The organism is Peptostreptococcus sp. (assembly GCF_036639115.1).
In the GTDB taxonomy this organism is placed as follows: Bacteria; Bacillota; Clostridia; order Peptostreptococcales; family Peptostreptococcaceae; genus Peptostreptococcus.
On the sequence record NZ_JAVWJH010000002.1, the window covers coordinates 294,624 to 409,116 of the forward strand.

Below are 114,493 nucleotides of genomic sequence, written 5' to 3' on the forward strand. Positions count from 1 at the left end.
TAATGATGAAAATATAAGAAAAAATGCAATTAAAGCACATACAAAGTTTTTTGAAGACAATGAAGAAAAATTTGATGAATTATTTGATAAACTTGTAAAAAATAGGGATAAAATGGCCAAAAAAATGGGATTTGATAATTTTATTGAACTTGGCTATCTTTTAATGAATAGAACCGATTATAATGCAAAGATGGTTAGTAATTTAAGGGAAAATGTAATAAAAAAATACGTTCCCCTTGCAAATGAACTTTACAGACAACAAGCGGATAGAATAAATGTAAATAAAATGACTTATTATGATGAACAATTGGAGTTTTTGGATGGAAATGCAAAGGTAGTTGGAGATGGAAATTATATAATGGAGCAAGGAAGAAAAATGTATTCTGAGATGTCAAAAGAGACTGATGAATTTATTAATTTTCTTTTAAAAAACAATTTATTTGATGTAGAAGCCAGACAGGCAAAAGCAATGGGGGGCTATTGTAGCATAGTATATGATTATAATGAACCGTTTATATTTGGAAACTTCAATGGTACGGTGGATGATGTAGATGTACTTACACACGAGGCTGGTCATGCCTTTCAAGTATATATGTCGCGTGGAGAAGAAATGCCTGAATTAGTCTTTCCAACCTTAGATAGTTGCGAAATTTTTTCGATGAGTATGGAATTTTTTACATACCCTTGGATGGATTTATTTTTTGCTGAAGATACAGAAAAATATAAGAAATACCACTATGATTCAGCTATCAAATTTCTACCTTATGGAGCTTTGGTTGATCATTTCCAACATGAAATATATGCTCACCCAGAGTATAGTCCATCTAGAAGAAAAGAAATATGGAGAAATTTAGAAAAAATATATCTACCTCATAGAGAGTATTCTGATTTAGAATTTCTTGAAAGAGGTGGATTCTGGTTTAGGCAAGGACATATTTTTAAGAATCCCTTTTATTATATAGATTATGTTTTGGCTCAGATATGTGCACTTCAATTTCATGATTTGATGAAGGTTGATAGAGAAGATGCATGGAATAGATATTTAGAGATAAGTAAGCTCGGTGGAAGATATTCTTTTCTTGAGTTGGTAGATATTGCCAAATTGGAAAATCCATTTGAGTAATTTTTATAAATTATATTTATAAACTATATTATGATTGCGATTATAGATTGTATAAATAGAGTAATTATATTCAATAGGTATAGAAAATATAATAAGCAATATAAATAAAAAACAGACTGTGAAATTCACGGTCTGTTTTTATTATATAACAAATTAAATATTATAAGTTTTTATTATCCTTAAGAACGACATCATGAGCTCCACCTTCTACTATTGAAGTTGAAGATACTAAAGTAAGCTTTGCGTTTTTCTGTAGATCTGGTATTGATAGAGAACCACAGTTACACATAGTTGATTTAACCTTAGATAAAGTCATATTTACATTGTCCTTTAATGAACCTGCATATGGAACATAAGAGTCAACACCTTCTTCAAAAGAAAGTTTCTTATCTCCACCAAGATCATATCTCTGCCAGTTTCTAGCTCTTGCAGAACCTTCGCCCCAATATTCCTTCATGTAAGCGCCGTTGATATTTACTTTGTTTGTTGGTGATTCATCAAATCTTGAGAAATATCTTCCCAACATTACAAAGTCAGATCCCATTGCAAGTGCAAGTGTAATATGATGATCATATACTATACCACCATCAGAACAAATAGGCACATAAATACCAGTTTCTTCAAAGTATTCATCTCTAGCTCTAGCCACATCTATAATTGATGTTGCCTGTCCACGACCAATTCCCTTTTGTTCTCTTGTGATACAGATAGATCCACCACCTATACCAACCTTGATAAAATCAGCACCTGCTTCAGCTAAGAATCTAAATCCTTCTCTGTCTACAACATTACCAGCACCGATTTTTACAGTTTCACCATAGTTTTCTCTTACCCATGCAATTGTTCTAGCTTGCCATTCTGAGAAACCTTCTGAAGAGTCTATACAAAGTATATCAGCTCCAGCCTCTAGTAGGGCAGGAATTCTTTCTTGATGGTCTCTAGTGTTGATACCAGCACCTACCACGTATCTTTTTAATTTATCATGAAGCTCATTTGGATTTTCCTTGTGTGAATCATAATCTTTTCTAAATACCATGTATAACAACTTTCCTTCATCATCCAATATTGGAAGTGAATTTAATTTGTTATCCCATATTATATTATTTGCTTCCTTTAGAGTTACATCCTTTGGTGCAAATATAATTTTTTCAATAGGTGTCATAAAATTACGAACCTTAGTATCAGGGTCCATTCTACTAACTCTATAATCACGACTAGCAACTATACCTAGTAACTTACCATTACTTGTTCCGTCATCTGTTATTGCAACTGTAGAATGACCTGTTCTATCCTTTAAATCCAAAATATCACTTAAAGTGTTTTCTGGAGTAAGATTTGAATCACTTACTACAAACCCTGCCTTATGAGATTTTACTTTCGCAATCATAGCAGCCTGATTTTCTATTGATTGTGAACCATAAACGAAAGAAATACCACCTTCTTTTGCAAGTGCGACAGCCATTTTGTCGTCAGATACCGCCTGCATTACTGCAGACACTAGTGGTATATACATCTTTATCTCTGGTTCTTCACCCTTCTTAAATTTTACAACTGGAGTTTCCAAACTAACATTTGCTGGGATACACTCAGCAGATGAATAGCCTGGAACCAATAAATACTCACTAAATGTTCTTGATGGAGTATCAAAGTAAAAAGCCATTAAATTCATCTCCTTTTAACCAAATTATACGTATTTTACATCATATCGAATTTAAACTTTAAATTTTTATAATGTATAAACAGTTAAAGAAAATTTTAGCACTAAATTAATGAATTGTCCACTAAAAAGTATAAAAATTTATAAATTCGTGCAAATGCGGACTTAAATACTAAGCTTTGCTAATAAAGATATGGAAAAACGCCTATTTATGATATATAATAGAAAATAGAGTTTTAATATATGGATTATTTTTTTAGTTTATATCATTTATTTATAATTGAAAGGGAATTTTATGGAATTATTAAAGAATAAAATATTAACTGATGGAACAGTTAATAATGAAGAAGTGTTAAAGGTCGATAGCTTTTTGAACCATCAAATAGATGTTCCTCTTTTAAATGAAATAGGAAAAGAATTTAAGAGAAGATTTTCTGATGTAAAAGTTGATAAGATACTTACAGTAGAGGCGTCAGGTATTGCCATTGCAGTAATAGCTGCTCAGTATTTTGGAAATGTACCAGTAGTATTTGCAAAGAAACAGGAATCTAGAAATTTAGATGCTGATATATATAGATCAAAAGTATACTCTTTTACAAAAGATAAAGAATACGAGATTATGGTGTCTAAGAGATATATGTCTGAAGGAGAAAATGTACTGATCGTTGATGATTTTCTTGCCAAAGGTGGAGCTGTTTTAGGTATGACTGATATTATTAACCAAGCAGGTGCCAACTTAGTAGGCGTTGGAATAGTAATAGAAAAATCATATCAAGATGGTAGCCAAATACTTCAAGAGAAGGGTGTTAGAGTAGAATCTCTTGCTTGTATAAAGTCTCTTAAGGATAAAATGATTAGATTTAAATAATTAAAATTAATAGATAGTTGAATTTAAATTTTTAGGAGGTTATGTTATGAAGTTTTTTATTGATACGGCAAACATAGAAGAAATAAAGGAAGCAAATGAATTGGGAGTTATCTGTGGTGTAACTACAAATCCATCTTTGATAGCCAAAGAAGGAAGAGATTTTACAGAAGTTGTAAATGAAATAGTTAGCATAGTAGATGGTCCTATAAGTGCTGAAGTATTAAGCATGAATCATGAGAAAATGATAGAAGAAGCTCAAAAACTTGCTGATATTCATGATAATATAGTGGTAAAAATACCTATGTGTGCAGAAGGATTAAAGGCAGTTAAAATACTTTCTGAAAGAGGAATAAAGACTAATGTTACGCTTATATTCTCAGCAAGTCAGGCACTTCTAGCTGCAAGAGCTGGGGCTTCGTATGTAAGTCCGTTTGTAGGAAGATTAGATGATATTTCTTTTGATGGATTATCATTGATAAGTGATATATCTGAAATATTTGCAACAAATTACATACCAACAGAGATTATAGTGGCAAGTGTAAGAAATCCTCTACATGTTATAGAATCAGCTAAAATGGGAGCAGATATTGCCACAGTACCATATAAGGTGATAATGCAAATGATAAATCATCCACTAACAGATAGAGGAATAGAAGCTTTCAATAAAGATGCTGAAAAAGCCTCATTAAATATATAATAAATATATTTTATAGATTGGCATTTTAAATTTTTTATTTAAAAGATTGACACAATTTGTATATATAATTATATATGATATAAAATATAAAAAAGAAGGAATTTATTAATGGACAAACTATATAGATTACAAAATGGAACAGATATAAGAGGAGTCGCATATAAGGATGAAAATAGCGACTTGGAAATTACTTTAAATACAGAAGATGTACAGGCTATAGCTTCTGGATTTGCAACATGGCTTACAGATAAATTGAAAAAAAGTAAACTAAAAATAGCTATAGGTATGGATTCAAGAATAACAGGTCCAATACTTAGAGAAGCGTGTGTAGAAACATTTAAAAATCTCGGAGTTGATGTAGTAGATTGTGGTCTTGCAACAACACCTGCTATGTTTATGTCTACAATAATGGATGGATACACATGTGATGGTGCAATAATGTTTACCGCAAGTCACATGCCATACATATATAATGGTATGAAGATGTTTACAAGTGAAGGTTGCCTAGAAAAGTCAGATCTTAAGGATTTATTGGATATAAGTACGGAAGAAAACTTTATATCAAGCACTGTTCAAGGACAAAAAACAGAAAAGAATTTAATAAATGATTATTCTAATGTGCTTGTAAATAAAATAAAAGAAGGGGTTAACTCTAAAGAAAATTTCGACAAGCCACTTGATGGTATGAAGATTGTTGTTGATGCTGGTAATGGTTCTGGTGGATTTTTTGCCAATAAAGTTCTCGAAGAATTAGGTGCAAATACACAGGGAAGCCAGTTCTTAGATCCTGATGGAATGTTTCCAAATCACATACCAAATCCAGAAAATAAAGAAGCAATGAAAAGTATCATAGATACGACATTAAAAAATAAGGCAGATATGGGTATAATTTTTGACACTGATGTTGATAGAGCTGCAATAGTTGGCTCTAATGGAAAGCCAATCAATAAAAATGCATTAATTGCACTTATATCAAAGATAATTCTAAAGGAACATCCTGGAAGTACTATAGTAACAGACTCTGTTACTTCTGATGGGCTTGCAGAATTTATAGATGAAAATGGTGGTATACATCATAGATTTAAAAGAGGTTATAAAAATGTTATAAATGAATCTATTCGACTTAATAATGAAGGAATAGAATCGTATCTAGCTATAGAAACCTCTGGACATGCAGCACTTAAAGAAAATTATTTTCTTGATGATGGAGCCTACTTGGTATCAAAGATACTTATGGAGGCAGCTATTTTTCACAAACAGGGAAAAGATATTGCAGATATAATAGATGGATTAAAAGAAGCAAAAGAAAATAGTGAATATAGAATAAAGATTAATAAAGAAGATTTCAAGGACTATGCAGATAAGATTCTTGATGATCTAAAGTTACATTCAGCAAATGTTTCTAACTGGAGTAGAGTTGAGAAAAACTATGAAGGTGTAAGAATCAATTGCAACTCTGAAGATGAAAAAGGATGGTTTTTATTAAGGGTATCCCTTCATGAACCACTTCTTGTTTTAAATATTGAATCAGATGTAGAATCGGGCTGCGAGAAAATATATTCGAAACTTTCTGACTTTTTAAAAGGATACGATTTATCTTTTTAAATAAAATAATATAAAATAAAACCTTAAAAAATGTTGTTTTTAAGCCTGTATTTTTGGAAAATATAAGTCTTTTAAATTTTTGTAATAATTCTGTAAATATATTAACGACCTTGTAATCGATTAAAAACCTATTTATGTGGTATCATATAGGTATAAGATAAATTAAATCGATAAGGGAGTGATATTATGAAGAAGAATTTATTTGCAATAGTGTTTATACTAGCAGGGGCGTTATCTATAAGTCCTTTAACTTTTGCACTAGAAGGTCAACAAACAAAAGATGAGTTACCAGATGTTATGTACGCTACTAACAAAAATGCAGTGGAAAAAAACATTGATAAATCAGAAGCAACAAAAGATGATAGCAATATAGATTATAACTCTAATATTGCTAAAGATACAGATGAGTCTGTAAATACAGTTAGAAATAATGTAAGTAATGACAATTCTTCTGAAGAAAAAGTTGTTAATGCAGCTAATACTAACGAACAATATAAGAAATCATCAAATAAGAAGAATATAAAAGCTAATAATGATTATGTAGGCGATAATGTTACACAGAAAGAACAAAACACTTACAATAATTCTAATAACAATAGCAATAATATAGAGAATAAAAACTCAAATGTTAATGTTGAAAATAAAAATAGAAAAGTTTTAAATAAAGAAGAAGCTCTTGAGTTATTAAACAAAGAAAATAATAATAGTAACCAAGAATATGGATACATGGGTGATGAAAATACTTTTAATGTTTTAAAAGAAAAAGGTCATGAAGGATATGTATTTGTACCAGACGTTTCAACTGATTTAGGTCTTTTCGTAGATAAAAATACTAGCGAAGTATATGTATTCCATCCATCTGGAAGTTTAGATCTTTACTAAAGTTACTATTACTATATAGATGAGAGGATGATTTGATACTTTCGGGTATTTGTACTTAATATCAAAATACAAAAGCACTCAAATCCATATAATGGATCTTGGGTGCTTTTTCTAATAGTGTTATTGAATGTGTTATAATTTTATGATATTATAAAATGTGAGAAAATATATTGTTTATTATATATTTTAAGTTTAAAAAAAATAAAACTAATTATAAATAGGAAAGGATAGAGAATATGTGCGGATTTGTTGGATTTTTTGATAACAATGAAAATAAAGATGTTATCTTAGATAAAATGATGGATAGAATAATCCATAGAGGCCCTGATATGGGGGGCAAATTTTATGATGATAATGCAGCTTTAGGATTTAGGAGATTAAGTATACTTGATCTATCTGAAGCAGGCTGTCAACCATTATATAGTGAGGATGAAAATTTAGTATTAGTATTTAATGGAGAAATATATAACTATCTAGAAATAAAGGAAGAATTAATAGCTAAGGGATATAAGTTCCATAGCAATACTGATAGTGAAGTTTTGATTCATGGATATGCTGAATATGGTGAAAAATTAGTAGACAAACTTAGAGGTATGTTTGCTTTTTGTATTTGGGATAAGGCTGAAAAAAAGGCTTTTGGAGCAAGAGATCATTTTGGAATTAAGCCATATTATTTCTATGAATACGATCAAAACGGAAAGAAATCTTTAATGATAGCTTCTGAAATAAAAAGCTTTTTGGATCATCCAAACTTTGTTAAAGAGGTCAATGAAAAGGCATTAAAACCTTATATGACATTCCAATATTCATCTCAACCAGATGAAACTTTCTTTAAGGGAGTACAAAGACTTAGACCTGGTCACTTTTTCACTTATCAAGATGGAAAAATGGAAATAAAGAAGTATTGGGATATAAACTTTGATGATAAACATAATACAGTTGAAGAAAATATTGCAAAAATAGAAGCAGTAGTAGAAGAATCTGTGAAAGTACACAATCATGCTGATGTTCCAATAGGTTCATTTTTATCAGGTGGTATAGATTCTAGTTATATAACAGCTTGTTTGATGCCGGACAAGACTTTTTCAATAGGATTTGAACAAGATAAGTTTGATGAATCAAACTTGGCAGCAGAACTTTCTAAAATATTAGGAATAGAAAATGTAAGAGAAACAATTACAGGTGAAGATTGTTTAGGCAAGTTATCAGATATACAATATCATATGGATGAGCCTCAATCAAATCCATCAACACTTCCTCTTTACTTCTTATCAAAGCTAGCAAGAGATCACGATGTAACAGTAGTTCTATCGGGAGAAGGAGCAGACGAAATATTTGGTGGATATGAATGGTATGATTTAGATGAAGGTCAAAAGAAGTTAAAAAAACTTCCTCCATTTATGTTAAAGGGAGCAGCGGCTATTGCGAGACACCTTCCTGAGTTCCATGGTAAGACTACATTGTTAAGAGCTGGTAGACCTGTAGAAGAAACATTTATTGGAGAAGCTGTTATTTTTGGTGAGGATGAAGCAAAGGATATATTAAATCCTAACTATCAAAACTCAAGAACTATTAGACAGATAACTCAGCCAGTATATGATATGGTAAAGGGAAAAGATGACGTCACAAAGAAGCAAATGATAGATATAAAGCTATTTATGGAAGGCGATATACTTCAAAAAGCAGATAAGATGAGTATGGCTCATTCACTTGAGTTAAGAGTACCATTTTTAGATAAAGAAGTTATGAAAGTTGGAGAAGAAATAGGCTCTGACCAAAAAATTAGTCACGGTACTACTAAATATATTCTTAGAAAAGCTGCTGAAAATAAACTTCCAGAAGATTGGTACAAAAGAAAGAAAAAGGGATTCCCAGTACCTATCAAGCTATGGTTTAGAGAAGAAAAACATTACAATTATGTTAAGGAATATTTCAATGCAGACTTTGTAGATCAGTTCTTTGATAAGCAAAAGATAAATCAATTGTTAGATGATCATTATAATGATGTAACTAATAATGCTAGAAAAATATATACTATACTTGTATTTTTAGTTTGGTATAAGAGATATTTTGTAGATGAAGCAAAATAATAAAATAAATATTTGATAATATAAAAAGAAAGAATGTACCTAAAATGGAGCGGTGATATTATGAATAAAAAGAAAATCGGAATGATAATCGCTATTCCACTAATTTTAGGAACTTTATATTCGGGTCTCAAGTTTGGATATATAAGTCCGATGGTAAAAGGTCTAGATGTACATATACTAGGCGGTACATTTATCACAAATATAAATAAATATGTTATCAAAGTGGGGGATAAAGTTGGTCTATCAGCAGGGGATTATATTGTTGTACCAACTTTTTCCAAAGAACCTACTTTGAAATTTGTTGTGCTTGATGACAGTGGTGTTTTGTCAGTAGAGGGAGATACCTTAATAGCTAATAAAGAGGGGATTTCATCTATTGGTATATTAAACAAGAATAGAGTTCTTAAAAAAACTACTATTATGGTGGTTAATCCAACTATAAATAATATGGAAACCGCTGTCAACAATAGGCTTAAGTATTATGGTGATGAGGCAAAAATTGCAAGTACAGTAAATATTGATGATTATAAAAAATTGGAAAAAGGTTATAAACTTAACTACTCAACAACAGATCCTAATATACTTAAAATTAGTGGCGATACAGTTGAGGCTGTGGGAGTCGGAGAAGCAAAACTGATCAGTAGGTATGATCGAAAAGAAGTTCAGACCAGCTTTAATATACTTCCTAGAGTAGATGCCCTCAATATTGACAAAATATACAGCCTTGAAGAGGGGCAAAGTATGCAGTTGCATCCACAGATTAGCACTAGTCCTGAAGGATCAAAATCTGATATTAAATATAAAATTTTAGGAAATGATAATTACAAAAAGTTTGATGAAAATAAATATGATGAAAACAAACTTGTACATTTCGGAGATAGCGGTCTTGAGGATAACTTAGGAATAACTGTAGATAAAGATGGAAATATTAAAGCCAATAGAGTGGGAACTTATTTGGTTGAAGTCTCTTCAGGTGAAAAAAGTGAAAAAACTAGTGTAGAGGTAAAACCTAGATCTTTCAAAAATATTGAAATTGAGAATCTTCAATATATATTTGAAAAGAAAAAGGATGAAATAGATCTAGAGCTAGGATGGGATTATAACGAAAGGGTCGATAATTATAGAATATATGTTAAAGATGCCTCTGATGAAGATTTTTCTCTATTTACAACTATTAAAACAAATGAAAATTTCGTTTCAAATGGAAAGAGAGTTTCTGAACTTTTAAAGTTGGATCTAGATAAAGAAAATTCTAATTCATATGATTTCCAAGTCTATGTAGTTGGATATAATGGAACTGAAGAAACAAAGAAGAGTAATACAATAAGAATTAATAATAAAAGTACAAATGACTTCCAAAAGAATCATGTAAATAATATAAAGTATAGAACCGATAGAGAAAATAGTACAATTTCTTTTAGATGGAGTCCAATAGATAATAAAAAATATACTTACAGAATATATTATAAGAATATGGAATTAAAAGAGCCTGGCTATAAGCTTGTGGCAAAGAATATAGAAAAAAATAGTACTACTATAAAAGTAGATGATAATGTGATTAATTATAATTTCTATGTTGTTGCTGTAAATGAAGAGGGTCAAATTTCTGGTTTTAGTAAACCTGTAAGAATAAAGGAGAACTTCTCCGAATAAACAAATGGAGATGATATAGAAATGAGTATTATAGGAAATATAAACCGTCCCAAATTTAGACCAACAAAGTCAGATAAGTTGATTATGAAATATGTGTTAGACAATATAGACAGCGTTCCATACATGCAGATTTCTAGTATGGCCAAAAATATAGGTACAGGTGAGGCTACAATCACAAGATGCGTAAAAAAACTGGGTTGCAATGGATTTCAAGAGTTCAAGCTTGGTTTGGCAAAAGAGATTACTATCAGGGAACAAAATAATATCTTAGATAGCAATATAAAACAAAATGAGCCAGCAGTAGAAACAGCATCAAAATTAGTATCTTCAAATTTAAAAGTTCTTGATGAAACTCTAAGTATGTTAGATAGTAGTAAGATTGAACTCGCTGCAAAGTATATTTTGAAGGCCAGAAGAGTATGCTTTATTGGTATAGGTTTTTCTGGAATAGTAGCCCTTGATTCTAGCTATAAATTTATGAGAATAGGGATTGATTGCTCTAGCTATGACAATAACCATATGATGATTATGATGGCATCTATCATTAGAGAAGGGGATTTGGTATTTGCAGTATCAAACTCAGGAGAAACAAGTGAATTAATAAATACAATAAAAATTGCTAAAGATAATGGAGCAAATATCGTTTCAATTTTGGGAGATGAAGACTCTACTTTAGCCAAACTATCTGATTTATTTATTTCATATTATTCAGATGAATCTCTACTAGAGGCCGGATCTATGGCTACAAAGATGTCACAAATTTTTATTGTGGAGTTAATCTACACTGAAGTTGTAAAGTTCAATATTATTGAATCTACAAATAATAAATTAAGAACGACAGATGCTATAAAAAAATTAAGTGATTATAAGTAATTTATAATATTGACAAATAGTTATAAACTTGCTATACTCATAAATATTAAAACAAAATATTAGACGAAGAAGAGAAGAGTAACTATCTATCCCTTATACAGCGAGTTGGTGATGGTGTAAGACCAATATAATGTAGTTAGTGAAGAACGCCTCTGAGTTTCTGACCGAACGTTTTCTAGTAGGCTCAGACGGTTTGATACCGTTAAAATCATCTAAGATGCCAACGTATTTTGTTGGTAATTAGGGTGGTACCACGATTATATACACACATCGTCCCTTTACAGGGATTATGTGTGTTTTTTATTTATATTATAATTATTTTCAGGAGGAATTATGCAGAAGGAATTTTTAGAAGTAAAGAAGCTATATAGAGATAGCGAAGATTATGTTGGTAAAACTGTTCATGTAGCAGGTTGGATGAGAACATCAAGAATATCTAAGAAGTTTGGTTTCATAGAATTAAACGATGGTTCATTTTTTAAAAATATTCAAGTCGTTGTAGATGAAACTAAGGTTGATAATTTTAAAGAGATTTCAAAGTTAGCTATATCTTCAGCTATAATAGTAGAAGGGGAGCTTGTATCAGTAGATAATGCTAAAAACCCTATAGAAATACAAGCAAGTAAAATAATAATTGAAGGGGAATCAGATTCTTCTTATCCACTACAAAAAAAGAAACATTCATTTGAGTATCTTAGAACAATTGCTCATTTAAGACCTAGAAGTAATACTTTTTCAGCAGTGTTTAGAGTGAGATCAGTAGTAGCATATGCTATACATAAGTTTTTCCAAGAAAGAAATTTTGTGTATGCACATACTCCAATTATAACAGGAAGTGATGCTGAAGGTGCTGGAGAAATGTTTCAGGTCACTACATTAGATATGAAAAACCCACCTTTAACAGAAGATGGAGCTATAGATTATTCAGAAGATTTTTTTGGCAAAGAAACTAATTTGACAGTATCAGGTCAGCTTAATGCAGAAATAATGGCACTTGCATTTAGAAACGTCTATACTTTTGGGCCAACATTTAGAGCAGAAAACTCATATACAGGAAGACATGCTTCTGAATTTTGGATGGTTGAACCAGAAATAACTTTTGGTGATCTTGAAGATAACATGGATCTTGCAGAAGATCTTATAAAGTACATAATAAGCTATGTTTTAGAAAACTGTCCTGAAGAAATGGAATTCTTTAATAAGTTCATAGACAAAGGCTTATTAGAAAGACTAAATAATATAGTCGGATCTAATTTTGTAAGAATAAGCTATACAAAGGCAGTTGAACTATTAATTGAATCAGGTCATGAATTTGATTATCCAGTTGAATGGGGATGCGACCTTCAGACAGAACATGAAAGATTTATTACAGAAGAAATATATAAGTCACCAGTATTTGTCACTGACTATCCAAAAGATATCAAGGCTTTCTATATGAGAATGAATGAAGATGGAAAGACAGTAAGAGCAATGGATCTATTGGTTCCTGGAGTTGGTGAAATAATAGGTGGTTCACAGAGAGAAGAAAGATATGATGTCTTAATGAGCAAGATAAAAGAAATGGGACTACATGAAGAAGAATACTGGTGGTATCTTGAACTTAGAAAGTTTGGAACAGCTACACATTCTGGATTTGGACTAGGATTTGAAAGAATTATAATGTATTTAACAGGTATGTCAAATATAAGAGATGTTATACCTTTCCCAAGAACTCCAAAGAATGCAGAATTCTAAAAAATATTAATAAATAAAAATTTTTAAACTACAGCATCTTGAAGGATTACCTTTTAGATGCTGTAAATTTTTAAAAAAAGAATAATTACTAAAATATTTAATCTGATATTTTATATGTTGCAATATGATAATCATTATATTTCAGACAAGTATTTATGTGGATTTATACTTGCATATATCGTATAATGTATATAGTAAAGTAGAATTGGGTGGTGGTATAATTTGAAAGAAATAAAAGAATCAAAAATAAGAATCAAAAAAGATGAAAAAAAAGACGAGTATGATACTTTAGGGATAACTAGAGAACTTGAAAAGTCTTTAAGAATAGATGATGAAGTAAAGAAGGAAAAGCATCGAAAAAAAGAGAGAGTTCGAAAAAAAATATTGAAAAATGTAGCGATTTTAGTGTCAGTGTTGATTGTAATTGCAGTCTGTATATTTTTTGTATGGCTAAATGATACATATGAAACAAATGAGTATTCTAGTCATTACATGCTTTCTACAAACCATGTTGAAGTAAAAACAGAAAAAAATGGTTCTGTAGAATTTTCTCCAAAGGTAAATCCAAAAAATGTAGGGGTAATAATCTATCCTGGTCAAAAGATAGAGCCAAAGTCTTATGCAAGACTTTCAAACATTATAGCTAATAGTCAGTACAATGTGTTTGTACCGAAGCTTAGATTTAATTTTTCTCCATTCTCATCTAATTTAGCTACAAATATAATTGATGAAAATCCAGAAATAAAAACATGGTACTTAGTTGCACACTCAAGTAGTGGAGATATTGCTTTAAATGAAGCTGCAAATCAAAAAAAGATTTCTGGCGTGGTATTTTTAGGGACATATCCAAGTGGAGATGATTTGAAACTAATAAATAAACCTGTTTTATCTATTTGGGGAACAAAGGACGGAGTATTAGATCTAACTAGATTTAACGAGTATAAAAATAATATGCCTCCAAACGCTCATTTTTATGAGATAATTGGTGGTAATAATACTAATTTTGCAGATATAGAAACAGTACAAGGTGATAACAAAGCCATAATAGATGCTGAATCACAGCAGATGCAAGCTGCTAATGAAATAATCGCCTTTATGAACAATTCAATGAAAACTAAAAATTAGGAGATTGTATATGAATGAAAAATATATAATGGCTCTAGATGCGGGAACTACAAGTTGTAGAGCCATATTATTTAATAAAAAAGGAAATATAATAAGGATTTCACAAAAAGAATTTACTCAGTATTATCCGCAATCAGCTTGGGTAGAGCATGATGCTATGGAGATTTGGGGAACAATGATGGGAGTGGTGAGAGAAGTGATAGAGACTTCTCTCATTTCACCCGAAGATATTTCATGTATTGGTATTACAAATCAAAGAGAAACTACTGTTGTATGGAATAAAGAAACTGGAAAGCCAATCTATAACGCAATCGTATGGCAATGTAGAAGAACAGCTGATTATTGTGAGAGTCTAGAAGAAGAGGGTTACTCGGAAACTATAAAATCTAAAACAGGACTTAAGATAGATGCATATTTTTCAGCTACAAAAATAAAATGGATACTTGATAATGTAAAAGGAGCTAGACAGTTAGCTGATGAAGGTAACCTTTTGTTTGGGACTATTGATACATGGCTTATTTGGAATCTTACTAGAGGCAAGTCACACGTTACTGATTATACAAATGCTTCGAGAACAATGATCTTTAATATCAATGATCTAGATTGGGATGAAGAATTAGTTAATATGTTTGATATTCCTAAAAGCATGCTTCCAAATGTAATGCCTTCTAGCTCAATATTTGGCCATACTGATGAAAAAATGCTTGCTGGTGCCAGAATACCTATATCAGGATGCGCAGGAGATCAACAGGCATCAATGTTTGGTCAGGCATGCTTTGATATTGGTGATGTAAAGAACACATATGGAACAGGCTGTTTTGTCATGATGAATACAGGTGATAAGCCAATATATTCAAATTATGGGCTATTGACTACAGTTGCTTGGGGAATAGATAATCAAGTAGAGTATGCACTAGAAGGAAGTATATTTATAGGTGGTTCTCTTATACAATGGCTAAGAGATGAACTTAAGATGATTGATACCTCTGAAGATAGTGAATACTATTCAAACAAGGTAAAAGATAACAATGGTGTATATATCGTTCCAGCATTTACTGGTTTAGGAGCCCCTTATTGGGATATGTACGCACGAGGAACAATTGTAGGACTTACTAGAGGAGCAAAGAAAGAGCACATTATAAGAGCGGCTCTAGAGGCTATAGCCTATCAAAGTAAAGATGTAATGATGTCTATGAAAGATGATTCCAATATAGATATAAATAAATTAAAAGTAGATGGTGGAGCTAGCAACAATGGTTTCTTGATGCAATTTCAATCAGATCTTTTAGGAATAGATGTCTATAAGTCTAAGCTGTCTGAAAGCACTGCTTTAGGTGCTGCATTTTTGGCAGGATTAGGAATAGGAATGTATAAGGATAAAGAAGAAATTAAAAGTATTTGTTCTTACGATAAAGTGTATACTCCAAACAATGAAAATGATAAATTTGATGAATATTATAATACCTGGAAAAATGCAGTAAAAAGATCATTTGACTGGGCTAAATAAAATATAAGGTGGTGAGCTATTTGGCTAAAAATAAACATTACCGTCTTGCTGAAAAATACTGGACCAAACTTTTAGGTGATTATATTACATTGGCAAGAGTACCTAATGATTTTTTGAAAGAAGATAATGGAAAGTTTAATATGATACAAAAAAGTATTAAAAAATCCATGTATAGTGAAATTCTTCAATACTGTGATGATAACGATGTTTCACTTGAATCTGTATTGGATACAATATATGGAATTGTACTTCAGAGGTTTACTTATGAAGATGATGTTGTCTTTGGAAAAAACAACATCATGACTCCAGTAAGAGTAAAAACAAAAAATCCAAAAATGAAGTTTATTGATTTATGTAAAGTAATTATGAAACAGACAGAAGAATCTAAAGAGTTCGATTATTACATGATGTCTCAGAGCGCTTATAAGAATGCCCTGAATGACAAGTTGATAAATACATTGTTTATAGTAAATATACTTGGGGAGCCGATTGTAAAGTCAGAACAAGCTAAAAAGTTAGATATGTATCTAAAGGTTAGCGTGTCCAATGGAATAAGACTTAAGCTTATGTACAAATCTTCTTTCTACGATAAGAGAACTGCTAGAAGTATCGTATATCTGTATAGGTATATACTTAAGCAGGTTGTTTCTAATCATGATATAAAGTTAGATGAAATACAAAATATGAAAGAGGAACATAAAGATAATTTCTCTCACATGTTTGATGAAAATAAATTTGAATTTGATAAAAATGTAAGCTATGTGGATCTTCTTAAGAAACAGGTTAAAGAAACTCCCAACAATATAGCAATATCTGATTTTGATTCAAATATTACATATAAAGAAATGGATGAGTTGACAGATAAAGTGGCTGCATATTTAAATCATGTAGGTATCGGTGACGGTGATACAGTTGCTGTATTGCAACAACGTAATAAACATGTTGTACTGTCTGCAATATCCGTTTTAAAAGCTGGGGCGATATTTTTCCCAGTTGATAGAACAAATCCAGATGAAAGGCTAGGATACCTTTTAGAAGATGGTCAGGCAAAGGTAATTTTAACCTGTAAATCTATGCTTCCTAGAATAAACAAAAGATTTCCTGAGTACAACGTATTGAGTATAGAAAATGAAGACTTAATAAATCATAACTATGAAGTTACAGGCAGGATTTATCCAGAAAATGAAGCCTATAGAATTTCTACTTCTGGCACAACAGGTAGACCAAAGTGTATCAGTATAAGGCATGATAGCTTGATGAATATGTGTCATTACTCAATAGATTATATAAATGCTAATGAAAATGATAAATGCGGAGTGTACCTGAGCTTTAGCTTTGACGCCATTATGAAACAGATATTTCCGTATCTATTAGTTGGAGCTTGTGTTGACGTTTTACCTGAATACGCTCGTACTAATGAAAAAGAAGTAGAAGGCTACTGTATTAGAAATAATGTTACTATATTAGCTTTACCAGCTATAATGGGAAAACTATTTATGATGAATTGTCCATGTCCAGGACTAAGGGTGCTACAAGTAGGTGGTGACAAGTTTAAAGGATATGTAAAAAGAGACTACAATATATATAATGAATATGGACCTGCTGAGTTCACTGTATTATGCACAGAGTTTCATGTCGACAAATACTATGAACTAGTGCCAGTGGGCAAGCCTATATACAACACAGAAGCTTATATACTAGATAAAAACAAAAATGTGTGCGCAATTGGCGTTCCAGGTGAGCTATGTCTTTCTGGAATACAGATTTCTAATGGTTATTTAAATAGAGAAGATCAAAATAAAATAACATTTGTTGAAAATCCCTTTGCTCATGATAGATATACCCAAAAAATGTATAGAACGGGTGACTTAGCAAAATGGATCGACGAAGATGGAACAATAGCTATTTTAGGAAGAATGGATTCACAGATTAAAATTAATGGAATAAGAATAGAAATTTTTGAAATAGAGAATATGATTAATATGATTCCTGAAATTAAAAATAGCGTTGTTGCCAAGAGGGAAGATGAAAATGGAGATAAATATTTGGATGCATATTTCGTTCCATACGAAGATTATTATGATCCAGATAAAGTAAGAATATTCTTAGAGGACAATTTACCTCCTCATATGATACCAAAGCATATTACAAGATTGTGTGTGCTACCAGTCACACCAATAGGAAAAGTAGATAAAAAAGCTTTACCTAAGGTATAAGATATCTTGATTGATAATTTAGTGTATTAAATACTATTAAAATAAAAATAAAATAAAAATGTCGACCTATTAGGTCGACATTTTTATTTTATAGACTATATTCAATTAGTTTATCAAGTAATTCTGAATAGTCAAAGCCTCTAGCCCTTGCACTCTTTGGTATAAGACTTGTTTCAGTCATGCCTGGAAGAGTGTTTAGTTCAAGTAAATATATATCATCTTCATCAGTTATGATATAGTCAGCTCTTACATATCCCTTACAATTAAAAGCTTTCCAACATTTTTCTGAATACTCCTTTAGTCTTTTATCAAGATCTTCTGGAAGTTTAACTACGATTTCTTCAGCACCTTTTGTTGTAGAGTATTTAGCTTCATAATCGAAGAATTCATTATCAGAAGTGATTCTTAGTGTAGGGAATACCTCTCCATTTAATATAAAAGATGTATGTTCTACTCCCTTTATATATTTCTCAATCATTACTATTTCATCATACTTTAGACCTTCCTTGACAGCATTTTCTACATCTTCTTTAGATTTTATAAAAAATGTTGCGACACTTGATCCTCCAGAGTTTGGTTTTATAAATACAGGATAACCCATATCATCTATAGCTTTATAATCTATATCTTCAATACTTTTAACTGTCAACCAATCAGCAGTTAAAACATTATTTTGTCTTGAAATTATTTTTGTAAAATTCTTATCCATAAGTATTCCGCTTGTCAATGGATCGCATCCGCAATACTTAATTCCCATGGCTTCTAAGATTGACTGAATAGACCCATCTTCACCAAACTTACCATGAAGACCAATTAAAGCCATGTCGATATCCATGTCATTGAGTTTAAATACATCTGTCATTTCATCAATTTTAAAATCAATGACTTCATATTTATTTCTATCCAGATTTTTCACCATAGACGCACCAGATTTTAAAGAAACTTCTCTTTCAGAAGATACTCCTCCATATATTACTGCAACTTTCATATATACTTCCTCCTATTGTATTCGATAATCTGTTTTTATAATTTTATATCAACTTAAATCTACATACATCATTATATACATAAGAAGCATTTGTTTGCAAGAAAAAATTGGAAAAAATGCGTGAAAACTTACATTTTTAAATAAAAAAACCATGAAAAATAGAATTTTTTTTATAAATATGCTAGAATATAAAAAATAACATTTGTTTCTAAGGACACTCTCTATCTATTGTCATTTTGGGAACTTGTTTAATTATAATATATTTGATAAAATTATAATATTATAGGTTATTATTTAGGAGGATTTCTAATGAATATTGAAATAATTTCTGTGGGTACAGAACTACTATTAGGAGATATTGTAAACACAAATTCACAGTATCTATCTAAGCAACTTGCTCTTTTGGGCATGAACGTATATAGACAAGTAACAGTAGGAGACAATATAGATAGACTGGTAAAGTGTTTTGAAGCGGCATTTGATACAGGGGCTGATGTTGTAATAACTACTGGTGGACTTGGTCCAACAGCAGATGACATAACTAAAGAATCAGCTGCAAAATACTTCGGACAAGAAATGGTTTTAGATCATGATTCTTGGGAGGATATTCAGGAAAAATGCTCTAAATTTAGTGGTAGCAAAAAAAATATACCAAAAAATAATGTAAGACAGGCGATGTTTCCTCTAGAGGCAGATATTATACCTAATCCAAACGGTACTGCTCCAGGGGCTATCTTTAAGGATAAAAATGGTAAAAAAAGAATAATGGTAATGCCTGGACCACCTAAAGAAATGAGATCCATGTTTTTAGATAGCATTTTACCTTTGTTGAGATCTGATGCAGATGAGGTTTTTAAGTCAAAATATATTAGGTTTTTTGGAGTAGGAGAATCAGCTCTAGAACTCCAATTAATGAATATCCTAACTACTCAAACTAACCCAACAGTTGCACTTTATGCCAAAGAAGGGGAAGTATTGATAAGGGTGACTGCAAGTTCAATTTCAGAAGAAAAATGTGATGAAATGATTCAGGAAAAAATAGATGAAGTTTCAAGTATATGTGGAGATAAAATATATTTGATTGGAGATGACAGTATTTCATCAACTCAGACTGAAATGGATAATGTAGTAGCGAAGATGTTAATAGAGAGAAAAAAAACAATCTCCGTTGCTGAGTCTTGTACAGGCGGATTAATATCTTCATATCTTGTTAATTATCCCGGAATATCAGACTCACTTTTGGAAGGTTGTGTTACATACTCAAACAATGCTAAAATCAAGAGACTAGGTGTGACAAAAGAAATGTTAGATAGCTTTGGGGCAGTGAGTCCTCAAGTTGCAGAAGCTATGGCAAGAGGCGTTGCAGAGTCTTTAGGCTCAGATATAGGAGTATCTACAACAGGAGTCGCTGGACCTGATGGTGGTAGCGATGAGAAGCCAGTAGGGCTAGTGTATATTGGAGTATACTATCAAGGAAAGACTGTTTCGATTAAAAAGATATTTAGTGGAGATAGAACAAAAGTAAGAGAAAGAGCCGCAAGAGAGGCCCTAAATCAGGTTAGACTTTTGCTTTTAAATAAATAAAAAGTAAAAATTGGAGGTAATATATGATAAAGCATATATTTTGTGATCTAGATGGGACACTTTATAGAGATGGTATAACAGATAAAGACCTTGAATCCATTCGTATGGCTCAAGAAAATAATATTAAGTTTCACATAGCAACTGGTAGGGTATACAGTCATACTGTATCTATTATTGAAGAGGCAGACGTGAAAGGCTATTCTATATGTGAAAATGGATCATATATATATAACAACGAGGGTAAATGTATCTACAGTGGAACAATGAATGACAGCCAAATAAAAAAAATCATTGCTCTATACAAAAGACTAGATTACATAAATGAACAGGATGATGTAATCTATTTTAAATATGATGGAAAGATTGTAGTACCAGTAGATGCGTCTTCTATGGAGTATTTTTCAAGAGGTTACATAGTTGATGAAACAATATTAGAAAGGGATGGCTATAACTCTTTGGTAGGAAATATAGGAATACTTACCTATGATCAAGATAAGCTTGCAAAGTTAGTTAGAGAATATAAATCAGCATATGGTAATGAGTTTGATGTGTATATCTCTGGTCCTACCACTATGAATATTGTTCCAAAAGGAGTTTCAAAGCTAGAAGCGATAAAAGTAGTCTGCCGAAGAGAAAATGCAGGTGTAGATGAAATAGTAACAATTGGCGACTCACCAAATGATATATCAATGCTAAAAAATATAAAAATGAGCTTTGCTATGTCTGAGTCCCCAGAGTCGGTAAAATCAGTTGCAGGTTTTGAAACACCATCTGTTGCAGATGCGGTAAAAATGGTGATTGATTTTAATAATGAAATTTTAAAATAAAGATTTTGAAATAAATAATAGAGGGTGAAATACATTTTAATGTATGGATTATGAGGCTATAGTAATATAACAAATATTAAATCAAATAGTCATTCGTTGTAAAGCAATATTAAGCTCTACTTATCTTCAGTAAAAATCTTATTGATACATTTAGTAATTACTTATATTTTGTAGATGGGTGGTTGATTTACATGTTTTTAAACTTTAATTTAAATAATTTATACAATAAAAAAAATAGTCGAAAATTGATAATTTTAGGAGTTATACTATTGGCAGTGGGTGCTTATTGCTTATCAAAGAAAACGATCGGCGTAAACGTGTTTTCTTGGGGAATAGGAATTGCATTTTTATATGGAGCTTGGCTAAAGCTAAAAGATTTCAATGAATTAAATAGATATGCAGATAAAGTAGAAGTTAAAAGGGCAAGAAATACAAGTATTATATTATTTGTTATAGCATTATTACTATTTATATTTCCAAAATATGTAAACATGGCACTTTCTATAGCATTAGGTGCATATATTTTATATTATGAAATGTCTAGATATTTAAAAAATAGAAGATATTCAACATACTATTTTGGAGCTTGGAATATAATAAAGGTAGTAATAGGTGTTCTTTTAATTTTATCTCCTTTATTTTTAACAAAATTCTTAGTGAGTATACTATCATTTATAGCTATAATTTTTGGAATTAACTTTATGACTACAGGAATAAAATTAAGAAATGGCGAGAGGTTTTAAATGACGAAATTTAAATATAGTATAGAGAATAAAAGATATCATACATGGAACTATTACTTAAGACAAAAGTTTGATTGTAAGGTCTTTAAGGTCTCTATAAACGCTGGATTTACTTGTCCAAATATAGATGGGACTATTGGATACGGAGGGTGCAGCTACTGCAGTAAAGATGGATCAGGAGACTTTGCAGGTAATCCGAATGATAATCTAGTAAAGCAATTTGAAGATATAAAAGAAATGATGCAAAAAAAATGGCATGGTGCAAAATACATAGGATATTTCCAAGCTTTTACGAATACATACGCTCCCGTGGATGTGTTGAGAGAAAAGTATGAGACAATATTAAAGCAAAAAGATGTTGTTGGTTTATCCATATCTACAAGACCAGACTGTATTCCTGATGATGTATTGGATTATCTCAGTGAGTTAAACACAAGAACAAGTTTGTGGGTTGAATTGGGACTTCAAAGCATTCATGAAAGCACATCAAAGGTAATCAATAGAGGACACGATTTTGAAGCCTTTAGAGAGTGTGTAGAGCGTTTAAGAAGTCATAACATTGATGTCGTGGTGCATATCATAGATGGACTTCCTGGTGAAGATTATGATATGATAATGGAAACAACTAAAAAAATAGCGAAAATGGATATTCAAGGTATAAAAATACACCTTCTCCATGTAATTAAAGATACGCCTATGTCAAAGATGCTTGATAATAAAGAAATGAAACTTTTAGAAAAAGATGAATACACAAATCTTATTTGCGATCAACTTGAAGTGCTGCCACAAGAGATGGTTATACATAGACTCACAGGTGATGGTAAAAAAGAAGACCTTGTAGGACCCTTGTGGAGCCTCAAAAAATGGGAAGTTTTAAATGCAATAGATGATGAGTTAAAAAGAAGAGATAGTTGGCAGGGGAAATACTTTTAAGTATTTCCTTTTTTAAAATAGAAATTTAATATCAAATGATATTTATTATATAATAAAAAGTTATTACATTTTGTTTTTTTAAAGAAATCTACAAAAAAGACTTTATCTATAGATTTTCTTAAGAAATTCTATAGATAATCTTATGTATATTATGAACATAAAACTATTGAAAAATCGATGATTTAGTATTACAATCAGTGTATAGAGAATTTGTATACACGATCTGTATACATTATATGTTTGAAATGAGGGCGATAGCAAATGATGATGAAGACACATATTATTATATCAAAGTCTTTACTAAATAATACAGATGATGATAAAAAGTTTTTTTTAAGTGAAAAAAACTTTACATATGGAAATATAAAACCAGACATTTTATCAAAATATAAATTAAAAAAACACTATATGTATGAATCATATGATATGGTGAGAAGTAAAATAGAATTTTTAAGTAGCTTGGATTTAGATACACTAGAAAAACATTACAATAAGGCTGAGTTCTCTCAGGAAATGGGTGTAATCTGCCATTTTTTAACTGATTTCTTTTGTGTTGCTCATAGTGAAAGATGGGAATTTAAACATAGTTTAAAGATTCATGTTCAGTATGAAAGCGGATTAACAAAGATAGCAAAAGATTTTAATATAAAAAATGATAGAACACAATATGTTGATGATATAGACAGATTTTTTGAAAAGTTGTATACTGAGTATAAAGCGAACGGTAATTTTGAAGAAAATGATTTGAGATATTCTACGTATATGTGCAATACAGTTACTAACTATATACTAGACTGCATACTTAGTAATACTGTTAAATCTCATTCAGTAGCTTAATTAAATAGAAATACTACGGAGGAATATTATTGATTCCTCCTTTTAAATTAATAAGAATTTTAAATACTAGATAATTGTATAATTACCTGGTATTTTTATTCAAACGAGGTGATATTATGATGCAATCCATTGAGCACATTCTATACCTAGCACAAGACTATTGGATATTATCAGTTGCTTTAGGTTTTTTTGCAGCTTTTATTGAAAGTTTTATACCTGCTTTACCCCTAATGGCGATTGCAGCTGTAAATGCAGCCATTAATGGTTTTATTATAGGTTTTACCACTTCTTGGCTAGGGTCGTGTGCTGGGACAATTACGGTTTTTTATATAATTAGAAAAATTTTGGATACGGAATTTTTTCAAAGAATTTGGATGCAAAGATTAAAAGATAAGCTAGATGTAATAATAAGTAAGGTCAATCGGTCAGAATTTAAGGCTTTATTTGTTTTCTATGCGATACCAGTTCTTCCTAGTTCTCTTCTTACACTTGCTTCTGCTATTTGTGATATAAAATATAAAGTTTTTATACCACCGATGATGTTTGGTAAGTTTTTGATGATGTTTTTAGTAAGTTACGTTGGAAGTGATATTAAAGGCTTTTTACACAGTCCTTTTAAGATTTTAGTCGTTGTAGCTATTTCTGTGCTTTCTTATTTCATTGCAAATAAGATGAAAGACGATATGGAAACTCATGAAGATGAAGCTCTTATTGAATATAAGAGATTTAAAAATAAGAGGATTATAAAGAAACAAACAAATAAATTAATAAGTAAATACCACAGTGAAAATCAGTTATCAAAACAATATCTTTCAAATGAATTTTTAAGATTGATTGAAAGGATAATTGAGTTTTTCAAAAGAAGGTAAATTAAAGAGGTGTATATGGGTAAGCAAAAATACTATGCTGTTAAAAATGGTAAAGTTAATGGGATTTTTTTAACTTGGGATGATTGTAAAAAAATGATACATGGATATAAAAACGCTTTATATAAATCATTTGAAGATCCTCATGAAGCAGTAGATTATTTGATTTCGAATAATTCTACTATATTAACTAAGAAAGATAATTCCACTGAAGATATAAAAATAGAAGAAAACTCAAATTTAGATACTTCTGATATTAATTTAGATACTTCTGATATTATAGAAGCATATGTAGATGGTAGTTTTGATACTTCATCACAAAGCTATGGATCAGGTGGAGTATTGATAAAAAACGGTGAGATTATAGATACTTTTTCTAAGAAGGGAACAAACAAAGAAAATGTCTCTATGAGAAACGTTGCTGGGGAAATAGAGGCGGCTATGATTGCAATGCAATACTGTTATGATAATGGTTATAAAAATTTACGTATATATTTTGACTATAACGGTATTGAAAAATGGTGTACAGGTGATTGGAAAGCTAATAAAATAGGAACGAAAAAGTATAAAGAATTTTGTGATGAAATGAAAAAAAATGTAAATATTTCTTTTCAAAAGGTAAAAGCTCATAGCGGTGTGGAATATAATGAGCTTGCTGACAAGCTAGCCAAGGAATCCATTTTTACTAATTAACAAAAAATAAAGCTTTTTTTATGAGAAATTTCTATTTTTAACCAATTTTCTAAAAAAATTGTTAGAAATATTAAAAAACTAATTGATAAAAGTGTCATAATTTGTTATTATGTTATTAGTAATGATTAAGATCCTAGTGAGTATTTTTAAAATACGCTAGAATGAGGGGAAGGATGGTGAAAATATTGAAAGACATTATAGTCAAAATTAGCAGTTTCTTTAGTAGAACAATTAGATACTTCGTATTTTCAACATTAATTTCTATTAGCGTATGTACTGTACTAGTAGTAGCAAACCTTTTTATGGGAGTGAGAGTATCCCTAGGTTTTTACCTGCTATTATCTATAGCTTTTGATTTGGCACTAACGACACTTATTTGCATATATAATAGTCATAAGTTGTTCATACCTATCAACAAACCTTTAATAATGAAGTTAGAGCGTGAAAGGGTTGAAAGAGCTAGACAGTTCAAGAGAAGACAAGAAAAAAGAAATAAAAAGAAAATATCTTAGTTTGTATATAAGCACAGCTTTTAGCTGTGCTTTTTTTATAATCATAGTATAAAATTTTATAAGGTTAATTATTAGAAATACGTTTAAATTTCTAATAACTGGATAAAAATATATATTAGATGTATGTTAGAGCAATTATATCTGTTGACAAAGAGTATTTAATATTGTAATGATTTGTAACATTTTTTTTATAAATATAGATGTTGATTCACCTGAGTTTAATATGATATAATTAGTATCGTTCGAAGTATTTTAGAAATATATTTTTTTAACAATTAAATTAAATTTGCATACTTTTGTAAAATATTAATCGATTTTTGTTATGAATATTAATAATAACTGGAAAGGAGATTTATCTATAGAGTATTGTAAGCTTTAAGATCAATAGCTATAGTAAAAGTGAATAAAATGGAATTTTTAAGGAAAAATAAAAAAATAATTATTCCAATCGCGGTGGCTGTTGGGGTAATTGCGATCGGTGTTGGGGCTTTGAGTGCTCAAGTAAATTCAGATAAAATAGCGAAAAATGTAGCGGTTTCTGAGGTTGACCTAAGCGAGCTAAGTAAAGAAGAAGCTGCTAAAAAACTAGAAACTCAAAAGAAATTTGAAAATATTAATCTTAAATTTGGGAACAGTAAATGGACTATCCCAAAGTCTGAAATAAATTTAAATATTGATTTTGAAAAAACAGCTGAAAATGCATATAATATTACCAGAAATGATGGCTATATTTCAAATCTTGGAAAAACTTTGAAATCCGATCTGGGAAGTAAAAATACAGTCAATCTTGTAATGAATTATGATAAAGATAAATTAGAATCAAAATTGGAGAAAATAAAAAAAGAACTAGACTCCCCAATGAAAAATGCAAAACTTGAATTTGTTGATGATAAAACTAAAACGATCCCTGAGGAACCTGGAAGGGATATGGTGGTAAAGTCATCACTTCACGAAATAGATTATAATTTGAAGAGAGATCATTTTGATATAGATTTAATAGTAAAGCTAAAGGAAGCAGATATAAAAACATCAGATCTAAAGGGAATAGATACGCTACTTGCCGAATATTCTACAAGCTTTGAAGGAATGCCAAGCAGAGATTTCAATATAAGAAAGTCTGCACTAGATACAAGTGGTATCCTATTAAAGCCAGGAGAGGAGTTTTCATTTAATGAAATAGCTGGAGAAAAGTCTATTTCAAATGGTTATAAAAATGCACCAGTAATAGAAAGTGGTAAGTTGGTTCCTGGTCCAGGAGGTGGAGTTTGCCAAACATCTTCCACTATCTTTAATACCGCACTACTTTCTGGTATGGAGATCACTACTAGAAAAAATCACAGTATTCCTTCAAACTATGTTGATTTAGGAAGAGATGCAACAATAGTTGATGGAGATCCTGGGCAAGATTTTAAGTTTAAAAATCCATATAAACATCCTGTTTATGTTCAGAATTTAGCTTTTGATAATAAAATTGTTTCTCAAATCTATGGAGCAAGCGAGGATAAACCAAATATTGATATTGCAACTGAAATGACTGGTTCATTTGGTGGTGGCAATAGAACAGTTGCAGATGCATCTTTACCTGCAGGAAGCAAAGTTGTTGAAAAGTATGGAAGACCTGGATACAATGTTACTACATATAGAATATTCAAAGATGATAAGGGAAATAAAATTAAAACAGAAAAAGTCGCAATAAGTAGTTACCCTTCTCAAACTGGTGTAATTAGAGTTGGTGCAGCGGCTCCAAAGAAAGCTCCAGCTGTAAAACCAACAGCAACACAGAAGTCTATACCTAGTCAGGCTCCACCAGTAGCAGCAGCCCCTCAAGGAGCTCCAACAGCAGCTACAAATTAAATATAATAGGAAAATATTATTTATAAAATAACTTAATGTGGCTTAGTTACATGCATAAAATAAATCACAAAGATTGTTATATTGTAAAATTTAAAAGGGAAAGCTCAGTTTACTGGGCTTTTTATTTTGTAATCACTCATATTTTTTTGCAAAATCAATTCATATGTTATAAAATAGTATAAGAGATTATAATTAGTTTGGAGGAGACAATGAGTCAAGTAAAAGATAGATTGCGTGAGCATCCTAGTTTGAGAATGGTGACAATGATACTAGGTCTATTTATATCAGCACTAGGAGTAAATGGTTTTTTAAGACAGGCGCATTTACTGAGTGGAGGAGTGACTGGTTTTGCTACAGCAATCAACTACGTAAGCGGAATTAACGTTGGTTTAATGGCATTTTTATTAAATATCCCAATATTTATTATTGGTTTTATATATCTTGAAAAAGATTTTTGTATATTTAGTTTAATAAACATGATAATTTATTCCGTTATACTAGGTCTTACTCAGGATATAGGTTCTATAATCCCCGTACATGATAAGTTTATTCAAACGATTTACGGAGGTTTTTTAAATGGTCTTGGAATAGGTTTGGTATTTAGAGCAAAGACATCGACAGGTGGAACAGACATAATAGCGGCAATATTAAAGATTAAGAAAAATATTGAGATAAAAAATACGAGTTTTGCTGCAAATGTTATAGTCGTTTTATTGGGAAGTGCAATGTTTGGGCTAACTCTTGGATTGTATACTTTGATTGGTTTTTATATAAACTCTTTAGCATTAGGTTTTATAAAGGATGCTATGAATTATCAAAAATCACTTATAATTATATCGGATAAACCAGAAGAGATAGCAGATGATATTATGAAGGAGTTAATAAGAGGTGTTACTTTCTTACATGCAGAAGGTGCTTACACAGGTGAGAATAAGAAACTTGTGTATACGATTGTATCATCAAATGAGATTCCCAAAATAAAAGAAATCGCATTTAAACACGACCCTAGAGCCTTTGTAACAATAAATGAAGTAAACGAAGTAAAAGGTAGAGGTTTTAAATCAAAAGATTTATAAAATAAATGACCATTGGGTAATTTATAGGAAAAACAGTTATGTTTCCTTTAAATTTTTTGTTTCAATGGTCTTTAATTTTGTTAGAATTATTTTGTTGTTTTAAAAGTTAACGAAATATACTATAATAGATATAATAGATGTAAATTAAAAACAAACAATTATGAATGGAGGTAATTAATTTGAGCCTATCAAAAAATTATGTAGAGCTTTATAGCAACTACTTTAATGAAATAGATGATATAAAGAAAAGTTTAAAAATGTTCAAATTAAAGAAAAATAACGCTCTGAAAAAAGGTATTTTTGCTTCTGATGAGGAAGTGTACAAATTAGAAACTCAATTAATGGGTCAACCTTCAGATAAATTAGAGAAACTAATAGAGGTAACAAAAGCTGATAACAAATATGTAGAGTCACAGAAGGAAGAAATATCTAAAAATAAAAACTTAGCGGATGTCTTAAATATTCTTGAAGATTCCGATGAAGATAAATTGGAAAAAGCAAAAGAAAATGACATGGTACAAATATATAGGTTTAGTAATGGTGATATGTACATTGGCAGGTTACTAGATGGAAAGATGATTGGAGTAGGTTCTTATATATTCTCTCCTGACAGCGAAGAAAACGATGGTAATATCAACACCGAGTATATAGGTAACTTCGTCAATGGTATAAGAGATGGAAAGGGTGTTTTTACTTTTTCTAATGGAAATGAATATATTGGCAGTTTTAAAAGTAATAAAAGTACGGGCATAGGAAGAATGAAATATAACAATGGTGATGAGTATCTAGGAAATTGGTTAGATGGTAAAAAAGATGGACTAGGAATATACACATGGAGCGATGGCTATATTTATATAGGTAACTTTAAAGATAGTAAAATGGATGGAATTGGTTCTTGCTTTAATTCAAAAGGAGAGCTAGTATACGATGGCGAGTGGAAAAAAGGTCAGATACATGGAAAAGGTAGATATATGTGGAGTAAACACAAATGGTATGAAGGTGAATTCCAACAGGGACAAAAACATGGTGAAGGTATATTTTACCTAAACAATGATCCTATATATAACGGAACTTGGAAATATGACAAACCATCTATATTCAATAAAACATTTGAGGAAGTATTTTCGAATTTTGATTAGTTATTCTTGTAATTATTTTAGGGAGGCGGTTATATGGATAAACTGATACTAAAATCATGTAAGTTCTATGGATATCACGGTTCTGCTGAAAATGAAAGACTATTTGGTCAACCATTTATCGTCGATGTAGAATTATATCTAGACACTCATTTGGCAGGAGAAACCGATCTTGTATCTAATGCCGTTGACTATGGGAGAGTATATGATATTATTGAAGATTATGTAGAAAATGAATCTTTTTCACTAATAGAGTCTCTAGCTGAAAAGATTTCATCCAAAATATTGGGTGAGTTTGATATTGTAAATGGCATCCTAGTAAGAATTAAGAAGCCACAAGCAAAAATCATGGGCAAGTATGATTATGTGGCAATCGAAGTAGAACGTTTTAGAGAATAATTAATTGCAATTTTATAAGGATTCTTTGTTTTTTTATTTAAGCAAAGGATCCTTATCAATTTAATGATAAGATCAGCTTTATATATAAACCACCCCAAAATCTGATTATTCTATACAATTTAAGCCTATTTTGTTATTTCTACAAATAATAAAAGCAATTTTAAAAATTTTTTAAAATTAATTGTATAAAAAAAAGGAGTTTTGACTTATATGTCGAAATATATATATTGTAGCCTTGACAAATATTGTATTTAATGTGACAATATAATATTGTCGGTAATAAAGGATGATATTAATGGAAGATTTAAAGGATATAATTGAGGAAATAAAGATAAGAAATGATATCTCTGAAGTTATTTCAGGGTATATACAATTGAAGTCATCAGGTTCAAATTATAAGGGATTATGTCCTTTTCACAATGAAAAAACACCGTCTTTTCACGTAAATACAGCAAAACAAATTTATAAATGTTTTGGCTGTGGGGAAGGTGGAGATGTTATTTCATTTATCATGAAAGTGGAAAATCTCGATTTTATGGATTCTGTAAAGTTTCTTGCAAATAGAAGTGGTATTGAAATCAATGATAATATTGATGAAGGAACTAAAAAGAAGCTCGAAAGAATAAAGAAGTTTCAGGAGATTCATATCACAACTGCAAGATTTTTTTATGCTAATTTGATGAGCAAAGAAAATACTGGGTATAAATATCTTATAAAAAGAGGTCTCGATGAAAAGACTATTAAAAACTTTGGATTAGGATATTCGCCAGACTCTTGGGATGCTCTAAAAAACTATCTTTTATCAAAAGATTATACTATAGATGAGATTAAAGAATGTGGTCTCATTGGGCAAAGTAAAAAAAATAATAACTACTATGATAAATTTAGAAATAGGGTGATGTTTCCTATATTTGATTATAAAGGAAACGTAATTGGATTTGGAGGAAGGGTACTAGATGATTCTCTTCCTAAATATTTGAATTCTCAAGATTCTCTTATATTTAATAAGAGATATAACCTATATGGGTTGAACTTCGCTAGAAAACATATTTCAAATAGAACTTTGGTTCTTGTAGAGGGTTACATGGATTTGATTTCTATGTATCAATATGGAATAAAAAACGTGGTGGCAACACTGGGTACGGCGCTAACAGATGCTCAGGCTGAGTTAATAAAGAAGTTTGCAGATAATGTTGTATTATCCTATGATTCAGATCAAGCGGGAATAACTGCAACTTTAAGAGCTATAAGAATACTGGAAAAAAGTGGTCTCAAAGCAAAAGTATTAAATCTAGGAAAAAGTAAGGATCCAGATGAATATGTAAGAGCAAATGGCCTTGCCAAAATGATGGATGGAATAGAAAAAGCAGATGAGGCAACTAAATTTAAGATAGATACATTACATAAAAATTATAATTTAAATGACAATAAGGAGTCGGTCGAATTCTTAAAAGAGGCAGTGAAGATTTTAAATACCATAAGAAGTCCTTTGGAATTGGATTATTATACAAAATATCTTTCTAGTATGACTAGAATTGAACCTAATGTTATTAAATTAGAATTAAGCAATAATAAATCTACTAACAATAAAAAAACGAATCGCTTAATCAATAAAAAACAAGACTTTATTAGGATAAAGAAAATGAAAGAAGTTGAAGATGGCAATATTTTTGTGGAAATAAACTTAATAAAGGCGATGTTAGAGAGTAAAAAAGCACGAGATATTATACCATTAAAAGTTGGTTTAGAGGATTTTTCTGATGAGAACAATAAAAAAGTGTACTCTAAAGTTTTATCTCTTGACAAACAGGGCATTATTAATATAAGTGACCTAAATAGCGATAATTTTGATGTTGATTATCTAAAAAAATTAGACGAAGTAGATTTATCTGAGATTAATCTAGAAGATGCTTTGGAAATAGGCAAAATCGTCAATCAACTTTTGAAAATTAATTCAAAAGAGAAAATTAATAAACTATCTGAAAAACAAAAAGTTTTAGAGGATAGGAGAAAGACTATAAATAATAATACTGAAGAAGCAAAAGAGGTAGATTTGGAAATTATGAAAATAGCTTTAGAAATTGTATCTGAAAACAAAAAATTGAAATCTTTATAGGAGGGGAGGTTAATTATGGCTGAACAGAAAAAGAAAGTCGTTATGAACAAAGCAGCCCAGAAGAAACTTTTTGAAAAGGGCAAAAAAGAAGGAACTGTAACACTTATGGATATTATGGAGGCATTTCAGGATACCGAAATGGACAAAGAAGTTGCAGAAAACCTTTATGAAACACTTGGAAGTCTTGGAATCGAAGTAGTCGATGGTAAAGAAGTAAAGGCAAACATAGATTTAACTGAACCTGACGATTTGGATATCAAGTCAATTGACAAGGAAGAAGAAGAGGAAGAAAAAGAAGAAAAGTCATCAGGAACTAAAAAAGAGAAAAAGTCTGCAGAGATTGCGGTACCTAAGGGAGTTAGCATTGATGACCCAGTAAGAATGTACCTAAAAGAAATAGGTAAAATTCCTTTGCTTAAGCCACATGAAGAGGTAGAATATGCTAAAAGAATGGCTGAAGGAGATGCTTTTGCTAAAGAAAGACTTGTTGAAGCCAATCTTAGACTAGTTGTTAGTATTGCCAAAAGATATGTAGGTAGAGGTATGTTGTTCCTTGATTTGATTCAGGAAGGTAACCTTGGATTGATTAAGGCAGTTGAGAAGTTTGACTATACAAAGGGATTTAAGTTCTCTACATATGCTACATGGTGGATTAGACAGGCTATAACAAGAGCAATTGCTGACCAGGCTAGAACTATTAGAATACCAGTTCATATGGTTGAAACTATAAACAAATTGATAAGGGTTTCTAGACAATTACTACAAGAATTGGGAAGAGATCCAAAGCCTGAAGAAATTGCAAAAGAAATGAATATGTCAGAAGAAAAAGTTAGAGAAATAATGAAAATTGCTCAGGATCCAGTTTCTTTGGAAACACCTATAGGTGAAGAAGAAGATTCACACTTGGGAGACTTTATACCAGATGAAGATGCTCCAGCACCAGCTGAGGCAGCTGCATACTCTTTATTAAGAGAACAAATAGCGGTAGTGCTTGATACTCTAAATGAAAGAGAACAGAAGGTCTTAAAATTGAGATTTGGACTTGAAGATGGTAGATCTCGTACTCTAGAGGAAGTTGGAAAAGAATTCGACGTAACTAGAGAAAGAATCAGACAGATAGAAGCCAAAGCACTGAGAAAGCTTAGACATCCTAGTAGATCTAAGTTAGTAAGAGACTTTTTAGACTAATATCACAATTATATGAATTTATTAGGTATATGTCTATGGAAACATTGGCATATACCTTTTTTAAAACTAAAATTTATTAGGAGAAATATATGAAATTAACAAAAAGATTAGAAAAAATTGCATCTCTTGTAAGTGATAATGTCAAAGTCGCGGATATAGGTACAGATCATGGGTATATACCAGTATACCTATTGAAAGAAGATAAAATAAAAAGTGCAATTCTAGCAGATATTAATAAAGGACCATTAAATAATGCACGTGAAGAAATTAAAAAGATGGGTCTAGAAAACTTAACTGATCTAAGACTTGGAAGTGGGGTCAGTGTTTTAAAAACTAATGAAGTTGATGAAATTATTATTGCAGGTATGGGTGGAGTTTTAATATCAGAAATAATTGAAGATGGACTAGATGTTTGTAAATCTTGTGATAAACTGATTCTTCAGCCAATGCAGGCACCTGAAGAATTAAGAAAATATCTACTGAACAATAATTTTGAAATAATTGATGAACATATGGTAAATGAAGATTTTAGAATATATGAAATAATTGAAGCAAGATATAATCCGAAATTCAAAAACAATCCAGAAGAAATTTATCTTGAATTGCCAAAGCAACTGATCGATAGAAAAGAACCTTTAATGAAAATTATAATTCTTAAAAAAATTAAAGAATGTAATTCAATTTTAGAAAAGATAGGAAACAGTAATGGTAAAAGTGTAGAAGAAAGGATTAGTTATCTAAATTCTAGAAAAAACAAACTCGAAACTTTGATAAGAGAAATGGAGGAATAAACTATGAAATTGTATGAAGTTATAGACACTATAAATAAAAAGTATCCAGAATATCTTCAATATAATTGGGATAATTCAGGCTTAAATATAGGTGATAAGGATTCGGAAATTAAAAAGATAATGCTTACTCTAGAAGTAACTGAAAGTACGGTTGACGAAGCAATAGAAAATAATGTGGACTTGATTATTTCTCATCATCCATTCCTATTTAGCAAAATAAATAAAATAAATAAAAATGATATAAAAGGAAATCTTATATATAAGCTAATTTCAAATTCTATATCAGTTTACTGTATGCACACTAGTTACGATGTTGCAATTGACGGTTTAAATGACTACTTTTTTGAACTAATGGGTATAAGTAATGAGTATATTTTAGATGAAAGTTGCACAAATGAAAACTATAGAAATGGTGAAAGTTATGGTCTAGGTAGAGTTGGCAGTTTGGAAGAAACAATGAAAGTTAAAGAGTTTATTTCAAAATTGAAGTCAAAACTTAGTATCAAAAATGTTAGATATGTTGGCAAATTAGATAAAAAAATTAAAACTGTTGCAGTTGTAACTGGTTCAGGAGCTGAATTTTTTGAAAAGGCAAAAGAGCTAGATATCGATGTATTGGTAACAGGAGATATGAAATATCATCAAGCAATGGACGCTCTAGAGATTAAAATGAGTGTTATAGATTGTGGCCACTATGGAACTGAACATATCTTTGCAGATTCGATAATTGGATTTTTGATAGAAAACTTGAAGGATATAGAGATTAGCAAAAGTTCAAATATCATTGATCCATTCACTGACCTATAGTCACTAAGTTACAGGTTATTAATCATATATTTTATTACTTTTAAAACTCATAATTAAAATATAATTATAGCTTGCTAAAGTTTTTAAAAGGCTAGATGAAAATTATTATAATTATAAATAAGTACAAATAATATAAAAAGCTATTGACTTTATAATTTATTTGTAATATCATTGATACATAATAATTAATCCATTGAAGAGAAGGAGTAACTTAATTATTCTTTTATAGAGAGTCGATGATGGTGGAATATCGACAAAGGGTACTAAGTGAATGGGTCTCAGAGGAGTGAATCGAAATTTCAGTAGACTTCACCGTGGGCTGCACGTTATAGCGGATAGGGAATCATGTCGTTCCCGAAATAGAGATATGCAGATATAGTTTTTTAGTATAGCTGTATAAATTAGGTGGCAACGCGAACTAGTACTTCGTCCTATTATTAGGACGGAGTTTTTTTTTACCCAATTATTCTCAATGTAGATAATTATTATAGGCATATTAGGTCAATAATTTTAAAAGAGGAAAATGGAGGATTAAAAAATGAGAAATTCAAGAACGAAGAAAATGATTTTAAATGCAATTTTACTGGGGATAGGCTTGATTATGCATCAAATATTCCCTGCTCTTGGAGGCGGTGTAACACCTGATATATCACTAGTCATGCTATTTTGTATTATGATAATTAATAGAGATGATTATAAAGCATGTTTAATTTCAGGTATAATAGCGGGTATTTTCGCAGCAATGACTACAAAATTTCCAGCAGGACAGCTTCCAAATTTTGTAGATAAGATAATAACTGTAAACATAATGTATGGCGTGATGAAATTAATATATATTAACCCTTTGACTGCAAAACTTGGCAAAAGGGGAGATCAAATAGCAATTATTACTATGACTTTTATAGGAACTTTGGTTAGTGGATTTGCATTTTTATCATTGGCGTCTGTAATGGTTGGATTGCCTGTAGCACTTACGAAATTATTTATTGCAGTTGTATTACCAGCAACTCTTATAAATGTTGTAACTTCAGTAATTTTATTTAATGTTATAGTTACTTCTCTTAAGAGAACTAGCTTTCAGTTAAATTAATAAATTGATAATAATCGTTTTTACGATTTTATAAATAACAGATTTTATATAATATATAAAGTTTACCTAATAATGGCAAAGTGTATACTTTCACTCAGTGTATGCTTTGCCATTATTCATTGTAGGAGAGTCTTTGCTATAATCATTTAAAATATTTACCTATTTTGCTGTATTTATATATTAATACTACTATAAAAATATCGGTATAATATTTGTATAGCAAAAAGGATCTATCAAATAATATTTTTATTAAAGACACACAAAAAAGGAGAGATAATTTATCTCTCCTTTTTTGATTTATTTACTAATATCTTAATTGTTTATTTTAAAATTCATGAATTTTAGTGACCTATTAGGAAACTATTGTTAAACATCTTATTTAGAGGATGTCCTAATCTATTGATAGGGCCCTTAAATAATATGGCAAATACCAGTGGTATAATCATAAATATCAATAGTGCCGTTAAATCGTGATATAAGTTTGGAAGGTATATACCTCCTACAGCCTCTCGACAAGCATTTATACCATATGTAAATGGTATTACGCTGTTTATTGCCTTGAAGAAGTCAGGAGTCATTTGTATAGGGAAGGTACCTCCTGAACCACCAATCTGTATAACCAGAAGGAAGACACATATTCCCTTTCCGACCGTTCCAAACAAGGACACCGTAGAGTAGATAATGACGGTAAATACAATACTACAGAATATCAATATGAGTGTAAACAAGACTGGATGCTTTGCGGTTACTCCTAATATAAAGAAATCTCCTAGAGCAATTATCAGTGATTGTCCTACAGCAAGTGTAATATATAACATCATTCGTCCAAAATATTCATCTACGGATCTGTTCTTACCAGGCACCTTAGTAGATAAGACTGCAACTAATACAAGTCCTCCTACCCAAGCAGCAAGCACACTGTAGAAAGGTGTCATGGCCGAACCATAGTTTTCCATTTTATAAATTTTATTTTCTTTTAAATTTATTGGATTTTTCAAGAAATCAACTCTATCAAGTATATTTGATTTTATTATATTATTGAAATCCTTAAAATCTTCATTATTTTGTATTTCTTCTATATTTTTTATTGAATCACTTACTTGGTCCTTAAGAATCTTGATTGAATCTTGAGTCACAGAGGTAGTTCCCTTAAGTGTCGACGTAATCGATGTTGCATCTGATAGCAATGTATTTATACCTGGGTATATTTTATTTGCATCGTCCATCACCTTACTCAAGTCATTTGTTACAGTCATAGTACTCTTATGAATTTTGTTGATTGGATTTGCAATCTTTGTATCAAAGTGTGATAGCAAGTCGTCAACTCGTCTATTAAGACTATCGGATAAAGTAACCATTTTACTAACAGCATCACTTGATAGGTCATGACCTGATTCTGCCAAACGAATGGAGTCGGATATCGTATTATTCAAATCTTCAAGAATCTTTAAAATATCATTTAAATCAGAGATTGCACTATTAAGTAGTGGAGAATCTCTTCTATTTATTCTTTCGAGAACATCGATAAGACCTTCAATCATATTTATACTACTATTTGTCTTAGATTTCATTCTAAGTAATAGTGCTACAGCATCTTCATTGACTATTGCACCCTTATCTGATATTCCAGTCGCTAAATCAGATAGTTGACCTATAAGATCGCTCGTAAGCTCTAAATCACTCTTAATTTCAGGACTTATGTCATTAAAAGATGTATTAGCATCTTTTAGACTGTTTTGAATACTAGAGTTTAATTTTTTGGAATCATTAATAGTAGTTTGTATATTTGGCATACCGTTTTTAGTAGTATTTAAAGATCTTTCCAAATCATTTAAAGTTTTGTCTCCTGTACTAGAAAGTTTATTCAAATTATCTAGCTGTCTATCTAGACGCTTAAGAGTATCTTTCATCTTATCTAGTCTTGGATCCATATCGCCCATTGCGTTAGATACACCACCCAGAGCACCTAAAGATACCTTACTAACGGTCTCGACCAGGGTTTTATTTATCTGTTGTGTAATAGCATTTGCTCCACTGTCAGTAATTTTGGGGGCAACTGCATTTATTTTCTCATTGACTGTATAGTCTATGGTTGCTTTTTTGACATCTTTTTTGGTTACCGATGTCAAATCACTTGAAAATTCAGGTGGTATAAGTATAATTGCATAATATTCACCTGTTTTTAGACCTACTTCAGCTCTACTTTTACTGACAAACTGCCAATCGAGCGAAGGATTTGCCTTTAAGTTTTCTACAACCTTTTCGCCCATATTTAGTTCTTGATCTCTAAATTTATCACCTCTATCTTGATTGACAACTGCAACCTTTAGATACTTAGTACTTCCATAAGGGTCCCAAAAGGCCTTTATATTGAACCAAGCATATAAAGAAGGAACTATTGTTAGTCCCAATATTACAACCAAGACAGCAAAGTTTCTACTTATCTCTCTAAGGTCATTTTTATAGATATTAAAAACCACACGGGGGTTCATTAAATATTTTTCTTTCCACAATTTTGGGTTAAAAAATTTCTTCTTTCTTTTAGAATTTGTAATTCTAGAATTAGGAGAAGCTTCATTTTTATTTTTTCTATCATTGCTTTTGATATTAGTATTTTTTTCTTTTTCATGGACAGAACTTACCGATTCTTTGCCATTTTTTGTTATTTTAGAATCACTTTGAACATTTTTCTTAGCATCGACATTATTTGTCTCATTTTTTTTCATCGCATCACCTTCAAATATTATTTTTTCTAACTTCTTTTTAGAAAATTTAATATTATTATTTCGTTTTTAAATAATAATAAATCTTATCACCACCTATAAGATTATAATATAACTCTTGCTTAATGTAAAGCAAAAGAAGAAGTCTCTTTTCTTATGCCATTTTATATGTAAAAAACACATATTAATTCATGAATATTTTTTTGAACTTAAGTTTAAAAATATTAAATATATATGATATATTTAATAAAATAACTATATCTACAAATCCAAATATCTTAAACTGCTTAATAACATGTTAACATATATAAGATGAAAAAAAAATAGCAAAATCTTGATTATTAAACAAAAGATGGACTATAATATATTGTAGTAATAAAATTTTATTGAGAGGTGACATAAATGTACAATTTTAATTTTCAAGTAACAACAAAGGTGTTGTTTGGTGAAGGTCAGATAAAACATCTTGGTAAAGAAATATCCAAGTATACAGATAAAGTACTATTAGTTTACGGAGGAGGAAGTATCAAAAAAAATGGTATCTATGATTCTGCTGTTGAGCAACTAAAAAACTATAATATAGAGATTTTTGAACTTGCTAATGTAGATCCAAATCCTAGAATAGAATCTGTAAGAGAAGGCGTGTCAATTTGTAAGGAAAATTCAATAGGAGGAGTACTTGCTATTGGGGGTGGAAGCTCAATTGACTGCTCTAAGGTTATTTCTGCGGGAGTTAAATATGATGGTGATCCATGGGATCTTATTATAGATAGAAGCTTAGTAAAAGAATCAATCCCAGTATTTACTGTATTGACACTTGCAGCTACGGGTTCTGAAATGAATGGAAATGCTGTTATCTCAAATATGAATACAAATGAAAAACTTGGCACATATGGAAGATGCCTTATTCCAAAGCTTTCTATTTTGGATCCTACTTATACTTTCTCTGTTCCAGCAAGACATACTGCAGCAGGTACAGCAGATATAATCAGCCATACATTTGAAAATTATTTTACAAACGTAGAAGGTGGATACTTGCAAGCAAGAATGGCAGAAGCTATTTTAAAAACTTGTTTTCACTATGGACCTATTGCTTATAAAGAAGCAAATAATTATGATGCAAGAGCTAATTTAATGTGGGCATCAAGCTGGGCTATCAACGGACTTATATCAGCGGGCTCAGCAAATAATTGGTCTGTTCACCCAATGGAGCATGAATTAAGTGCTTTTTATGATGTAACACACGGAGAGGGACTAGCTGTTCTTACACCACACTGGATGAGATATGTTTTGAATGAAGATACTGTTTCCAAATTTGTTGACTATGGTATAAATGTTTGGGGAATAGATTCTTCTATGGACAAATTTGATATAGCCAACTTAGCTATAGATAAAACGCAAGAGTTTTTCACAAAAGAATTAAATATACCAGCAAATTTAAGAGAATTAAAGATAAGTAATAAAGATTTTGATACAATGGCGCAAAAGGCAGTAACAGTTAAGGGTGGATCTATACAAGGATTTGTAGAACTACATGCTGAAGATGTAAAGAAAATTTATGAGATGTCTTTATAAAATTATATATAATATCATTAAGTATAGTTTTATTAATTAAATATTATAAAAAATCAAAAATAGCTTGACATTTATTGCTATTACTATATACTTGTATATAGCAATAAGTAATTAAATAAAGGGTAGAGGAGCAAGTATTATTAGTAACTGCGTAAAAGATTGAAGCATCTGCAGTGAAAGGAGTATTTGCCGAAGTGGTGTAGTTAGCTTTATGACTATATCTGCTGGGGGTGTGTAGAATATACGCATCACTGTCACAGTATTTCTGTGTTGGGCTATCATGAGTGTTTAAATTCATGCCTCGGAAGCCTACTTCCGAGGCATTTAATTTTGAATATTTTTATAGCTTCTAATATAATTATCCCCCATAATCAATTTAGTTTGATTATACATTTTTATTTAATACATATATTAAAAGGGAGGTTCTATTATGAACAAAAGAAATTTTAAAGTAGCTTTGACATCTTTAATGCTACTTGCAATGACCATCGTTCCTGCTTTTGCAGAAGATATCGATAAAATTGCACAAGTAAATTCAAATAAGTTTGGAATAATAACGATTATTCCACCATTACTAGCCATTTTATTGGCATTTATTACAAAAAATGTAGTAATTTCATTATTTTTAGGTGTTATGTCAGGATGTTTAATACTTCAAATTGGAACTGGTGCTAATGTATTATCCGCAATTGTTCTTTCATTTTTAGATTTTATTTCAAGAGCACTATATTCTTTGGCAGATCCATGGAATGCAGGTATTATACTACAAGTATTATGTATAGGTGGAGTAATCAACCTAGTAGGTAAAATGGGTGGAGCAAAGGCAGTCGCTGAAGCATTGGCTGACAAAGCAAGCTCTTCAAGAAGTGCACAGATTATATCTTGGTTATTGGGTATACTAGTATTTTTCGATGACTATGCAAACTCACTAATAGTTGGTCCAATAATGAGACCTGTATTTGATAAAATGAATATCTCTAGAGAAAAACTAGCATTCGTAATAGATGCCACAGCAGCTCCAATAGCAGGATTAGCAATTATTTCTACATGGATAGGATTAGAAGTTGGATTAATACATGACGCTTTTGGAAGTATTGGTGTAAATGTAGATGCGTTTGGTATTTTTCTACAAACTATACCATATAGATTCTATAATATATTGATTCTTGCTTTTGTATTATTTAGTGCGATTATGGTAAGAGAGTTTGGTCCTATGAGAAAGGCTGAATATATAGCACATAGAAAACAAAATATTACAAGTGATTTGGATCAAGGAGTAGAAGAACTAGATGATATGGCTCCAAAAGAAGGTGTAAAATTAAGTATATGGAATGCTATAATTCCTATTGGAGTATTGATTGTCAGTGCTCTTGTTGCTTTTTATTATAGTGGATATAGTATTATAATGGATGGAGATAATCAGGCTCTTATAACTTCTATAAATGCAAGTCCTTTCTCTTTCAACAGTATAAAAGATTGCTTCTCTGCATCAAATGCGTCTGTAGCATTGTTCCAATCAGCGTTATTTTCTTCAATAGTAGCAATATTAATGGCTAAATTGAAAAAGATTTATACTGTATCAGAAGCGATAGAGGTGTGGATTGATGGTATGAAGACACTAATGATTACAGGTGTTATATTAATACTTGCTTGGTCTCTTAGTTCTGTAATTAAGGAAGTTGGAACAGCAAAGTTCCTTATACAGTATTTATCAGGATCAATACCAGCATTCTTATTGCCAAGTATTATCTTTATATTAGGCTCAATTATTTCATTTTCAACAGGTACAGCATATGGTACTATGGGAATACTAATGCCTTTAGCAATTCCTCTTGCTCATTCTATTTCACCAGAAATGGGATATGTAGTAGTATCAACTTCTGCGGTTCTTACAGGAGCAATATTTGGGGATCACTGCTCTCCTATATCAGATACAACTATTCTTTCATCAATGGGAGCAGGTTGTAATCATATAGACCATGTTAAGACACAGATGCCATACTCATTATTTATAGCAGCCTTAACTATACTGTTTGGATACATACCAGCAGGAATGGGACTTCCAATAGTTGTAGTATTACCAGTTGCTTTAGTGGCAGTTGTAGTAGGACTTAGAATATTTGGTAAGAGAACAGATGTAGATGACAAAACTTTTGAGGCAAAACTTGAAAAAGAGGGTATACATTTCTAAAATTTATAATAATAAAAAGCTAGGATAGCTATCCTAGCTTTTTTAATCTATAATTATATTATTTTTATATTACTTTATTAATAAGATTCACTTATTTAAAATATTATTTTAAAAGTCCAACGCATTGTTACATGCAAAAACCAACCTAAAGCGTTGCTATTATTGAGTTTTAGAAATTTGTGCATTTTTTTCTTTCTATACTTAACTGCATTAATTATATAAGATCTTTATGTTTTAATAAAAAATCCTTGATAGCAAAGGTAAGCATTTCTCCCTTTTTTTCCTCGGTATTATTGCACAATCTATCAAATGCTGACCATACTTCGTTGTCTACAACAGCACTTATTCTTTTCTTTTCTTTTATAATATCATTTTCAATTTTTATAGATGTTTTTTTGATTTTTGTTTTTTCTTTCAAGATTTCCAAATCTTTTACTTGCATGTACCAATCATACACCTCACAAAGCTTATCCATATCTTCTTGTGAAACTGAAACTTTTGAATTTTTGCCCTTAACGGTTCTTTTTGAAACAGATTTTTTAGGGGAAGCTTTAGTATTTTTTTTGCTTAGAGAAGTAGTTTTTTTATTTAAGGATTTTTCTGAAGAATTTTTCTCTAAACTTATATTTTTAATATCAGTTTTTTTAGAGTTATTTTTACTTGTTGTTGTCTTTTTCTTTTTTGTGTTACTTTTTGGAGCTGTTGATTTTTCCTTAACCTTACTACTTTTTATATTTTCACTATTTTTTTTTACTGAAGATTTGGCATTAGAATTTTCCTTTTTTTTCAGATCACTTTCTAATAAATTCTCAAATTTAACTTGTTTGCTAGCCATTATATTCTCCTCTTAATTTTATTATAATTGATTTAGTATTTATTATTATATCACAAGAGAGTATATTATGTAAAAAAGGTAACTATCAATTGAAATGATTATTATAAATATGATATTATAGAAGATATAAAGGTTTTCTATTATTTAATACTATATGATTTAAAACCTATTGATAACGCATAATATAAAAACTAGTTTAGTTTTAATCTTGTAAAGGAGATGGACAATATGAAAATACTTATAGTAGAGGATAATAAAACTCTTCAAGAGGATATGAAAAAAGAATTATCCAAGCATTTTGAAATAGAAACATGTATAGATGGTGAAGAGGGCTTATATTTAATTTCACAAGGAATATATGATTTGGTTGTCTTAGACTTGATGTTGCCAAATATGGATGGAATAACTATCTTGAAAGAGGCAAGAAAGCAAGGTATAGATACACCAATCCTTATTTTGACAGCAAAGGAGTCTCTAGATGACAAGATGGAAGCTTTCACACTGGGTGCTAATGATTACCTTACAAAACCTTTCTATATGGATGAGCTAGTCGCCAGGGTCTTTGCAATATTGAGAACAAATGGAAAAATAAAGGATAATAAGTACCTTGAATTTAAAGATTTAAAAATAGATTCTGAAAAAAATACAGTGTATGTAAATGAAGAAGAGTTGGAGCTTCAAAATAAACAGTTTAAACTTTTGGAGTATTTTGTTTTAAATAAAGGATCAATTCTATTAAAAGAACAAATATATGACAGAATATGGGGTATTGATTCAGATGCAACTATAGAAATTGTGGAAGTATATGTAAGTAATTTAAGAAAAAAATTATCCAAGTATGGATATGATAAATATATTAAAACAAAGAGAAAGGTTGGATATATACTAGATGATAAACAATAATGTATTTATAAAAACTCGAAAAAAATTAATTATAAATATTATGTTAGTTGTAGAAATTTTTATGATTCTTATGAGTTTTTTTATATATAATTATTTCAAGGTCGGAATATACAATACGATAGACAGAGCCTTGCTTGATGAGTTTCATTTTGTGAATAATCAATTTAGTGGTCAATCTATAATGGATCCAATTGTACTTCAAGATCCTAAAGATATAGTATATATCTATGAGGGAAACAAAGTTATCTACTATACACAAAATAGGTACTTTAGTGGAAGTGTTCCTCTAAATACTATCAATAGAGATTATGGAAATTTCTTTGAAGGATATAATGGATATAATTTTAGAACTACTATTGTAAAAAATGATCACTATGAATTTAGAATAATGAGAAACATAGATTCAGAAAAGGAAAGTCTTAGTCATATGTTGGTTCTTCTTATTTGTGCAGATTTCTTTTCATTATTGTTAGTGTATATTATAGCAAAATATCTTTCTAAAAAAGCATTAAAGCCTATTGAAATGTCCTGGAATAACCAAGTTAAGTTTGTTCAAGATGCATCGCATGAACTTCGCACACCAGTGGCAATAATTCAATCAAAATTAGAAAGCCTGCTAAAAACACCTGAGTCAACAATCGAGGAAGAGGCAGAGACAGTTGCTGTAGCAATGAGAGAAACGAGACAGCTTAAAAAAATGATTTCTGAATTGCTATCTTTGACAAAAGAAGAGTCAATTGTATCTGTAAATAATAGTCTATTTAGTATAGAAGACCTATTCAAAGAAATTTTTGAAAGCTATCATGAAATAGCAGAGTATCAAAATAAAACATTTGATTACAATATAAATATGAAAAATTATAATATATATACAGATAGAAATAAACTGACAAATCTTATAAGAATTTTGATAGACAATGCTTTTAAATATACAGAAGATGGTGATTTAATTACTATTAAATCATGTGAAAAAGGAAGAGATCGGATTCAAATAACAGTATCCGATACTGGCATTGGTATATCTGAAAAAGATCAAAAACATATATTTGAAAGATTTTTTAGAAGTAGCAGTGTTCGTGCGACAGAGATCGAAGGTTCTGGTATAGGATTATCTATAGCTGCAATCATCACTAATACTCTTGGAGGGCATATAAAGGTTAGATCAACTCTAGGAGAGGGTACGAATTTTATAATAGACATTGCTCGGGGAAAAGAAGTAAAAAAGAGAAAGAGTAGTAAGAAAAAAATGTAATATTTTTTCTTACTATTTGATGAAATATGTTTGAAAAGACTATTTTATGGTATTATATATAATATAAGAATACGATAAAATATAAAAATTTGGAGGTAATGATATGGCAAATGTAATTAATGCACAGGATTTCGCTAAGAACGTAAAGGAAAATAAGGGAGTTGCAGTTATAGATTTCTTCGCAACTTGGTGTGGACCTTGTAATATGCTAGGACCAGTTTTCGCGGAAGTAGCAGAAGAAAATAAGGATGCAGCCTTCTTTGCAAAGGTTGATATAGATCAGAGTATGGAACTAGCACAGGAATTTGGTGTTAACACTGTTCCAACTGTAATATTCTTCAAGGATGGCAAGGAAGTAAATAGAGAAATTGGTTTTATGCCTAAGGAAAAGATAGTAGCTGGTTTAAACGCAGCTAAATAACTCGTTGTTTTTAATAAAATTACAACTTTTAAAATAATACTTGCATAAAAAGCATTTTATTTTAATAATAATCATGGATAGGTCCTAATCAGGATCTATCCTTTTTTATTTTACTCATATTTTACTCATCATAATAATAAATTTATATTGACTAATATCTTCTATTTCACACAAAAAACACTTTAAAAATCATCATTATAGTTGAGTTAATTTATTATATTTAAAAGTATTCAAAGTTCTGGATATAGAAATGACATAAGAAATAAATATTATGTAATTTGTTAAAAATATAGACTAATGCAATGTTTTTTAAAAGCTATGCAAAAAATATTGTAAATACGCATATAATATTGTATAATAGTTATAAATTATGAATAATTTATTTTTCTAATGTTATTTTAAAAAATCATTAGTTTATAGGAGGATTTTATGGGAATTATAAATGGAATTTATAGCACACTCATGGCTTTTAGCGATTTGTTGTGGTCAAAAGTATTGATAATACTTTTAATAGGAGCAGGTCTGTTCTTTACAGTCAAGACAGGTTTTGTACAGTTTAGATACTTCAAAGAACAGTTCAAACTTTTAATTGATAAGGAAAGTATCAAGGATGCAAAATCAAAAGGAGCAATATCATCTTTTGGTGCCTTTTGTATAAGCACTGCATCGAGAGTTGGTACTGGAAATATAGCAGGAATAGCAATAGCTATTGTAGGTGGTGGACCAGGAGCAATATTTTGGATGTGGCTTATAGCCATTATCGGTTCAGCATCTGCTTTTGTTGAGGCAACATTGGCTCAAATATTTAAAGTTCCAAACGGAACTACGACGAAGGGTGGACCTGCATATTATATGGAGCAAGGTCTAAATGCAAGATGGTTGGGTGTAATATTTGCAATATTAATAACAGTTACATATGGTTTTGTTTTTAATGCAGTTCAGGCAAACACTATGTCAATTGCGCTTAATAATTCATTCGGAATAAATAGAACAGTTTTAGGTCTAATAATTGCAGTATTAACTGCTTTAGTAATATTTGGTGGTATACACAGAATATCTAAAGTAAGCGAAATAATAGTTCCTATATTTGCTTTAATGTATATTGCAGTTGCTTTAGTAGTAGTATTATTAAACCTACCAGCAATACCTTCAGTGATTAAGTCAATTTTTGTAGGAGCATTTAGTACAAAAGAGTTTCTTGCAGGTACAGGAGCAGGTCTAATGACAACTATACTTACTGGAGCAAAGAGAGGTCTATTCTCAAATGAAGCAGGTATGGGTTCTGCACCAAATGCTTCAGCTACTGCGGATGTTACTCATCCAGTAGTTCAAGGATTAATTCAGTCTTTAGGTGTTTTTACAGATACAATTGTTATATGTAGCTGTACTGCTTTTATAGTTTTATTATTTAGCGGTTATGCTGGCAGTGCAAATGAAGGAATACTTCTTACTCAAGAAGCTCTCAACTTCCATCTAGGTCCAGTAGGTGGAGTGTTCTTATCAGTGTGCGTATTTTTATTTGCATTTTCTTCTATTGTAGGTAATTATTACTATGGAGAATCAAATATTCAATTTATGTGCAATGGTAATAAGAAAAAAGAAAAAATAATACTAAATACTACAAGGATTCTTGTATGTATATTTGTATTTTATGGATCACTAGTAAAAATGGAAGTAGTATGGAATTTTGCAGATTTATTTATGGCTTTAATGGCACTTCTCAACCTAACAGTTATTATAATTCTTGGTAAATATGCATATTCTGCTCTACATGATTATACTTTACAAAAGAAAAATGGAATTAAAAGACCACAATTTTATAAAAACACAATACCTGAATTAAAGGATGTTATACAGATGTGGCCAGAAGAAAAATAATTTATGCTTTAAAATTAAAAGGAGTCGATTTTATCGATTCCTTTTTAAAATAAGAAATCTTATTTTAAGTATGTATACTCTATATTTATAATACTCTCTTAATTTTTTATAGTATATAAGCTATTTAAGTTTTGTTATATTAAACTTTATATGAAAGTTAATTTAAGAAAAATTCAGAATTTAAAAAACTCTCCTTTACTTAATTGAAGAAAAAGCTTAAAATAGGATTAAAGAATACATAAGGGGTGATTTTATGGATTATATGAAAATTTACAATAAGTGGCTTGAATCAGATTATTTTGATAAAGATACTAAAGAAGAGCTTTTATCAATTAAAGACGATAAAAAAGAAATTGAGGACAGATTTTACCGTGACTTAGAATTTGGTACTGCAGGGCTTAGAGGTATAGTTCAGGCAGGTACTAATAGGATGAATCTGTATACAATCAGAAAGACTTCTTATGGACTTGCAAGATATTTTTTAAAGAATCATAAGGACGCTAGCGAAAGAGGAATAGTGATAGCTCATGACAATAGAAATATGTCTAGGGAGTTTTGCATGGAAGCTGCTCAAACGTTTGCTTTAGCAGGAATGAAAGTATATTACTTTGATGATCTTAGAACTACACCTATGCTTTCCTATTCAGTTAGAAAATTAAACTGTATAGGTGGTATTGTTGTTACAGCTAGTCACAATCCGCCACAGTATAATGGCTACAAGGTTTATGGTGAAAATGGTGCTCAGATTATGCCAGATGTAGCAGACAAGGTATTAAGTGAAATTGAGGCAATAAAGGATTTTTCTGATATTCCTGTATATAAGGAAGAATATGCTTCAAAAATAACTCTTTTAGGAAAAGATATCGACGATGATTTTATTGAAGCAGTAGAAAAAAATCTAATTAGAAAAGAAATGATTGGAAAATATGCAAAAGACTTTAAGGTTGTATATTCTCCTCTATGTGGTACTGGAAGAGTACCTGTGCTAAGAGTTTTAAAGGATAGTGGCTTTGAACACGTAATTGTAGTTCCAGAAGAAGAAATGCCAGATCCAAATTTTGCTGGAATTAAAACACCAAACCCAGAAGAAAGTGTAGCTCTTACACGTGGAATAAATCTACTTAAAAAAGAAGATGCAGATATATTAATTGCCAACGATCCCGATTGTGATAGAGTAGGAGTAGCTGTTAAAAATTCAGCTGGTGAAGTAGTGCTTCTTACAGGCAACCAAATTGGTGGACTTTTAACAGATTATGTTATTGAGGGAATGAAAGAAAAAAATAGATTAGCAGATAACGCTTGTATTATCAAAACAATTGTTACATCAGAGTTTGGTTCTGATATAGCAAAGGCCCATGGAGTTGATGTCGTAAGTATTTTAACTGGATTTAAATTTATGGGAGATAAAATGACTCAATATGCTAAGGATGGTTCAAAAACTTTTGTCATGGGTTATGAGGAAAGCTACGGATATCTAATAGGAGATCAGTGCAGAGACAAAGATGGTGTTGTAGCAACACTAATGATAGCAGAAATGGCAATCTATTATAGAAGTAAGGGCAAAACTCTATATGAAGCCTTAATAGATTTATATGAAAAATATGGATTCTATAGAGAAAAAACAAATTCTATATACCTAGAAGGAAAAGAAGGTAGTGAAAAAATAGATAGAATCATGAAATATTTAAGAGATAATACTTTTGAAAAAATTTCATCTATAGATGTTTTAAAGTTAGAAGACTTTAAAAAGGGTGTAGAAGGATTTCCAAAGTCAAATGTTTTAAAATATCATCTTAAAGATGGATCTTGGGTAGCTCTAAGACCTTCAGGAACAGAGCCAAAGATAAAAATTTATATCGGAACTCATGACCCTTCTGATGAAATTGCTACTAACAAACTTAATGAAATTGATAAGTTTATGTTAGACGTAGTTAATTCAATAAAATAATAATTTTAGATACATAATTAAATTTTGATGCCAGTGTAATGTTTTAATAGGCTATATGTAAAATTTTAAACATTAAATATAAGCTCTCTTATATCTAAATAATAAAAATTAAGTATTTATAAAAACAAAATTTAATACAAACTTTAAAAACTTTCAAAGCGTATATATTGTTTATTATAACTTATATTACGCTTTGTTTTTTTAAAAAATAAATTGTTTTCTTAATTTATATTATAAATAAAAGATTTTAGTGCAAAAGACAAACTTTTATGATAGAATAAAACTAAAGGAGGTTGACATGCAAAAAATTTGGTTAATACTCAAGCCCTTAGTTAAACAATTTAATCTTCCAGATTTATATTCAAGGACCGCTGAGATGGCTTTTTATTTAACCGTGTCAATATTTCCTTCAATGTTATTTATAATCTGTGCCTTGGCGTATATACCAGATGTTAATTTAATTAAGATTCAAACATCACTTGCCCAGTTGATTCCTAACGAGGCCTTTGTTATTGTTCAAACTCTTATAACATCTGCAGTAACAAACAGAAGTCTACAATTATTATTGTTTTCTTTTATGTTGGCAACTTATACTTTTTCTAAGGCTGTTAAATCAATGATTAAAGGTCAAAACATGGCCTTTGGTTTTGAAGAAACAAGATCTTTTATAAAACTAAATATATTCTGCATTGTATATGCAGTTGGTTTTTTTATAGTAACTTTGTTGTGTGTCGCGTTTTTGGTATACGGTAATAAGCTTAGTTTTCTATTTAGAAAAACCGTTGGTGATTTTTTCATACTGAATGTATTGTATAATTTAATGAGATATCTAATTCCGATATCTGTTATGATATATATTTTTATAAATTTATTTACACTTGGTCCTTGTGGTAATCTGAAATTCAAACAGGCTATTCCAGGAGCGATTACAACGACTGTACTATGGCTAATATTTTCTTTGATATACTCTTTTTATGCGAATTATTTTTTTAGATCCAAGGAAATTTATGGTAGTATTTCGTCAATTATTATACTTCTAACCTGGCTTTACTTGTGCGGGATGGCTATTACTATAGGATATAAGTTAAATGCAATCATATATCACCAAGATATTGCTAGAAGAAAGTCTAATTCAAGAGTTAATTAATATTTTAAATAAAAAGCACTTTTCAAAAAGGTGCTTTTTTATATTGTTCATAACCATAATTTTCTTTCAGTAAAAAAGTCTACTTTATTAATTGTCATATATGATATAATGTAGTAGTAACTTAAAAAATGGAGGAATATGAATTGACAACGACAAAAAATAAGTACAGTACTTGTACGTATTTTCCAAAGGAATATGTTGTTTTAGACCTTGAAGCTACAGGAACATCTGAGTTTAATTATATAATTGAACTTAGTGCATTTAAGGTTTCGAATGGAAAAATTATTGATGAATACAGCACACTTGTCAAACCACCTAGATATAGACTTTTTAGCAAAAGAAGAAGAAAAGTTCAATCTTTTTGTGAAAAAAATGGAAAAAAGATTTATTATATAGATAAGTTTATAGAAAATCTTACTGGAATAGATAATAAAATGATTAGTAGTGCCAAAAATGAAGCTGATGTAATAAAAGAATTCTACCAGTTTATAGGAGAATCTGTATTGATTGGACACGGAATGGGAAATGACCTTACGATTATAAATAAATCATTTAATAGAGTTCTAAAAAAAGAACTGACTAACTATTATTTAGACACCTTTGTAATTGCACTTTTTCTAGATGATAAAGAATATTCATTAGTAAATCTATGTAATCGATTTGGAATAGAAAATCAAGATATACATAGGGCAAAGTCAGATGCATATCGAACATATTTATGCTATGAGGCTTTGATAAAAGAACTAAAGCAGAAATATCCAAATTCAGCAAACGAAGATTTTCTTACTTGGAATACGATTAGACAAGAAAAACAAACAAAAATATTAAAAAACAAGGTGATGAGATCTCTAAACAAAAAAAGATGGTCTGATCTAAAAAAATATATGTTCAGCCATGGAAATTGTGAAGAAATTTTAAGTGGCGCTAGTATAGTAATATCAAACAAAATAAGTGAAAAAGATCAAGCTCATATTAAAGAACAATTGGAACTTGTAGACGCTCATATCAGCAATAGATTGGGTATAAAAACAGACTATTATATAGCAGATAAAAAAGAATTCTCTATTAATAATATTAATTTAGAAGATAAAAAATTAAGAAAAATCATTAATATGAATAAAAAAGGAAGTCGTATTCGTATATTTAATAGTGATGAAATTATAAAAATTTTTGAAAAAGAATATGATCCTTCATATATATATGAAGGAGAACACTTTAAAAAAATACAGTTTTCTGATCAGCGTTTCTATATATATAATGACTTTTTATCAATTACAAACGATGAATTATACGAGATTATTAAGTCGAGAGGTGGAATTATAAGTGACAAGCTAGACAGCAAGGTCAACTGGATTCTATCCGGTGAAAACAGAGATAAAGATATTTTTAATGATTCTTATGAAAATGAAGTTTTTTTATCACTTTTAGCTTTTGGTTGTAATATATCAGTTTCAAATGAATCATTTTTTATGAAAACTATTGATGATGACACTGAAGATAACTAATAATTTGTAAATACATAACTAAGCATAAGCCAAGGATCTTGCTGGCCTATGCTTAGTTATTGTATTCAATTAAAGTTTCAATCTAATATTTTTGTGAAAGGGCTTTATTTGATTTTAAAGTGGTTTTTGAGTATAATATAGATAGGAGATATCTAGTTTGTAAAATTTTTAGATTTAATATAGTTTTGATAGGAGGTAGTGAGATCTAATATTTTAGTTGATTAATAGTTAATAAAAAGTAAGAAATATTTTAATTTTTAAAAATATTTTTGATACACAATTAGTCATTAATTAAATATATTTTGAATTCGATAAAAAAATGATAAAAACCATGAATTAATTTTTATGCTTCTGTCAGCATTTTATTTCTTCAATTATATATAAAAATAAAAGACAAGTTTGTTGACGGTGTCGAGTTGAATATTATATCCAAACAATATTAATAAATATTATTAAATGCCATGTTAAAAAGTATATTCTAGCAAAAAAATACTTATATTTATATGAAAAAAGCTCTAATTTCCTAGATAAATATAAGTGAATTCTAAAAAAATAAAACTTTTTAACTATCATAAAACTTTAGAAATATATAGAACTTTGCAAGAAAATAAAAAAATAAATCATTATGATTAGGTGATTGACAATTAATACCTTAAGATGTATATTAGTGGATATAAATAAGATTATTAATTATTACTAATTTATTTTTAGGAGGAAAAAATGAAAGTAGAAACTTTTGGTAATCCTGAGAAGCCAGTGGCTTTATTAGTACACAGTATTTTTTACCCAGGCGTTACCAGTTATAAATCAATACTTCCTATATTGATTGAAAAATACTATGTGGTAGTACCTAATTTAAATGGATTGACATACCCACACACAGATTTTACATCAACTAGAGAACAAGCAGATGAGATTATAGAGTGGTTAAAGGAAAACAACATAAAACATATACATTTCTTGCTTGGATCCTCATATGGATCATCTGTTGCTTTTGAAATACTTAAGGAACAATGGTTGGAAATAGATAATGCTGCGCTTGATTCGCCAGCACTTAAAAATAGCAAATTACATGGTCTTTTGTTCTACCATGAGATGAGAAAAATGGTGAAAAAGATAAAAAGAGAAGGTCTTGAGGCTTTAAAAGAATCCGTTAAATATAGATATCTTACAAACAAAGATGAAGAATATTGTATGAAAGTATATCAATGTATGGATGAAAAAACCCTTAGAGATTTATCTTTTTCATGTTACGAATATATACTACCTTCTCAGTTGTATAGAAAAGGAACAGAAGTTAGATTCTTATTTGGAGAAAATGACAAGGCTCAGGTAAATTTACCTGAGGTAAGAAATCTAAAATCGGGTGAAATTAAAATAGTAGATGGTATGGATCATCTTCAGTTTATGTTTGAAAAGCCAGTTGAATTTCTTGAAGAATGTGGACTCGACTTAGGATAACATAATAAATATATTATGCAGGAGGTAAACACTATGAAAAAAATGTTTTTAGGAGTAGTATTAGGAGCCGTAGCTGGAGCTGTTGGTTACAAACTATATAAGGAAAGAGAAGATGAAATAAAAGATTTTTTAGATGAATATATCTCAGATGAAGATGACTTTGATGTTGATTCAGTCGATGTTGAAGATTTAGAAGATTTACGTGACTGCATAGATGAAATGATAGATACAAAACTTAAAGTTGATGATTCGTTTGAAGAAGATGGTCATGTTATTTTATCGAATTCTGATGAGTCTGATGAAGAAGAAAATAAAGAAGAATATATCTTTATAGATAATACTAAAAAAAATAATGATGGTAAGATTATAGATTTGACTGAAGAACACTCTGTTGATGAGAAGAATTCTTCAGACGATGAAATAAAGTAATAGGAGGAATATTAAATTTGAAAAGAGGGCTTATAATTTTTACTAGGCTACCAATTGCAGGCAAAACAAAAACAAGGCTAGAAAAAAAGCTTGCTCAAGTTGAATGTGCTTCTCTTCATGTTAATATGTTGAAAGATTTAAATGAAACAGCAAAGTCAGTAGATGCCGATGTTTTTATATCATTTACACCAAATGGTGATACATCCTTGATATCAGAAATTTTTACCGTTGAAAACGAAATGTTTTCACAAAAAGAAGATGCTGATATATGGGAAAGAATGTTCTTTGCCATGAAAAATGTTTTTGACAAGGGATATGATCAAGTAGTTCTTATTGGAGCTGATATTCCAGAAATAACACCTGATCATATAAACAAATCGTTTGATAAGTTAAAAAGCAACGATCTTGTAATAACACCGACAGAAGATTGTGGATATTGCTTGATTGGATCAGCTTTCCCAAATCAAAAAATTTTTAACTTACAGGCTTTTACAAAGGGAAATATTTTTTCAAACACTTTAAATCTTGCACTAGAATCTGGAAATACAATACATGTAAATGAAAAACTTTTAGACTTAGATGAAAGTGAAGATTTACATAAGCTTGTATCCTCAGAAATATACGATAAAGATTCTTGTAAAAATACATTAAAATATCTTAATAGCTTAGGATATCAGGAGAAGATTGATGCTTAGTATTGATGACGTAAAAAAAGTTGTAAACACCTCACAATTTATAAAAAATTATGCTCAGGGGAGAAATTTTCCCCTGAACTTTTATTGTTATAAAGTATTTGTAGAAAATCTTGCAAATGGTGAGTACAACTTTAATTATAAAATAAATGTATTAATAAAATACGAAAAAAAAGAAATAAAAGAAAGTGCGGTTTTTAGGGTTAATTACGGGAGCCAGATGAATCTAAGCGAACAATTAGAGTATGAATACAATGCTCTTTTGTATTTAAAAGAAACTTCGATCACTCCAAAGCCTATATTTTTAGACAGGTCTAAAAACCTAATCGATAAAGACTTCCTTGTAATGGAGTATCTGGAAGGCAAAAGTATGAACTATAGAACTGATTTACAGCTTGCTGCTGAGTGTTTGGCACATATACACAAATATAGTAAAGCTAGTGAATTTGACTTTATAGAACCTGAAAATCCATTTGAAGCGATATTAGATGAGTGCTCTTCAATGTATCAAAAATATATTGATAGTGATTTATTTAATCCTTTAGTAAATCAGAAAATTTGCTGTGTTTTTGACAAAGTAGAAGAAATATTGAAAGAAAAGAAAAAGCTATCTGAAAATACATTAAGAATTAAAAAAACGCTTATAAACACTGAAGTTAACTCTTCTAATTTTATAGTAAATGATGATAAGTGTTTTTTGATAGATTGGGAAAAGCCAATAATAGGAGAAAAAGAGCAAGATTTAGGTCATTTCTTGGCTCCTACAACTACTTTTTGGAAAACAGATACAGTGTTTGATAAAAATGAAATTGATATATTTTTGTATGATTATTTTCTTCTTTATAATGAAGATCTGGATAAAAATATAAATCATAGAGAGGATATTGAATTTATAAGTTTCAAAAGAAAAGTATATGATTATATAACATTTAATTGCCTTAGAGGATTGACTTGGTGCTCTATGGCTTGGGTAGAGTATAATAAGAATGAAAAGACACTTATAAATGAATTTACTTATAAAAAATTAAAAGATTACTTAAATTTAGATTTTATAGATAATATCATAGACAACTTTGTAAATAATTAATCTCTGTATGAATTATAGACTTGGTCTCATTACAAATTCAAGCCTTCTACAAATGGCTTGAAACTTATACAGAGATACTTTTAGATCTAGGGGAAAAATGAATGTACAAAAAAATATCGATTATAATTCCAATATATAATGAATTTGAAAACGTAAAAAAAATAATAAATAATTTAAAAGATGTAGAAGACATATACGAAGTTATATTTTCGGATGGATCAAACGATTATAAATCAAAGAGAGAAATAATTGAAGCAAATAAAAAATATAATAGCAATATATTTAAATATATTGAATCATCTAAGGGACGAGCAGTTCAAATGAATACTGGATATAAATACTCTTGCGGAGATATTATCCTTTTTCTTCATTGTGATAGTATCGTAGAGAATGATTTATCTTTAAAAATAATAAGTTCTATTAATGAAAATAAAGTGGAATTTGGATGCTTGTCATTATACTTTGATGATAAGAGATTGTTGATGAAGATTTGTGGATATATGTCTAGAAAAAGGGCTGAGAGAAGAAAAATTGCCTTTGGAGATCAAGGTATGTTTTTTAGGAAAGAAACATTTGAATTAATTGGAATGTTTCCAGAAATTGCTCTAATGGAGGATTACGAAGCATCTATAAGGGCAAAGAAATATACTAATCTCAAACAGATAAATTCAAAAATAATCACTTCTTCAAGAAAATATTACTCTAATAAAGGAATTTTTAACAAAGGTAAACTGAGTTTTATTGGTATTTTAAAAACAATGCTAGACATGCAAATTTTTCAATATCAATATAGAAGGGGAGTATCTCCAGATAAACTACTCGAAAAATATTATAAAAAATAAGAAACTTCACTATCATACAATTTTGATGAAGTTTCTTTTTTTGTCGGAAAATTCTTAAAAGTATGATAAAATTATAAATAATGATATTATAATTTATTTTACGGAGGTTGTTATGAGTTTGGAGAATGTAGAAGCATATTTTAAAGCTGTTAAAAGAAGTGAAGATATAATTGTCTTTGATAAAAGCAGTGCAACTGTTGAATTAGCGGCTATAGCATTAAAAACACAAGAAGCAAGAATTGCTAAAACTTTGGCTTTCATGAGAGATGATTCACCTATTTTAATTGTAACTTCAGGTGATATGAAAATAGATAATAAAAAATATAAAAGTGAATTTTCCTGCAAGGCAAAAATGCTTTCCTATGAAGATGCAGAAGAATTGATAGGTCATTTACCAGGAGGAATCTGTCCTTTTTCTATAAAAAATAACGTATTTGTCTATCTAGATAAATCTTTAGAAAGATTTGAAAGTTCTTTTCCTGCAGCAGGAAGTTCCAATTCTGCAATAGAATTAACTTGTAAGGAATTAGAAACATACTCCCAAAATTTTGTGAAATGGGTTGATGTGTGCAAAAACAAGTGATTTGCTAGTTTAGTTATAGTAAACAAATAAAAAAATTTAAAAAACTTAAGTTCATACATACTAAGTTTTTTAGTCATATTAATAAATTTTAAGAAAAAATAAAATCGTGTAAACTTTGAAATCAAACGCTTTTCAGATGCTTTTTGTAAAAAAAAATAAAAAAGCTTAAAAAGCCGTCAAAAACATAACGAAAAAATTTGCGTTTTGAAAATACTGAAAGGGCTATTGTAAACAGCCCTTTTTTTATGTATAATTAATTAACGTTGAGCTTAACAAATGAATATTAGGTAGGTAGCGCTTCCATAACGAAGGTATTGCATTTAATTGCAAAAGAAAAGGAAGGTATTTTTATGGACAAACGGTGTGTTATAAAAAAGTTATGTCTTATGACAATTGGTACTTTTATATTATCGTTTGGAGTATATAATTTTTACTATCAAAATAGTATTACAGAGGGAGGAGTATTAGGAATACTCTTGATTCTTAAGAATCTATTTGATGTAAATCCATCTATATCCAATGTTATTATAGATGGATTATTAATTTTATTAGGATTTAAATTTTTCGGAAAAGAATTTTTCGGGTTTACTATATTTGCATCCGTATGTTTTTCAACTATGTACGCCATATGTGAAAAAATCGGATTCTTAGTCACTATAAATAATAATATTGTAGCTGCTATTCTAGGAGGACTATGTGTCGGAATAGGATGTGCTATAATAATGAATGCAGGTGGTGCATCTGGTGGAGATGATGTCTTAGCCATTGTACTATCAAAGATATCAAAGTGCAGAATAGGTCTTATATATTTCTTAACAGACATTTCTGTGTTGTTGCTTTCTCTTGTATATTTACCTCTAGACACTATGGTCTATTCAATAATAGCCGTAATAACAAGTGGACAGGTAATAGACTTATTATATAATAATAAGAATGAATTTATTACAGATGCTGCTTTAGCAGAGAAGGTTGATGAGAAGTTAGTAGCATAATTTTATTTATATAGTGTATCACAATAGAAATAAAATTAGATTTTAAAGTAAATTATGTAACTTTTAAAACTATATAACAAACATTTGAGGCTTAATCTATATTGATTAAGCCTTTATTTGTATAGGTTTATATTCACTAATTCGTGTTTTTCTTTATGATTTTATGATTTTATATTCTTTTTCTTAAATGATTATGTAATATTAAAAATTAGAATATATATATTGCATTATTAATTCAAATAGTATACAATAAATATGTAAGAGGAAAATATATTACATACTATTGAGTTGCGATATCGTTTTTTTCGATATTAATACAACAATAATATAATTATCATATACTATACGGAGGAATTTAAATGAAAATAAAAGTAGGTCTAAATGGATTTGGTAGAATAGGTAGAGCAGTACTAAGAATAGCAGAAAGTTCAAATGATTATGATTTTGAAGTTGTAGCTATAAATGCAAGAGCAAATGCAGAAACACTAGCACACCTTTTCCAATACGATTCAAGCTATGGAATTTTCCAGGGAGATGTTGAAGTAAAGAGTGAAGATTGTATATCTGTAAATGGTAGAGATATCGCAATCACTAGAGAAAACCATCCATCTGAAATACCATGGAAGGATTTAGGAGTAGATATAGTAGTTGAAAACACAGGTAAGTTCAAGACTAGAGAAGACGCTATTGGTCATATAGAATCTGGTGCTAAGAAGGTTGTTATAACTTGTCCTGCAAAGGATGAAGATATAACAGTAGTTCTAGGAGTAAATGACAAAGACTATGACTCAGATCTACACAATATTATATCAAATGCTTCTTGTACAACTAACTGCCTAGCTCCAGTAGCAAAGGTAATAGATGAGAAGTTTGGAATTGAAAACGGTATGATGACAACTGTTCATGCATACACTAATGATCAGCAGGTATTAGATAAGACTCACAAGGACTTAAGAAGATCAAGAGCTTGTGGAGCATCAATAATACCAACAACTACTGGTGCTGCTAAGGCTGTATCACTAGTATTACCACAGTTAAAGGGTAAATTAAATGGTTTCTCTCTAAGAGTTCCTACTCAGACAGTATCAATTGTTGACCTAGTTGTAAATGTAAATAAGAAGGATGTTACTGCAGAAGAAGTAAATGCAGCTCTTAAGGAAGCTTCAGAAAATGAATTAAAGGGAATATTAGGATTCTCAGATAGACCTTTAGTATCTGTTGACTATAAGGGAGACGCTAGATCTTCTATAGTAGATGGATTATCTACTATGGTTATGGAAGATGGACTTGTAAAAGTTTTATCTTGGTATGACAATGAATGGGCATACGCTGTTAGATCTGCAGATCTAGTAAACTTAATCTGTAAAAAGTTAAATAAATAAGACAATTTATAAAATATATTTAGATGAATAACAGCAAATTTGCTTTTATTATTAGTATAATTAAAAGTTATTTATAAAATATATTGTTTATAACCCCAACATAGAATTCCTATGTTGGGGTTATTTTTTTCTTACTTTCAGACTATAATAAAATAATCAATTTAATCCTCTATATTCAAATAAAAATATATAAGATACGCTTTCTAACTATTATAAAGAACCTTATTATACGATATTTCTTTATCATTATTTGTTGTATTTTTAGTTATATACTAAGGCGTATTAACACTTTTCAGCATTAATCTAAGATATTGTTGCGTTATTTATTCTGAAAAATTGCAAAATTCTCAAATAAGTGGTATAATTTTTAACATAGCAAACGTTTCTTTCCATTAAATTTAATTAGTATAACTACTAAACAAGTAAACAACTTTAATTGACTTTAGTAACTGTGAAATATATTGATTTCACAAAGTATTCTATTTTTAACAGTATTATTAAATTAATGATAAATGTTAAAAGAAGGGAAGAGAAAAAATGGGAGAGATAGATAAACATATAAACAGTGAAGAAAGATTTGAAAAAGTTTTATCGGAAAGAGATATTTTTGCTATTGCTTTTGGAGCTATGATTGGTTGGGGCTGGGTTATATTAGCTGGATTTTGGATTCGAGGTGCAGGGTCTGTAGGAGCTATGATAGCCTTTGCTATAGCAGGTGTGATGATTGTGTCAGAAGGATTGATCTTCGCGGAACTTACAAGCGCTATGCCACTAAACGGGGGTGAGCAACAGTTTAGTATGAGGGCTATGGGTAAGAAAGGTTCCTTTGTATGTACTTGGGGGATAATTCTCAGCTACATAAGTGTAACTGCTTTTGAGGCTTGTGCACTTCCTTCAGTACTTCAGTATATATTCCCAAATATTTTACAGGGATATATGTATACAATTGCGGGATTTGATATCTATGCATCTTGGGTAGCAATCGGTTCAGTATCAGCCTTTATTTTAACTATGATAAATATAAAGGGTGCTGGATCAGCAGCAAAGCTTCAAAATTTTTTAACCTATGTAATAGCAGCTATAGGTATATTGTTAATAGCTCTGGCCGTTGTTAAAGGAGATGTGGCAAATATGCATCCATACTTTGAGAATGGTTATAAAGGAGTATTGTCAGTAGCTGTAATGACTCCATTTATGTTTTTAGGATTTGATGTTATTCCTCAAGCCGCAGAAGAAATTAATGTTCCACTCAAAAAAATTGGTAAAATTATGATTTTATCAATTGTCATGGCTGCTTTATGGTATATTGCGATAGTATTTGCTGTATCAGTAGCTATGAATGCAGATGAAATAGGAAAGTCTGGCTTGGTAACAGCAGATGCAATGAAAAAACTTTGGAATAACAAACAGATAGCTGCAAATATAGTCATAATCGGTGGTGCCGCTGGTATATTGACAAGCTGGAATTCATTTTTTATAGGAGGAAGTAGAGCAATATGTGCCTTATCAGAAGCAAAACTGATACCAGAAACATTCTCTAAACTTCATCCTAAGCACAAAACTCCATACGTAGCTATACTATTAGTAGGAAGCCTATCTATGATAGCACCATTCTTTGGAGAACAGATGCTTACTTGGCTTACTAATGCTGGTAGCTTTGGTGCTGTAGTAGCTTACTTTTGTGTAGCAATCTCATTTGCAATATTGAGAAAAAATGAGCCAGAACTTGAAAGACCTTATAAGATAAGATTCCCAAAATTAGTGGGAACAATTGCAATTATTTTGACTGGTGGAATGTTGATTTTATATATTCCAGGTTTACCATCAGGATTTGGATTTGAAGAGTTCGTAATAGTTGCAGGATGGATAATTTTAGGTCTAGTTTCTTACTTACTATCAATGAAAAGTTGGAAGAAAAAGGGTTACACAGATCAGTATTTATTTGGGGACATACCGTATTATAAAAATAGAAAATTAAAGACGATAAAAAAGTAAGATTTATATAGTTGTTTATAAAAAAAGGCCACCTATGATTATTTAACATAGGTGACCTTTTTGTTTTTTAAAGGCTTTATATTGTTATTTTAAGATAAAAATACGTTTTTATTTGCTATATAATTCTTTTCTAATAGGAAAAAAATTATTCTTAATTTTCAAGTTTATTTATTTTTATTTATCACGCCTGCAATTATTATTAAAAGTCTGGGTATATATGTTATAATAAGAACATATAGATACTACTTAAAAAGTAGTATCTATATCATATTATATGTAATAATTAGATTTTTATTTTAGGAGGTATGAAGATGGAAGGGATCTATAATTTAGGGATAGATATAGGATCCACGACTGTTAAAGCCGTTGTACTATCAGATGAAGAAGATGTTGTATATAAAGAATATAGAAGACATCTTTCTGATGTAAAAAAAGCTGTCAGCGATCAATTGAAAGATATATTCAAAAAGTTAGGTAATATAAATGTAAAAACCGTAATTACTGGTTCAGGTGGTATTGGATTATCAAAGAAAATAGGTATAAAATTTGAGCAAGAAGTAATTTCTAGCACAGAATCTATTAATCATTATCATCCAGAGACCGATGCCGTAATAGAGCTTGGCGGAGAAGATGCAAAGGTAACATTTTTATCTGGTGGAATAGATCAGAGAATGAATGGAATCTGTGCTGGCGGTACTGGGGCATTTATAGATCAAATGGCATCTCTTCTAAAGACGGATGCTGCTGGACTAAATGAACTCGCAAAGGACTATAAGGTTATATACCCAATAGCATCTAGATGTGGAGTTTTTGCCAAAACAGACATACAACCACTTATAAATGATGGTGCTAGTAAATCAGACATAGCTATGAGTATATTTAACTCTGTAGTAGTTCAAACCGTAAGTGTTCTTTCTTGTGGTAGAAAAATAGCTGGCAAAGTTGCTTTCTTAGGAGGGCCACTATATTTCTTATCAGAACTTAGAAAACAATTCTCAACAGTTCTAAAACTTGAGCCAGAAGATATTATTTTCCCAGATGATGCTCAGCTATACGTAGCACTGGGGGCAGCTCTTTTATCTGATAAAGAGCAACATCTTTCTATACAAGATTTGATACAGAGAGTTAACTCTGTAGATTCACTTGAAGATGGAAATAGCGAAGAAGTGGTTCCTTTATTTAAAAATGATGATGACTATAAAGAATTCGTAAATAGACATTCAAGTGCTACTGTAAAGACACGCGATATAAATACTTATACAGGAAGATGTTTCCTAGGTCTAGACGCTGGGTCTACAACAACAAAGGCAGTCTTGATCAGCGAGGATGGAGATATATTATATACTCATTATGGAAGCAATGAGGGGAGCCCTCTAGATATGAGTATAAAGATACTTAAAAATATTTATAATGTTTTACCTGAAGGTTCTAGCATATCTAGAGCGACTGTTACTGGGTATGGTGAAGAACTTATTAAAAAAGCATTACGCCTAGACGAGGGTGAAATAGAAACAATTGCTCACTATAAAGCCGCAAAATTCTTTGATCCAAAGGTAGATTTTATTTTGGATATAGGCGGACAGGATATGAAGTGTCTGAAGATAAAAAACGGAGTAATAGATCAAATAATACTTAATGAAGCTTGTTCTTCAGGATGCGGTTCTTTCTTGGAATCTTTCGCAAAGTCGCTACATATGGATGTTGTAGATTTTTCAAAAGAAGGTGTTTCAGCCGATAATCCCGTTGATTTGGGATCAAGATGTACAGTTTTTATGAATTCAAGAGTTAAGCAAGCTCAAAAGGAAGGTGCTACAGTAGCAGATATATCTTCTGGACTAGCTTATTCAGTAGTTAAGAATGCTTTATTTAAGGTTATAAAGCTAAGAGATGTTGAAGAACTGGGAGAAAATGTTGTTGTACAAGGTGGGACTTTCTACAATGATCTAGTTTTAAGATCCTTTGAAATACTAACAGGTAGAGAAGTTACAAGACCTGATATAGCAGGACTTATGGGGGCATTCGGTGCAGCCTTAATATCAAAGGAAAACTTCACTGGTATTAGATCAAATATATTAAATATAAATCAATTAAATGATATCACGGTAGAGTCAAGTGTAACTAGATGTAAGGGGTGTCCTAATAAATGTCTCTTAACAATCAACAAGTTCTCTGAATCAGAAATATTTGTTTCAGGAAATAGATGTGAAGTTGGGGAAGCCATATACACTCATTCAAAGGTAAAGAAAAATGAAAATGCTATAAATTTATATAAGTATAAATATGAAAAATTATTTTCATATAAATCTTTGGATAAAAAACTTGCTCCTAGAGGCGAGATTGGAATTCCGAGAGTATTGAATATGTATGAGAATTATCCATTTTGGCATACTTTCCTTACTGAGTTAGGATTTTCTGTAGTATTATCTAGTAAATCTTCAAAGGAAATATTTGAAAAAGGAATCAGTTCAATTGCATCGGATACAGTATGTTATCCTGCAAAATTAGTACATGGTCATATTGAAGATCTAATCGAAAATGGCATAGATACAATATTTTATCCATCTGTTACTCATGAATTTAGAGAAGATGAAAACTCAGACAATCACTTTAATTGTCCTGTCGTTACATCATATCCAGAGGTTATCAAGAGTAATATGGATTCTATAGATGAGAATAATATTAAGTTCATAAATTTCTTTATAACTCTAAATGACAAGGAAAAGTTAAAAAAGAGAATTTATGGAGCAATGAAGTATCATTATCCTGATATATCAAAAAATGAAATAAACAATGCAGTCGATAAAGCTACTCAAACATATGATGATTTTAAAAATGATATTAGACAAAAAGGTGAGGAAGCAGTAAAAATTCTAACAGAAGAAAATAAAAAGGGAATTGTCCTTTCTGGTCGACCATACCATGTGGATCCAGAGATAAATCATGGTATCCCAGAATTAATTAATTCTCTTGGAATGGCTGTTTTGACAGAGGATTCAATATGTCATTTAGCTGAGATGAAAAGACCGCTTAGAGTTGTCGATCAATGGGTCTACCATTCAAGATTATACAAGGCAGCAGCCTTTTGTAATGATCATGATAATTTAGATATGGTTCAATTAAACTCATTTGGTTGTGGTCTAGATGCAGTTACTACTGAGCAGGTAGAGGATATATTAAATGAAAAATCAAAAATACACACAGTTATAAAAATAGATGAAGGTAATAACCTTGGTGCAGCTAAAATTAGACTTAGATCTCTAAAGGCGGCTATAAACGAAAGAGAAAAAAGTGGAATAAAACCTTCAAAAGTTGAAACTAAGGTAGTTAAGTATCAGAAAAATACTAGACTAAATCCACAGCACACACTTTTAGCTCCACAAATGGCACCTATTCAGTTCCAATTTATAGAAAAGGCTGTCCAAGATTCAGGTTTGAAAGCAATAGTTCTCAATGAAAACTCTTCAGAAATAATAGAAGAAGGACTTAGATATGTAAACAACGATGCTTGCTATCCAGCAATAATAGTAATTGGTCAAATTATACATGCTCTTAAATCTGGAAAATATGATCCTGAAAACACGACTGTTCTAATGAGTCAAACAGGTGGTGGTTGTAGAGCTACAAACTACATAGCTTTCTTAAGAAAAGCTCTAAAGTCAGCTGGCTTTGAAAATGTACCTGTAGTATCAATAAGTGCACAAGGTGTTGAAGACAATGGATTAAAAGAACATGTAAGCTTAAGTCTTTTAAACAAGCTAGTAATGGGTGTAATTTATGGAGACCTTTTGATGAAAGTTCTTCTTAGAGTAAGACCTTATGAGAAATTCCCAGAAAGTGCAAATGCACTCTATGAAAAATGGGTGGAAAAATGCAAAAATTCTTTATCAAATGGAAATATGAGAGAGTTTAAGCAAAATGTAAACCAAATTGTTAGAGATTTTGATAATTTAGAAATTACAGATGAAAAGAAACCTAAAGTAGGTCTTGTAGGAGAAATACTCGTTAAATTTAGCCCAATAGCAAATAATGACTTAATCTCCATACTAGAGCGAGAAGGAGCTGAAGCAGTTGTTCCTGAATTATTAAACTTCTTCTTGGCGGCTGCTTATAATACAGTCTACAAAAAAGATAATCTTGAAGGTACTTTTAAGGCTATGGTTGGTGGTAAGGCTGTTGTAAAAATAATAGAAACTTATCAAAGAACATATTACTCAGCACTTAGAAAGAGCAAGCGATTTGAACCACCACAAAAAATTTCTGACCTAGCAAACTATACTAAGAGATTCGTATCGCTTGGTAATCAAACAGGAGAAGGATGGCTACTTCCTGGTGAGATGCTTGAGCTTTTAGAATCTGACTGTAACAATATAGTATGCATGCAGCCATTTGGTTGTCTACCAAATCATATAATAGGTAAGGGAATTATAAAAGGTATTAAGAAAGAATATAAAAAAGCCAATATAATACCTATTGACTATGATGCATCTGCTACATCTGTCAATCAGTTAAACAGAATTAAACTAATGCTTTCTACAGCATTTGATGAAATTAATGGAAATATTGAAGAAGAAAAAAATGAATTTAAGCCAATTGATTTAAATTCTGCAAGTAGATAGTAGATTTAAAATAGTATGCCTTAAAATTAAGGCATACTATTTTGTTAGTACTTTTAATAAAGGGGTAATTATGAATATAACTAATGAAGCTATTGAGTCACTTTATAAAGAAAATTTAATAAATGAAGAACTAATTATATATCGTGGCAAATTTTGTATCTATACAGATATAAAAATAAAATGTGATGGTGTAGTATACTATAAAATTACAGACCCCGTAGCAATCAACTTCAAAGCTGATGTTTTTCAATACGAAAAATTAATAGATAAGTTTGATGATAGATCTTTAGATGATGTAAAGTTAGAAATTACTGGTTATAAGCTTATCGATGCAGAAATAATTTCTTTTAATAATGGAAAAGTAAAAGGATATGTAAACGATTTGCTTATGAAATCAAAAGATAGCACTGTAGATTATGTACAATTTGATATAGTAAATATGGATAAAATACCAGGTAAATTGGTGAATTATGGTGAACTAGTGTATGCTGGCAGAATAGAATTTGCTGTCAATGACTTTAATATAGTTATAGATAAAAGTTATGAATACAATAAAGAACTTCATAGCGAACTAGTATCTAAAAATGGCTGTATTATTACTCACACTGGTAGAATATACAAAAATAATTTCGAACCATTTAAAACTAGAAATATAGATGGATTAATCCACAGGATAGCAACAGCTATTAGCTTTGCCTGTGGTAGATATATTAATATACCTTCTGCATATGGATATCTTGAAAATAAGAATACATATAGAGCTTGGTATAGAATGCTTTCTACTGACTATAGATTTGTTTTTAAATGGACGACTACTATTGCCAACTATCACAATTTTGAAAAGTATTTGTCAATAATGTGCAAAAAGCTAGAAAATGACTACTACAATGACACTATTACTAGTATTATTGATTGGTACATAGAGGCATTGAATGGGTTAAATATGGGAAATAATATTATATCTATACAAACAGCTTTAGAGATGCTTTCTTATGTGGTCTTGGTTGAAGAAGAAGATCACTTCCAGCAAAACGAGTATGATTCACACATAGCAAGCCATAATATAAGGTGTTTATTAAAAAAGTGTAAGATTGATTACTCTATACCAGAAAGTGAATGTTTTTCTGATGAAATAAAAAATTCCTTTGACGATGGGGTAGATTTGATCACTTATTGTAGAAATTCAGTAGTACATCCTAGTAAAAAGAAAAGAAATGTAGATTTAGAATTTGAAGAAATTTGGAGTATTATTCTTTTGGGAGTAAACTATATAGAGTTGTGTATATTATACATAATTAATTATAGGGGAGAGTATACAAATAGATTTAAAGATTTTTATTTTGGCGATATAGAAATTGTGCCCTGGGCAAAAAAATAATATATTTAGAAAATTTATATAATTTTATAAATATAGCTTGACAATTGTCATAATTTGTAATAAACTCAATACAATATCAAAAATAACTTATATGACATTGATGAGAAATAGTAATCATGTTGATTTAAACAGAGAGTCGCTGGTTGGTGAGAAGCACATATATGAATCATGATGAACACATCTCGGAGTCTGATACCGAATTATAGTAGGCTATCACGGGAGCACCCGTTACAGTGCCAAGGTATGATTGTACCTAATGAGGTCATTGTCGTGAGGTAATGATAAATAGAGGTGGGAACACGAAGTATTGAAATTGATACTCTCGTCCTCTGACAGAGTCAGAGGATGGGAGTTTTTTTATTTCAATTTTTTAAAATATTGAATATTAAAAGTGTTAAGAAAATTCTAATTAAAAGTGCGCGCATCACAAAATTAAAATTAACATACTCACTAAGACTCAAACAAATACTAAAAAAAGATAGAAAATAAAACTAAAATAAATTAACTATGGAGGTATTTAAAATGAAAAAAGGAATCTTAAAAAAATTATTATTAACTACTCTAGGAGTGGTGTTAGTATCTAGTCTAGTTGCATGTGGCTCAAATAAAGAAGAAAAAACAAAAGACGCAGCAGCCAACAAAAAAGACAGTAAGCAGGTTGTTGTTGGGTTAGATAATACATTTGTTCCTATGGGATTTTTGGACGAAAACAATGAACTTGTTGGATTTGATATAGATCTTGCAAAAGAAGCTTTCAAAAGAGCGGGCTATGAACCTAAATTCGAAAATACAGATTGGTCTATGAAAGAACAAACTTTAAATAATGGAAGTGTTGACTGCCTATGGAATGGATATAGTGTAACAGAAGAACGTAAGGAAAAAGTAGCTTTTTCTAAACCTTATCTAGACAACAAACAAATTGCAATTACAATGTCAAAAGAACCTTTCAAAAATATAATGGATCTAAAAGATCAACCTGTAGGAACTCAAGCAGCTTCTTCAGCTCTAGAAGCTATAGAAAATAATAAAGAATTTATAGATATAATAAAAGATAATAAACCTGCAACTTATGACACTTACGATAAGGCACTTAGAGATTTGGAAATAGGAAGAACAAAAGCTGTTATAGGTGATGAGGTACTGTTGAAGTATTATATCAAACAAAGAGATCCTGAAAAATATAAAGTTCTTGAAGGTGATCTAGGAAGCGAAAAATATGCTGTAGGTTTTAGAAAAGATGATACAAAATTAAGAGAAGATATTGATAAAGCCCTTGACGAAATGAAGAAGGATGGAACTTTCAAAAAAATAGAAGATAAATGGTTTAAATAAATTTAAAAAGCAACTAAGAAGGAAGGAAGTAAACAAATGATTGATGGAGTAAAAATAGTATTGGAATTATTTTTTTTTACAACTATATTTTCAATACCACTAGGAATAGGAATAGCCTTTATAAGAACTTCGAAAAATAAAGTAGCCAGAGGAATTACAAGCTTTTATATTTGGATTATGAGAGGTAGCCCATTATTATTACAGATGATGTTTCTATACTATGGTCTTCCACTATTAAGCGATAAACTTGTATTTGATAGGATGCCAATAGCAATAATCGCATTTTCAATAAACTATGCAGCCTACTATGCTGAGATATTCAGATCGGGACTTGAATCTATAGATAAGGGTCAGTTCGAAGCTGCCCATGTATTGGGATTTGATAAATTTACTATGTATAGAAGAATTATTCTTCCACAAGTAATAAAAAGAGTTCTCCCACCAATATCAAATGAATTTATAACACTTGTAAAAGACACTTCTTTGGTATATATATTGGGATTGAATGATTTATTAAGAATAGCTACAGCAGCGAGTAATAGAGAGGCAAGCTTAATGCCATTTGTATATGCAGCGATTATATATTTACTGATGACTGCTATACTTACAAAGCTATTATCAATGGTTGAAAAAAAGTATTCATATTATATTTAGGGGTGTTGAAAATGTTAAAAGTAATAGACTTGAAAAAAAGTTTTAATAATACAAATGTATTGAAAGGTATTTCATTTGCTATTTCTCCAGGAGAAATAGCTGTAGTACTAGGTAAATCTGGTGCTGGTAAAACAACTTTAATGAGATGCATAAATGGGCTTGAATCATTTGACAGTGGCAAAATAGTAGTAGATGATATAGAAATAAATAAAAATTCAGATATGAAAAAAATAAGAGGACAAGTTGGAATGGTATTTCAAAACTTCAACTTGTTTCCTCATCTGACAGTTTTGGAAAATATTATAGAGTCTCCTGTCAATGTTTTTAATAAAAATAAAGAAGAGAGCACAAAATTAGCAATTGATTTGCTTGAAATGGTTGATTTATCTGATAAAAAAGATTTCTATCCCTGTGAGCTTTCTGGAGGACAGCAACAAAGAGTTGCAATAGCAAGAAGCTGTGCCTTAATGCCAAAAATTTTATGCTTTGATGAACCAACATCTGCTCTTGATCAGGAGAATATAGAAAAAGTAATTGATATTATAAAGGCCTTCAAAAAAAGAGGAATGGCTATCTTAATAATCACACATGATATTCTTTTTTCAGAGAAAATAGCAGATAAAACTCTTTACATAGAAGATGGTCTTCTAATAGACAAAACTTCACTTTAGTGATTTTATTTTAGTTAGCTCTATCAATCATAAAAAGACCCCACTACATTGTACGATTGTAGTGGGGTCTTTATTGTTCACACAAACCCTTTTAGAAATATTTTTATGGACTTACAAAATGAATGCTATATTTTATATATTTTTAAATATTTTTTTTGTAAATAATAATATTATTTCTTTTGCATAATCATTTGAAAACATAAAAATATTTCTAAAATCATATATTTTAGTAAACTGTAGCAATATTTTCATTGTATGAATAATATTATCTTCCATTTAAAAAGAATCAATCAAACACTGCATATCTTTTCAACTTACACTTTTGTGTGATATAATTGAAATATTGGATATTTATAGAAATAAATATGGAAAATAATATATTACTTGGAGGTACTATGGATTATAAATATACGCTAATTTCGCCGTGTTTTTTTGGTATGGAAAAAATGCTAGCTAATGAAATAAAAGCTCTCGATTTTGAAATCGAAAAAACAGAAGACGGAAGAATTACATATAAAACAGATGAATATGGAATTGCAAAGGCAAATATGTGGCTTAGATGCGCAGAAAGAGTAAACCTTAAGATAACAGAATTTAAGGCTACATCTTTCGAGGAATTATATGATAAGACAAGGTCAATAGATTGGTCAAGATTTATTCCTTATGGAGCAGAATTTCCTGTGTCTAAAGCTTCATCAATCAAGTCAAAGCTTCATTCTACACCAGATATACAGTCTATCGTAAAAAAAGCAGTTGTTGATAGCCTTAAAGAACACTATCAAGAGGAAGGCATGCTAAAAGAGGATAAAGAAAAATATCCTATATTTGTATTTATTCACAAAGACAAGGTAGTACTATCTATAGATACTAGTGGTACTGCACTTTACAAAAGAGGATATAAAGAAAAATCAAATAGAGCTCCTTTAAGAGAAACTTTAGCTGCAGGTCTAGTATATCTTACTCCTTGGAGAGCAGGAAGAACTCTTGTTGATCCAATGTGTGGTTCAGGAACTATCTTAATAGAGGCAGTCATGATTGGAATGAATATGGCTCCAGGTTTAAATCGTGAATTTATATCTGAAAAATGGAGAACTATTGATAAAAAAATATGGTGGAATACTAGAAAAGAAGCCTTTGAACTACTTAAAGATAATGAAGATTTTATGATATATGGATATGACATAGATCCTGAGTCTATAGAAATCGCAAAACATAATGCAGAACTAGCTGGAGTAGAAAACTATATAAAGTTTGAAGTTGGAGATGCGACTAAATTTACTAGTGATGAGGAGTATGGATTTTTAATTAGTAACCCTCCATATGGAGAAAGATTGGAAGATGAAGAAAGTGTAAAAATTCTATACAAGGAGCTTGGATATATGTGTAGAAATCTTAAGAATTGGTCATACTTTATAATTACATCTTATGAAGAATTCGAATATGAATTTGGTCAAGACTCTACTAGAAAAAGAAAATTGTATAATGGTATGTTAAAGACATACTACTATCAGTATCTAGGTCCAAAGCCACCTAGAAAAGAAAATTAAAGTCAAAGGAGGCTTGATAAATTGAAGATTAGATATAAAGTTTGTATGCTTTTTTCTTGTTTATTTTTGTCTGCTTTTTTGACGGGATGTAAAACTGAGTCTATGAAGTCACCAGAAAAACTGTTGGAAAAACCAATTACAAATGAGTTTAACTATAAAATATATAATGAAATAAGGAAGCTAACTCCTATAGATACTACATTTGTACTTCCTAAAAATGCAAATGATGTAGGAAGAATAAATAAGGTTGATTTAAACTCCAGTGGCAATAAAGAGATTGTTGCCTTTAAGAAAAGAACTAATGAAAATCAGGGACTTAATAGTATTTATATGTATATATTTGAAAATGAAGGAGATTCGATTGTAGATGATTCCGAAAAAATGGTTCGAATATCTGGAGATACTATTAAATATGCTAATTTTATAGATTTGAATAATGATGGCAAGAAAGAGATTATTCTGCATATATCTAATAGAGGATTTGAAAATGTATATATCTATGAATACAATAATAATGTCATAAAGAAGAAGGCTGAATATAATACATCTAAGTATTCTATAAAACTTAACTTCTTTGATTATGATGGTGATGGTAAAAAGGAGTGTTTGGCTATACTTCAAGATTTGACTAGTTATGATGTTATTTTCTCAAAAATGGATGTTGTAGATGGAGATATTGTTTTTAATAAATTTGAAACATCTAAAAATATAGATAGCTTAGAGAAAGTGGATATTGTAAATGGCAAAGTTGCAAAAGACTTAAATGGAAGTATATTTATGTATCAAAGCTTCAATGGTTCTGTGGTATCACAAGTGCTAATATACAAAAATGGAAAGTTTGTAAAGACTTTAAATGAAGAAAATCCAAAGCTTAAAAATCCATTTTTCATGAGACCACAAGATATAGATGGAGACGGTATATTAGAAATACCAAAAATTGAGTTTAAATTCTCTAATAACACACCTAGAGAATCAAATGTTGTCACATGGTATAAGTGGAATGGTGATCAAAGTGAAAATAGCAGTTTAGATATATCAAAACAAATTTTTTATTGTTATGATTACAATTTTAGTGTAGAAAGTCCTACAAACTTAAACAATAAATTCTTTATACAACAAAAATATAGTCAAGATAATAGCGTTTTTGAATTTTCATATAAAGATTCAGATGAAAAACTTGAAAAACTATTTAATATTACAGTTGTTGTAAAAAATGGCGAAGATTTAGATAAGAAAAAATCAGAACAAAATAAAAATATACTTTATGAAGATGAACAGTATATTTATCTATACAATCCTACAAATAGTAAATACTTAGATAAATATAAAATCAATTTTAATACTGTAAAAAAACATTTTGAAATTATAAACAGGTAGGGAGGAAACATGGAAAAGATTTTAATTTTAGAAGATGAGATTGGTATCAGGAGCTTTGTTAGTATCAACCTGAAAAGAGAAGGGTATGAAGTTATCGAAGCTGGTACTGGTGCGGAAGCTATAGAAAAGCTTGATTCAGAAAAAAATATTTCAGTAGCACTTTTAGACATTATGCTACCAGATATGAGTGGTATAGATGTTTGTAAGTATGTAAGAGAAAAGCATGATAACATAGGTGTTATCATGCTTACAGCTAAATCACAGGAAGAAGATAAAATAGAAGGGCTTGTATCTGGGGCTGATGATTATATTATCAAGCCTTTTAGCATCAAGGAACTTCTTGCAAGGGTAGCAGCTCTTATAAGAAGAGTTAAGAAAAATAATGACTCTAAGAAAAATAATTTGATAGATTCACCACCATTTTTATTAGACCAAAACAAAAGAAAGCTATTTAAAAATGGAGATGAAGTAGATTTAACTCCTACTGAATTCTCAATAGTAAAATATTTAATGCTAAATGATAATCAGAGTTTAAGTAGAGATCAAATACTAGATGAAGTATGGGGCTCTGTAGTCTTGTATGATTATAAGATAGTCGATGTAAATATAAGAAGAATAAGAAATAAAATTGAAGATGATCCTTCTAAACCTAAATATATTCAAACAATTTGGGGATATGGATATTCTTTTAGGAGAGGGGAATAATGGTTTTACATTTTGGTGGATTAAGAAAAAAAGTTTTAAAAAATTTCATCATTGTTATACTATTAGTAGTTCTATCCTTCGAGGTAATTTTAATACTATTTGCAACTAGACATTATTATACGTCAGTCAAACAGGCTCTAATGTCACAGGTTGCATATACAAATGCTGTGTATAATTCAACTGCCTCTGACAAGGTAAGCTTTTTGGATAAGGCCGAAGCAGTGTTTGAAAACCAAGGTTATTCGCAAAATAATAAAATTGCAATCAACGTTATTGATAAGGATGGAAACATACTTATCGATCAGTATGGATTTAAAACAAATAATAAATGTCAATACGCAGATGTGAAAATGGCTATTAGAAACTCCAATAATGTGGTTCCCTACACCTACACCGAAAAAGATACCAATGAAAAGGTAATGAGTGTTTCAGTTCCAATTAAAGTAAATGGAATTGTTGAGGGCGTAATACGATACAGTATTTCTATGAAATATGTGGATCGAGAAATAATAAAGATAGTTGCTTATCTATTTTTATTGGGTGTATTAATACTAATGTTTAGTGTTGGGTTAAGCTTGAAATTTGCAGACAGTCTAATAGAACCTCTTAGTGAACTAAAGATTTTCTCTAATATGCTTGCAAAGGGAAATTATAATATAAAAATGAACAAAGAAAGAATCTCTGATGATGAGATTGGTGAACTAGCTAGAACATTTGAAAATATGGCACAAGAAATTCAAAAGAGTGAAAAACTAAAAGATGAATTTATTTCATCTATATCCCATGAACTTAGAACTCCACTTACCTCAATAAATGGTTGGAGTGAGACTCTACAGTTGGACAATATATCTAAAGAAGAGCTTAGTATGGGGCTAAATATTATACAAGATGAAGCACAAAGACTTATAAAGCTGGTAGAAGAACTACTTGATTTTTCTAGATTATCTTCTGATAGGATAAAATTAAATGTAGAGGAAGTAAACATAGAAAACCTAGTGGTTAGTGTTGTTAATCAATTAAGATCAATGGCAGTTGAGAAAAATATAAGACTTACTTTTGAATTTGTAAATCAAAATATGAAAGCTATATATGCTGATAAAAATAGATTACGTCAGGTTTTAATAAACTTACTTCAAAATTCTATCAAATTTACTCCTAACGATGGAAATATATTTGTAGGTGTAAATCAATTTGATCATACAACTGAAGTTGTAGTAAGAGATAACGGTATAGGTATCTCTGAACAAAACCTTTCTAAAGTTTCTAGTAAATTCTTCCAAGAAGATTTCCATAAATCAGGAAGCGGATTGGGATTAGCAATCAGCGATGAAATAATTAAACTTCATGGCGGTAAAATGGTCATAAGAAGTAAGAAAGATGAAGGAACAGAAATTACATTTAATGTTCAAAATGACATTAGAAAATAAAATATAATTAGCGGAGGTAACCTTGAAAAAAGATCTGGGAAATGATAGTATTTCCAAATTATTATTACAGCTAAGCCTACCTGCAATATTTGGTATGCTAATAGCAGCTATCTATAATATAGTAGATAGAATTTTTATAGGTAGAATTAACCCTCTTGGACTTACCGCTATAGGAATCACAATGCCATTTCAAGTTATACAAATGGCATTTGTTCTTCTTATTGGGGTTGGTGGATCTACCTTGGTATCAATTAAATACGGAGAAGATGACATAGATTCTGCAGAAAGCATTTTATTTAATTCACTTATATATATTATTATTTCTGAATTATTACTTACTGTTTTATGTATTATATTTATGGAGCCTATATTTAAGATTTTAGGCGTATCCGATTCGGTGTATCCATTGGCAAGGGATTACATACTTATAATTTTAATTGGTGGCGTTCCAGGGTTAACTGGCTACTGTCTAAATAATATGGTAAGAAGCTTGGGCTTTTCAAAACAATCTATGTTTATTGTTTTAATCAGTTCGATTGCAAATATTATTTTGGATGCCTTATTTATCTTTGGCTTTGGATGGGGAGTCAAAGGAGCCGCAGTGGCAACAATTATATCCCAGTCTTTAGTTACTATAGCTGTAATTCATTTTTTCATAAGAAACAAAGAAGTTCCAGTTAAGCTAAAGTTTAAAAATAATAGGTACAATCTTAATACGATAAGGGAAATAACATCAAATGGCTTACCAAATTTTTATATGCAGATTTTTGGAACCATTTTGGGGATTGTTCTTAATAGATTTATAATAAAATATGGTGGAGACTATCATCTTGCATCTGTTACTATAATTACATCTGTCATGATGTTTTTCACTATGGTAATTTATGGTATTAGTCAAGGTGCTCAACCAATTATAGGATACAATTATGGTGCAAAAAAAATTCATAGAAGTATATCCGCAGTTAAAATTACTACTGGTGTAATTATTGTGATATCAATTTTGGCACTAGTATTTTTAGAGATGTTTCCAACGATATTTGTTCAGCTATTTACAAATGACCAGAGTTTGCTTGAAATTACAAATCATAATATTAGAATTTATATACTTGGTCTTCCTTTTATAGGAATACATTCTATTACTACAACGTATTTTCAGTCTATAAGAAAACCTAGGACCTCCTCTATACTTTATATACTTAAGTATGGAGCGATATTAATACCTTTATTGTATATAATTCCTAGATTTATAGGTATTGATGGCGTTTATCTTTCAAACGCCCTAAGTGATTCTATTGCTGGTTTTGTAGCATTAGTATTTCTAATAAAAGACATTAAAAGAATGTCAAAAAAGGAGGTGTAATCCTTGATAACGAACGTTTTTAACGGCTTTTGTATGGCTTTGGCAGATAGTGTTCCTGGTGTGTCAGGTGGTACGATAGCATTTATTCTTGGATTTTACGAGGATCTTTTAGAATCCGTCAACAATATTACCACTGGAAATAAAGAGAAATTTAAAGAATCTATTATTTTTTTAGCAAAACTTTTTATAGGATGGGTTGTAGGTATGACCTTATCAGTGCTATTTCTTTCTAGCATGTTTGAAAAAAATATATATTTTCTTAGTTCACTATTTATGGGACTAACAGCAGCATCTATAATTTATATTATAAAAAGTGAATTTAAAGTTATAGACAAAAAAAATAAATATCTACTTTTTTCTATATTAGGTATAGTTATTGTTGTTTTGATTTCTGCATTGAGGGGAAAATTAATGCCAAGTGGCAACATGGAGCTGTCTAATCTTAACTTTTTAGAATATATTTATATATTTTTTACAGGCATGATTGCTATCTCAGCCATGGTATTACCTGGTATATCTGGATCTACACTTTTATTGATATTTGGGGTATACATACCAGTAATAAATGCCTTAAATCAACTGCTTAGATTTGATTTTAGTGTATTTACAGGACTATTAATCTTCAGTCTTGGAATCTTATGTGGTTTTGTAGTATCTGTTAGAATTATAAGGCATGCATTTAGAAAACATCGTAGTAAAATGATTTATCTTATAGTAGGCCTTACAATCGGATCTCTATTTGCAATCGTTCAGGGTCCTACAACACTTGTCGTTCCAAAGGCAGCTGTAAGTTTATCAACTTTTAGTCCATTTGGATTTATAGTTGGAGTAGCACTATTATTACTACTAGAATTATTCAAAAATTACTCAATAAAAAAAATCAGTGAAAATGATACTGATGTATAATTTTGATTCTTTGAAAATTTTCATAAATAAAGAGTCAGACAATTATTAATTATCTCTATAAAATCTTATATCGGATAATTTATAATAACAAAAATATACAAAACATTTATTAAAAAGTGTTAATTTATAAAAAGTACCTATTATTATAGGTGTTTTTTATAAAATTAATACTTTTTTTTAATATTGTATTTTAAGGGAGAAAACGTTTTTTATTAATGTATATAATAGTTTTATATTAAAAAGCACTTAAATTTTATATCTTTTATTTCAGGTGGCATATTTTTTTAAATTGTGATATAATATAAACGATTTAATAAATAAAGGAGGTTCATTATAATGAGCGGTAATAGTAAAAAGTTACCAAAGGAAGCTTATGGTGGTGTTGCGGGTAAGGACTATGTTCCTTACATAACCGACAAAACAAAGACTGGTGCAAACCCAGCAGTTATTATCATAGGTATTATTTTGGCAGTAGTTTTCGCAGCTTCAACAGCATATTCTGGTATGAAAGCTGGTTTGACAGTTGCAGCAGGTATACCTGGATCAATCATTGGTTCAGCACTTGTAGCAGCTTTTGCAAACAAAAAGGGTATTTTAGGAAAGAACTTAGTACAAGGTATGGCCAGTGGTGGAGAATCAGTAGCTAGTGGTATGATATTCGTACTTCCTGCTGTCTTTCTAATCGGAGCTAAGGTAACATTTTTTGAAGGTCTGCTTGTTGGTGTAGGTGGTGTTTTATTTGGTATAGGGATAGCATCTCTTGTACATAACTATCTAATAATTCAAGAACATGGGGAACTTATGTACCCAGAAGCAATGGCTATCTCTGAAACATTAGTAGCATCTACTAACGGTGGAGACTCTATGAAGTACATGATGAAGGGATTTGGTATAGGTGGTATAATCACTGTATTAACTGGATCATTCCTAAATGTAGCAAATAGTGTTTTCAGTGTAGTAGGTGATAAATTCTATAAGTTCAAATTTGAAATTGACGCAAACCCATTACTATTGGGTATAGGATTTATTGTTGGTTTAGAAGTTGCTTTGACAATGTTCGCTGGATCTTTACTTGCAAACTTTGGTATTATGCCTCTTATCGGTTACTTTGCTGATATGGCAGGACAAGGTACTATGGTTTGGAATGATGCATCAATGACAATTGCTCAGATGGATGTCAATGCAATCTCTGGTAACTATGTAAAATACATAGGAGCTGGAATGATGCTTTGTGGAGGTATTATAGGAGCTATAAAGCTTATACCTACTATAATTTCTTCAATAAAAGAAACTATGAATGCTAAGCAGTCAGGTACTGGAGAAAAGGGATTAGCACAGACTATTATACTATTAGGCGGTATCGCTATAGCAGTAGTTGGTGCATTTGTTATTTCTAATGGACCTGTTATGGCTATCGTGGGAATATTAATTTCTATGGTGTTAGCTGCATTATTTGTAATCGTTGCTGGTCGTTTAACAGGTACTATTGGTACTTCAAACCTTCCAGTTTCAGGTATGACAATAGCAGCTTTAGTTATAGCTACTTTAGTATTTGTAATCATGAAGTGGACTACTAATGCAGATAATAGAACTCTTCTATTATTCTCTACATTTATAGTTGTTGCTATAGCAATGGCTGGTGGATACGCACAGTCACAGAAGGTTACTTTCATTGTTGGTGGTAATAAGACAGAAATGCAAAAATCATTTGCATTAGCAGGTATTGTTGGTGTAGTTGTAGTTGTTGGTATGATGATTCTTTTATCAGATCAGTTAGCAATCACTGGAGACAACCCTCCATTTGCACTACCACAGGCAAACTTAATGTCTACACTTACTTCTGGTATTATGTCAGGTGAATTACCATGGGTAATGATCATCGTTGGTGTAGTTATTGCATTAGTGATGTTCTTCTTAGATTTACCAATAATGACAATTGCTATCGGTTTCTACTTACCAGTAGCAACTACTACAATAATATTAGTTGGTGCATTAATTCGTGTACTTGTTGAAAAAACATCTAAGTCAGATGAAGATAAAGAAGTTAAGATATCTAATGGTATCAGTTTATCATCTGGTTTGGTAGCTGGTGGATCTATCATAGGTCTAGTAGGTATCATACTTCAGATATCAGGTGTTATACATAGTAACGGACCAGCAGGATTTGCAGCAGGTAATGGAATGGCCATTATTTTATTAGCTGTACTAGTGGTTCTTACATTAATACCAATTATGAGATCTAAAATTAAGAAAGAAAACGAATAATTAAAATGAACACAAATGAAGAAGTATTAAATATAGTTTTCAAAAAAAACACTAATGTAGAATTTGAAGTTAGCTCAGATGGAGTAGTTACTATTCTTGAAAAACAGGATCATAAAATCCAAAGGTTTTTTAGAAAAATAGGCTTCAAAATTCCTCTATACAAGAAACTAAGCCTTGATAAATTCGGAAGTTTTGTATTTATTAATGTAGATGGTAAAAACACTGTCGAAGCAATAGGAGAACTTGTGGAAGAGGAGTTTGGAGAAGAATCACATCCACTCTATGAAAGATTATTGCTATTTTTAAACTACATAGATGTTGAATGTAGCTATATTGAACAATAACAATTATAAAATACCGAGGGTTTTTGCCTTCGGTATTTTTTATAATTATTTTAAAAATAGCTTTTTAGGATAATTACAACACATATTTAAAAGCTTCTGAATTAATATTAATCTAGAGCTTAAACTCTGAGTATATTGATTTTTTAGAAATTTAATCTTGCTAAGCATCTATCTCATATAGAAAAAATATTTTTTTTATGATAATATATAATATGTATTTTAAAATTTAGAAATATAAATAATATTAAAGTTTGCAATTACGGAAGAAGGAGATAAACTATATGGAAGAGAGAAGACAAGTGGAAGTCCCTATAGAAAAAATAGAAGCACAAGAGGAATATATAGAACAAATCCACAGACAAAATGAGGATGCTTTTAATAAAAAGGGAATAAGAAGAAAATGGCATATGAGCACATACGGATGCCAGATGAATGAACATGATTCGGAAATGCTTATATCTATGTTAGAATCAATGGGATATATACAGGCTATATCAGAAGATGAAGCAGATCTTGTAATATATAATACCTGTGCTGTCAGAGAAAATGCCGAACTAAAGGTATATGGTAATTTAGGTCATTTAAAAAATAAGAAAAAGAAAAATCCTAATATGAAAATAGTAGTGTGTGGCTGTATGATGCAGCAAGCACATGTTGTAGAGGAAATAAAAGATAAATACAATCATGTCGACCTTATCTTTGGAACGCATAATCTCTACAAGTTCCCTCAGATGCTAGCTGCTACATTCAATAAGGATTCTATCCTTGTAGATGTATGGGACGTTGATGGAGAGGTTGTAGAGGGCTTAAAAAGCAATAGAAAGTATAACATCAAAGCCTATGTAAATATTATGTATGGTTGCAACAATTTCTGCACTTATTGTATAGTTCCTTATACAAGGGGAAGAGAAAGAAGCAGAAGACCAGAAGAAATAATAGAAGAAATTAAGGATTTAGTGGCAAATGGTACTAAGGAAGTTACTCTACTAGGTCAAAATGTAAATTCATATGGAAAAACACTAGATGAATCTGAAAGAATTAATTTTGCAGAACTTTTGAGAATGGCAAATGAAGTAGAAGGACTTACGAGATTAAGATTTATGACTTCTCACCCAAAAGACATATCAGACGATGTAATATACGCCATGAGAGACTGTGATAAGGTCTGTGAATATCTACATCTGCCATGCCAGTCTGGAAGTACACCTCTACTCAAAAAAATGAACAGACACTACACAAGGGAAGATTATCTAAGAATAATAGAAAAGGCAAAAAATGAGATTCCTAACATAGCTTTTTCTACTGATATTATGATTGGATTTCCTGGAGAGACCGATTCAGACATTGATGATACTATAGATTTATGTGAAAAAGTTAGATATGACTCAGCATTTACCTTTATCTATTCTAAGAGAAGGGGAACTCCTGCTGCCAAAATGGAGAATCAGATTCCAGAAGATTTAAAACATAAAAGATTTGATAGAGTACTCGATGTAGTAAACAAAATATCTACTGATATAAATAGCGAGTATGATGGAAAAATAGTAGAGGTACTGGTAGAGGGAACTAGCAAAAAAATAGATGACGTTCTCACTGGCAGAACTAGACAAAACAAGACTGTCAATTTTACAGGTGGGGATGAATCACTAGCTGGTAAATTAGTCGATGTTTTAATTACTGAACCAAGATCATTTTCTCTCAATGGAGAATTAGTCAAAATAAAATAGTTTAAATATAGAGGTAATGTATGAAAAACAAATTATTAGCACTAATATTAATTACTTCGACATTACTTGTCGGGTGTAAAGAAAAAGTATACGAGGATCAAAGAATGGGAGATTCACGTGAAAGATCCATGAAGATAGAATATAATATATATACTGCTAATATAATTGATAGTGGATATAACTGGTATTCTAACTTTGTAAATGAATTTTTAGAATCGATAAAAGACAGAGATTATAAAGTTGATCCTTCTTTTGTCAACTCTCAAATAAAAAAGGTAGAAATTAAGAAAAAAGAAGTATCTGATATAAATACAACTTATGTCAAAAATGCAATAAATAAAGTTTCTGAAGATATATCAAAGGGCGAAAAAAATGATAAAAAATTTAAGAAAACAATAAAATCGTCAAAAGAAAATATCAATAAAAATAAAGATACAATGGAAAACATGTTGGTATCTATTGAAGATGCCCTAAAGTTAGGCCTTGATGGATCATATAATGAAGAAGATTTGTCAAAAATGAAGGATTTACAAATAAATTTGATAAAAACATATGATGAAAAATTAAGAGATAATAATTAATAACTGTTTTCACTTTATTTTTTCAGCAAAATGCTATAAAATGTTATTATAAAGAATTAAATTTAGGAGGTATAATATGTCATTTGAAAGAGAAAATTCTAATTTTATTAGAAATATCGTTATAGATGATTTAGAATCAGGAAAACATGATAGTATTATCACGAGATTTCCACCAGAACCAAATGGTTACTTGCATATAGGTCATGCAAAGAGTATATGTTTAAACTTTGGCTTAGCAAAAGAATTTGAAGGAAGGGTAAATCTTAGATTTGATGATACGAATCCTACAAAAGAAGATGTTGAGTATGTAGATTCAATAAAAGAAGATGTCCAGTGGTTAGGTTTTAATTGGAATGAACTTCATTATGCTTCAGATTATTTTGATGAAATGCATAAAAGAGCAATTCTTTTAATAAATAAGGGTCTTGCTTATGTGGATGATTTAGATGCTGATGAGATAAGACAGTATAGAGGAACTTTGACTGAACCTGGAAAAGAAAGTCCATATAGAAACAGAACAGTAGAAGAAAACCTTGAATTATTTGATAAAATGAAAAATGGGGAATTTGCTGATGGAGAAAAAGTTCTTAGAGCAAAAATTGATATGGCCTCTCCTAATATTAACTTCAGAGACCCTGTAATATATAGAATCTCTCATACTAGTCATCACAATACTGGTGATAAGTGGTGTATATATCCAATGTATGCATTTGCTCATCCACTAGAAGATGCTATTGAACATATCACTCACTCAATTTGTACTTTGGAATTTGAAGATCAAAGACCTTTTTATGATTGGGTAGTAAGAGAGTGTGAAATGGAAGCAGTTCCTAGACAGATAGAGTTTGCTAGACTTAACATGACAAACACTGTTATGTCTAAGAGAAAATTAAAGCAAATAGTAGATAATGGAGTAACTGACGGTTGGGACGACCCTAGAATGCCTACTATATCTGGACTTAGAAGAAGAGGGTACACTGCTGAATCAGTAACCAAATTCTGTTCTGAAATTGGTATATCTAAAGCTGATTCTGTAGTAGACAGCCAGATGTTAGACTTCTTCTTACGTGAAGATTTACAGCCAAAAGCACCGCTTGCTATGGCAATAATTAATCCTCTAAAACTAGTAATCACTAATTACCCTGAGGGAGAAAGTGAATTAATAGAAATTGAAAACAATGCAAAGAATGAAGAAATGGGAACGAGAATGGTAAGTTTCTCTAGAGAGCTATATGTAGAAAGAGATGACTTTATGGAAGTTCCTATAAAGAAATACTTTAGATTATTCCCTGGAAATGAAGTAAGACTAAAAGGTGGTTACTTTGTAAAATGTAATGACGTTATAAAAGATGAAAACGGAGAAGTGGTTGAAATTCATTGTACATATGATCCAGCTACTAAGAGTGGCTCTGGATTTGTAGGTCGTAAAGTAAAGGCTACAATACATTGGGTGGATGCAAATAATTGTCTTCCAGTAGAGTTTAGATTATTTGAACCATTAATACTTGATGATGCTCCAGAAAATGAAGGTAAACATTTCTTAGAGCAAATAAATGAAAATTCTTTAATTATAAAGAATGGATTCGCTGAAAAAGCTGCATTAGAAGGCGTAAAGATTAATGATAAATTACAGTTTTTAAGAAATGGATTCTATTGTGTTGATTCTAAATATACAACAGAAGATAAGTTGGTATTTAATAGAATTGTACCTCTAAAGAGTTCTTTCAAACCAAATAAATAAATTATTTAATAATTACAATTTATTGCATATTTATTTAATTTTAAAAATTAATTTAACTATTAAATATAAAAGACCTCAAATAATTATTTGAGGTCTTTTCTTTATTTTTTTGAATTATTTTATATAGTAATTTTTATTGGATTTATTTAGTGAAATTCAATATATTATTATCTTTCTATATATCTTCCATATATTCCACTAGTATCGCTTATATATTCAACTAATTTTTCATCTAATTCTCCCTGAAGGAGTCTAAATTTCCAATTAATGCCAACAGTTGAAGGTGTGTTGATTCTAGCCCACGCTCCAAAATCTAACCAGTCTTGTATAGGGACTATTGATAAATCTGAACATGATCCTAAAACTGACCTTATCAAGGCTTCTGTATATTTATCATATGTTTCTAATCTTAAATATTTCTTTGCATATTCCATCTGAGCGGTATTTGCAGTTGTTTCCAACCACTCAACTAAAGTTTTATTATCATGTGTACCAGTGTAAGCTACTGTATTTTTATAATACATATGTGGAAGGTTTAAATTTTTTGAATCTGAATTAAAACCAAATTGAATAACTTTCATTCCTGGATAGCCTGTATAGTCTAGTAAATCCCTGACCTCATCTGTAATAATACCAAGATCCTCAGCTATTATATTGGCATTTGGAACTTCCTTTGATAATATGTCGAAGAAATCTTTTCCAGGTCCTTTTATCCATTCTCCTGATTTTGCATCCTTTGTTGCTTTATCTATACTGTAGAAACTCTCAAAAGCTCTAAAATGATCAATTCTTAGTATATCGTAAATATCAAATGATTTTTTTATTCTTTTCATCCACCAATCGTATCTATCAGCACTTAAGTATTTCCAATCATATAGAGGATTTCCCCAATATTGACCTTCGCTTGAAAATTCATCTGGAGGTACACCTGATACAGAAGATGGTTCACCATTTTTATCTATAAGAAACATTTCCTTATGAAAATAAAAATCTGAGCTATCTTGAGATATATAAATTGGTATATCTCCAAATATTTCTATATCATTTTTATTTGCGTATGCTTTTAGCTTAAGCCATTGACTGTAAAATTTATACTGTAAAAACTTATGATAATCAAATAAGTTTTTATAATCCTTCATAATATCAACATTCTTATCTTCGGATAACTCATCAAAATCACTTATTTTATCCCACTCCCAATATGGAAGGTCATTATTTATTTTTCTAAGTGACATATACTTACAATATTCATCTAACCAAAATATATTTTCATTGCAAAAATCCGCATATTCTTCTTCTAGATAAAATTTTCCACTTATAAAATTCTCGTATGCCTTGTATAAAATTTCTTGCTTCAAATTTCTTGTCTTGTCATAGTCAACATATCTAGGGTCTGTTTGATACTTTGACATATCAATAGAGTTTATAAGGTCTAGACTCAAAAGTCCCTCCTCAACTAACATGTCTATATCTATTAAATCATAGTTGCCAGAAAAGGCCCCATTTGTTTTATAAGGAGAGTAGTACTCCTTTTTACTCGTTGATGTTACAGGCAATACTTGCCAAACACTTTGACCTGATTTAACTAAAAAATCTACAAAATCATATGCTTCTTTTCCCAAGCTTCCAACGCCATAATTAGATGGTAATGAAAATATTGGAAGCAATATTCCTGACTTTCTCATATAAACACCCAATGATCTCACCTATTCCCTTCTTAATTTAATTGCTTTTCTAAATGTTTCTATATCTTTTTCAAGATCTTGATCGCTCGCTATTTCAATCGCTGTATAACTTTCTGCTCCCACAACTATACCGTAATCAGTAAAAAATGGTTTTTTATTTCCAAATACCCACTCACCGTTAAAAGGGTAGTCTACTATAGTTGGGTTTGTGCTAAAGTTTATTATACACAAAATATTATTTCGTCTATAAGTTACATGATTTTTATCTCCGTCTATTAATTTAAAACCACTGATAAAGTTTTTTTTGTATTTCCTTCTGAAGTTAACCAAACTTTTGTAATGGTGCAACATATCAGAGTCTCCATTTTTATAATTAAATCCCGCTCTGTTGAATGGATCTCTAAAGCCTTGCATAGCTATTTCATCTCCATAATATATAGATGGCACTCCTGGGAGTGTAAACTGTATAAAAGATGCAAATTTATGCATTTCTTTTGATTCTTTATACTGCTCATCATCCAAAATAAAATCTTTGTGTTTTTCATTTTCTACACTAGATATATCTACTCCTAATACAGTTGTTATTCTTTCAGTATCATGACTTGAAATAAGGTTCATCATAGTATCGATTGATGGGGTAGGGTAGTTGTTAATAATTTCCAATATATTTTTAGAAAAGCCTATAGCATCTTTATTTTTTACAAAGTCTATGATGGCATTTCTCCAAGGATAATTCATAACAGAATCCATTTGTTCTCCTAACAAATATCTTCTCCTTAATCCATATGCAACTTTATTGGAAGCATCTTCCCATACCTCTCCAATCATAAGAGCATCTTTATCATTTTTTTTGATAGAATCTCTCATGGAGTCTATAAATATATCTGGCAGCTCATCTATAACATCAAATCTCCAAGCCTTTATACCTCTTTTTTGCCAATAATTTAAAACTCCATCCTCTTCCTTGCATACAAAATTGATATAGTCTTCATTATCTTTATTTAATGTTGGTAAATTACTAAATCCCCACCAAGATTCATATTTATCTGGATATTCAGTAAATTTAAACCAAGGGTAATACCTAGATTTCACGGAGTTATATGCACCCACCTCATCGTATCTACTTTCTTTATTGAAATAAATACTATCAGATCCTGTATGACTAAATACTCCATCCAACATAATTTCTATATTACTTTCCTTAAAATCATTGCACATACTTTGAAATATTTCATTATTTCCAAGATACGGATCTATCTTATAGTAATCTCCTGTAGAGTATCTATGATTTTCGGCACTTTCAAAGATTGGATTGAGATATACTAAATCAATATTCAAAAACTCTAGATATTCTTTGCGATCTCTTATCCCGTCAAGATTTCCCATAAAAAAATCTTTAGCAGAATAATCAACTGTATCAATGTTTGAATTTGGAATATCATACCAATTATCGTGTTTGATTCTTTCTTCATCATTCAAGGCTTCTACCGCCTTATATTTATCACTTTTATAAAACCTATCTGGAAAAATTTGATACATAATACCACCTTTTATCCAGTCAGGTGTTTTATACTTATTATCATAAACGGTTAATTGCCAGGGTATCATATGTTCTGTTATCTGGGCCTCACCATTAACCTTAGATATTATCTTCATTTCATAATCAGATACTATTTCAAAAAAATAATAGTATATTCCAATATCTAATTTTTCTAGGTTTACTGAAAAAATAGAGTAGTCTAAAATATCTTCAACAAAACTCATTTCATGTTTGCTAATATTCAAATCATTGATATCACTGTATAGTAACAAAGAAATCTTTTTTTGATTTAAATCTTTTCTCACCAATATCCTTATTTCTTTTGTTTCAATATCACTTATAGCTCCAGGGGGCCGATTAAACGCAACCGGACTGTAAATTATTTCCTTCATTTTTTAGCGGCAAGTATTTTGCCTACCTCCCTTCTAGGTTTATTGATAAATTCAATGCAAATAAGCCGTATCGATTTTATTTTATATGAATTTAACTTAAGTTAAAATATTCTTACTTATATTATATACCATTAAATGCTCTTTAAACAAACTCTATATTTTGAGTTAAAAAAATATCTAAAAAGTTAGAAAATATAGTTTTTTGACCTGGTTTTGAAATATGCCTAAGTAAAACATTAAATTATAATGATATTTTTGTTTCTATTGTCAGAAAACATTTTCACACCTTTTTATAATAAATTGTGAAAATTGATTACAAAATTGTATTTTTATTTCTTTTTGATAAATCTTCAAAAAAATATAAAAATTTAGTTTTCATTGCTTTTTTGCAAATTTCTCCAGAACATGTTAGAATTATAAGTATTGGAAATACTATATTATAGATGTTTTTAGTTAAAAAAACAATCTTATAACATGTATAAATAATCTTATTTTAAAAACCTTTTCATAAGTTTTTTTTAATAATTTGATGATTTTTATTGAAAAACTTGCAAATTAATGGTGGAAAAAAATCATTTATGTGATAATATAATTATAAGAAAAAAATATATTGCGATAGTTATAAAAAATACAATTTGTTCATTTATTTGAATTATAAATTAAGTATTTGAATGGGGTGGATACAAATATGAAAAAAAAGGATAAAAATGAAATGGCTGAATATCTTTTTCATGAAGGAACAAATTTTAGATCCTTTGAATTTTTAGGTTCTTTTTTGGAAAAAGATTATTGCACATTCAGAGTATGGGCTCCAAATGCAAAAAAAGTATATGTAACAGGTGATTTTTGTGATTGGGAAGCCGATAAATATCCCGCAAAGAAAATAACTGATGGCGGGGTGTATGAGTGTAAAATAAAAGATGTAAAAAAATTTGATTGTTATAAATATGTGTTTGAAACATCTGATGGTAGAATCATCTATAAATCAGATCCTTATGCCACACATTTTGAAACAAGACCAAAGACCTCATCCAAAGTATATGATATTTCTGGGTATGAGTGGCGTGATGATAAATGGATGAATAATAGGCATATACCATACAACACTCCTATGAATATATATGAAGTTCATCTCGGCTCTTGGAGGCAAAATAAAGATAAAACTTTTTATTCTTATACAAAGCTTGCAAAAGAACTAGTAACTTATGTCAAATCTATGAACTATACTCATATTGAAATTCTTCCAGTACTAGAACATCCATATGATAAGTCTTGGGGTTATCAAGTAACAGGGTATTTTGCACCTACTTCAAGATATGGACTTCCACAAGAATTTATGTATCTTGTAGATGAGTGCCATAGAAACAATATTGGAGTAATACTAGACTGGGTACCAGGACATTTTCCAAAAGATGAGTCTGGACTTTGTGAGTTCGATGGTGGGTATGTTTATGAGTATTCAGATCCTTTCAAAATGGAACACAAAGAATGGGGTACAAGGGTATTTGACTATGGTAAAAACGAAGTCATATCATTTTTAGTTTCAAATGCTTCATACTGGTTAGAGAAGTACCATATTGACGGTTTAAGAGTAGATGCTGTCTCTTCAATGTTATATCTAGATTATTGTAGACAAGATGGAGAGTGGCGACCGAATAAAAATGGTGGAAACCATAATTTAGAAGCTATTGAGTTTTTGCAAAATTTGAATAGTTTTGTGAACAAGGAATACCCTGGAGCTATGATGATAGCAGAAGAATCTACTTCATGGCCTAAGGTAACAGCACCTGTAAAACATGATGGACTAGGATTTAATTTTAAGTGGAATATGGGCTGGATGAATGACTCTCTTAGCTATTTAAGTACTGATCCACTATTTAGGAAAGGTATACATAACAAGATGACTTTTTCCTTAACATATGCTTTTTCAGAAAATTATATACTGCCAATATCTCATGATGAGGTAGTTCATGGTAAGAGATCAATTCTTGATAGAGCAGATGTTGAATTTGAGGATAAGTTCAAAAATATGAGAGCATTTTTGGCTTACATGTATGCTCATCCAGGCAAAAAATTAACCTTTATGGGTTGTGATTTGGCACAAGTAATTGAATGGGATGAAAGTAAGGGGCTTGATTGGCTTTTATTAGATTATCCTCTTCACAACATGACTCATAGGTTTATAAAAGAATTAAATAAAATTTATTCATCGACTCCAATGTTATGGGAAAATGATACTTGCTGGGATGGATTTAAATGGAATATGGTAAATGATGATGATAATAATATTTTTTCATTTACTAGAATAGATAAAAACAGAAATGAATTATTAATGGTTAGTAATTTTTCTTCCCAGCATTTAAAAAACTATAAAATTGGTGTAGATAGTAAACAGAAATATAAAATACTACTAAATACGGATGCCAAGAAATACGGTGGAGATGGGCTTACTAATAGAAATATTAATTCTATTAACGAAAAATATGAAGGCTTTAAATATCATATAAAACTTAATTTAGCTCCATTCTCAACGATGTACTTGGTTAAAAAATAAAGTGTATAAATAACGGTTTTAAGAAAGGTATTATTATGAGTCTAAAAAAGGAAATAGTAGCCATGTTACTGGCAGGAGGGCAGGGAACTCGTCTTCAAGCACTAACTAAGACTATGGCAAAGCCAGCAGTTCCATTTGGTGGTAAATATAGAATTATAGATTTTCCACTTTCAAATTGCGTTAATTCAGGGATATCTACAGTAGGCGTTTTGACACAGTTCATGCCTCTTGAGTTGAATTCTTATATGGGCAACGGATCTCCATGGGACTTAGATAGAATGGATGGCGGGCTTTCTATTCTTCCTCCATACACTGGTGGTGAGACTGGAGATTGGTACAAGGGTACAGCTAATGCTATATATCAAAATATGGCTTATCTTGAGCAATATAATCCAGAGTATGTTTTGATATTATCTGGTGACCATATATATAAAATGAATTACAATGATATGTTGAAGTTTCATAAAGAAAGAGATGCTGACCTTACGATTGCACATATAGATGTTTCTTTGGAAGAAGCAAGCAGATTTGGTATATTAAATACACTTTCAGATCTTTCTGTCAGCGAATTTATAGAAAAACCTAAAAATCCAATATCTACAAAAGCATCTATGGGAATATATATATTTAGTTGGCTTGAGCTTAAAAAGTACCTCTTCAAATGTGAAAATGCAGAAGATACAAGTTATGACTTTGGTAAAGATGTCATCCCAATGATGTTAAATGACAATAAAAAAATATTTGCATATCCTTTTAAAGGTTATTGGAAAGATGTTGGTACTGTTGAAAGTCTGTGGCAGGCCAATATGGATCTTCTACACAATGAAGATGCCTTTAATATACATGATCCTCTTTGGAGAATCTATTGCAGGCATTATGAATCTATGCCCCAACACATTGGAAGAAAAGCACATTTATCAGGCTGCATGATCTCTGAAGGTACTTCAGTAAATGGGAAAATAACTGAGTCAGTACTCTCTTCTGATGTAATAGTTGAAGAAGGTGCTGAAATAGTAAACAGTGTAATAATGAAAAATGCATATATCGGAAAAGATGTTAAGGTCTATAATTCTATAATTGCCGAAGAAGCTGTCTTGGAAGAAGGCGCCGTGGTCGGCAATAAAAAAGTAGAATCAAATAAAGATATGATTACTGTTGTTGGAAGCAAAAATATCATAAAGAAAAAACAGGTTTATAAAAAGGCTTTATTAGGAGGGAAATAATATGAATGCATTTTGTGTTTTATTTGCAGATAATTTCAAAAACCATGATATTGGAGGATTTACAAAAAATAGAGCCTTAGCAGCTTTACATGTTGGATGTAGATACAGAATGGTTGACTTTATGCTTTCATCTCTTGTGAAGGCAGATATCCCTAATATCGGTCTTTTGACTACCAAAGATTATAATTCCCTGATGGATCATGTAGGTTGGGGAAAGGATTGGGATTTAAATAGAAAAAATGGAGGCTTAAAAATAATACCACCATTGGCTATATCAAATACTACTATCCCTAGGAGTAAGTTCGAGGCTCTAACTAATGCAGAACCTTATATAAATTCTATGCTTCAGGACTATTGTATAATAGCGGATGCAAATATTATTTGCAATATAGACTTTAGAGAAGTTCTTGATTTTCATGAAAAAAATAATGCAGATGTAACAGTTATTTGCATGAAGAGCAAACCAAATCCTGGTGACATAGAAATGATGGTTGATCATAAAAATAGAGCATATGATTCTCTTTTCCATCAATATGGAGCTGACTATGAATGTAACACTCTTTTGAAAATCACTGTTTTACATAAGGATCTCTTGAAAAAGCTTATACAAAAGGGAAATACTCTAGGTTGGGAAGATGTGGTTAGAGACTATGTTTCAAAGAACTTTAACAAATTAAACGTCTATGCCTATAATGTAAAAAATTACTGTAAGGTAATAGATAGCCTGGAAAGCTATTTTAACTTTAATATGGACTTGCTAAATCCTAAAATAGGTCATGAAATATTTCTATCTGGTACTGAAATACTTACTAGGGTAAAGGATAGTGTTCCTACTATTTATGGACAAGATGCAAATGTCAAATGTTCTTTGCTTGCAGATGGTAGCCATATAAATGGAACTGTAGAAAATAGCATAATCTTTAGAGATGTAACAATTGAAAAGGGTGCAAAGGTTAAAAATAGTATATTAATGTCTGGTACTGTAATTAAGTCTGGAGCAGACTTGAATTATGTTATTACTGATAAGTTTGTTACCATAAATAAAGATAAAGAACTAAAGGGTGATATTAATTGTCAATTTACAGTTCCAAAAGACAAAAATATATAGTAAAAATAGATATGTATTTCAAATATATATCAACTTGTGAGGTGAAAAAATGAAAGTATTATTTATTGCTGCAGAGTCGGCTCCATTTATAAAGACTGGAGGACTAGGCGATGTTATTGGATCTCTTCCCAAAGCATTAAAAAAAGAAGGAGTAGATGCTAGAGTTGTACTTCCACTATATTCTAGTATCGATAGAGAGAAATACAAAATAAGCTTTGTAAAATATATCTACGTTAGCCTTGGATGGAGACAGATATATTGTGGAATATTTGAAGCAAAACATAATGGCATAAAATATTACTTTATAGATAATGAACAATATTTTAATAGAAGTAATATTTATGGAGAGCTAGATGACGGAGAAAGATTTGCATTCTTTTCAAAGGCTGCCTTAGAAATAATGCCACATGTTGATTTTAAAGCAGATATAATAAATGCAAATGACTGGCATACAGCCCTGTCAATCGTGTACTTGGATTCCTTTAAAAAGGCTGACTTTGATTTTTATAGTGATATAAAGAGCGTATTTTCTATACATAATGTAGAATTCCAAGGAAAATACAATCCGTATGTACTAGGAAGTTTGTTTGGTCTAAGTAATGACTACATAGACATTATGACTTTTGACAAAGATATAAACCTATTAAAGGCTGGTGTACAGCTAGCAGATAGAGTCAACACTGTAAGCGAAACTTATGCAAATGAACTTTTGGATCCTTATTTTTCCTTTGGTCTAAGTTCTATATTTCAAAGTGAAAAATTAAAATTAAGAGGAATTGTAAATGGATTAGATCATCAAAAATATAATCCAAACAGTGATGCTTATATATTTCACAAATATTCAAAAGATAAATTTAAGTATGAATATAAGGTTAAAAATAAATTAGACTTACAAAAGGAAATGGACTTGGAAGTTAACCCAGATATTCCTCTGATTGGTATGGTGGGTAGGCTAACTGACCAAAAAGGAATCAATTTAGTGTTGGAAGTTGCAGAACAAATAATAGAGATGGGAACACAGCTTATTATTTTGGGAACAGGATATGAAGCTTACGAAATTGCACTAAGAGAACTAGAATTTAAAAGACATGATAGAGTTCGCTCTATAATTATGTTTTCAAATGATCTAGCCTCTAAAATATATGCTGGATCAGATATATATCTTATGCCTTCGAGATCAGAGCCGTGTGGACTTTCTCAAATGATTGCGATGAGATATGGGGCAATACCTATTGTGAACAGAGTAGGAGGCCTCAGAGATACAGTAGAACCATATAATAGGGATACTGGAGGTGGAGTTGGTTTCACTTTCGAGTCTTTTAATCCTTATGATATGTTAGACGCTATAAAGAGAAGTCTTGATGTATACTATTATGACAAAAATTTATGGAAAAAACTTATTTTAAACGCTATGAACTATGATTCATCTTGGATAAATTCAGCAGATAAATATATAGAAATGTATAATGAAATCCTATAACTTTAGGTGTCAAGGGGTGATTTTATATGGATAATTTTACAGAAGAAATAAAAAAATATCTTGAAAAAAGATTTGGAACTGCAATTGAAGATGCAAGTGAAAGACAAATTTATCAAGCATTAATGGTAATAACTAGAGATAGACTTGCAGAGATGCGATTTAATTATCTTAATAGATTAAAAGAATCTAAGCAAAAGAGAGTTTACTATATGTCTATGGAGTTTTTAGTTGGAAAAACTCTGAGAAATAATTTGTACAATTTAGGCTTTGAAGATGAAGTTAAAAAATTCTTATCGAGCAATGGTTTTAGCTTAGATAAAATATATGATATAGAACCTGACCCAGGCCTTGGAAACGGTGGTCTAGGAAGATTGGCTTCTTGCTATATGGATGCACTTACTAGCAATGAGTACCCTATCACAGGATTTAGTATTTTATATGAATTTGGTATTTTCAAACAAGTCATTTCTAATGGTTGGCAACAAGAATATCCTGATAACTGGCTAGAACTCGGCAAGTATGGCCTAATCTATAGAAGTGACGAAGAGGTCGAAATAAAGTTTTATGGAGAAACTAGAGAAGAGTGGACAAGTGATGGCCTTCGTATTAAATACGAAAATTACACACCTATAATAGCAGATCCTTTTGATTTGATGATCTCTGGATACAAAACAGATGCTGTCAATGTCTTAAGACTTTGGAGAGCAAAAGCAAGTGGTGGATTCAATATGAGTCTTTTTGAAAAAGGTGAATACTCAAAGTCTATTGAATCAAAAGCTATTTCGGAATCTATTTCAAAACTTCTATACCCAGCAGACGATAATGACAAGGGTAAGGAGCTTAGAATAAAACAACAGTATTTCTTTACTAGTGCTTCACTACAACAAATTGTAAAGATTCACTATAAGACATATGGCACACTAGATAATTTTGCAGAGAAGGTAGTCATTCATATTAATGATACACATCCTTCTTTATGTATACCAGAACTTATGAGAATATTGATGGATGAACATGAGTATTCTTGGGACAAGGCTTGGGATATTACTATAAAAACATTTGCCTATACAAACCACACAATTATGGCTGAGGCTCTAGAAAAATGGTCTGTGGATCTATTTAAGCCTATACTTCCAAGAATATACACTATTATTCATGAGATAAATAGTAGATTTTGTAAGTGGTGTAATGATATTGGCGCTTCAAGCGAACTAGATGATATGTCTATCATCCACAACAATATGATTAGAATGGCAAACCTGTGTATAGTTAGTAGCTATAGTGTAAATGGTGTATCAAAGTTACACTCAGATATACTTAAAAAGGATACTTTTAAATCTTTCAACAGAATATATCCAGGTAAATTTATAAATGTTACCAACGGTATTGCTCATAGAAGATGGCTCGGTCAAGCTAACCCAGAGCTTACAAAGTATTTAAATGAGTTATTGGGAGTGGACTTTATAAAAGACCTTTCCAATATAGATGCTCTTTTAAAGTATAAATCTGATGAATCTGTTTTGAAAGATTTAGAAAATATTAAAAGCATTAAAAAGATGCAGCTAGCTGAGTATATTAAAAAAACCACAGGCATAACTGTTGATACAAAATCTATATTTGATGTACAAATAAAAAGATTGCACGAATATAAGAGACAACTTTTAAATGCTTTACACATAGTTTATCTCTACAAACAGATTAAATATAATGGACTTAAGCCTTACCCTAGAACTTTTATATTTTCAGCAAAAGCTTCATCAGGATATGTAATGGCAAAAAATATTATAAAATTTATTTGCTCAATATCAGAAATGATAGAAACAGATCCTGATGTTAGAGACTACATAAAGGTTGTATTCCTAGAAGATTATAGAGTCTCATTGGCAGAAAAAATAATTCCAGCAGCAAATGTAAGTGAACAAATATCACAGGCTGGTAAAGAAGCCTCTGGTACTGGTAACATGAAACTTATGTTAAATGGAGCTCTAACATTAGGTACTATGGATGGTGCAAATGTCGAAATTTATAATGCTGTAGGTAAGGATAATATATTTATATTTGGCTTATCAAGTGATGAGGTATCCAATCTATCAAAGAGGGGATATAGACCTCAAGATTTTTATAATAATAATCCAGATATAAAAGAAACAATTGATTTTATGAGAACCCTAGATAAGGGAGACACAAACTTTAATTATATGGCAGACTATCTTATTTCATCAGATCCATATATGTGTTTGGCTGATTTTGAAAGTTATCTTAACGAACAAAATATAGTAGAAGCCGCTTATCAAGATAAAATAAAATGGGGACAAATGAGCCTTGTAAATATCGCTAAATCAGGAATATTCTCTGCAGATAGAGCAACTTCAGAGTATGTTAGTGAAATATGGCATGTAAAAAAAGTTAAATAATATTTGGTTAAACAATATTTAGTGTGAGCAAATTTGTTTGCTCACACTAAATTACTGAATATCTCTTTTATTTAATTTTTATAAATTTTGGTATATTCTCAATATTTCTCCAATTCTTTACATTCAAATATTCAAATTAATATAAACATCTATACAAATAACAAATAATCATCTAATATATATAATAAGGAGGAGATAAATATGAATATAAATATGCTTTTACTTTTAGCAGCTGTAGTTGTCATTATTTCAACTACTTTTCTAAGTAAAATTTCAAAAAAAATAAGAGTTCCAGCCCTATTGGCTTTTATATTTTTAGGAATGCTCTTCGGTAGTGAAGGTATTCTAAAAGTTGATTTTTCTGACTTTCAATTGGCTGAACAAGTATGTACGGTTGCTTTAATCTTTATAATGTTTTATGGTGGATTTGGTACCAACTGGAAAATGATAAAACCTGTATTTGGAAAAGCTTCAATAATGGCTTCTCTAGGTACTGTCTTAACTGCTTTACTTGTAGGACTTTTTTGCCATTATGTCTTAAAAATGGAAATTTTAGAAGGATTTTTATTGGGTGCAGTAATATCTTCAACAGATGCTGCTTCAGTTTTCTCGATACTGAAATCCGAAAAACTTTCTTTAAAGTACAACACAGATTCGCTTCTTGAAATGGAAAGTGGTGCCAATGACCCATTTTCATATCTACTCACAGTAACTGTTATTTCTATGATACAAGGTCAAACTTCTGCGGTTTCAGTAGCTCAATTACTTTTCTCACAGCTTTTCTTCGGGATTGCTTTTGGTGGTTTCATTTCTTTTCTTACTGTTAAAATATTTAAAAACTTTAGATTCGAAAATGAAGGTTTTCAATCGGCATTTATGGTTGCAATAGCGATTATTTCCTATGCATTACCAGCTGCAGTTGGAGGAAATGGTTTTTTAAGTGCTTACATAGTAGGTGTATCTCTAGGTAATCGCCTAAGAATCAATAAAAAGACTATGGTCCATATGTTTGATGGTATTACAAGTTTGATGCAAATAGTAATTTTCTTTGTACTCGGATTATTATCATCACCAGCTTTGATTATTAAGTCTTTACCAGTAGGTATTCTTGTTACATTATTTTTAACGTTTATAGCAAGACCTCTCGTGACAATCGGTTTATTAAAGCCGTTCAAATCGCCTAATAATCAGGTTGCAATAATATCTTGGGCAGGTCTTAGAGGAGCATCTTCCATAGTATTTGCAACCGTAGCTGCGGTCAGCCTGACAGATCTCAATATAGATGTATTTCATATAGTATTTTGTATTGTAATACTATCTATGCTTACCCAGGGTACAACTCTTAAGCTTGTATCTCAAAAGGTTGATATGATTGATCCAGATGGTAACGTATTTAAAACATTCAATGACTACAGTGAAGAGATTAATATGGACTTTGTAAGTACAATTGTAGACTCTTCCAGTAATTGGGTTGGTAAAAAGATTGCGGATATTGGTATGCCACATGACATACTCATTACCCTTATACAAAGGGACGGTCTTGATATGATACCAAATGGAGAAACTATTGTAGAAGAAAACGATGAAATAGTTCTTACTGCTGTTACTTTCAATAGTAGTATGGGCACTGATTTACAAGAGTTCTATATAGATAAGAAACATAAGTGGGCATATTTAATGTTATCTGAAATATCTGTCCCAAATGACTTCTTGGTTGTAATTATTAAAAGAAAAGGACACACCATCGTACCAAATGGTGACACCTTGATCTTACCAGGGGATCTTGTGGTCTTAAATACCTTGAGAAATCCGTAAATATTAAACATAAATATTAAATCAGATATTTTTTCTAAAATATCTGATTTTTTGTTATACTAATCATATTTTTAAATATAATAAATTTGTACATGCTCACTAAATTTGGTATAATACTAATGTGTTAGTATATTAATGGAGGATGTTATGAGTTTAAAGGAATTTGAATTTATAGATGCGGCAACTACTATATTGGCTGAACAAAGACCAGCCTTAGAAGTAATAGAAGATGAATTAGTAAAGTTCTTTGGATCGATACCTTTGAAAGAAAATGAGCTGATGGCTGTCAGTTCTCGTATAAAATCAGAAAACAGTCTAAAAGAAAAAATAATAAGAAATAGATATATGGTTGCTTATTCTAATCCAGCAGATCTTATATCTGATATACCTGATCTAATAGGGATCAGAATTGAATGTAAGTTTGTAAAAGAAGAAGAAGATATCTTTATGCAAATAAAGAACTATTTTAATAGAACAGATGATGGGAAATATTTTTATTCTAAAAATAATAAAAATATACGTCTTTACCTATTTGATAGGCAACCTTTAAGGCAGAAAAATGGATTCGAAATTTATAAAGTGGATGGAGAATACACTTTTTTAAATAGAAAAGTTAAATTTGAACTTCAAATAAAATCTCTAGTAAATGTATTCTGGAGTGAAATAGAACATAAAATTATATATAAAAATACAACTTATTTACTGGCTGATAAGTTCCTAAAGGATATGATGGTTTCTATAAAGAACAATCTTACAATGATAGATGACCAACTACTTAGTATATATAATAATTTCAAGCCAAATAAAAGTATCAGTACTGTTGCAGGACGTAAAGAAGTCGAAAAGCTTTTTGCTAAGTTTTTATATGATACGATTACTTTCAAAATGGAAAAGCAGCTATCTTTTGCGATTGATTTTAAGCAACCTTGTGACACAATACTAAGCTATTCAATACATAAGTACGAAGATTCAGTGGATGGAATGAGCAGTTTCATGACTGAAGAATATACAAAAATATGCAATTTTATAAAGAAAAAAATTGATTTTAATGAAGCTTTGGAGCTTGAAAGTGAAGTTGAGTTTGAAGATGAATTTTCAAATAATCTAGCAGATATTTTTATAGAAAAAATGAATACGGAAGTTCCTTGGAACTTGTTTTTTAGAGTTTTATTTGAATTAGAGCCAGAAAATAATGTAGAAGATTTTATGAACTTCATTAAATTTTACAAGAAGTCTCTAATGTCAAAAGAAAGTATTTATCATACTGTTGATAAATTTGGAGAATATAGTGATAGAATTATAATGGATTTATATGATTGTATATATAAAATGATATTACAAATTGGTAAGATAGATATATTTTACGACTGTAACCTTAATAAAATTAACAAGCTGACATCAGAGGGGCTTGAATATGTTTGTTATGAGTTTGATACATATTATGATTACATGGAGCAGAGAAGAATTATATCTAAAACTATTACTGATAGTCTTATAAAAATTTTTTAAAAGGAAGTGAAAACAAATGGATGACAGTTTATCCTATCTACGTTTAATTGTAACAGAAGAAAATAACTATTCCTTGATGTATAAAAAAACAAATGATGATACAAAGATTATCACTCAAGAAGAACAGGCTATGAAAGTTGATGATTTCAAATCTATGATCAAATTCTTTGCGGATAGAGGTCTTAAAAAGATACGATTTGTAGGTGGCGAACCTCTTCTTTACAAGGGTCTAGAAGAGTTAATATCATATTCTAAGGAATGTGGGATCAAAGAGATCGCTATCACAACTAATGGAATTGGACTCGGAACCAGAATACTTGACCTAAAAAACCTTGGTTTGACTAGTGTCAATATATCTTTGGACTCATTAAAGGAATACAAATACCACGCTCTTACAGAAGGAGCCAATTTAAAAGAGGTCTTTATATCAATTGATGCATGCCAAATGGCAGGTATAAATTTAAAAATAAATTGTGTTGCTATAAAAGATTTCAATGATGATGAACTTGTAGATTTTATGAAACTTACAATTAATAATCTAATGGATGTTAGGTTGATAGAACTATTACCCTACAATATTGATAAAAATGTATACGAAAGAGGTTATATGGACCTCAATGAATACATTCAAAATACAGAAGGAATATACGAGGCTGAAAAAGAAAGCCTGAGCGTTACAGAATACTTCCAAATTATGGGCGCAAAAGGAAGAGTCGGAATTATAACAACATCTAGTAGGGAATACAAGGAAGATTTAAGAAGAGTAAATATAAGTAACAGAGGATACATGAATGTGGGATCCTTGCAAGAGAATACTTACTTTATAAAACCAATTGTCAATGACAATGAGAAATTAGAAGATTTATTCTATAAAATAACTTCAGATTTATAAAAGCAATTGTTAACTCAATGTTAAATTTAACGTTGAGTTAACTTTTTTTGTATGTTTTCTGTACATTTTAATTAAATTCATGATATTATATTTATTGCGAACTGTTTTATTTTATTATGAGTTTGTAAAATTATTTAGATGAGGTGTGAATATGGAAAGTGCTGTTTACCTAATCGGCGGGTTAGGTATGTTCCTTTATGGAATGAATGTTATGGGCGACGGTCTTCAGAAGGCTGCAGGCGAAAAACTTAAGAATATAATAGAAATGCTAACTACAAACAAAGTAATGGGTGTGTTAGTAGGTACATTAGTTACAGCTATTATTCAGAGTTCAAGTGCAACTACTGTTATGACAGTTGGCTTTGTAAATGCTGGAATTATGAATTTACAGCAGGCAATAGGCATCATAATGGGTGCCAACATAGGTACTACTGTAACTGCTCAGTTGGTATCATTTAATATAGAAAAATATGCCCCAATAACTATTGGTATCGGTATGGTTTTATGGTTTGTAACTAAAAATAAAAATATTAAAAACTTTAGTGAAATTCTAATAGGATTTGGTATATTATTTGTAGGTATGGGCTTTATGAAAGACGCTGCCGCACCTATAGCAGATATGCCAGGAGTACATTCAGCTATACTTGCTTTCAGCAAGAATCCTTTACTTGGAGTAATTGCTGGATTCCTAATGACAGGTATTATACAAAGTTCGAGTGCGTCTATAGGTATTCTAATAGTGCTTGCATCACAAGGTGTCCTCCCTATTACAGCTGCCTTACCAATCTTGTATGGTGATAATATAGGTACTTGTGTTACCTCATTACTATCTACTGTAGGAGCTGGTAGAAATGCGAAAAGAACTGCTATAATGCATCTTTGCTTTAATATTATAGGTACATTATTATTTATGTTAGTTCTTAGCAAACCAATAATAGCATTGGTACAACATTTAGATCCAAGCAATGTTCCTAGACAGATAGCAAATACACATACACTATTTAATATAGTAAATGTTATTGTATTACTTCCATTTAGTAATTACATTGTAAAACTTGCTACAAAACTTGTTCCAATCACTGCAGAAGAAGAAGAAGATCGTATATCTACTACTAAGTTCCTTGATGAAAGAATTCTTGAAACACCATCAATTGCTCTTTCAAATACAGTTGACGAAGTAATAAGAATGGCTAGCCGTTCTACTAGATCTTTAAACGCAGCATATGATGCTATTAAAACAGGAGATTTGGAAAAAAGAAATAAAACTTTTGAATATGAAAAAGTTATCAATACTTTACAACTTGATATTACAAACTTCTTATTCCTATTGACTACTAAAAATCTTAGTGATCCAGAAAGAATAAAGACTGATGTAATGTTCCATATTGTAAATGATATTGAAAGAGTAGGAGACCATGCAGAAAACTTAGCTGAAATAGCAGGATTTATGCATGATAAAAATATTAAATTTACAAGTGATGCTCAAGGTGAGCTAGATGTAATATTTAAAATTGCCTCTACAAACTTCTACGATTCGATTACTGCTATCAAAACTAATGACTACGAGCTTGCTGATGTTGTTAGAAAGCGTGAAAAAGAAATTGATGTTCTTGAAAAGAAGACAAGAAACTCTCATATGGCTAGATTAAGAGCTGGAAATTGTTCTGTTGAAGGTGGAATATACTTCTCAGATATAATAACTAATCTTGAAAGAATATCAGATCATTCAATCAATATTCTTGAAGAAATGAATAGAATGCAAGGACATGTTTCTTTGTAAAATTAATATAAATATAAAGAACTCTCTAAACTAGGGAGTTCTTTTTTGGTTTAAAATACAATCAAGCTCAATAAAATTTCATGCCTTATTTAAAAAATAATAAATGTGCTGATTTTATATGGAAATTATATGGATAATTGTTTTTATGAATCCTATAATATTTAAAATATCTATTGTATAATAGACTTAATGACAATTATCTAATAACTTAAGATTTAGTTACTAATATTTCACATAAATAGTCTACATATTCTTATATTTGGAATTTGATATAGACAAAATAATAAAAAATACACTTATTTTATATTTATAATCATTAAGAGTATATTTTACAATTAAAAAAGGAGTATTTATTATGAAAAAAACACTTACAAAAAAACAAATAGAAAAACTGCCTAAAATAGAGCTACACTGTCATTTAGATGGTTCCTTACGAAAAGAAAGTGTACTTGAGGAAATTGAATTACAAAAATTAGATTTAACATCAGTAACACTTGAAAATATAGATGAATTTCTTCAGGCTCCTAAAGATTCGACTTCTCTACTTGATTATCTAAAGGCATTTGATTTACCACTTAAAATTCTGCAAACAGAAGGTGCTATAGAAAGATTCACGTATGAAGTGTATGAAGATGCCTTTAAAGAAAACATAGTCTATATGGAGCTAAGATTTGCTCCTATTCTTCACACAAATGAATTTCTTAGCATGGAAGAAGTCATACAAGCAGCTATAAGAGGTCTGAATAAGGCTAAGAAAGAATTCCCGATAGATGGTGGACTAATTCTCTGTTGTATGAAGAATTTTACTCAAGAAGACGCCATAGCCACTATAAAAGTAGGCAAAAATTATCTAGATAAAGGTGTATGTGGAGTAGATTTAGCTGGGCCAGAAGATGAAGCTTTTGCCTATAAATTTATTGAGGCTATGAACTTGGCTGATAAGTATGGATACAATATTACAATTCATGCTGGAGAAGCTGCCTCTGCACAAAATGTATCTGACTCTATAAATCTTTTACATGCAAAAAGAATAGGACATGGTGTTCGATCTATAGACTCTGAAATAATCTGTGAGGAAATAAGATCCTCAAATATATTATTAGAAATTTGTCCAACAAGCAATATACAAACAAAAACAGTGGATTCTATGGAAAAACATCCCTTGATAAATTTTTTTGAAGAAGATATTTTATTCTCTGTAAACACGGACAACAGAACAGTGTCAGCTACTACTCTTAGCAAAGAATATGAAATCGTTTCAAAACTAATTGATATGAATCTAGACGATTACAAAAAAATGTATTATAATACAGTAGGGGCGATCTTTGCCTCAGATAAAGTGAAAGGAAAACTCCTAGATATATTTGAAAAGTCACAAATATAGCTATGTGGCTTATTTGATACAACTGCTTTTTAAAATATATACTCATATATTCTTTTAAAAGCTTATCAAAGATATATGTAGGCGTTTTAAAAACAATCGGAGGTGTTTTATTTGAGTAATTGTGAATCATGTCCTTCAAAGGGCAGTTGTGATACAAACGCAGAATCATGCGGAATTCAAAATAATCCTAATAACAAGATAAAAAATATTATTGGAGTAATGAGTGGTAAGGGAGGAGTAGGTAAGTCAACTATGACTACACTTCTTGCAAATCAACTTAGTGCTAAAGGATATAAAGTAGGTGTTTTAGACGCCGATATTACTGGACCAAGTATTCCTAGACTTATGAGAATGGGAGATATGAAAGCATTTTCAGACGGAACTAATATAGTTCCAGTATCTACTACTACAGGTGTAAAAGTAATATCACTTAACTTGATGTTAGAAGACGAAAATTCTCCAGTAATCTGGAGAGGACCTATGATAGGTGGAGTAGTAAAGCAGTTTTATACTGATGTTTTATGGGGAGAATTAGATTATTTATTAATAGATATGCCTCCAGGAACAGGTGATGTAGCACTAACTGTTATGCAGTCAATACCACTAAGTGGTGTCGTTATGGTTTCTATGCCACAAAACTTAGTGTCTATGATAGTTTCTAAGGCTATTAGCATGACTCAGCAGATGAATATTCCTGTTATAGGTATAATAGAGAACATGAGCTATATTCAGTGTCCAAACTGTTCAGAAAAGATTAGGATGTTTGACGATGCAGATATTAGCAAGTTCCTAGAAAGTAACAAGGTTGACCTATTAGGTGAACTTCCTATGTCAAAGGAAATTGTAAAGCTATCTACAGAAGGTGTTGGTGAAATCAGCACTGAACTAAAGGATATCATAGAAAATATTACAAATAAAGTAGAAAATTTCTGTGAAAACAGATAGTATATGAAAACAAAAGAAGGTGCCTATGGCACCTTCTTAATTATAGATTTTTATAGTAAATTGTAAGATTTTATATCTCATGTGTGTATACACCACAGAAGAGGACCCCCACCATTTGTAGGTGGGAGCTCTCCTTAATCTTATTCAAGATTTAATTAAAGCTTTCTAATATACTTTATTGAATTCAATGGTATATATAGAGACTCAGTCTCATTATATTTTGGATCTTCTTCATCGAGATAAGTAATTGTAAGAGTTAGAGATACGTTATCGCTTTCGGAAATTACTCCGTATAGCTTAGAACCACTTAGATAAGAACTTACTTCTACAAAGTCCTGTAAATGGTTCTTTGCAAACTTAGAAAAACTAGCTTGATTTTTTGTTCTTGTCCTTGTATTTGTCTTCATTTCTAGCATATTACTCACTCCTTTATATAAAAAAAATACAGTTTACTCAATGAAAAAATTACCACTATTGAATTTTGTAATACAATAGAGCCCAATTAAATATTAAATTTTGATTATGTGAAGGAAAATTTTATTATCCTTCCTTAAGTTAATTATATATCTTTTTTAATAATAAGTAAATAGTAAAGGAGAAAATTGTGAAAAAATTTAGAAAAATCAATAAAATAACAAAGATAGCTGATGTTTATAATTCTAAATTTCTAAATGTGTATGAAATTTTTTATGAAACAAAGCTTGGAAATCAAAAAAAATGGATTGTTGCTTCTAGGAAAAATATGGATAAATACAAAAAAATGCTGTTTAAAGAGGAAAATATAGAAATTGATGCAGTATTGATAGCAGCAATTGATGAAAACAGGAAATCTTTAATTCTTATCAAAGAGTTCAGAATGCCTATCAACGATTATATATATTCTCTTCCTGCAGGCCTAATCGATGAAGGTGAGGACCTATATACTGCTGCCATAAGAGAGATGAAAGAAGAAACTGGACTTGAGTTATATGAAATTGATAAAGACTCTTCATGCAAAAAATCATTTGCTTCTGTCGGTATGTCTGATGAATCTTTGGCTATCGTATATGGCAAAGCTAGGGGAGAAATATCAACAAACTTACAAGAAGAAAGTGAAATAATAGAGCCTATATATGTTGACAAGCAAAAGGCAAGAGAAATATTGGCTAGTGATGTAAATATTGATATCAAAGCTTGGCTAGTTCTAAAAGAGTTTGCAGGACGTTAATGTATACTTATATACTGAGGTGTAAAGATAAAAGTCTCTACTGTGGATATACAACAGATATAAAAAGAAGAGAAAAGGAACATAAAAATGGTATTGGTTCAAAATATGTAAGAGCACATAAATTTGAGCGATTAGAAATTTTTATTGAATTAGAAAGTAAAAGTTTGGCTATGAAAATGGAATGTGCCATTAAAAAACTAAGTAAAGAAAAAAAAGAAGCTCTTATTTTGGGAGATATATCGATACTTGAAAACATTAACATTAAATATATTTCATATAATAGAGTATAAAATATTTTGATTTTAATAAAAGAACCTAGCTAATTTTAGCTAGGTTTTTTTATTTATAAATAATAATTAATAAATCTTGTTTTGATACTTTGTTTAATATTCGTTTATGAATAAATACTTTTATTTTTTCTTTATATTTAAAATACTATATAAATATATTTCTGGAATTTTTTCAAAAAAAGTCTTGCTTTAAAAGTGTACTAGATATATAATACATCTAGGAAGTGTACTAGGTCATTAGTACATGTGTTTTAATATATATATATATGAAAATAATTATTTCAAAAGCAATACAGTAAGCTCTACTTCGTAAAGAAGAATTTATTTTAGGTAGGGTGTACCATACTGCTAATACACTACAGGAGGAAAATATATGAGTACTATAGACTTCAATCTAAATAATAGCTCTCCTATATATCTTCAAATCTCCAAGTACTTTCAAGCAAAAGTGTTTGTGGGGGAGTTGGAGCCAGGAGATATTATAGCTTCTAGAAGAGAGCTAGCTAGTTCAATAAGGGTGAACTTGAATACTGTTCAAAAGGCCTATGCGCATATGGAAGAAATTGGTCTAATAAAAACCGAAAAAAATAGACACAGTATGATTACGGATGATTTGAAAGCATTGGATTTACTGAAGGAAGAATATATAAAAGAGCCGTTAGATATATTTATAAAAACAATGAAATCTATAAATATATCTAAAGAACAAGTACTAAATTTAATTAGCACTTATTATGATAAAATAGATTCTGCTGAAAGCCTAGAGGATACAGTGGAGGAAAAAAGTAACTAAAAACATAAGAATACTTAGGAGGAAATATAAATGATTGTTTTAAAAAATATAACAAAAAAATATAGAAAACAAGCACATTCAAGAAAAAAATATGTAAACTATGCTTTAGATAATGTTTCATTGAAAATTGATGAGGGAAAAATAACTGCTGTTTTGGGAATCAACGGTGCTGGAAAGTCTACACTGCTAAAAATAATAGCAGGTATAATAAAACCTGATTCTGGTGAGGTAATAATAGATGATAAAAAAATAAATGAATCTATCTACAAAAAACTTATATTTGTTCCTGATTGTGAGACACATTTTCCTGGATTTACAATACAAGAAATGATTGATTTTTATAAAGAATTCTACGATACTTGGAATGATGATAAAGCCAATGAAATGTTAGAATTCTTTAAACTAAATAGAGAAGATGTAATCGACTCTCTTTCAAAAGGTAATATTGCGAAAGTAAAACTGGTATTAGGATTTTCTTTGGATATGAAGTATATATTGTTAGATGAGCCTTTTAGTGGAATAGATATATTTAAAAGAGAAGAGTTTGTAAGTATAATGGCTAGATATATGGACGAAGATCAGTCAGTAATCCTTACCACTCACGAAATTGACGAAATTGAATCAATAGTAGATCATGTATTTATATTAAATGACGGCAGAGTAGTATCTGACTTCGAAGCTGAAGAGATGAGATCTACTGAGGGCAAATCTATAGTTGATAAAATTAGAGAGGTATCAAAAAATGAATAATTTTTTTAAAATATTAAAACTTAATCTAAAACAAAATAAGAAAATTTTCATCTCACTAAGCGTCATCTCGGCAATTTTTATGGCTTTATCGGTATTTATATCAAGCTCGCAATTGAAATGGATTCTATCTAATACTCACGAAGAAATAGACTATGTTAGTCAGCTTATGCATGCATATACTGTGATTGATATGTATAAATTTGCATCTACCTGTTTAATTATAATATTTATTATAGCTAATTTATACAAAAGAATATATAACGATGATGGAACTATGTACAGTATTCTTCAGCTTCCAGTCAACAGAGGATATCAAATAATATCAATGTTGATAGAGGTTATTTTATTTGTTTCAATACAGTATATATTAGTGTATATAGCCCCAACTATATTTTTTAGATATGCAAATAGTCTCCTAAATTCACCTGAATTTATTAGATTTGCTTCACTTTTAGAAGCACTACCAAAAGCAAAAATCACTATGATGCAGGATAGTGGTATCAGGCTATTTAGTCTCAATAAAGAAAATATTTTCTATAGACTGTTTATTACTTGGCCTACTATAACTGCCTGTATAACTTTATTGTTCTTTGGAGTATATAAGTATAAAATAAAGATTTTGATTGCTTTTGTAGTTATGTTAATACTATCTATGTTTGTTGTAAGCTCAGGAAATATTATTTTTGATATAATTCAATTTATTTTGACAAATTTCTTTTTAATAATTTTTGAAGTGTTTGATACAAATACATTGATTCAATCTATATTGATATTAGTTATGGTCACTCTTGTCAATATATATATATATAGAAATAAGTTAGATTTTTAGGAGGAAACTATGAATGATATATTTAAATTATACTATTATGAATTAGTTAAAAATAAAAGAAAGTTCATTATGATCGCTGTATTTTGCCTATTATTCTTATTAGGCAATCTCTATGTAATTGCCTATAATGGTGGAAATATTAATCTGGTAGAAAGCTCAAAGGCATTTGACTTGTTTATTAATAACCCCCATTTACCGAAACCTTTTTTGAATGAACTTAAACTTTATGGAAACGGACAGTTAAAATTTCAAATGGATACAAGCATTGTAATAATTTTGTTTGGAGCAGCTATTTCTATCTTGATGTCTATAGATGTTGTAAGTAGAAATTATAGAAAAAAACATAATAGTTACTATATAGAAGCGAACCTTCCTGTATCTATTGAAAAATTAAAAATAGCAAGAATACTTTGCTCTCTAAGCCTATACATATTTTATATAATATTGATTACGATTTCCTTGCTTTTAGCTAATTTTATCAGCAAGATGCTTGTAGGATCTTTATATGAAGCTGGGCTATGGGAGTTAGTAACAGATTTATTGATTATACTTCCATATTCACCTAAAATAACACTTATAATAACTTTTATATATGTTCTTACTTGTATAATTGGTATACAAGCATTGACTAGTATATTCTACATTGAAAAAAGTAGAGGTGGTATTTTTAGAAAGTTAATATACTTTATTTTGATGATAACTTGTGGATTTTTAATGATCTTTTATTTATTTATAATAGCAAATGGTCAAGAAAGTGGTTTTTTGATTCTTGACAAGTATAATTTGCTAACAATAGGAAGTGTCGTCTTTGTCATTTTATCAGCAGCCCTATTTACAGTAGACTGTAAAATTACAAAGCATAGACTAAGAGGAGGAATATAATATGTCTAAGAAATCTAAATATGGACTATCAATATTTTGTTTATTGCTGATTATACTAATTGCTTTTTCTTTTGCATTCGGAAATGCCCAAGAAAATAGTGTTACAGTTAAAACTATTTCAGGGGATGAGAAAGAACTAGATAATCTAAATTTGGTTAATTCAGACATTGTTAATGGGTTATCTTCAGCAAAAAATGGAGGAAAAAATATAAAATCTAGATCTTACCTAATTTCTAGTAAAAATTCAGAAAAACTTAATCTGAATAAAGATAAAGATGGAAATGCATACTTATCAAGTAAAACAAAAAAATACACTCCAATAAATAATGAATACTATAATACACTAGGAAATTCCTACATAGAAAACAATAAGCAAGGAAATCCTGTAATTAATATATATGATAGGGATTTTAAATCTATTGAGCAAAATTATAATTATGATCATTTCAAATTTGAGTTAAAAAAGGGTAGTGAGCTATATAATTTGGTGAAAACTGATGATGCTACAACTGTATATAATTTGGACCACAACAATAAAAAGTATTGTATTATTGTTATAGATAATGAGACTGAATTTAGAAATAAGCAAGAAAAAGATGGAAGTGACAATATGGATATATCAAAAAAGAAATACAAATATGAGGCAAAAATATTTGTACTTGAGATGAATTTCAAGGATCAATCATACAAAGATATTTCTCATGTGTCCGTTTCTGATGATTTTACTGAAGTACCTTCTATTGGTTACGTTTCTGCTTTTGATAAAATTGTAATGTCCGTGGAAAATAACTATAAAGGTAAATATTTATTATTTGATACAGAAAATAAAACAGTTAGCACACAAAATATTGAAGCTCTTCCTAAGAGTGATAGTGATAATAGACCTATAACTGTCTTATCAATTGTCGAAGGTAATTTCCCATACTTTGATAAGAAAGAAAATAAATTAAATATTATTCATAGTGATATTAAAAATGGAAATATTATTATTTTTAAGTATATACTTGAAAATAATCAACTAAAATTTTCTGAAAAAGTAGATACAAAAATACCTATGATTAATGATACTTATGCAATTTCCAAAGACAATAAAGTTAGAAAAACAAATATTAATGAGCCAAAGAAAAATAATCTTCCTAAAGAACCATATATGATCTCTATTACATCAGAGATGCCATATTATTATTTATTACTAAATCACAAAGACAGTAATAAAGTAGTATTTTTTAAGACGGTAAATATTGATATTTATAAGAATATGTTCTATAACTCAACTGAAAATACAAGTTACGGATATCATAATCTTGGAAGCAATCCAGCTATAGAGATTAATATATATGATAAAATAAAAAATAAAGTAGTTTACCAGGGGTTAATTGACGGACCTGTAAGATCAAATCCATCTGATTTTATTCTTTGTAACGTAGAGGATCTAAATAAATAGTATTTATATCTATTAGTATTTATATCTATTAATATTAAAATTTATAAAGATTAATAACTAATTATTTTTTACTAAAAAGCACGCCTTACTTAATAGTAAAGTGTGCTTTTTTTATATTCTAAATAAATTTAAATTTTATCATCATTTATGCTATTGTTTATGGTATAATATAGTCTGTTAATTGGAGGTGAGATTGTTGTTTAGGTTTAGGGTTAGGCCAATTATTTTATTTGTAATTTCAATATTTATGATAGCTTTGTCATCAAACTATAAATCGGCCACTGAACTTATTTATACTAATGTTATCAATAGATTTATTAGGGAAAAACTCAGTTTCTTGTCGGGTCAAATACCTTTTCCAATAGGTGATATTTTGACAATAGTTTTTATTGCAATATTTATCTACTGTATGGTTACTCTGATCAAGAAGCTATTAGATACAGCAAATGTCTTTAATTTCTTGTATAAACTATTCTGGGGGGTAGTAAATACTTTTTCAATAGTATTTTTTATATACGTTATACTGTTTGGTTTAAATTACCATACGCCAGAGTTAAGTGATGTTTTAATTGATAAATATAATAACAAGTATGCTACTAGTGTGAAAGTAGATGTAGATAATGCAAAGAGGGTAGAAGTATATAATATACTGGTTGAAAAGATAAAGGAAACTAGGGTTCTTGCTAAGAGCAAGGATAATAAATTTACAACTGCAAATATTAAAGATGCTTCTGAACAAGTTCAAGAAGGATTTAGAAGTATTTCAGAGAATTTTCCAGTTGTTGCTGGAGATTATTCAAATGCAAAAGTATCTTTAAAAAGTCCTGTATTTTCATTTTTTGGACTTGATGGAAGACACTATATTCTTACGAATGAGATTAGTTTGAATAAAAGCATACCTAGTGAGTACCTTCCATTTGTAATAGCCAAGTATATGTCATACCAAAGAGGTGTTGCAAGAGAAGACGAGGCCGTTTTCTATGCCTATTTAGCTTGCGTTAATAATTCTGATCCTAGAGTTCAATACTCTGGATACCTAGCAGCTTTAGACTATATAATCTCTACTCTTAGAGTATACGATAAAATTGACTACAATAATCTTATCGTAAGTTTGGACCCAGAAATTAGAAAGGATCTAAATAGGATTGAAAGTTATAGGTCTAGATATTCATATGGAGCTGGTGCAAAAGATCAGTTTATGAATAAGTTTAAAAGAATAAATGGAGATATAAGAGTTGAGGATTTAAATTATCAAGTGACGAGTCTTATTTCTACGTATTATTCACTATTTACATATTAGCAGTAAAGTTCAAATTTTATATGAAAGCAATTTATTATTTAAATATAAAAAGACAGCTATGAAAATTTCACAGCTGTCTTTTTCTATACTCAGATTTTATAATTTCGTATTTGTTTTTCTATTTTAAAGCTCTATATAACAAAATATAAGATTGTTCCTAAACTAGCGCTGATAATTATTATTTTTATAATATCTACTTTTTTAGATAAAAACAAGATACCACCAATAACAAAACCAACCACTCCAACATATTTTATGCCTTCAGGAGAGAATATAGAAGAATTAAACATATCAATAGCCGCAATCATAATAAGTCCAGGTATAGCTGGCTTTAAGCCACTCAAGATATTATCCATTGCCTTTATTTTTTTACCTTTAAATAAAAAATATCCTAACACCAACATAAGTATGCAGCTAGGAGTAACTTCTGCTGCAGTCGCAACTAGAGCACCAGGTATTCCCGCAACTTTGATTCCTATAAAGGTCGCTGCGTTAATAGCTATAGGCCCTGGAGTAATCTGTGACAAAGATACTAAATCTGTCAACTCTGCAATAGTAAGCCAATTCATATCATTTACAACATACCTTTGAATAAGAGGTAATACCGCATATCCTCCTCCAAATGCAAAAGCACCTATCTTTAGAAATGTCGTGTAGAGAAGTACAAGTTCACTCATCATTTTATTTTATCCTCCTCTACTAAAGAAAATATTATTAGTCCAACAAGACCACTTATTATTATAATATATATTGTATTTATATTTGTAAAATAACCTGCTGCAAAAGCAGATATCATTAATATTGATCCAAATATTTTATGTTTCGAAAGAGCTTTTTGAGCCATTTGAAACACAGTAATAAATAAAACCGCACTAATCGCTCCACTCATACACCCAAGAGCAGATTTTACTATGCTATTTTTTGATACGCTATCATATGCATAAAAAAGTAAGGAGATCACTATTAGGCAAGGTAAGACAGACGCAAGTAAGCATACCAAAGCTCCCTTCCAACCCTTAATGCTGTAGCCAGTTAGAATTGATGTATTGATAGCCATAGGACCAGGACCCGATTGAGCAATCGCTACAATATCTAGCATATCATCATCATCTATTAGACCCCTTTTGTTTACAAACTCATCTCTTATAACAGGAACAATAGTGTAACCACCACCAAATGTAACCATATTTATTTTAAAAAATGTTAAAAAAAGAGATTTATAACTTTCACTACATTTGTTCATATAAACACCTCGATTTCTTTTTTATATAATACTACAAATAATACTACAAATAATACTACAAATAATACTACAAATAATACTACAAATAATAC

91 protein-coding genes, 1 riboswitch and 3 other annotated features (1 of these 95 running past the window's edge) are annotated in these 114,493 nt (G+C 30.2%); of the genes, 82 read left to right on the forward strand and 9 right to left on the reverse strand.

Annotated elements, in window-relative coordinates; all coding sequences use genetic code 11:
* Positions 1-1,123: the 3' portion of a M3 family oligoendopeptidase gene (locus RR561_RS03570; protein ID WP_332506058.1), read on the forward strand. The gene continues 503 nt to the left of window position 1, outside the view; 1,123 of the gene's 1,626 nt are visible here — the last part of the coding sequence; its start codon lies beyond the left edge, outside the window; the stop codon is at positions 1,121-1,123.
* A 160-nt stretch (positions 1,124-1,283) separates the two neighbouring features.
* Here RR561_RS03570 and RR561_RS03575 read toward each other — a convergent pair whose 3' ends face one another.
* A complete protein-coding gene (locus RR561_RS03575) occupies positions 1,284-2,783 on the reverse strand; it encodes an IMP dehydrogenase (protein ID WP_332506059.1) in 1,500 nt (499 codons plus the stop codon).
* 292 nt (positions 2,784-3,075) lie between these two features.
* Here RR561_RS03575 and RR561_RS03580 point away from each other — a divergent pair, with 292 nt between their 5' ends.
* From RR561_RS03580 to RR561_RS03630, 11 genes are all read left to right on the forward strand, one after another.
* A complete protein-coding gene (locus RR561_RS03580; RefSeq protein ID WP_332506060.1) occupies positions 3,076-3,648 on the forward strand; it encodes a xanthine phosphoribosyltransferase in 573 nt (190 codons plus the stop codon).
* Positions 3,649-3,694: 46 nt separating this feature from the next.
* Positions 3,695-4,345 (forward strand): fructose-6-phosphate aldolase, encoded by a 651-nt coding sequence (gene fsa / locus RR561_RS03585; RefSeq protein ID WP_332506061.1) that lies wholly within the window; start codon positions 3,695-3,697, stop codon positions 4,343-4,345.
* A gap of 108 nt (positions 4,346-4,453) precedes the next feature.
* On the forward strand, positions 4,454-5,950 hold the full coding sequence (locus tag RR561_RS03590; RefSeq protein ID WP_332506062.1) for a hypothetical protein: 1,497 nt from the start codon (positions 4,454-4,456) through the stop codon (positions 5,948-5,950).
* Between the two features lie 186 nt (positions 5,951-6,136).
* Positions 6,137-6,832, forward strand: a complete 696-nt coding sequence (locus tag RR561_RS03595; protein WP_332506063.1) for a hypothetical protein — start codon at positions 6,137-6,139, stop codon at positions 6,830-6,832.
* A 236-nt stretch (positions 6,833-7,068) separates the two neighbouring features.
* Positions 7,069-8,922, forward strand: coding sequence for an asparagine synthase (glutamine-hydrolyzing) (gene asnB / locus RR561_RS03600; RefSeq protein ID WP_332506064.1), 1,854 nt, complete (start codon positions 7,069-7,071; stop codon positions 8,920-8,922).
* Between the two features lie 60 nt (positions 8,923-8,982).
* The gene (locus RR561_RS03605; RefSeq protein ID WP_332506065.1) at positions 8,983-10,575 is read left to right on the forward strand and encodes a hypothetical protein; all 1,593 of its coding nucleotides are present in this window, start codon (positions 8,983-8,985) and stop codon (positions 10,573-10,575) included.
* Between the two features lie 21 nt (positions 10,576-10,596).
* Positions 10,597-11,448: a MurR/RpiR family transcriptional regulator gene (locus RR561_RS03610; protein ID WP_332506066.1), complete on the forward strand. Its 852-nt coding sequence runs from the start codon at positions 10,597-10,599 to the stop codon at positions 11,446-11,448.
* A gap of 57 nt (positions 11,449-11,505) precedes the next feature.
* Positions 11,506-11,729, forward strand: a binding site (T-box leader).
* 52 nt (positions 11,730-11,781) lie between these two features.
* Positions 11,782-13,182 (forward strand): asparagine--tRNA ligase, encoded by a 1,401-nt coding sequence (gene asnS / locus RR561_RS03615; RefSeq protein ID WP_332506067.1) that lies wholly within the window; start codon positions 11,782-11,784, stop codon positions 13,180-13,182.
* Between the two features lie 222 nt (positions 13,183-13,404).
* Positions 13,405-14,307 carry an alpha/beta hydrolase gene (locus RR561_RS03620; RefSeq protein ID WP_332506068.1) on the forward strand — a complete coding sequence of 301 codons (903 nt, stop codon included), beginning with the start codon at positions 13,405-13,407 and terminating at the stop codon, positions 14,305-14,307.
* A 10-nt stretch (positions 14,308-14,317) separates the two neighbouring features.
* Positions 14,318-15,814 (forward strand): glycerol kinase GlpK, encoded by a 1,497-nt coding sequence (glpK, locus tag RR561_RS03625; protein WP_332506069.1) that lies wholly within the window; start codon positions 14,318-14,320, stop codon positions 15,812-15,814.
* A gap of 20 nt (positions 15,815-15,834) precedes the next feature.
* Positions 15,835-18,030 carry an amino acid adenylation domain-containing protein gene (locus RR561_RS03630; protein ID WP_332506070.1) on the forward strand — a complete coding sequence of 732 codons (2,196 nt, stop codon included), beginning with the start codon at positions 15,835-15,837 and terminating at the stop codon, positions 18,028-18,030.
* 88 nt (positions 18,031-18,118) lie between these two features.
* Here the strand turns inward: RR561_RS03630 and RR561_RS03635 are convergent, their stop codons facing one another.
* Positions 18,119-19,018: a D-alanine--D-alanine ligase gene (locus RR561_RS03635; protein WP_332506071.1), complete on the reverse strand. Its 900-nt coding sequence runs from the start codon at positions 19,016-19,018 to the stop codon at positions 18,119-18,121.
* A gap of 309 nt (positions 19,019-19,327) precedes the next feature.
* On the opposite strand from RR561_RS03635, the gene RR561_RS03640 reads away from it, so the two are divergent.
* From RR561_RS03640 to RR561_RS03720, 17 genes are all read left to right on the forward strand, one after another.
* Positions 19,328-20,602: a competence/damage-inducible protein A gene (locus RR561_RS03640; RefSeq protein ID WP_332506072.1), complete on the forward strand. Its 1,275-nt coding sequence runs from the start codon at positions 19,328-19,330 to the stop codon at positions 20,600-20,602.
* Positions 20,603-20,625: 23 nt separating this feature from the next.
* Positions 20,626-21,429, forward strand: coding sequence for an HAD family hydrolase (locus RR561_RS03645; protein ID WP_332506073.1), 804 nt, complete (start codon positions 20,626-20,628; stop codon positions 21,427-21,429).
* 191 nt (positions 21,430-21,620) lie between these two features.
* On the forward strand, positions 21,621-22,172 hold the full coding sequence (locus tag RR561_RS03650; protein WP_332506074.1) for a DUF308 domain-containing protein: 552 nt from the start codon (positions 21,621-21,623) through the stop codon (positions 22,170-22,172).
* Positions 22,173-23,105 (forward strand): TIGR01212 family radical SAM protein, encoded by a 933-nt coding sequence (locus RR561_RS03655; RefSeq protein ID WP_332506075.1) that lies wholly within the window; start codon positions 22,173-22,175, stop codon positions 23,103-23,105.
* A 261-nt stretch (positions 23,106-23,366) separates the two neighbouring features.
* Complete coding sequence (locus RR561_RS03660) at positions 23,367-23,942, forward strand: zinc dependent phospholipase C family protein (protein WP_332506076.1); 576 nt, start codon at positions 23,367-23,369, stop codon at positions 23,940-23,942.
* A 116-nt stretch (positions 23,943-24,058) separates the two neighbouring features.
* Positions 24,059-24,811 (forward strand): TVP38/TMEM64 family protein, encoded by a 753-nt coding sequence (locus tag RR561_RS03665; RefSeq protein WP_332506077.1) that lies wholly within the window; start codon positions 24,059-24,061, stop codon positions 24,809-24,811.
* A gap of 15 nt (positions 24,812-24,826) precedes the next feature.
* Positions 24,827-25,501, forward strand: a complete 675-nt coding sequence (locus RR561_RS03670) for a ribonuclease H family protein (RefSeq protein ID WP_332506078.1) — start codon at positions 24,827-24,829, stop codon at positions 25,499-25,501.
* A gap of 176 nt (positions 25,502-25,677) precedes the next feature.
* Complete coding sequence (locus RR561_RS03675; protein WP_332506079.1) at positions 25,678-26,013, forward strand: hypothetical protein; 336 nt, start codon at positions 25,678-25,680, stop codon at positions 26,011-26,013.
* A gap of 408 nt (positions 26,014-26,421) precedes the next feature.
* Positions 26,422-27,867 carry a VanW family protein gene (locus tag RR561_RS03680; RefSeq protein ID WP_332506080.1) on the forward strand — a complete coding sequence of 482 codons (1,446 nt, stop codon included), beginning with the start codon at positions 26,422-26,424 and terminating at the stop codon, positions 27,865-27,867.
* Positions 27,868-28,076: 209 nt separating this feature from the next.
* Entirely contained in the window at positions 28,077-28,943 is an 867-nt protein-coding gene (locus RR561_RS03685) for a YitT family protein (RefSeq protein ID WP_332506081.1), read from the forward strand.
* A 179-nt stretch (positions 28,944-29,122) separates the two neighbouring features.
* Positions 29,123-30,082 (forward strand): MORN repeat-containing protein, encoded by a 960-nt coding sequence (locus tag RR561_RS03690; protein ID WP_332506082.1) that lies wholly within the window; start codon positions 29,123-29,125, stop codon positions 30,080-30,082.
* 33 nt (positions 30,083-30,115) lie between these two features.
* On the forward strand, positions 30,116-30,478 hold the full coding sequence (folB, locus tag RR561_RS03695) for a dihydroneopterin aldolase (RefSeq protein WP_332506083.1): 363 nt from the start codon (positions 30,116-30,118) through the stop codon (positions 30,476-30,478).
* Between the two features lie 295 nt (positions 30,479-30,773).
* On the forward strand, positions 30,774-32,594 hold the full coding sequence (gene dnaG / locus RR561_RS03700) for a DNA primase (protein ID WP_332506084.1): 1,821 nt from the start codon (positions 30,774-30,776) through the stop codon (positions 32,592-32,594).
* 15 nt (positions 32,595-32,609) lie between these two features.
* Complete coding sequence (gene rpoD, locus RR561_RS03705; protein WP_332506085.1) at positions 32,610-33,782, forward strand: RNA polymerase sigma factor RpoD; 1,173 nt, start codon at positions 32,610-32,612, stop codon at positions 33,780-33,782.
* Between the two features lie 89 nt (positions 33,783-33,871).
* Complete coding sequence (locus RR561_RS03710; RefSeq protein WP_332506086.1) at positions 33,872-34,573, forward strand: tRNA (adenine(22)-N(1))-methyltransferase; 702 nt, start codon at positions 33,872-33,874, stop codon at positions 34,571-34,573.
* A gap of 3 nt (positions 34,574-34,576) precedes the next feature.
* A complete protein-coding gene (locus RR561_RS03715) occupies positions 34,577-35,380 on the forward strand; it encodes a Nif3-like dinuclear metal center hexameric protein (protein ID WP_332506087.1) in 804 nt (267 codons plus the stop codon).
* 184 nt (positions 35,381-35,564) lie between these two features.
* Positions 35,565-35,817 (forward strand) — a binding site (T-box leader).
* Between the two features lie 101 nt (positions 35,818-35,918).
* A complete protein-coding gene (locus tag RR561_RS03720; RefSeq protein WP_332506088.1) occupies positions 35,919-36,470 on the forward strand; it encodes a tryptophan transporter in 552 nt (183 codons plus the stop codon).
* Positions 36,471-36,811: 341 nt separating this feature from the next.
* Here RR561_RS03720 and RR561_RS03725 read toward each other — a convergent pair whose 3' ends face one another.
* Entirely contained in the window at positions 36,812-39,196 is a 2,385-nt protein-coding gene (locus RR561_RS03725; protein ID WP_332506089.1) for a YhgE/Pip domain-containing protein, read from the reverse strand.
* Between the two features lie 399 nt (positions 39,197-39,595).
* Between RR561_RS03725 and RR561_RS03730 the strand changes: the two genes are divergently transcribed.
* Positions 39,596-40,768 carry an iron-containing alcohol dehydrogenase gene (locus tag RR561_RS03730; RefSeq protein WP_332506090.1) on the forward strand — a complete coding sequence of 391 codons (1,173 nt, stop codon included), beginning with the start codon at positions 39,596-39,598 and terminating at the stop codon, positions 40,766-40,768.
* Positions 40,769-40,883: 115 nt separating this feature from the next.
* A riboswitch (Lysine riboswitch) is annotated at positions 40,884-41,054 on the forward strand.
* A gap of 144 nt (positions 41,055-41,198) precedes the next feature.
* Complete coding sequence (locus RR561_RS03735; RefSeq protein ID WP_332506091.1) at positions 41,199-42,959, forward strand: Na+/H+ antiporter NhaC family protein; 1,761 nt, start codon at positions 41,199-41,201, stop codon at positions 42,957-42,959.
* A gap of 214 nt (positions 42,960-43,173) precedes the next feature.
* Here the strand turns inward: RR561_RS03735 and RR561_RS03740 are convergent, their stop codons facing one another.
* On the reverse strand, positions 43,174-43,794 hold the full coding sequence (locus RR561_RS03740; RefSeq protein ID WP_332506092.1) for a hypothetical protein: 621 nt from the start codon (positions 43,792-43,794) through the stop codon (positions 43,174-43,176).
* A 228-nt stretch (positions 43,795-44,022) separates the two neighbouring features.
* On the opposite strand from RR561_RS03740, the gene RR561_RS03745 reads away from it, so the two are divergent.
* From RR561_RS03745 to RR561_RS03900, 32 genes are all read left to right on the forward strand, one after another.
* Entirely contained in the window at positions 44,023-44,697 is a 675-nt protein-coding gene (locus tag RR561_RS03745) for a response regulator transcription factor (protein WP_332506093.1), read from the forward strand.
* A complete protein-coding gene (locus RR561_RS03750; protein WP_332506094.1) occupies positions 44,684-45,949 on the forward strand; it encodes a sensor histidine kinase in 1,266 nt (421 codons plus the stop codon). Before RR561_RS03745 ends, RR561_RS03750 begins: the two co-directional genes overlap by 14 nt.
* Before the next feature lie 103 nt (positions 45,950-46,052).
* Entirely contained in the window at positions 46,053-46,370 is a 318-nt protein-coding gene (gene trxA / locus RR561_RS03755) for a thioredoxin (RefSeq protein ID WP_332506095.1), read from the forward strand.
* Between the two features lie 429 nt (positions 46,371-46,799).
* Positions 46,800-48,248: an alanine/glycine:cation symporter family protein gene (locus RR561_RS03760; protein WP_332506096.1), complete on the forward strand. Its 1,449-nt coding sequence runs from the start codon at positions 46,800-46,802 to the stop codon at positions 48,246-48,248.
* A gap of 253 nt (positions 48,249-48,501) precedes the next feature.
* On the forward strand, positions 48,502-50,196 hold the full coding sequence (locus RR561_RS03765) for a phospho-sugar mutase (protein WP_332506097.1): 1,695 nt from the start codon (positions 48,502-48,504) through the stop codon (positions 50,194-50,196).
* Positions 50,197-50,494: 298 nt separating this feature from the next.
* Positions 50,495-51,343, forward strand: a complete 849-nt coding sequence (locus RR561_RS03770; protein ID WP_332506098.1) for a YihY/virulence factor BrkB family protein — start codon at positions 50,495-50,497, stop codon at positions 51,341-51,343.
* A 143-nt stretch (positions 51,344-51,486) separates the two neighbouring features.
* Positions 51,487-52,848 (forward strand): exonuclease domain-containing protein, encoded by a 1,362-nt coding sequence (locus RR561_RS03775; protein WP_332506099.1) that lies wholly within the window; start codon positions 51,487-51,489, stop codon positions 52,846-52,848.
* A 720-nt stretch (positions 52,849-53,568) separates the two neighbouring features.
* Positions 53,569-54,309, forward strand: a complete 741-nt coding sequence (locus RR561_RS03780) for an alpha/beta fold hydrolase (protein ID WP_332506100.1) — start codon at positions 53,569-53,571, stop codon at positions 54,307-54,309.
* Positions 54,310-54,342: 33 nt separating this feature from the next.
* Positions 54,343-54,738, forward strand: a complete 396-nt coding sequence (locus tag RR561_RS03785; protein ID WP_332506101.1) for a hypothetical protein — start codon at positions 54,343-54,345, stop codon at positions 54,736-54,738.
* A 17-nt stretch (positions 54,739-54,755) separates the two neighbouring features.
* Positions 54,756-55,433: a TIGR04282 family arsenosugar biosynthesis glycosyltransferase gene (locus RR561_RS03790; RefSeq protein WP_332506102.1), complete on the forward strand. Its 678-nt coding sequence runs from the start codon at positions 54,756-54,758 to the stop codon at positions 55,431-55,433.
* Complete coding sequence (locus RR561_RS03795; protein ID WP_332506103.1) at positions 55,426-56,517, forward strand: phosphotransferase; 1,092 nt, start codon at positions 55,426-55,428, stop codon at positions 56,515-56,517. Before RR561_RS03790 ends, RR561_RS03795 begins: the two co-directional genes overlap by 8 nt.
* 101 nt (positions 56,518-56,618) lie before the next feature.
* The gene (locus tag RR561_RS03800) at positions 56,619-57,359 is read left to right on the forward strand and encodes a TIGR04283 family arsenosugar biosynthesis glycosyltransferase (protein WP_332506104.1); all 741 of its coding nucleotides are present in this window, start codon (positions 56,619-56,621) and stop codon (positions 57,357-57,359) included.
* Between the two features lie 112 nt (positions 57,360-57,471).
* Entirely contained in the window at positions 57,472-57,942 is a 471-nt protein-coding gene (locus RR561_RS03805; RefSeq protein WP_332506105.1) for a YbaK/EbsC family protein, read from the forward strand.
* 350 nt (positions 57,943-58,292) lie between these two features.
* On the forward strand, positions 58,293-58,934 hold the full coding sequence (locus RR561_RS03810; protein ID WP_332506106.1) for a YitT family protein: 642 nt from the start codon (positions 58,293-58,295) through the stop codon (positions 58,932-58,934).
* A 359-nt stretch (positions 58,935-59,293) separates the two neighbouring features.
* Positions 59,294-60,316 carry a type I glyceraldehyde-3-phosphate dehydrogenase gene (gap, locus tag RR561_RS03815; protein ID WP_106776554.1) on the forward strand — a complete coding sequence of 341 codons (1,023 nt, stop codon included), beginning with the start codon at positions 59,294-59,296 and terminating at the stop codon, positions 60,314-60,316.
* A 537-nt stretch (positions 60,317-60,853) separates the two neighbouring features.
* A complete protein-coding gene (locus RR561_RS03820; RefSeq protein WP_332506107.1) occupies positions 60,854-62,311 on the forward strand; it encodes an APC family permease in 1,458 nt (485 codons plus the stop codon).
* Between the two features lie 311 nt (positions 62,312-62,622).
* On the forward strand, positions 62,623-66,927 hold the full coding sequence (locus RR561_RS03825) for an acyl-CoA dehydratase activase-related protein (protein ID WP_332506108.1): 4,305 nt from the start codon (positions 62,623-62,625) through the stop codon (positions 66,925-66,927).
* A 70-nt stretch (positions 66,928-66,997) separates the two neighbouring features.
* Positions 66,998-68,305 (forward strand): hypothetical protein, encoded by a 1,308-nt coding sequence (locus RR561_RS03830; protein WP_332506109.1) that lies wholly within the window; start codon positions 66,998-67,000, stop codon positions 68,303-68,305.
* An 88-nt stretch (positions 68,306-68,393) separates the two neighbouring features.
* Positions 68,394-68,638: a binding site (T-box leader), on the forward strand.
* A gap of 189 nt (positions 68,639-68,827) precedes the next feature.
* A complete protein-coding gene (locus tag RR561_RS03835; RefSeq protein WP_332506110.1) occupies positions 68,828-69,637 on the forward strand; it encodes an amino acid ABC transporter substrate-binding protein in 810 nt (269 codons plus the stop codon).
* 36 nt (positions 69,638-69,673) lie between these two features.
* Entirely contained in the window at positions 69,674-70,291 is a 618-nt protein-coding gene (locus RR561_RS03840) for an amino acid ABC transporter permease (RefSeq protein WP_332506111.1), read from the forward strand.
* A gap of 11 nt (positions 70,292-70,302) precedes the next feature.
* Positions 70,303-70,962: an amino acid ABC transporter ATP-binding protein gene (locus tag RR561_RS03845; protein WP_332506112.1), complete on the forward strand. Its 660-nt coding sequence runs from the start codon at positions 70,303-70,305 to the stop codon at positions 70,960-70,962.
* A gap of 395 nt (positions 70,963-71,357) precedes the next feature.
* On the forward strand, positions 71,358-72,509 hold the full coding sequence (locus RR561_RS03850; RefSeq protein ID WP_332506113.1) for a THUMP domain-containing class I SAM-dependent RNA methyltransferase: 1,152 nt from the start codon (positions 71,358-71,360) through the stop codon (positions 72,507-72,509).
* 21 nt (positions 72,510-72,530) lie between these two features.
* Complete coding sequence (locus RR561_RS03855; RefSeq protein ID WP_332506114.1) at positions 72,531-73,886, forward strand: FG-GAP repeat domain-containing protein; 1,356 nt, start codon at positions 72,531-72,533, stop codon at positions 73,884-73,886.
* Between the two features lie 9 nt (positions 73,887-73,895).
* On the forward strand, positions 73,896-74,591 hold the full coding sequence (gene walR, locus RR561_RS03860; protein ID WP_332506115.1) for a cell wall metabolism DNA-binding response regulator WalR: 696 nt from the start codon (positions 73,896-73,898) through the stop codon (positions 74,589-74,591).
* Positions 74,591-76,018 (forward strand): ATP-binding protein, encoded by a 1,428-nt coding sequence (locus tag RR561_RS03865; protein ID WP_332506116.1) that lies wholly within the window; start codon positions 74,591-74,593, stop codon positions 76,016-76,018. The genes walR and RR561_RS03865 overlap by 1 nt, the downstream gene beginning before the upstream one ends.
* Positions 76,019-76,040: 22 nt before the next feature.
* The gene (locus tag RR561_RS03870; protein ID WP_332506117.1) at positions 76,041-77,378 is read left to right on the forward strand and encodes an MATE family efflux transporter; all 1,338 of its coding nucleotides are present in this window, start codon (positions 76,041-76,043) and stop codon (positions 77,376-77,378) included.
* A 3-nt stretch (positions 77,379-77,381) separates the two neighbouring features.
* Complete coding sequence (locus tag RR561_RS03875; protein ID WP_332506118.1) at positions 77,382-78,284, forward strand: DUF368 domain-containing protein; 903 nt, start codon at positions 77,382-77,384, stop codon at positions 78,282-78,284.
* A gap of 336 nt (positions 78,285-78,620) precedes the next feature.
* Positions 78,621-80,549, forward strand: a complete 1,929-nt coding sequence (locus tag RR561_RS03880) for an OPT family oligopeptide transporter (protein ID WP_332506119.1) — start codon at positions 78,621-78,623, stop codon at positions 80,547-80,549.
* Positions 80,550-80,554: 5 nt separating this feature from the next.
* A complete protein-coding gene (locus tag RR561_RS03885; RefSeq protein ID WP_332506120.1) occupies positions 80,555-80,893 on the forward strand; it encodes a hypothetical protein in 339 nt (112 codons plus the stop codon).
* Between the two features lie 281 nt (positions 80,894-81,174).
* Positions 81,175-82,620, forward strand: coding sequence for a tRNA (N6-isopentenyl adenosine(37)-C2)-methylthiotransferase MiaB (miaB, locus tag RR561_RS03890; protein ID WP_332506121.1), 1,446 nt, complete (start codon positions 81,175-81,177; stop codon positions 82,618-82,620).
* A gap of 20 nt (positions 82,621-82,640) precedes the next feature.
* Positions 82,641-83,201 (forward strand): hypothetical protein, encoded by a 561-nt coding sequence (locus RR561_RS03895; protein WP_332506122.1) that lies wholly within the window; start codon positions 82,641-82,643, stop codon positions 83,199-83,201.
* Between the two features lie 76 nt (positions 83,202-83,277).
* Entirely contained in the window at positions 83,278-84,942 is a 1,665-nt protein-coding gene (locus RR561_RS03900; protein ID WP_332506123.1) for a glutamine--tRNA ligase/YqeY domain fusion protein, read from the forward strand.
* A 167-nt stretch (positions 84,943-85,109) separates the two neighbouring features.
* Here RR561_RS03900 and malQ read toward each other — a convergent pair whose 3' ends face one another.
* Positions 85,110-86,648 carry a 4-alpha-glucanotransferase gene (gene malQ / locus RR561_RS03905; RefSeq protein ID WP_332506124.1) on the reverse strand — a complete coding sequence of 513 codons (1,539 nt, stop codon included), beginning with the start codon at positions 86,646-86,648 and terminating at the stop codon, positions 85,110-85,112.
* A complete protein-coding gene (locus RR561_RS03910) occupies positions 86,649-88,559 on the reverse strand; it encodes a glycoside hydrolase family 13 protein (RefSeq protein ID WP_332506126.1) in 1,911 nt (636 codons plus the stop codon). It abuts the gene before it with no gap.
* A gap of 688 nt (positions 88,560-89,247) precedes the next feature.
* On the opposite strand from RR561_RS03910, the gene glgB reads away from it, so the two are divergent.
* The 11 genes from glgB (at position 89,248) to RR561_RS03965 (ending at position 105,663) form a co-directional block, all read left to right on the forward strand.
* Positions 89,248-91,113 (forward strand): 1,4-alpha-glucan branching protein GlgB, encoded by a 1,866-nt coding sequence (glgB, locus tag RR561_RS03915; protein WP_332506128.1) that lies wholly within the window; start codon positions 89,248-89,250, stop codon positions 91,111-91,113.
* 35 nt (positions 91,114-91,148) lie between these two features.
* Positions 91,149-92,336: a glucose-1-phosphate adenylyltransferase gene (locus RR561_RS03920; RefSeq protein WP_332506130.1), complete on the forward strand. Its 1,188-nt coding sequence runs from the start codon at positions 91,149-91,151 to the stop codon at positions 92,334-92,336.
* 1 nt (position 92,337) lies between these two features.
* Entirely contained in the window at positions 92,338-93,444 is a 1,107-nt protein-coding gene (gene glgD / locus RR561_RS03925; protein ID WP_332506132.1) for a glucose-1-phosphate adenylyltransferase subunit GlgD, read from the forward strand.
* 49 nt (positions 93,445-93,493) lie between these two features.
* Positions 93,494-94,924 (forward strand): glycogen synthase GlgA, encoded by a 1,431-nt coding sequence (gene glgA, locus RR561_RS03930; protein ID WP_332506134.1) that lies wholly within the window; start codon positions 93,494-93,496, stop codon positions 94,922-94,924.
* A 26-nt stretch (positions 94,925-94,950) separates the two neighbouring features.
* The gene (locus RR561_RS03935) at positions 94,951-97,338 is read left to right on the forward strand and encodes a glycogen/starch/alpha-glucan phosphorylase (protein ID WP_332506135.1); all 2,388 of its coding nucleotides are present in this window, start codon (positions 94,951-94,953) and stop codon (positions 97,336-97,338) included.
* Positions 97,339-97,539: 201 nt separating this feature from the next.
* Entirely contained in the window at positions 97,540-99,153 is a 1,614-nt protein-coding gene (locus RR561_RS03940) for a potassium/proton antiporter (protein ID WP_332506137.1), read from the forward strand.
* Between the two features lie 147 nt (positions 99,154-99,300).
* Positions 99,301-100,662, forward strand: coding sequence for a GTP pyrophosphokinase (locus RR561_RS03945; RefSeq protein WP_332506138.1), 1,362 nt, complete (start codon positions 99,301-99,303; stop codon positions 100,660-100,662).
* A gap of 16 nt (positions 100,663-100,678) precedes the next feature.
* Positions 100,679-101,554 carry a radical SAM protein gene (locus tag RR561_RS03950; RefSeq protein ID WP_332506140.1) on the forward strand — a complete coding sequence of 292 codons (876 nt, stop codon included), beginning with the start codon at positions 100,679-100,681 and terminating at the stop codon, positions 101,552-101,554.
* 151 nt (positions 101,555-101,705) lie between these two features.
* A complete protein-coding gene (locus tag RR561_RS03955) occupies positions 101,706-103,334 on the forward strand; it encodes a Na/Pi cotransporter family protein (RefSeq protein ID WP_332506142.1) in 1,629 nt (542 codons plus the stop codon).
* A gap of 355 nt (positions 103,335-103,689) precedes the next feature.
* Complete coding sequence (gene add / locus RR561_RS03960) at positions 103,690-104,718, forward strand: adenosine deaminase (protein WP_332506143.1); 1,029 nt, start codon at positions 103,690-103,692, stop codon at positions 104,716-104,718.
* 111 nt (positions 104,719-104,829) lie between these two features.
* Positions 104,830-105,663 carry an Mrp/NBP35 family ATP-binding protein gene (locus tag RR561_RS03965; protein WP_332506144.1) on the forward strand — a complete coding sequence of 278 codons (834 nt, stop codon included), beginning with the start codon at positions 104,830-104,832 and terminating at the stop codon, positions 105,661-105,663.
* Between the two features lie 155 nt (positions 105,664-105,818).
* On the opposite strand, the gene RR561_RS03970 is transcribed toward RR561_RS03965, so the two are convergent.
* Positions 105,819-106,079, reverse strand: a complete 261-nt coding sequence (locus tag RR561_RS03970) for a hypothetical protein (protein WP_332506146.1) — start codon at positions 106,077-106,079, stop codon at positions 105,819-105,821.
* 188 nt (positions 106,080-106,267) lie between these two features.
* Between RR561_RS03970 and RR561_RS03975 the strand changes: the two genes are divergently transcribed.
* The 8 genes from RR561_RS03975 to RR561_RS04010 all read left to right on the forward strand — a co-directional run bounded on the left by RR561_RS03975 (position 106,268) and on the right by RR561_RS04010 (position 113,158).
* A complete protein-coding gene (locus RR561_RS03975; protein WP_332506148.1) occupies positions 106,268-106,870 on the forward strand; it encodes an NUDIX hydrolase in 603 nt (200 codons plus the stop codon).
* Positions 106,870-107,160, forward strand: coding sequence for a GIY-YIG nuclease family protein (locus RR561_RS03980; protein ID WP_332506150.1), 291 nt, complete (start codon positions 106,870-106,872; stop codon positions 107,158-107,160). Before RR561_RS03975 ends, RR561_RS03980 begins: the two co-directional genes overlap by 1 nt.
* A 373-nt stretch (positions 107,161-107,533) precedes the next feature.
* Positions 107,534-107,953 (forward strand): GntR family transcriptional regulator, encoded by a 420-nt coding sequence (locus RR561_RS03985; protein ID WP_332506151.1) that lies wholly within the window; start codon positions 107,534-107,536, stop codon positions 107,951-107,953.
* Between the two features lie 30 nt (positions 107,954-107,983).
* Positions 107,984-108,703, forward strand: a complete 720-nt coding sequence (locus tag RR561_RS03990) for an ABC transporter ATP-binding protein (protein WP_332506152.1) — start codon at positions 107,984-107,986, stop codon at positions 108,701-108,703.
* Positions 108,696-109,532, forward strand: coding sequence for a hypothetical protein (locus tag RR561_RS03995; protein ID WP_332506154.1), 837 nt, complete (start codon positions 108,696-108,698; stop codon positions 109,530-109,532). Before RR561_RS03990 ends, RR561_RS03995 begins: the two co-directional genes overlap by 8 nt.
* A 9-nt stretch (positions 109,533-109,541) precedes the next feature.
* On the forward strand, positions 109,542-110,414 hold the full coding sequence (locus RR561_RS04000) for a hypothetical protein (RefSeq protein ID WP_332506155.1): 873 nt from the start codon (positions 109,542-109,544) through the stop codon (positions 110,412-110,414).
* Between the two features lies 1 nt (position 110,415).
* Positions 110,416-111,858: a hypothetical protein gene (locus tag RR561_RS04005; RefSeq protein ID WP_332506157.1), complete on the forward strand. Its 1,443-nt coding sequence runs from the start codon at positions 110,416-110,418 to the stop codon at positions 111,856-111,858.
* 196 nt (positions 111,859-112,054) lie between these two features.
* Positions 112,055-113,158: a DUF3810 family protein gene (locus RR561_RS04010; protein ID WP_332506158.1), complete on the forward strand. Its 1,104-nt coding sequence runs from the start codon at positions 112,055-112,057 to the stop codon at positions 113,156-113,158.
* A 131-nt stretch (positions 113,159-113,289) separates the two neighbouring features.
* Here RR561_RS04010 and RR561_RS04015 read toward each other — a convergent pair whose 3' ends face one another.
* A complete protein-coding gene (locus tag RR561_RS04015) occupies positions 113,290-113,838 on the reverse strand; it encodes a chromate transporter (protein WP_332506159.1) in 549 nt (182 codons plus the stop codon).
* The gene (locus RR561_RS04020; protein WP_332506160.1) at positions 113,835-114,401 is read right to left on the reverse strand and encodes a chromate transporter; all 567 of its coding nucleotides are present in this window, start codon (positions 114,399-114,401) and stop codon (positions 113,835-113,837) included. The genes RR561_RS04015 and RR561_RS04020 overlap by 4 nt, the downstream gene beginning before the upstream one ends.
* Positions 114,402-114,493: the final 92 nt, after the last annotated feature.

Coding starts and splice junctions, on each gene's coding strand:
- miaB (WP_332506121.1), top strand. CDS start 81,175: ATGGAAGAGAGAAGACAAGTGGAAGTCCCTATAGAAAAAATAGAAGCA.
- RR561_RS03575 (WP_332506059.1), bottom strand. CDS start 2,783: ATGGCTTTTTACTTTGATACTCCATCAAGAACATTTAGTGAGTATTTA.
- RR561_RS03835 (WP_332506110.1), top strand. CDS start 68,828: ATGAAAAAAGGAATCTTAAAAAAATTATTATTAACTACTCTAGGAGTG.
- RR561_RS03750 (WP_332506094.1), top strand. CDS start 44,684: ATGATAAACAATAATGTATTTATAAAAACTCGAAAAAAATTAATTATA.
- RR561_RS03895 (WP_332506122.1), top strand. CDS start 82,641: ATGAAAAACAAATTATTAGCACTAATATTAATTACTTCGACATTACTT.
- walR (WP_332506115.1), top strand. CDS start 73,896: ATGGAAAAGATTTTAATTTTAGAAGATGAGATTGGTATCAGGAGCTTT.
- glgA (WP_332506134.1), top strand. CDS start 93,494: ATGAAAGTATTATTTATTGCTGCAGAGTCGGCTCCATTTATAAAGACT.
- RR561_RS03760 (WP_332506096.1), top strand. CDS start 46,800: ATGGGAATTATAAATGGAATTTATAGCACACTCATGGCTTTTAGCGAT.
- RR561_RS03710 (WP_332506086.1), top strand. CDS start 33,872: ATGAAATTAACAAAAAGATTAGAAAAAATTGCATCTCTTGTAAGTGAT.
- RR561_RS03595 (WP_332506063.1), top strand. CDS start 6,137: ATGAAGAAGAATTTATTTGCAATAGTGTTTATACTAGCAGGGGCGTTA.
- RR561_RS03780 (WP_332506100.1), top strand. CDS start 53,569: ATGAAAGTAGAAACTTTTGGTAATCCTGAGAAGCCAGTGGCTTTATTA.
- RR561_RS03730 (WP_332506090.1), top strand. CDS start 39,596: ATGTACAATTTTAATTTTCAAGTAACAACAAAGGTGTTGTTTGGTGAA.
- asnB (WP_332506064.1), top strand. CDS start 7,069: ATGTGCGGATTTGTTGGATTTTTTGATAACAATGAAAATAAAGATGTT.
- RR561_RS04000 (WP_332506155.1), top strand. CDS start 109,542: ATGAATGATATATTTAAATTATACTATTATGAATTAGTTAAAAATAAA.
- glpK (WP_332506069.1), top strand. CDS start 14,318: ATGAATGAAAAATATATAATGGCTCTAGATGCGGGAACTACAAGTTGT.
- fsa (WP_332506061.1), top strand. CDS start 3,695: ATGAAGTTTTTTATTGATACGGCAAACATAGAAGAAATAAAGGAAGCA.
- RR561_RS03680 (WP_332506080.1), top strand. CDS start 26,422: ATGGAATTTTTAAGGAAAAATAAAAAAATAATTATTCCAATCGCGGTG.
- RR561_RS03635 (WP_332506071.1), bottom strand. CDS start 19,018: ATGAAAGTTGCAGTAATATATGGAGGAGTATCTTCTGAAAGAGAAGTT.
- trxA (WP_332506095.1), top strand. CDS start 46,053: ATGGCAAATGTAATTAATGCACAGGATTTCGCTAAGAACGTAAAGGAA.
- RR561_RS04015 (WP_332506159.1), bottom strand. CDS start 113,838: ATGATGAGTGAACTTGTACTTCTCTACACGACATTTCTAAAGATAGGT.
- add (WP_332506143.1), top strand. CDS start 103,690: ATGAAAAAAACACTTACAAAAAAACAAATAGAAAAACTGCCTAAAATA.
- glgB (WP_332506128.1), top strand. CDS start 89,248: ATGAAAAAAAAGGATAAAAATGAAATGGCTGAATATCTTTTTCATGAA.
- RR561_RS03610 (WP_332506066.1), top strand. CDS start 10,597: ATGAGTATTATAGGAAATATAAACCGTCCCAAATTTAGACCAACAAAG.
- RR561_RS03955 (WP_332506142.1), top strand. CDS start 101,706: ATGGAAAGTGCTGTTTACCTAATCGGCGGGTTAGGTATGTTCCTTTAT.
- RR561_RS03850 (WP_332506113.1), top strand. CDS start 71,358: ATGGATTATAAATATACGCTAATTTCGCCGTGTTTTTTTGGTATGGAA.
- RR561_RS03800 (WP_332506104.1), top strand. CDS start 56,619: ATGTACAAAAAAATATCGATTATAATTCCAATATATAATGAATTTGAA.
- RR561_RS03810 (WP_332506106.1), top strand. CDS start 58,293: ATGGACAAACGGTGTGTTATAAAAAAGTTATGTCTTATGACAATTGGT.
- dnaG (WP_332506084.1), top strand. CDS start 30,774: ATGGAAGATTTAAAGGATATAATTGAGGAAATAAAGATAAGAAATGAT.
- RR561_RS03640 (WP_332506072.1), top strand. CDS start 19,328: ATGAATATTGAAATAATTTCTGTGGGTACAGAACTACTATTAGGAGAT.
- RR561_RS03770 (WP_332506098.1), top strand. CDS start 50,495: ATGCAAAAAATTTGGTTAATACTCAAGCCCTTAGTTAAACAATTTAAT.
- RR561_RS03795 (WP_332506103.1), top strand. CDS start 55,426: ATGCTTAGTATTGATGACGTAAAAAAAGTTGTAAACACCTCACAATTT.
- RR561_RS03645 (WP_332506073.1), top strand. CDS start 20,626: ATGATAAAGCATATATTTTGTGATCTAGATGGGACACTTTATAGAGAT.
- RR561_RS03880 (WP_332506119.1), top strand. CDS start 78,621: ATGAGCGGTAATAGTAAAAAGTTACCAAAGGAAGCTTATGGTGGTGTT.
- RR561_RS03725 (WP_332506089.1), bottom strand. CDS start 39,196: ATGAAAAAAAATGAGACAAATAATGTCGATGCTAAGAAAAATGTTCAA.
- RR561_RS03745 (WP_332506093.1), top strand. CDS start 44,023: ATGAAAATACTTATAGTAGAGGATAATAAAACTCTTCAAGAGGATATG.
- RR561_RS03865 (WP_332506116.1), top strand. CDS start 74,591: ATGGTTTTACATTTTGGTGGATTAAGAAAAAAAGTTTTAAAAAATTTC.
- RR561_RS03980 (WP_332506150.1), top strand. CDS start 106,870: ATGTATACTTATATACTGAGGTGTAAAGATAAAAGTCTCTACTGTGGA.
- RR561_RS03950 (WP_332506140.1), top strand. CDS start 100,679: ATGGATGACAGTTTATCCTATCTACGTTTAATTGTAACAGAAGAAAAT.
- RR561_RS03910 (WP_332506126.1), bottom strand. CDS start 88,559: ATGAAGGAAATAATTTACAGTCCGGTTGCGTTTAATCGGCCCCCTGGA.
- RR561_RS03825 (WP_332506108.1), top strand. CDS start 62,623: ATGGAAGGGATCTATAATTTAGGGATAGATATAGGATCCACGACTGTT.
- asnS (WP_332506067.1), top strand. CDS start 11,782: ATGCAGAAGGAATTTTTAGAAGTAAAGAAGCTATATAGAGATAGCGAA.
- RR561_RS03945 (WP_332506138.1), top strand. CDS start 99,301: ATGAGTTTAAAGGAATTTGAATTTATAGATGCGGCAACTACTATATTG.
- RR561_RS03970 (WP_332506146.1), bottom strand. CDS start 106,079: ATGCTAGAAATGAAGACAAATACAAGGACAAGAACAAAAAATCAAGCT.
- RR561_RS03940 (WP_332506137.1), top strand. CDS start 97,540: ATGAATATAAATATGCTTTTACTTTTAGCAGCTGTAGTTGTCATTATT.
- RR561_RS03655 (WP_332506075.1), top strand. CDS start 22,173: ATGACGAAATTTAAATATAGTATAGAGAATAAAAGATATCATACATGG.
- RR561_RS03720 (WP_332506088.1), top strand. CDS start 35,919: ATGAGAAATTCAAGAACGAAGAAAATGATTTTAAATGCAATTTTACTG.
- RR561_RS03605 (WP_332506065.1), top strand. CDS start 8,983: ATGAATAAAAAGAAAATCGGAATGATAATCGCTATTCCACTAATTTTA.
- RR561_RS03995 (WP_332506154.1), top strand. CDS start 108,696: ATGAATAATTTTTTTAAAATATTAAAACTTAATCTAAAACAAAATAAG.
- RR561_RS03845 (WP_332506112.1), top strand. CDS start 70,303: ATGTTAAAAGTAATAGACTTGAAAAAAAGTTTTAATAATACAAATGTA.
- glgD (WP_332506132.1), top strand. CDS start 92,338: ATGAATGCATTTTGTGTTTTATTTGCAGATAATTTCAAAAACCATGAT.
- RR561_RS03580 (WP_332506060.1), top strand. CDS start 3,076: ATGGAATTATTAAAGAATAAAATATTAACTGATGGAACAGTTAATAAT.
- RR561_RS04005 (WP_332506157.1), top strand. CDS start 110,416: ATGTCTAAGAAATCTAAATATGGACTATCAATATTTTGTTTATTGCTG.
- RR561_RS03740 (WP_332506092.1), bottom strand. CDS start 43,794: ATGGCTAGCAAACAAGTTAAATTTGAGAATTTATTAGAAAGTGATCTG.
- RR561_RS03990 (WP_332506152.1), top strand. CDS start 107,984: ATGATTGTTTTAAAAAATATAACAAAAAAATATAGAAAACAAGCACAT.
- RR561_RS03935 (WP_332506135.1), top strand. CDS start 94,951: ATGGATAATTTTACAGAAGAAATAAAAAAATATCTTGAAAAAAGATTT.
- RR561_RS03685 (WP_332506081.1), top strand. CDS start 28,077: ATGAGTCAAGTAAAAGATAGATTGCGTGAGCATCCTAGTTTGAGAATG.
- rpoD (WP_332506085.1), top strand. CDS start 32,610: ATGGCTGAACAGAAAAAGAAAGTCGTTATGAACAAAGCAGCCCAGAAG.
- RR561_RS03920 (WP_332506130.1), top strand. CDS start 91,149: ATGAGTCTAAAAAAGGAAATAGTAGCCATGTTACTGGCAGGAGGGCAG.
- RR561_RS03765 (WP_332506097.1), top strand. CDS start 48,502: ATGGATTATATGAAAATTTACAATAAGTGGCTTGAATCAGATTATTTT.
- RR561_RS04020 (WP_332506160.1), bottom strand. CDS start 114,401: ATGAACAAATGTAGTGAAAGTTATAAATCTCTTTTTTTAACATTTTTT.
- RR561_RS03805 (WP_332506105.1), top strand. CDS start 57,472: ATGAGTTTGGAGAATGTAGAAGCATATTTTAAAGCTGTTAAAAGAAGT.
- RR561_RS03660 (WP_332506076.1), top strand. CDS start 23,367: ATGATGATGAAGACACATATTATTATATCAAAGTCTTTACTAAATAAT.
- RR561_RS03735 (WP_332506091.1), top strand. CDS start 41,199: ATGAACAAAAGAAATTTTAAAGTAGCTTTGACATCTTTAATGCTACTT.
- RR561_RS03830 (WP_332506109.1), top strand. CDS start 66,998: ATGAATATAACTAATGAAGCTATTGAGTCACTTTATAAAGAAAATTTA.
- RR561_RS03715 (WP_332506087.1), top strand. CDS start 34,577: ATGAAATTGTATGAAGTTATAGACACTATAAATAAAAAGTATCCAGAA.
- RR561_RS03650 (WP_332506074.1), top strand. CDS start 21,621: ATGTTTTTAAACTTTAATTTAAATAATTTATACAATAAAAAAAATAGT.
- RR561_RS03900 (WP_332506123.1), top strand. CDS start 83,278: ATGTCATTTGAAAGAGAAAATTCTAATTTTATTAGAAATATCGTTATA.
- RR561_RS03985 (WP_332506151.1), top strand. CDS start 107,534: ATGAGTACTATAGACTTCAATCTAAATAATAGCTCTCCTATATATCTT.
- RR561_RS03590 (WP_332506062.1), top strand. CDS start 4,454: ATGGACAAACTATATAGATTACAAAATGGAACAGATATAAGAGGAGTC.
- gap (WP_106776554.1), top strand. CDS start 59,294: ATGAAAATAAAAGTAGGTCTAAATGGATTTGGTAGAATAGGTAGAGCA.
- RR561_RS03665 (WP_332506077.1), top strand. CDS start 24,059: ATGATGCAATCCATTGAGCACATTCTATACCTAGCACAAGACTATTGG.
- folB (WP_332506083.1), top strand. CDS start 30,116: ATGGATAAACTGATACTAAAATCATGTAAGTTCTATGGATATCACGGT.
- RR561_RS03820 (WP_332506107.1), top strand. CDS start 60,854: ATGGGAGAGATAGATAAACATATAAACAGTGAAGAAAGATTTGAAAAA.
- RR561_RS03785 (WP_332506101.1), top strand. CDS start 54,343: ATGAAAAAAATGTTTTTAGGAGTAGTATTAGGAGCCGTAGCTGGAGCT.
- RR561_RS03670 (WP_332506078.1), top strand. CDS start 24,827: ATGGGTAAGCAAAAATACTATGCTGTTAAAAATGGTAAAGTTAATGGG.
- RR561_RS03840 (WP_332506111.1), top strand. CDS start 69,674: ATGATTGATGGAGTAAAAATAGTATTGGAATTATTTTTTTTTACAACT.
- RR561_RS03885 (WP_332506120.1), top strand. CDS start 80,555: ATGAACACAAATGAAGAAGTATTAAATATAGTTTTCAAAAAAAACACT.